Raw genomic sequence first — 102,500 nt, 5'->3', positions numbered from 1 at the left:
TCACTTTTTGTTGCAGAGCGGCAGATTGGGGGTTGGGGCCAGAGTTGGCAAAGTGCCGGGGTGTTTTGGGGTGGCTTTGGCTTCTTGTGGCGCTTTTCGCCCCTTCCTTATGTGCGGATCAGAAGCGTGGGCGTGGCGCTGTCGGCTTGCTGCGGGTGCTTGTTGGCACGTTGGCCAAGACGGTGCGGCCGCTTTTCTGTGCTAAGAGCTGCCCTCACCCCAACCCCTCTCCCGCACGCGGGAGAGGGGCTTTGTCTTCGGCTGGCTTTGCTGGGACCTGTTGGTCTGCTTGCTGGGCCACAATGCGGGTTGATCCGTCGCACCTCTATATATAGATGACCAATCCGGCTCCGCGTTCGTTCTTTCGTGATCTCTCGCTCCCTGCGGTGGTTGCCGGCTTCATTACGGTGTTGGTGGGCTTTGCCAGTTCGGCGGTGATCGTGTTCCAGGCGGCGCAGGCGCTTGGCGCCGGGCAGGCCGAGATTGCATCGTGGATGTGGGCGCTGGGCATCGGCATGGGTGTGACCTGTATTGGTCTTTCGCTGCGCTACCGGGTGCCGGTGGTGACGGCCTGGTCCACGCCAGGGGCGGCGATGCTGGTGGTCGGGGCGACCACGCTGCCGCTGTCCGATGCGATCGGTGCGTTTGTGCTGGCCGCGTTGCTGGGCACGGTTGCCGGTTTCTCGGGGGTGTTCGAGAAGGCGATGCGGCGGATTCCGGTGTCGCTGGCCTCGGGCATGTTGGCCGGGGTACTGCTGCGCTTTGGCCTGGATGTCTTTGTATCGGTGAATACCCAACCGTTGCTGGTGCTGCTGATGTTTGCCACCTATCTGATCGGGCGGCGCTGGTTGCCACGCTATGCAGTGATCGCGACCTTGCTGGTGGGTGTGGCGATCGCCAGCGGCAAGGGGCTGATGCATATGGAACAGGTGCAGCTGCAGATGGCGTTGCCGGTGTTCACCGTGCCGACGCTGTCATGGGCTGCGTTGTTCGGCATCGCCCTGCCCTTGTTCATCGTGACCATGGCTTCGCAGAACGTCCCGGGCGTGGCGGTGTTGAAGGCTTCCGGCTATGACGCGCCAATATCGCCGGTGATCGGTTGGATCGGCGTGGTCAATACGGCGCTGGCGCCGTTCGGTGGCTATGCCTTGAATCTGGCCGCGATCACGGCGGCGATCTGCATGGGCCGGGATGTTCATGAGGACCCGGCGCGGCGCTACACGGCTGCAGTGAGTGCTGGCGTGTTCTATATCGTGATCGGCTTGTTCGGGGCGACCGTGGCGGCGGTGTTCGCCGCGTTCCCCAAGGAGTTGATCGCGACGCTGGCCGGTATCGCCCTGCTCGGCACTATCGGCAACAGCCTGGCGGTGGCGTTGAAAGAAGAGGCCGAACGCGAGCCGGCGCTGGTGACCTTCCTGGTGACGGCGTCGGGGCTGTCGATGGCCGGCATCGGTTCCGCGTTCTGGGGCTTGGTCGCCGGTGTGATCACCTTGCTGGTATTGCGCCGGCCTGCGCCGCTGCGCTGAACTCACAGCCGGGTAGTCAGTGCGCGCCTGCTCGTGGAGCAGGTGCGCACTGAGACGGTTCACGCAATCGTGTACGCAAGCATCGCATTGATCGCGACCATCACGAATACCCCGGTCACCACGGCTGCATTGCTGGTCCCGCCACGCATGCGCAGCGTCGCCCGCAACGCGCGAGCGCCCCCGGTATTGGCAGACGTCGCCTGCTGGATCTGCTTCTGCGCGTGCTTCAGGTAGAACGCATTGCCCAGACCACCTGCGGCAACCGCAATACCGATAGTGACGCCCCATGCCGCCAGATCAGGGATGCGCATGATGCGCAGCGTGGTTGTCAGCAGCACGGATCCGCCGCCCCACAGCACGGCCAGCGCGTACATCTTGCGGTAGAGCATCCACATCACACCGAAGCAGAATGCCGGCCAGTGCCAGGTATCTTTGGCATTGGGATGTTTTCCATCCAGATGCCACTTCCTGCGGTATTTTTCAAAATTATTGCCGACAAAATCGGCGTAGGGCTTCAACCTGTCGTCCATCAGCGCGAGCGGCTCGCCGACAACGGCAGCCGGGGCCGCGTACGGATTACTGCCTTCGTGGCTGCCTTCAGCTGGCTCCGGCCAGGCCAGCTCCTGCGCGAAATCCTGCAGCGGTTGCCATTGCTGCATGCCCGCGCGCCATACCAATGCTGACTGCGCCAACCCACCCGCGGCGAACAGCTGCTTCATCTGTGCGGTGGCGAGCGGCCCCTGCCGCTCGTGCTGTGCATCGGTGTAGTACCACTGCGTATTCGGCATCGCTTCTTCCTTGAGAGGACAACGGCTGACTTCATGGCAACTACAAGTCACGCATATACGTCTTACAGGCAACATCCACGCATCAAAGCGGTTTGACCTCGAACACCTGCTTGAGGGTGTGGCGGCCGCCGGGCGCCAGCTCAATCACGTCAGGGCCGGCGTTGGCGGCTTCCACGCAGACGTAGTTGCGCCACGCTGCACCGATGTCGTCCATTTTCGCGGCACCGGCTTCGCCTGCATTCCAGACCACAGCAGTGCGGCTGCCGCTGGTGCTGATATCGATGGCCCGCTTGAAACCCGGGTCACGCAGCACGTAGTGACCACCGGCCTGGGTGTAGAGACGGTCGCTGCGGCCCGGATCACGCGGGTCACGCAGGTTCCAGTCGCCTTTCTGCACATAGGCGTTGCCGTTATCGAGCTTGTCCAGATAGGTGAGCCCGTCCAGGCCGGCTACATCCACCTTCAAGGCATCGCTGACATTGAAGTAATTGTGCAGGGCCTGGGTGAAGCTGGTCGGCTGGCTGCCGGTGTTCTCGGTGATCAGCTCCTGCTCCAGGGTACGGCCGATGCGCACCACCATCTGCAGGCGCAGGCTCAGGTTCTCCATCGGCGGCGGTGCCAAAGTCAGCACCACGCTGCCATCGGCTTCGCGGCGGGCGTCGCGCAGCTGCCAGGCAACAGTGCGTACGAAACCATGCGCAGGCACGTCATTGCCCTGCCCTTGCCGCGAGAAGTACGGCCAGCACACCGGTGCGCCACCGCGGATGGGCGTGGGCGGTTGCTTGGCAGTGGGCGAGAGCCACATCACCTCCTGGCCTCCATTGGGCACGAAGGACAGCAACTGCCCGCCGAACACGCTGATGGCAGCAGTAGAGAACGGGGTTTCCACCTTCCAGGCGGTGAAGCCCTTGAAGTCGCCTGTGCTCAGGCCCTGCACATCCTTCATTGAAACGCTGCTCCGTACGATCGGTGATTGGACAAGTTGCTGGTAATTGGGTGGTAGCTGGAACACCGTCGGCTGCGCCGGCTTGGCGCTGCGCAGTGCCTGCAGGATGCGGGTGCCGGCACGGCCGTCTGCGTTCTTCCAGCCGAGGCGCTGCTGCTCGACCTGGATGGCGCGGCGGGTGGCGGTGCCGACCATGCCATCGGCGCTGCCGATATCGTGGCCGCGCGCGAGCAGCAGGGTCTGCAGTTCGCGACGCTCATCGCGGCCGATGCCGGGGTCATCGGTAGGCCAGGCTGCGCTCAGACCAGTGCCGCCGCGCAGGCGATCGGCCAGGGTGGCAATGGCCAGCGCGTAACTCTCGGCGGCGTTATAGGAATAGATCGCGTCGTAGTTGCGGAACACCAGCAAGGCCGGGCCCTTGGCACCGGCCGGCAACAGCAGGGCGGCGTTGCTGTCGTCAGCGATGGCCGACGCCTGCAGCGGCTTGCCGTCGGCCAAGGTGATGCCCAGCGCGCGCCAGTCCGCCAGCGGCTTGCGCTTGGTGCGGCCGGCGAGTGCGGCGTTGAAATTGGCAGGGATGCGTACTTCCACGCCCCACGGCTGCCCGGTACGCCAGCCCGACTGCTTCAGGTAGTTGGCGGTGGAGGCCAGCGCGTCAGGGATGCTGGCGACCAGGTCACGGCGGCCATCGCCGTCGCCATCCACGGCAATGCGCGCATACGTCGACGGCATGAACTGGGTGTGGCCGAAGGCGCCGGCCCATGAGCCGGTCAAGCCTGCCGGGTTCAAATCACCCTTATCGATCAGTTTGAGCAGGGCCAGCAGTTCGCCCTTGAAGAAGGGCTGGCGGCGGCCGTTGCAGGACAGGGTCGCCAGCGACTGCAGCAACGGGCGCTTGCCGAACACGCGGCCGTAATCGCTCTCCACACCCCAGACCGCGACGATGGTGGCCGGATCGACACCGTACTGCGCGCTCACCTGGTCCAGCAGCGCGCGATGTTGGCTGAGCAGCGCGCGGCCATCGGCGATACGACGGCTGTCGACCAGTGAGGCCAGGTAATCCCAGGTGGGGGTGGTGAACTCGGGCTGCGCGTCGAGCAGCGGCAGCACGCTCAGGTCGGGGGTGATGCTGCTGAAAACCTGGTCAAGCTTTTCGCCGCTGATGCCTTGGGCAACGGCGGCGGTCTTGAGTGAGGCGCCACAGCTGCCGAAGTCGTTGATCGCGGCCTGGGCAGAGAGGGCCAGCGTCAGCGCTGCCAACGTGGTGCCTGCACGCAGCAGATTGATCGGGTTCATCCATACGCTCCTTGCACTGGAGCTTGATGATAAGCGGTGTGGTTGCGTTTGGTTGTGGGAGCGGCGTGAGCCGCGAGGCTGAAGTTGTTTGGGGAGGCGAATGCCAAAAAACACCCCTCCCCAACCCTCCCCTGCGCGTAGCGCAAGGGAGGGAGCGAAAGCGTAGTGCCGAGCCATGCTCGGCAGAGGCTTCACCGGTAAGGCTCCAGCCGAGCATGGCTCGGCTCTACCTATGGATTCCTGCTATCTGCCTTCCCCTGCGCTGCGCAAGGGAGGGGGCTAGGTGCCGGCGGCGTCCAGGTAATACCAGCGGCCGTCGATGCGTTGGAAGCGGCTGTGCTCGACCATCTTTACCGCGCTGCCACCGCCTACGCGGTAGCGGGCGGTGAACTCGACCTCGGCCGTGTCGTCGCCCGTGACTACATGACGCTGCACAGTCAGGCCCAGCCATTGCGTGCGCTGGCCGGGAGCGTCTTCCAGCGAGAGCGTGGCCGGGCGGGTGTCCGCGTGCCAGCTGGCCAACAGGTAGTCGGCGTCCTTGAGCACGTAGGCGCTGTAGCGCGAACGCATCAGTGACTCGGCATCCGGCGCGGCTTCGCCGGCGTGGTAGCGGCCACAGCAGGCGGCGTAGGTCTGATCGCGGCCGCAGGGACAGGGAGAAGTGGGAGATGTCTGCATCGCAGCATTTTCATCCACAGGCGTCGCGGTTCCAAGCGATGACCCGGCGCGCTGAGCGTCTGGCGTCGCATCCTGCGCCGGAGTGGCCATGCTGGCGTTGATTCTCCCGACCTGCCGTGGCCACTGGCCCTCACTGTACCCATGGTAACGGCCAGCGTCAGTGTCGCCGTGGTCGGCTCGCGGATGGCGCTGCGGGCAGCACGCCATTGATCTGCAAGCTTTTCCTTGCGTTGGAGGGGTTGTTCATCGTGCGCAAGGCGTGGGACAGCTTGGGCGGGTGTAACCACACTGTTTTTGGACAGTTATCTGCATATTGTTTTTGGGGCGATTCACGTCACATATTTGCGCGACTCCCGCCAATCCCCGGATGGGGCACCCATGAAACGCCGCCATCTGATCGCTGCAATTTTCCTGTTTGCAGGTTTGCTGCTGGGCTGTCTTCCGGTGTTCTACGCGTTGCATCAAGCCCGACAACAAGCCATCGGCGACAAGTACAAGGAACTGGATGATGTGGCGCAGGGGCTTGATCGGCGGGTGCGCAACGCGCTCGCTATGCTGGTCAAAATGCATGCCGAAATGTCGGCCAGTGGCGAGGCCGCCTGCAACCCTGCAGGCATCCAGCACCTACAACAGGTAGCGGCGCGAACCCAGATTTCCATTGCGGCGTTGTATCTGGAAAACCACCGCGTGGTCTGTTCCTCCAGCGATCCGTTGATGCAGCAGTTGGTGCTTGGGCCGGCGTCGCCGAGGCGCGCCGATGGCATCCGTGTCTATTCCGATGCGCGACTGCCCGGCGTGCAGGATCGCAGCTATGCGGTATTGGAGAAGGAGGGTTATGCGTTGCTGGTATACCCAGAGGGTGTGATTGCGCCGTTCGTTCGCGCCGACCTGTCGTTGGGCCTGTTCACTCCTCGCAACGGCCTGTACAGCGTTCGCGACGGGGTCATGCTCGATCACTGGGCATCACCAACCACTACCACGCGCGCAGCTAGCCATTTCCTGGATACCGATGCCGGTTACCTGGTGGCGCGGCACATCATGCAGACCGGCGACACCGGGGTGATCGTCGCCACGCCAATTGCCAATATCGATGCGCGCATGGCTCGGTTCGGGCGCTGGTTCATCCCGGCGGGTATCGTGATTGGCTTGAGCGTGCTGGCTAGCGTGCTACTGCTCAGCCGGCACCAGCTCTCACCACGCAACCAGTTGCTGCGGGCACTCAGAAGGGGCCACTTCTTCCTGCTGTATCAGCCGCTGATCGATCTGCACGATGGCCGCTGCGTTGGCGCCGAGGCGCTGCTGCGTTGGCAGTACGAAGAGGCCACGGTACTACCGCCTGACCGCTTCATTCCCATCGCTGAAGAATCCGGGCTCATCCAGCAGATCACACGACAGGTGTTGCACCTGGTGGAAAAGGACATGAGCAGCTTCCTGCGGCGTATGCCGGCCTTCCGCCTTGCGGTGAACCTGGCTGCCAGCGATCTGCAATCGGAGCAGACGCCGAAGCTGCTGGGCCAGATGCTGCAGAACATCGGCCCGGGTTGTGGCCAGTTTGTGGTGGAAGCCACGGAGCGTGCGCTGTTGCAAGAGACCAGTGCATTGAGCGTGCTCGACGCGATCCGCGCACTGGGCATAGAACTGGCCATCGATGATTTCGGCACCGGCTATTCCAGCCTGGCCTACCTGGCCACCTATCCGTTCGACATCCTCAAGGTGGACAAAAGTTTTACCTCCACCGCCTGCACCCAGGCGGTGACCAGCCAGGTAGCCGAGCACATCCTCGACCTTGCCCATACCCTGGGCATGCAAACCTTGGCCGAGGGTATTGAAACCACGCAGCAGGCCGACTTCTTCCGCTGCCGGGGGGTGTTGTATGGCCAAGGCTATCTGTTCGGCCGGCCGATGAGCGCCGAAGCGCTGTTTCAGTTTGTGGCTGACGACACCCGTGCGTATCAACCTGCGCCGCGCGAGCAGCTGCCGCACGCCTAGCGCACGCAGTCCGCTTTGGACTAGCGTGTCGCCGGGTATGTTGGCAGGTACCAACTGGCCGGCAGGTAATCGACCTGCTTGAGCACATAGGCGTTGTAACGCGAACACGCCAGCGACTCGGCGCCCGCTGCGGCGGGCTGGCGAGGTAGCGGCCACAGGGAAAGGCGGGAGATGTCTACATACTTCCATCTTCATCGACGCTCGGCACCGTTCCGAGCGATGCGCTGCTGTACTGAGCGTATGCTGTCGCGCCCTGCGCCGGAGTTGCCATGCTGGAGTTGATCCCACCCGAATTGCCGTGGCTGCTGGTCATCGCCTTCATCGCGGGGCTGGTGGATGCGGCGGTCGGCGGGGGTGGCTTGATCCAGCTGCCGGGTTTGTTCACTGCCCTGCCGCAGCAGACGCCAGCGGCCTTGCTGGGCACCAACAAGTTCAGTTCGGTATTCGGTACCGGCGCCTCGGCGCTGCGCTATGCGCGCGCGGTGCGCTTCCCATGGCGGCCGGTATTGCTGGCGGCCGCCGCGGCGTTTGCGTTCTCCTTCCTCGGTGCCACTGCGGTGACCCTGCTGTCGAAGGAAGCGGTGCGGCCGTTGGTGCTGACCCTGCTGATCGTGATGCTGGGCTATACGCTGGCCAAGAAGGACTTCGGCGCGCTGCACCGGCCGCGCGAGGTCGGCCGCCGTGAGCTGCTGATCGCGCTGGCGATGGGCGGGGTGATCGGTTTCTACGACGGCTTCTTCGGGCCGGGCACCGGCAGCTTCCTGATCTTCCTGTTCGTGCGGTTCTTCGGGCTGGACTTCCTGCGTGCCTCGGCCGCCTCCAAAGTGGTCAATCTGGCGACCAATGTGGCGGCATTGTCGTTCTTCGTGCCCAGCGGCAACGTGTTGCTGGCATTGGCGGTGCCGATGGCGGCCGCCAATGTGCTGGGCGCGGTGACCGGCACCCGGCTTGCCCTGCGCGGCGGCACCCCATTGATTCGTAAGCTTTTTGTGGTCCTGGTGGTGGTGCTGATCGCGCGCATGGCCTGGGATACCTTCCGCCCGGCGTGAAGCCTATCTGCACATAGCTAAATCTTCATCACTGGAAATTCTTGACGTACGTCACATAGTGGCGCAGTAAGAAGCCAACCCGGGGATGGCGCCACCATGAAGAACCGCTACCGAATCGCTGCGCTGCTGCTGCTTGCCGCCGCGATACTTGCCTGTGTGCCGGTGCTGTACTCGCTGCATCAAGCTCGCAAACAGGCTATCCGCGAGAAATACGTGCTGCTCGATGACGTATCGACCAGCATCAGCCGCCAGGTGGCCGGCACCATCGATGTGATCGAGCGCCTGCAGGCGGAAATGCGCAGCAGCGGCGATGCACCCTGCAGCCCGGCCGGGCTGTTGCGCATGCAGCGATTCGGCATCAGCTCGCACATCGTCAAGAGCACGCTGTACCTGCAGGACGGCAAGGTCGCCTGCTCCTCGGGCGGTGCGCTGATGCGGCAGATCGTGCTGCCTCTCCACCCCTTGCGTGCAGCTGACGGCGTGCTGGTCTATACCCAGGTGCAGGTGCCCGGCTTGCCCGGTCGCGAGTACGTGATTCTGGAGAAGGAAGGCTACGCGCTGCTGGTCTACCCGGACGGACTGATTTCCCCGTTCGCCCGCCCAGACCTTGCACTGGGCCTGTTCAACAGCATGGATGGCCGCTACGCCGCGCAACAAGGCACGCTGCTGCAACGCTGGACCACGACGACGGCCGACAAGGACAACGACGGCCACTTCACGGATGCCGAGGCCGGCTATCTGGTGGTGCGGCGCGTGCTCCGTCCCGGCGGCACCGGGATAGTCGTGGCCACGCCACTGACGGCAATTGATGCGCGCATGGCGCAGTTCGCACACTGGTTCATCCCGCTTGGCATCATCGCCGGGCTGGCGGTGCTGGGCATGGCACTGGTGATGATCCGCCGCCAATGGTCGACGCGTGCCGAGTTGCTGCGCGCGATCAACAAGGGGCACTTTTTCCTGATGTATCAACCGGTGTTCAGCCTGCAGGACGACACCTGTATCGGTGCCGAGGCGCTGCTGCGTTGGCAACACGAAGACGGCACCGTGGTGCCGCCGGACCGTTTCATCCCGTTTGCCGAGGATGCCGGGCTGATCCAGCTGGTTACCCGGCGGGTGCTGGAACTGGTGGTCAAGGACCTGAGCGGGTTTTTCCGCCAATACCCGAACTTCCGACTGGGCGTGAATCTGTCACCGCGTGACCTGCAATCGATGGAGACGCCGCAGCTGCTGGCGGACATGCAACGTGCAATCGGCATTGGCAATGGCCGGTTCGTGGTGGAAGCCACCGAGCGCGGCCTGCTGGAGGAAGCCAGCGCGCAGGATGTGGTGGCGGCGATCCACGCGATGGGCATCGAAATCGCCATCGATGACTTCGGCACCGGCTATTCCAGCCTCTCCTATCTGACCACCTATCCATTTGACATCCTCAAGGTGGACAAGAGTTTCACCTCCACCGCCTGCACCGAAGCGGTAACCAGCCAGGTCGCCATCCATATCATCGAGCTGGCACGCAGCCTCGGCATGCAGACCCTGGTGGAAGGCATCGAGACCCAGCAGCAGGCGGATTTTTTCCGCGACAAGGGTGTGCTCTACGGGCAGGGCTATTTCTTTGGCCGACCGATGCGGGCGGAGGATCTGAGTGCGTTCGTGCCATTGCATACGCATCCTGGGCAACATGCAGCGCTGCAGTCAGACGCGAACAACAAAACTGCCACCACCCCGGATTGATCCCACGCAATGCGCCTGTAAGGCAAACGCGGGAGCCTACCCACTGCGAACTAACCGCAGTTGTGGAAACCCCCATGCAACAGGATTTTACCGGCCGCATCGCGCTGGTTACCGGTGCCGCCTCCGGAATTGGCGAGGCGGTAGTGCGGCAACTGGCCGCGCGCGGCGCGCAGGTGTTGGCCGCCGATATCGATGGAGATGCCGCCACCGCCGTGGCCATGTCGCTGGGCGAACGGGTGCAGCCGCTGCAGGTGGATGTCAGCGATCCGGATGCGGTGCGGCTGATGGTCAGCGCCTGCAACGAGCGCTTCGGCGGCCTGCACCTTGCGGTGAACAATGCCGGCATCAGCGGCGCCAGCCTGCAGACTGCAGACTATCCAGTGGAGGAATGGCACCGCGTGCTTGGGGTTAACCTGCACGGCGTGTTCTATTCGATGAAGTACGAAATCCCTGCGATCCTTGCCAGTGGCGGCGGTGCCATCGTCAACATGGCCTCTATCCTGGGCAGCAACGGCTGGGCCGGTGCTGCCGCCTATGTGGCGGCAAAACACGCTCTGGTCGGCATGACCAAGAGCGCGGCACTGGAGTACTCCGCGCGCGGGTTGCGGATCAATGCGGTGGGCCCGGGCTTCATCGATACACCACTGCTGCAGAGCATGGACGACCGCGCCTACGCCGGGCTGGTGGCGCTGCACCCGGCCGGGCGGCTGGGCACGGCCGAGGAAGTGGCGGCGTTGACCTGCTTTCTGTTGTCGGACAAAGCCTCGTTCATCACCGGGAGTTACCACTTGGTCGACGGTGGCTATTCAGCACGATGACCTGATGTAACTGGCGTTTCATTGCGCGAATTCAGGTTCGCGTTGACACGCTGCCGCTTGTCTGCTCCTAACGAATTGCTTACAAATCGGCTACGCCCGTCATGGTGGCGGGCACGTAGTCCGGCAATCACCAGGAGCATTCCGATGACGTTGTTACCGCTACGCCCGCGCCGCCTCAGCTGCGCTGTCCGCTTATCGCTGTTGTGCCTGCTGCCCAGCGCGGCCTTCGCGCAACAGGCACCAGACAGCACGCCCAAGACCCTGGACAGCATTCAAGTCACGGGTACCCGCATCAAGAAAGCCGAACTGGAAACCCAGGTTCCGGTCCAGGTGCTCACCCGCGAAGCCATCGAACGTACCGGTTACAGCTCGATTGCCGACGTGGTACAGCACCTCACCGCCAGCGGCGCTTCGCTGAGCACCAAGCTCAACTCCAGTGGCAACTTCGGCTTTCCACCCGATGGCGGCGGTGTCGGCGCCGGTGCAGCGACCGTGGACCTGCGTCATCTCGGGCCCAAGCGCGTACTGGTGTTGGTGGACGGTATCCGCTGGGTCAATGAATCCTCCGGCTCGGGCGTGGGTTCTTCGGTGGACTTGAACACCATTCCGCTGGCAATCGTGGACCGCATCGAGGTGCTGGAAGACGGCGCATCCTCGATCTACGGCTCCGACGCGATTGCCGGTGTGGTCAACATCATCACCAAGAAGGGTGCCGAGGGCGGCCATGTCGACGTGCAGTACGGCGACTACAACCTCAAGGGCGGCGGCACCAGCAGCGTCGACTTGAGTTTTGGTGGCAGCAGTGATCGTGCGCAGTGGATTGTCGGCGCGTCGTGGTTCAAGCAGAAAGAGATCAGCTCGTCCGAATACCTGTGGGCGCGCGAGCCGGTGCCCGGCACCGGCCTGTCCAACGGCAGCTCGGCCACCCCCGGCGGCCGCACGGTGTTTGCGCCGCCGGATGGCAACAACACCTACGGCGGGCTGTGCCCGCTTGGCCAGGATGCTGCCGGCAATCCCATTCCCGGCTCGGCGACGTGCAACATCACCCTGCCCAACGGCGCCAGCTTTGCCGGTGGGACCGCTTTTCCCGGCGACTTCATTCGCTTCGGTACTGCCAACCGCTTCAACTTCGCCCCCTATAACCTGCTGCTGACCCCGAACGAACGTAAGTCGGTGTTTGGCCAGGTGCGCTTTGAATTCACCCCGAATGTCAGCGGTTGGTTCCGCGGCCTGTACAGCGAGCGTGAGTCGGCCAACCAGGCCGCGCCGGAACCAATCTTCCTCGGCACCGATGCCGGTGTGTACAACGACTGGGCCGAAACCAAGCTGGTGATCTCGGCCAACAATCCGTACAACCCGTTCGGCTTCGACCTGACCACGATGGGCGCCAATCCCAACCTGTTTCTGTTGGGCCGACGACCGGTCGAAGGTGGTCCGCGCCGCTACGAGCAGGACGTGAAAACCTGGTATGCCGCCGGCGGGCTGGATGGTGTGTTCGAGGTCAACCAGCGCACCTGGAATTGGGACGTCAACGTGATGTCCAGTGAAAGCAAGGCTACCCAGACCAATACCGGCAGCTACAACATCAAGCACATCAACCAGGCGCTGGGTGACCCTGCCGCCTGCGCAGCGATAGCCGGTTGCGTGCCACTGAATCTGTTTGGCGGGCCGGGCACCATCACCCCCGAGATGCTGGCGTGGATCTCGCCGATCGTGCGTGACCGCAGCAAGAACACGCTGTCGCTGGGCTCGGCCAACATCACCGGCGAGTTGTTCGATATCTGGGCCGGACCGGTGTCCTTCGCCGCTGGTGCCGAATGGCGCCGCTACAAGGGTGAGTACCATCCCGACCCGATCACCATCGCTGGTGAATACAACGGCGTGCCCTCAGGCGTCACCATCGGCAGCTATTCGGTGAAGGAAGCCTACGTCGAGTTCGACGTGCCGCTGGCGCGTGAAGGCTTCTGGGGCAAGAGCCTGGACCTGAGCATTGCCGGCCGCTACTCGGATTACTCCACCTTCGGCGGTACCAACACCGGCAAGATCGGCCTGCGTTGGCAGCCGGCCGATGAACTGCTGCTGCGCATGTCGTTCGCACAGGGCTTCCGTGCACCGTCGATCGGCGAGTTGTACGGCACGCTGAGCCGCTTCGACGCCACCATCGTCGACCCCTGCAACAACGCCGCATCAACCACGCCCAAGTGCGTTGCCGATGGCGTGCCGCCGGGCTATGAGCAGGCCAACCCGCAGATCTCGGTGGTCACCTCCGGCAACCGCGACCTGCAGCCGGAAGAGAGTCGCTCGTTCATGGCCGGCGCGGTGTGGAGCCCGAGCTGGGCCGAAGACAGCAGCTGGGCCAGCAAGCTGGACCTTGGTGTGACCTTCTACCGCCACACCATCGACAAGGCGATCCAGGCACCGGATGCGCAGTCGATCATGGACCGCTGCATCGACAGCCGCGATGCCGTTGCCTGTGCCAGCTATACCCGCAACGATCGCGGCCAGATCGTCCGCTTCGAGGACATCCTCGCCAACCTCGGCACCATCAACACCAGTGGCTGGGATTTCAACGCGCATTGGTTGCTGCCGGAGACTGGCTGGGGCCAGCTTGGCTTTGACTGGAAGGCGACCTGGGTTACCCGCTATGAGCTGGTCAACGAGTCCGGACAGCCTGAGCCGAAGGGCCCGGGCATCGAAGTCAGTGACAGTTCGATTCCGGAATGGAGCTCGACCCTGAGCACCAACTGGGACTTCCGCAACTGGAACGTGAACTGGACGATGCGTTACATCGACCGTCTGCGCGAAAGCTGCGCCGGTGCCAATGGCTTTGCGATCTGCACCGACAGCGTTGCCGATCAGCACTGGCTGGGCGCGACCACCTATCACGACGCACAGATCAGCTGGCGTACCGATGCGTGGATGAAAGGCGTGAAGCTCAGCGTTGGCGTTAACAACGTGTTCGACAAGAACCCGCCGATCTGCCTGAGCTGCACGCTCAACGGCTATGACCCGGGAACCTACGATCTGCCAGGCCGTTACACCTACGCAAAGCTCAGCATGGATTTCTGAGTTGGATAAAGACCAAGGGAGCCGCGAGGCTCCCTTGGGTTCAGCATTGCTCTTGTGGGAGCGGTGTGAACCGCGAAGCTGGCAATGCCTGAAACCGCATGAAGATTGCAATTGCGGACCAAGCTGCAGCTGCGAGGCCATGAGCTTCGCGGTTTACACCGCTCCCACAAAAAAGCAGGAAGAAAGGTGCAGGATTGCTCAGCGCAGGAATGCGCCAGCGAGCGCCATCAACAGCAGTACCAGCACCGGCAGCATCGACAGGCCGAAACCCAGGCCGCGGCTGGACGGGTTGCCGACGTAGGCGCGCCAATAGATGAAGCGGCCAATCAGGTATACCGCGCCGATACCTGCCACCCATTCGGCTGGCCAGAAGCGTGCGGCGATCAGCATGGACGGCAGCAGCGCGACCATCAGCTCCAAAGTGTTCATCTGCACGCGATACGCGCGCTCGAAACCTTCGTGGCCAGTAACGGCGGGTGCTTTGACGCCGTAGCGGCCACGTGCACGGCCAACCAAGACAATGAAGTACAGGTATTGCAGCACTACCAGGGCGGTGATGATTTCTACGTAATGCATGCTGATCTCCACTGAACGCGTGTCTTGAAGTAGGTCGAGGGTAACAAGCGCAGCGATGGCTTTGCTGCGCTCTCTTCTTATGCTCGGCGAAGGGAGGCTTGGCTGTGCTCCCTCCCTTTGGCCGAAGGCCAAGGGGAGGGTTGGGGAGAGGTGCTTTGGCTTTGGCTTTGGCTTTGGCTTTGGCTTTGGCTCAATGCAACAGCAAAAGCAGAATCAAAAGCTCCCCCCATCCGCCCTTCGGGCACCTTCCCCCGCAAGCGGGAGAAGAAAAAGCCTGGCGGCCACGACAACAGGAAAAACTTCGCTTCCCTGCTATCAGGCCGGAATATTCTTCTTCGTCGAAGCCTTCTTCGCGGCTTTCTTCGCCGCAGGCTTGGCTTCCTCTTCTGCCGCAGCTTCAACAACTGGCGCTTCAAGCTCGGCATCAGCAACCGCACTGGACGCAACTGCTGCTTCAACAGCAACCGGCACATCCACCGCATCTTCCGCACTGGCCTGCGCCATCGCCCCACGCGCGCGCGCCGGCAGCTTCAGGCGATTGCCTTCGTCGTCGTATTCGATCAGCAGTACGCCCGAATCGTGACGGCCGCTGATTTCGACAAAGCAGGCGCCGCCGATGAACGGCTCCAGCGTCATCACCGACTTCAGCGGGGTGGCCACCACCATCTGGAAACCGAAGTTCTCGAAGATGTTCATCGCCAGCGCGGTGAATTCGTTATCGGCCTTGTCGAAGGCTTCGTCCAATACCACTGCAGCGTAGCGCGGCAGTTCGCCATCTTCGCCGCCCAGCTGGTAGCGCAATGCGGCAGCCAAACACGTGGTGGCCAACTTCTGGCGCTGACCACCAGACTTGCCGGCGCCGCTACGATAGATTTCGACCTGCTCGCGGGTGTCGGCATCCAACTCGACGCCAATGAACTCCACATGCAGACGCACGTCGAGCACCTGTTCGCGCCAGCGACGCAGCTCCGGCTCCTGCGCGCCGAGACGACGCACCAGCTCGCGCAGCACGTTGAACTGCGACTCGGCCAGCGAGCGGTCTTCGGTCTGCTGGTGGGTCAACACCGCACGCAGCTGCAGCTGGAAATCCTGCACTTCCGGCAGGCGCCGGTCGTGTACGTCGATGGCCAGCACGGTGCCGCGGTTGAACGCGACCTGCTCCAGCGAGGCGTTGACCTCGTCCATGCGCTGCTTGATCGCCTTGTGCGCTTCGGCAGTATGGCGTTGCAGGGCCAGCAGGTTGTTCTTGCTCTGGGTCTGCAGCAGTTCGAAGAAGCGACCTTCGTGGCGCGGCAAGCCGTCACTTTCCAGTCGGGTCAAACGCGCAAGGAAATCGTCGGCGCTGGTCAGCGACACAGTGAAGTCGCCGGAGTCTTCCGGCCACTGCTGGGTGTATTTGCGGAAGCAATCGAGCAGATGCTGGGTCAGCTTGGCATCGCGGCCCTGGCTGCTGCCAAGCTCCTCGGCCAGCCCACGCTCGACCACGCGGAAGTGACTCTCCAGGCTCTCAAGGTTCAAGCCCGGCAGGATGTTCAAACGCTCTTCCAGACCTTCGCGCTGCAGCTCGGTCAGCGGCGCGCTGGCGACGCGCGCCTGGCCGTTGTCACGCAGCTGCTCCAGGCGGGCACGCTCACGCGAGAACTGGCCGCGTTCGAGACGCACATCTTCATAGGTGCGCTTGCCCTGGTCACGCAGGCCGCGGGTCAATTCAATCTGCTGACCGATGCGCGCCAAGGCGGTGTCGCCTTCGCGCAGGTCGACCAGCTGCTCGTCGATATCGCTCAGGCGCTGCAGACGCGGGCCGACATCGATCTCGTCCCAGTCGCGTTCGATCAGCGAATGTGCGGCGAGCTGCTTTTCCTGTCCGCTTTCGCGCTGCTTGCGCAGCATCGCCACGTCGGCCTCGCTGCGTGCGATGCGCTGCGCAAGCTCCTGGCCTTCACGCTCGAACACGCGACGCTTGTCGCGGTTGTCGTGGCCCAGCATCCAACGCTTGCGATCGTTGACCGCGTGGCGGTCATCCTTTTCGTAGCGGTCGCCAGGATGCTTGATCTGGCCTTCGCGGGTCAGCGCACGGTCTTCGTTGCGCAACTGGCCTGCGTTTTCCACGCAGGTGTAGTCGAAGCGGCGCTGCAGTTCGTTGTAGACCCAGTCGCCGTAGGGATGATCGCGCAGCTGCAGCTTGTGGATCAGCGAACGCTTCTCCGGCTCGCGTGCATGCAGCAGCTCATTGTCACGGATGCGGAAGTACACCAGCTTGGTGCCGAGGTGGGTACGGTTGGCCCACTCGGCAACCTGCTGGTGATTCTTCTCGTCGACCAGCAGCGATTGCGCGAAACCGTGCAGCACGCGCTCGATCGCGCCGCGCCAGCCAATCTGGTCTTCGCGCACCTGGATCAGCTCGCCGACGAACGGCAGCGCGGACTCGGACAGACCGGTGTCGTCACACAGACGTGCGCGCATCTGCTGCAGTGGTGCCGGGATTGAGCTCGGTGCAGCCTTCAGCGATTCCAGTTCCACCCGCAACGCGGCGAAGCGCTTTTCGTCGTCGCGGCGCTCGGCCATGCGCTCGGCGATGGCATCGTCCACGGTGCCGGCGCCGGACTTGGTGCCGTCAATCAGCGCACGCGCCTGCTCCACCTGTTCGGAGAAGCCACTGGCGGTTTCGGCCAGCGCCATGCCGAGCTGGCGGCAGGCGCCTTCCAGCTGCTTGCGACGACGGCTGCGTTCTTCGACTTCACGCTCGATACGGATGCGCTCGCGCTCGAGTTCATCAATGCGTTCACCGCCCTGCTCGCGCTGCTGGCGTTCCAGCTCGACCAGCTTCAGTTCGTGGTTGTCCAAGGACTGCCGGCGCTGCCCTTCCTCGCCCATCAGGCCGCGGTCTAGCATTTCCACTTCTTTCAGGCGCTCGTTGACCAGCTCCAGGCGCTTTTCCTCACGGAAGCCGTCGATACCGATCTGCAGGTCACGCAGCGTTGCCACGCCTTTGCGCAGCGTCATCAGGTCCTGGTGGAAGTCACGCGCCGGGGTCAGCGTTTCGACCTGGCGGCGTGCGGTGACCACGGCGTGGTGGGCGCCATCGAGTTCGGCGAAGTCATCGACCAGGCGGTCGGCCGCTTCGAAGGTACGCGGCTCTTCCAGCATGAAGCCACGCAGGAAGCCATTGAGGTCACCAAGGTTCTTGGCCGACTGGGTCTTGTGCAGCAGACGCAGCGCCATGTCGTTGCCGATGCCCAGCAGGTGACGGAAGCGCTCGGCATAACCCGTGAAGCTGTCGAAGTGACCAACATCTTCGCCCAAGCGACCGCGCAGCTTGCGCAGATCCAGGTCGAAGCCTTCCATCTCTTTGGCCAGGTCGAAGCGACGCGGGATCACCATGTAGTGCTTGCGCACATCATTGGCCGAAGTGCCGGCACCGGCGATCCAGAACAGACGCACGATCGACACCGCGTCGCCGCGGGCGGTGTGGTATTCCAGCGCCAATGCACTCCAGGTAGCCCCCTTGCGCAGGTACTGGGTGGCGATTTCGCCGGACTCGCTGTCCTGCTGATCGGCCCAGGCACCACGCACATACGACACCAGCGAGCGGTCGCGACCAGAACGCTCGGCTTCGCGCGCAGCGGCGTTGAAGTCGACGATGCTTGGCGGCGTCAGCAATGCGCTCATGCCATCAAGCAACGTGGACTTGCCCGAGCCGGAGCGGCCGACGAACAGGAAGCCACGTTCGGCGATAGGCACTTCGGTCAGGCCGGAGAACGTGCCCCAGTTGAGCACCTGCAGGCGGCGCATGCGGAACTGGTTCGCGCGCGCATCGCTGGCCGGGTCGTTGAACAACGCGGCGTTGGGAAGCAGGGTGTGGGAAGTGGTTTCCATACGGCTCATCCTTCAGCCGCCACGCGGCGCGCGGCGGTGGTCATTCTGGTCAGCGTGGCGTGGGTGCCAGGCATCATTCGGTGGCGCTGTCGCTGCTGGCTTCGTCGTCGTCGGCAACCGCGTCGGTGACAGCGTCGCCGTCGCGCAGCTGGCGGTAAGCCTCGACCAGCACCTGCACGTCCTCGGCCGAGAACAGCAGTTTCAGCGCCGGCGACACTTCGTAGCGGTCTTCGCTGCCACGCAGCTTGGACAGCAGCTGGTTCTCGCGCATCTTGCCGATGGCGGCTGCTACACGCTTGCCGTAACCGGCCTGGTCGGTGGAGACGTTCTTCTGGTAGATGCTCATCGCTTCCACCAGCTGGAACTCGGCCACCACCGCGCGTTCGCCGCGGGTATCGGCCTCGGCCAGCTGCTGGCGCAGGAACAACAACAGCACCGACTCGATGAAGGTCAGCGGCGCGGCGCGCAGCAGGTTGGGCGAATCCAGCTCGGCAGTATCGGCCTGGCGGGTGAAGGCGACACCGCCATCACGGTCCAGCACCAGCTCCAGGAACAGCTCGCACAACAGGCTGCGCACTTCATCTTCATTGCGCAGCAGCGCGGTCCATTGCGCCGGCTGGCGCTGGGCGTCGACGCTGGGGCCGGCCAGCAGCAGGCACAGCGCGCGGCGTGCATCGACCGGCAGGCGGCCGCTGTCGCCGACGAACAATGCCCCGCCGCTCAAGGTGGGTGCCGGCGCGACGGGTGCGCTGATGGCTTCGCTATCGGTTTCGGTCTCAGACCAGTTCATCGCGTCTTTCCTTGAGGAACCAGATCAGCGGCACGCGGGCGCGTCGCACCACGCCGTCACCGCCGGTCCATTCCACGGTTTCAAGTTGGTCGGTCATCACCTTGCCATGGCGGGTGCCGATGGAGAGATAGCCGATCACGCTGCCCAGGCCCTGCCGCGCCGGCCGCTCGCGCAATACCTGCGAGATGCTCAGGCGCGGGCGCGAACCCAGCAGCATGAAGAGATTGTCTTTCAGGGTGCGCACGTCGATTTCCGACTGCGCGACCAGATCGCCAACGCTGTCGAGGGTGATCTCGGCGGCTTCGGCGTAATAGATGGAGGTGTCGACCTGGTGCGTGCGCGGGTCATGCAGACGCCACTGGCCGATCGAGCGCACGCGCGCCGAGGACAGCGGCAGCACGAAGCCGGTGGCTGCGGTGGGCCGCACTTCGTCGCGTAGCTGCAGGGCCTGGCCCTGCGCCTGCTTCAGCAGCTGGTTTAGCCGGCGCTGTTCCAGATAGCCACGGCTCTGCACGAAGCCACGCAGGCTGCGGGCGAAGTGCTGCATCACCTCGTGTACCTGGCCGCCGCGCTCCAGCAAGGTGCTGGTGAAGTTGCGCAGGAAGTTGCGCTCGTTGCGGTCCAGCTTGCGGGTGAAGCCACGGTTGAGCACGGTGTCCAGCGCGGCGTCGAGTTCGCCGCTGCGGCGCGGATCATTGAGCAGGTCCCAGAACGCCTGGAAACTGCGCCCGGCATCGGATTCGCCAATCACATCGACGCCATTGAACAGGCGATCGAGCACGTCGCCGCGCGCGCCTTCGTCGTCGATGATGCGTTCGCGGAAACGGCGGTTGAGCTGTTCGAAGTCATCACGCACGCGGCGGAAGTCTTCGGCCAGGTCATCGGCCAGACGGATCACGTCACGGGTGCGCTCCAGCGCGCGCTTGCCATCGAGCGCGCTGACCTTGCCGGTCGATACCTGGGCGATCTCGGCATCGATGCGGTCACGCTCGGCCTTCAATGCGGCCAAGCGTGCTTCCGGATCGGCCTCGGTCTGCTGGGCGAGCTGCGAGATCTGCTGCATCACCATCGCCAAACGGCTTTCGGTGGCCAGGCTGGCGTTGTGTTCGATGCCGGCGATGAAGCGGATCGCCTGCACGGCGTGCCGCGAAAGTTCGTATTCCTCTTCGCTCGCGCCTTCAGGCAGGCGCCGCACCAGCCAGCCCTGGGCCAGCCAGTAGGCGATGTAAGCCGGCGCGGTGCGCGGCAGCTCGACCTCGAGCTCCTCGCCATTGAGCGTGTCCAGCTGCTGCTGCAGACGTTCGGCGAGGATGGAGCCGGGGATGCGACGGTCCGCTTCCAGCAGCAGGCCCTGCAACAGGCCCACCAGCACCGGCGCACGGTCGGAGGCCAGCAGTTTCCATAGCGGCTGCTCGCGCAGACGCTGGTAGCCGGCGATACGTTGGCGGTACTTCATCGAGCGCGTGCGATCCCTGGGCTCAGCGTCGGGCGTGGCCGACTTCGATGAAACGCAGGAACTCGGCGCGGGTACGCGCGTCGTCATGGAAGGTGCCGCGCATGCGCGAGGTGACCATGCTGACGCCACGCTTGTGGATGCCGCGGGTGGTCATGCACTCATGTGCGCCTTCCACCACGATGCCCACGCCCATCGGCTGCAGCACGTCCTGGATGACGTCGGCAATCTGCGCGGTCATCTTTTCCTGCACCTGGAAGCGCCGCGCATAGGCCTCGACCACGCGCGCCAGCTTGGAGATGCCGACCACACGGCCATTGGGGATGTAGCCGACGTGCACACGGCCAATGATCGGCGCCATGTGGTGCTCGCAGTGGCTTTCGTACTCGATGTCGCGCAGCACGATCATCTCGTCGTAGCCGGCCACTTCCTCGAAGGTGCGGGCCAGGTACTCGCGCGGATCGTCGTTATAGCCCTTGAACCAATCGCCATAGGCCTCGGCTACCCGGCGCGGGGTATCGAGCAGGCCTTCACGAGTGGGATCTTCACCGGCCCAGCGCAGCAGGGTGCGCACGGCGTCTTCGGCCTGGGCTTGGGTGACGGACGGGTTCTTGGGATCGGCCATTACAGAACTGCGCTTGGATTACGGGGTAGACATGCTACCAGCCGGGGCTGTGGAGGAGCATTTACGGCGCCTTGACCGGCTCCGGCGAGCCGGGCGCTCCGAATATATCCAATTGTTTTATATGGGCTTTTTGAAATCCGGAAGATCCGCCGGTTCAATGTGCCTGCTCTGCGGCCTGCTTGGCCGTTGCGGTATCGCGCTCCAGCGCCTGCAACAGGCTTGGCGCACGCGCGGTGCCGATATCGGCGACGCGCCAGCTGCTGCCTTGGCGCTGCAGGGTCAACTGCAGCTGTAAAGGGTGCTGGGGGTCGTCGAGCCGGGTGCTGGCACGCAGTTGGCCGTCGGCCAGTGGCTGGATATCGAAGCTGAGCTGGCGCAGGTCCTGCGCGGTGTCCTGGCAGTCACAGAGCGGATCTCCGTCCAGATAGCCGACTTCGCCGGCGTACGCGTCGCTATTGGCCTGCATCGCGGCGATCAGGGCCGGCGTGTAGACCTCTTCGTCGGGCAGGATGGCGTCCAAACCGGCGTCGGGGTGGTAACCGGCATAGATATGGCTAAGGAAGCTGCGGGCGTTGCTGATGTCCTGCTCGGTAATGCTGGCCGTTGCCGTTGTTGGCTCCAGTGTGGCGGTAGCCGGTGCGTCCTTGTTGCAACCGGTCAGGGCCAGGAACAGCAGTGCTGTGCTTGTCAGGGTTTTCATGGGCGTCCTTGCGTGTTCGTTTGACGGGTCTTTTTAAGCGTGTCGGTGGCGGAAAGCAAAAGCTTTGAAGCACCCCTCCCCAACCCTCCCCTTGGCTGCGCCAAAGGGAGGGAGCAGAGCGCTTGTCTCCCTCCCTTTCGCCGAAGGCGAAGGGGAGGGCCGGGGAAGGGTGCTTCTTGCGCGGACTGGCCGCTCCCCTGTGCCTACGGCAAAAGGGAAGGCGACAGGCGCTGCGCCAGACCTGACCAACGGCTGGCGTGGCGGGCCAGCGACGCTTCGATCACCTCGGCACTGCCGGCCAGATGCAGGCCGTTACGGGCACGGGTGATGCCGGTGTAGAGCAGCTCACGGCTGAGTACGCGGTTGTCGCGGCGTGGCAGCTGCAGCCATACCTGATCGAACTCCGAGCCCTGCGCCTTGTGCACGGTCATCGCGAATGCGCTTTCGTGCAGCGGCAGCGCCGCCGGATGGAAGGCACGCGGGTTGGACGGGTCGTCACCGGGGAACCAGGCACTGACACCGCGGCCATCGCCATCGCGCAGGCAGATGCCGACGTCGCCGTTGAACAGGCGGTGGCGGTAGCTGTTCTCGCCAATGATCAGCAGGCGGCCGTGAAACCAGCCCGGGCCCAGCGCGCGGCCACGGGTGCCGGCCAGCAGGTCTTCGATGCGGGCGTTGAGCCCGCGCGCGCCCTGCGGGCCTTCGCGTACGGCGGTGAGCAGGCGCATGCGTCCGGCCAAGGCCAGCGCGTCGGCTGGGGTGGCCGCATCGGCCAGTGCTTGCCAGTACTGCTGAAGGGGCTCGCGCCAGGCTAGCAGCGGATCGATATCGCCTTCGTGGAAGTGCACGCCGGTCAGTTGGGCGTCGCGCAGCAACTGCAAGGTCTGCACCGCATTGCCGCCGCGCATGGCGCTGGCCAGCGGTGCGAGCTGCAGGGATTCGCTCTGGCGGTAGCCACGCTGCAGCTGCACGCGGGCACCGACGAAGTCGGCGGGCTTGGTTTCAACAGCATCCGCTGGCAATTCGCCCAGCAACGGCCGCAGTGCTTCTGCATCCGTTGCGGTCGTGCGCTGGCCATCGCCAGCGGCACGCAGGATGGCGCTGAGTACGTCGCCGGCTTCCACCGAGGGCAGCTGGTCGGGATCGCCGAGCAGCACCAGGCGGGTGCCGGCGGCGATGGCTTCGACCAGCTTGGTCATCAGCGGCAAGTCGATCATCGAGGCTTCGTCGACCACGATGACGTCATAAGGCAACGGGTTGTCGGCGTGGTGGCGGAAACGGGGTGAATCCGGGATCACGCCGAGCAGGCGGTGCAAGGTAGTGCCGGTGGTCGGCAGTTGTTCGCAAAGGGCGCTGTCGATGCCGGTTGCGGTCAACTTGTGCAGGGCGTGGCGCAGACTTTCGGCCATGCGCTCGGCGGCGCGGCCGGTTGGCGCGGCCAGGGCGACGCGTGGTGCTGGTTGGTTTGTGGCCTGCGCCTGTGCGGCCAGCAGCACCAGCAGGCGGGTGATGGTGGTGGTCTTGCCGGTACCGGGGCCGCCGGTGACCAGCAGCAGGTTGTGGCGCAGAGCGGTGGCTGCGGCTCTTGCCTGGTGGTCTAAAAGCTTCCCCTCATCCGCCCTTCGGGCACCTTCTCCCGCTTGCGGGAGAAGGGAGAGGTCCAGCTGCTCGGCGGTCTGCGAGTCTTGCAGCACTGCACGCTTCTTGCCCCCTCTCCCACTGGGAGAGGGCTGGGGTGAGGGTACGCCGAACAGATCAGCCTGCTGGATTGCAGGCACCGCCTGCCCTGGGAACAAGCGTGCAAACACTTGCGCCAACCCAGCCACATCACCATCAGCAACAGGCGCCTGCCCGATCCGCTGCAAGCCCGCCGCCAAGCGGCGTTCGTACTCACGATACCGACGCAGATACAGCAGCCCGTTCTCCCATACCAAGGGCGCCTGCTGCGACTCCGCGCTGTTATCCACAGCTGTGGATATCCACTTGGATGACGCCAGCTGCGCAATCCACTCCTCCGCCGCTGGCCATTCCACAGCGGCATCCACCAATCGCTGCGGCTGGCTCGGATCAAAGCCCGCATGGCCCTGCGATACCGCCAACGACGCCAAGGCCGCAGCAGCCAGCACGGTATCCGGCGTTTCCGCATCCAGGCGGCGCAGACTTTGCGCCAGGGCATGGTCCAGCGCGCGCAGCGCGCCGGTTTTGTTCAATGCGGCCAGCAGGCTCATGCCTCGCCTCCCAGTCGTGCCAACAAGGCCGCGTGGCCTTTACGGCCACCGGCAAACAATTCGTCCACCGCGTGCACCAGCTCTGGCGCGAAGTTGTGCGCGTACAGGCCTGGCGACTGCGAGCGCGTTGCATCCAGGCCACGACAGAACAGGTAACGGATGCCACCGAAGTCACGCGCATAGTCGTAACCAGCACCAATGCGGAAGCGCAGCCAGCGATGCAGGGCCACGGTGTAGATCAGCGCCTGCAGGTCGTACTCGCTGTGGCGCATGGCCGCATCCAGCTGCGCCGGAGCGTAATCCGGCAGACGATTGGATTTGTAATCGAGCACGTACCAACGCCCGTCGCGGACGTAGGTAAGGTCGATCTTGCCGGTCATCAGCCCTTCCAGCTGGCGGCGCAGGCCGAAGCCGTTGCGGCCGCGCACAACCCCGTGTGCATGCAGCACGCGCAGCAGTGCCGGCACCGTGGTTGGCTGCATGGCGAAGTGGAACTCGATTTCGGCGCGGCGCTCGCCTTCGCCCAGCGAATGCAGGGCACCGCCTTCGGGCAGGGCGACAGTCAGGGTCTGGCCGATCAGTTCGGTCAGCAAGGCCACGCCATCATCAATCTCTTCGTCGATGTAGCCATCGGCGCGCATCGCCTTTGAGATGATCTCGGCTTGGCCTTCCGGTGCAACTTGGCCGGGCTGCCAATCGCGCCAGATGCCGAAATCGACGTTCTCCAATGCGGCATGCAGCACGTTGCCGAAACGGCTGCCGGCAAAACGCGGATCGAATACCTCCGGCTGCGTAGTCGCTGCTTCATTGGCCGGCTCAGCATCCACGTCGACCTGTGCCGGTTCATCGGCGGCGCCACCGCTGTCTTCGGTGGCGGCGGCAGCAGTGTCGTGGCCGCCTTCGGCATGGGCGAGCTGGGTGAAGCTGTAAACCCACCAGTCGTGCGGCACGCTGCGGCGCACCTCGCGTACCGGCGGCAAAGCCTGCTCGCGTTCGGGTGGCAGGCGGGTCGGCGCCGGGCCGCTGTCGTCTTCGATCACCTGGATGTCAGCGTGCTCGGGCAAGCCCTGCAACATCGGCCCGAGCCGCGAGGTTGCCAGGCCAGTCAAGGCACCGCCACTTATCCACAAGGCATGCTCGGCGCGGGTCAGGCCGACGTAGAGCAAACGCGCGGTTTCGGCCTCCTCATCGGCGTTGACCTGCTGGCCAATGGCCTTCCACTCAGGGTCTTCCTTGTCGATCTTCCAATGCAGCACGCGCTGTTCGCCGTCATGCACGGTGCGGTGGTTGCTGCTGTCCGGCGCATTGGTGGCGATGCCGACAAAGGGCAGGTAGACCAGCGGGTACTCCAGACCCTTGCTCTTGTGCAGGGTGATGATCTGCACACGGCGGGCATCCGATTCCAGCCGCAGCAGCTGCGCTTCGTCGCCTTCGTCGGCGTGGGCGATCTGTGCCTGCAGCCAATCGAGCAGGCCATGCAGGCCGATGCTTCTGTTGCTGGCTTCCTGCAGGGCTTCGGCCAGCTGCAGGTAGTTGGTCAGGCGGCGCTCACCGTCGATCAGCAGCAATAGACGTTCGGCCTGTTCGGCGCACAGGTCCGACAGCAGGGCGAGCACGCCGCCACGCTGCCAGCGCTCACGCCATTGCAGCAGGCGTTCCTGATGCAGGCGCTGTTGTTCGCCCTCATGCTCCATCGCGGCGATGGCTGCTGCGCTTTCGCCCAGCAGCACAGTGGCAAGCGCGGCGCGCAGGCGGCCTTCGTCGGCCGGCTGCAGCAGGGCCAGCAACAGCAGGCGCAGTTCATGCGCTTCGGCGCTGGCGAACAGGCTCTGCTTGCCGGCAGCGACCGCTGGGATGCCGAGCGCGGCCAAGGCCTGCTGTACGCGCGAAGCTTCCTTGTGCGAGCGCACCAGCACGGCAATATCGCCCGGCTGCACCGGTTTGCCGTCGACCTGCGCGCGGTCTTCGCGGGCGGCACTGAGCACCTTGTGGATATCTGCCACGCAGGCGGCAGTGGCGGCATCGCGCGAGGCATCGGCCTTCAATGGCTTACCGTCAGCATCGCCTGCAATCAGCTGCAGGGTCAGTGCTGGCGCGGGTTTGCCGTCGAACAGATAGTCGGCGTCGCTGCGCTTGCTGCCCGGCAAGACCGGCTCGAACTGGATGCGCTCGTCGAGGAAGGCTTCGGGGCCGGCGTTGTCGTACAAGGCCTGGATCGCGCGCAGCACGCCCGGGCGTGAGCGGAAGTTACGGTCCAGCGCCGGCGCGGCTTCGGCCAATGCCTTGGCCTGTAGATAGGTATGCACGTCGCCGCCACGGAAGCCGTAGATAGCCTGCTTGGGGTCGCCGATCAGGAACAGCGCGGCATCAGCACCTTCCTCGGCTGCGAATACGCGGCGGAAGATGTCCCACTGGCGCGGGTCGGTGTCTTGGAATTCGTCGACCAGGGCAAAACGATATTGCGCACGCAGGCGTTCGGCCAGATGCACGCCATGCGGGCCGTGCAAGGCATTGGCGACGTTGTCGATCAGGTCGTCGTAGGTCTGCTGGCGACGCAGCTGCTTGAGCTGGGCCAGCCGCTGGCGGACTTCGTTGCGCAGCTGGTGCAGCAGCACGATCGATTGCTGGCGCTGCCACTGCGTCACCTGTGCCAGAGCGAGCAGGTAATCGGCGATCAACAGCTGCAACGGCGATTGCGGGGTGCTGCCGGCCTTGGCCTTGTTGGTCTTGGCAGTGAGCGCGTCCAAGGTCAGCCGTTCCAGACGTTCGTCCAGTTCGGCGGTGGGATCAGGGTGACGGCTCCACTGCAGCAATTGCTGGAACAGCGGCTCGATCCAATCGGGCTTGTAGCTGGCCTTGTTGAGGATGCCGCCTTCCAGCGCGCCACGCAGTTGTTGCAGGTAGGTTTCGCCGTGCTCGGCGATGCCGGCGGCCAGACGCTGCGCAGCGCCGTCGCGGAACGGACGGGTGTCTTCGATCAGGGTCTGCGGTGGCTGTGGATAAAGCGGCAGCTCGGCAGCCAATGCGGGCAGATCCCGGGCCAGTGCATCCGGACTTTTCCACAGGCCCAGCAGCGCCTCCAGATGCTCGCCCTGCCCTGCATGCAGCCGCCACAGGTCGGCAGCCAGTTCGGCATGCAGTTCGCGGGTATTGGCCAACAGCTCGGGCGCGGCGAAGGTGTGGCCGCTCTCCAAAGCGTATTCGCCCAACACGCGGGTACAGAACCCGTGGATGGTGAAGATCGAGGCCAGATCGGTTTCTTCAGCGGCAATGCGCAGGCGCCGGCCCAGCTGCGCGGCACTTTCCGCACCCTGCTGCAGGTGGCGTTGCAGGACGGCGCGGGTCAGCGTGGTTTCCGGGCTGTCGTTGTCGTCCGGCGTGCTGTCGACCACGCGCGCAGCCAGCTCCAGGCGTTCGCGGATGCGCTTGCGCAGTTCCTGGGTGGCGGCGTCGGTGAAGGTCACCGCGAGGATCTGGCCCATGCGCAGGCCCTGCTCCACCACCAGTCGGGTGAACAGCGTGGCCAGGGTGAAGGTCTTGCCGGTGCCGGCGCTGGCCTCGATCAGGCGCAGACCGTCCAGCGGCAAGTGCAGATACGGGTCCTGCTGCAGCGCTTCGGTGCTCATGCGCCGGCTCCGTTCATGGCATCGTTTTCAGCGTCGAAATCGGGCAAAACGCGGCCCTCGCGTAGCGCGGTAAATATCAACAAGGCGTTGTGGATAAATCTGTGAGTAGTGCTTGGCGATGCGAACGGATCGGTGCCACGCAAGGCCAATTGCAGGGCTTCGCCGTTGCGCTCGCCCCAGCTGTGTTCGCTGCCGTACCAGCGCGCCTGTGCGGCGTTTTCGCGTTTGTCATCGTCGGCGTTGTAGATCTCCCAGCCGGTGTAGGGAGCGAACAGCAGCGGCGCCTGCATTCCTTCAGAACGTAGACGCAGCAAGGCTTTCAAAGCTTCCTTCGCATTCTCTGCGGACAGCTCTGGAAGCCGATGCGGGCCATAGCCGGCCTGCCCGTTGTCATGGAACTGCAGCATCGATGACGGCACACCGGCAGCGTTCACCAGCAGCCAATCCAGGCCGCCGCGCAGCACATAGGCCACCCCTGGCGACCCCGCCTGCAGGCGGATCAGGCCCTGTGGATGAATTTGCTCGACACGCCCGTGCAGGCGCACGCCATCGAGCTCGACTTCGTAACGCTGCGAGCCCAGCGGCTGGCCGTCGTACCACTGCGAAAACGTTTCCGCGCAAGGCCGGATACGGCTGAGCATGCGTTCGAACTGCTGCCGCCCGAGTGCACCGGAAGGCAACAACGCGCGGGCACGCAAACGCTGGTACAGGCCTGCTTCGCGGCCTTCCAGCAGGGCACTGAGTACGTGTTGCTGCAAGGACGAGTGCAGGCGGCCGCCACTGGGTACCAGCAGCGGCTCGATGTCTTCGCTGTCATCGATTTCACCTGCCAGCCGTAGTCCCAGCCTCTGATTCAGGAACTGCGCGGCCGGGTCACTGATGAAACGCCGCAGGGCATCCAGCGACAGACTGTCGTCATTGAGCGCGCTGGGCAGCGGTGCATTCAGCGGGCCGTCGAACCACGGCGCCAAGCGTTGCCGGCTGCCGCCGACCGCGCTGGCGGCCGGATGCCACTGGCGCCGGTAACTGAAACGACGCGGTTCGCCATCGCCGCCAAATGCCGCCGGAGCGAACGGCTGCAGCGGATGCCGCACCACCAGGTGCTTGCGCGCGGCAGCGCTGTCCAAGTGATACGCCGATGCCGCGTTGACCAGTTCGCTGACCAGCACCGAGGGCTCGCGCACACTGCCGTCGCGGGCATCGGCGCCGAGATAACTCAGGTAGAACACGTCCTGGGCCGAAGCAAACAGCTGCAGGAACAGGAAGCGATCGTCCTCGCGCAGCGAACGGTCGCCATAGCGACGACGCTCGGTGCCCAGCTCGGCGGTAAGCCGGCTCAGGCCGGCAGCCGGGTCGCGGCGCGGGAAATCACCGTCGTTCAAACCCAGCACGCAGATCACCCGGAACGGCAACAGGCGCATCGGCACCATGCGGCCGAAGCTGATGCCGCCGGTCAGCAGCGGCGCGCGGGTATCAGCTTCGGACAGCACCGAGGCGAAATGTGCGCGCACGACTTCGGCCGGTACCGGCGCGTCGAAACCGGCGCTGTTGGCTTCTTCGGCGAATTCGTTGACCAGCTTGCGCAGGCGGTCCAGCGCGCGCACGGCAGACGGTTCGGTCGGGGTTTCCGGCAACAGCGCCAGCAACAGGCCGAGCAGGCGTTCGCGCCATTGGTTGGGGCTCAGTGCTTCGGCCAGGGTCTTCTGGTGGCGAGCGAGAACACGCAGCAGACGGATCATCGCATCGAGTGCAGCCAGCCCACCGCCTTCCAGCTCCGGCCACGGCGCGACGCCTGCGATGTCCTCATCACTGCCGCTGGCGTGGCCGAGTAGCAGCCGGTCCAGCGCGAACTGCCAGGTGTAGGCATCGTCTGCCGGCGCCTGATGCTGCTTGCGATGGCCAGCATCCAGGCCCCAACGCGCGCCCGCTGCCTGCAGCCAGCCGTGCAGGCGTTCGAACGCAGCCGCGTCCAGACCGGAGGCGGACGCCAGCGGCGCGCTGGACAGCAGGTCGAGGATTTCATTGAGGCCGAAACGCGATACCGGCAGGCCCAGCAGCTGCACGAACACCTCGGCCAGTGGCTCACCCTGCAGCGGACTGGCATCGGCCAGCGCCCAAGGAATATGCGCATCGTTGCCGCCACGGCCGCCGAACACCGATTCCAGGTAGGGCACGTAGGGGTCGATATCCGGCGCCAGCACCGCGATCTCACGTGGCTGCAGCGGCGGGTCGAAACGCGGGTCTTCCAGCAGCGCACGCAGCTGGTCGTGCAACACCTGCATCTCGCGCAGGCGGGTGTGGCAGGCGTGGATCTGGATGCTTGGGTCGTCCACCCGCAGCGTCCCGCGCAACGGCGGCGAGGGCAGCGCGCGGCGGTGGAACAGGTCGGCCTGCAGGCGGTGCAGCAGGCTGTCGCCGAGCCCGCCGTCATCCAAACCGGGGACGGGAATGCTTTCCGGGTCCACGTAGGCGGCGATCTCACCGCTGGGATGGACCACTTCGTAGTCGCCCAGCACCGCCATGAAGTCACGGCCGGCTTCGCCCCAGGCCTGCAGCAGCGGGTTTTCGCCGGCCTCGATACCGAACGGCTCGGCCAGGCCGCTGCGCAGCTTTTCCTTCAGCGTCTGCAGATCGCCCCAATAGGAGCGCGTTGGCGTCGGCATATAGAAGTGCAGCGTGCCGACCCGCGCCTGGGTGGCGATCACCCGCAGCACGTCCGGCGAGACATTGAGCGTGGCAAAGGCGAACAGGCGCTGCGGCAGACCCTGCGGCAAGGGCTGGTGTTCGCCTTCAAAGCGGGCCAGGTAATCGTTGATTCGCCGTGCGCGGTAGTTCTGGCCACCGGCGATATGCCGCCAGAGGATGGCCTGCGGGTCATCCGGCTCGGCCCCGTCCTCCCAGCGCAGCAGCCAGTCGCGGCGCCAGGCCTGGTACTTCTCGAATACCCCGCCCAGCTCGGCCGCCAGCGCCCACGGACGCAGCGGATCATTGCGGTCCAGGTAGGCACGCAGCCCGGCCATCGCCGGTTTCTGCATCAAGCTGCTGTCGGTCAACGCCCCATATAAACGCCAGTGCAGCCCGGTCGCGCCCAGATCATCGCGCTCACCCGGCACATTGGCCTTCAGCGCTTTGGCAACGAACTCGCCGGGGGTCAGGAATTCCAGATTGGCCGACACGCCATATTCGGCGGCCAGGGTGGACTGCAGCCAACGGCGCATCGCCACCTGCGGGATCAGGACGATATCGGCAGCCAGCAAAGGCTGGCCGGGCGCCGGCTCGCGCAACGCATGGGCCAACAGCTGGGCCAACACATCCAGGGCATTGGAGTGGTACAGGCGGAAATCGGGGGCATTGCTCATCACGCCATCTTGCCGCAGCAGCATCGCAGGGGGCGAGACATGAATGCATTGCGCACATTCCCGACCGGTTGACTCTCCCATCCCCTGCACACTGTGTTGCTGACAAAGCCTCAAGCTGTGCATGGCGCTGTGCGCTGACAATGAGACAATACTGCACGGTCCAGTACGCTTATGTTCAGGCGCTGCTGGCAATCCTAGAACGTTGGTTTTCCGTTAAAGGCCGTCATGTCCTCAGCCCGGACTCCCTTGGTGCAGTTGTCCAACGTGCGAATCGATCGCGGCGGGCGCACCATCCTGCGCGACGTTTCGCTGCAGGTACCGCGCGGCAGCATCACCGCTGTGCTCGGCCCTTCGGGCAGCGGCAAGTCAACCATGTTGGCGGCGCTGACCGGTGAGTTGCGGCCTGTATCCGGCACGGTGCAGCTGTTTGGCCGGGATATCCCGCACGGCAACCGCGATCTGCTGGAGATGCGCAAGAACGTCGGTGTGCTGTTGCAGGGCAACGGCCTGCTGACCGACCTGAGCGTGGCCGACAACGTGGCGCTGCCGCTGCGTGCGCATACAAAATTGCCGGAGCCGGTGCTGAAGCGTCTGGTGCAGATGAAGCTGCATGCGGTTGGCCTGCTGGCCGCTGCCGATGCCTGGCCGCGCGAATTGTCCGGCGGCATGGCGCGGCGCGTTGCCTTGGCGCGCGCACTGGCGCTGGACCCGCCGTTGATGATCTACGACGAGCCGCTGACCGGGCTGGACCCGATCGCCTCGGGCGTGATCATGAGCCTGATCCAGCGTTTGAACGACAGCCTCGGCCTGACCAGCATCATCGTCAGCCACCATGTCCACGAGACCCTGCCGATCAGTGATCAGGCAGTGGTGATCGCCAATGGCGGCATCGTGTTCTCCGGCACACCGGACGAACTGCAGGCCAGCACCGATCCGCTGGTGCGGCAGTTCCTGCATGGCGAACCGGACGGCCCGATTCCGTTCGATGCGCCGACGCGTAATTACGGGCTGGAGAACGCGTGATGCTGACGCTACGCGAAATGCGTGATTCCTGCCCCCTCTCCCGCATGGCGGGAGAGGGCTGGGGTGAGGGCGCTTTTAAAGCTCGTAGAGCAAAAGCTGCCCTCATCCGCCCTTCGGGCACCTTCTCCCGCAAGCGGGAGAAGGATGTGTCGTCCAGCGTCATCGGCGCTTCTGGAGCCGCTTCCTGATGCCCTTCACCTCCTCCATCCGCTCGCTGGGCCGTGCTGGGCTGTTCTCGCTGACGGTGCTGCGTGGCTCGGTGCCGACGCGTGACTTCCTGGCCGAGCTGACCCGCGAGATCTACAAGATCGGCGCGCGTTCGCTGCCGATCATCGCCGTTGGCGGTGCCTTCGTCGGTCTGGTGCTGACCCTGCAGGGCTACCGCACGCTGACCACCTTTGGTGCCTCCGATGCGCTGTCCACCCTGCTCGGTCTGTCGCTGTACCGCGAGCTGGCACCGGTGCTGACCGCGCTGCTGTTCATCGGCCGCGCCGGCAGCTCGATCGCCGCCGAGCTCGGCCTGATGCGCGCTACCGACCAGATCAAGGCGCTGGAGCTGATGGCCATCGACCCGATCGCCAAGGCCGTTGCCCCGCGCTTCTGGGCGGCGGTGCTGACCGTGCCGCTGCTGACCGGCATCTTCTGCTCGCTGGCCATTGCCGGTGGTTACTTCGAAGCGGTGCACATCCTGGGTCAGGACAACGGCACGTTCTGGTCGGGGCTGCGCAGCAGTGTCGATTTCTGGGACGACTTTGCCGTGGCCCTGCTCAAGTCGGCGATCTTCGGCGGTACCGCCGCACTGGTAGCGGCCTATGTCGGCTTCCATGCCGAGCCGACCATCGAAGGCACCTCGGTCGCCACCACCCGTGCGGTGGTGAACGCCTCGTTGCTGGTGCTGATGTTCAACTTCGTACTGTCGGCGCTGCTGTTCCAGTGATGCGAATCCCTCGCAAGACTCCACACCTCCGTGTGCGGGCATCAAACAAACAACCGAACAACCCGCTTCGCTGTGCGAAGCACCAGATGGATCAGGAGTGAGACACAACATGGCCATCCGTGGACCCAGACTCGAATTTTCCGTCGGCGCCTTCCTGCTGCTGGCCCTGGCCTCGCTGCTGGTGCTGGCCGTCGCCTCCACCAACCAGCGCTTCGGCACCGGCGGTGGCGGCTATGAACTGAAGGCCCGTTTCAGCCAGATCGGACAGCTGCGCAAGCAGGCGCCAGTGAAGGTTGGCGGTGTGACAATCGGCCAAGTAGCTGACATTCAGCTGGACCCGATTAAATACGATTCCATCGTGACCTTGTCGCTGGACAGCAAGTTCAAGGACCTGCCTGCCGACACCTCGGCCGGCATCTTCACCAGCGGTCTGTTGGGCGAAAGCTATATCGGCCTGCAGCCCGGCGGCGATCCGGACGTATTGAAGTCCGGTGACGAAATCGTCTTCACCCAGCCGGCGGTGGATCTGCTGCAGCTGGTTGGCAAGTACATGTTCAGCGGCGGCGGCAATACCGGCGCGGCTGCAAATGAAACCCCCGGCGCAGACGCGCCCGCTACGGAACCGCAACCATGAAAGTGAAACTGCTTACCGTCGTGCTCGCCTCTGCCCTGTTGGCCGCCGCACCGTCGGTCACGCTGGCACAGGCGCGCCCGGCCGCAACCGCCGCGCAGCCCTCGGCCGCCGCCCGCACCGTGCTGGACTCCAGCACCCGCATCATCAATGCCCTGCAGACCCGCCGCGCGGAGTTCCGCGCCAACCCGGCAACGCTGCGCAGCTATATCGATGGCGAGCTCAGCCGCGCCTTCGACCGCGACTACGCCGCGCGCCTGGTGCTGGGCGTGCACGGCCGCGGCGCTGCCGATGCCGACGTCAAGCTGTTCGCCGATGCCATGGCCGACAACCTGATGTCGCGTTACGGCTCGGCCCTGCTCGATATCCAGGGCAAGCCCAGCTTCCGCTACAAGAGCGAGCAGCCGCTGCCCGGCAACCGCGGCGTCAAGGTCTCCACCGAGCTGGTGCGTGCCGGCAGCGAGCCGACCCCGGTCGAATACCTGATGCGCAATGTGGATGGGCAGTGGAAGATCTTCGACGTGATGATCGAAGGCATCTCCTACGTGCAGACCTTCAAGAACCAGTTCGACGCCCCGCTGCGGCAGAAGTCGATCAAGCAGGTTGCCACCGAACTGCGCAGCGGCAGCATGCAGGCCAATGCGGGTCCGGCCGCTCCCCGTGGCAAGTAACGCCACCTTCCGCACCGAGGGCGACACCCTGCTGCTGGCAGGCGTGATCAACCGCGAAGCGGTGGTTGCACTGTGGCCGCAGCTGACGCGGGCGCTTGCGCCTGTGCGTCAGCTCGACCTGGCTGCGGTTGATGGCATCGACAGCGCCGGCTTGGCGTTGCTGGGTGAACTGTCCGCACGTTTGCGGGCACACGGTGGCGGCAACGTCAACGGTAGCCCGGCTGGTCTGGACGAACTTTGCGCAGCCTACCGGCTGTCAGCGTCCCTCGATTTCAACACCTCATCAGCAGGAAGCTGACATGAAACTTTTCCGCACCCTCCTCCTCCTGCTCAGCGTGGCGACGCTTGCCGCCTGTGCTGGCAAGCCCGCGCGCGATGCGCTGCCGGCTTCCACTGTGGTTGCACCGCAGGCCGCTGAACAAACCGTCGACACTGCCGCTGCTGCGCCGGTGCAGGACACCGTAAGCACGGCTACCGCCGACAGCGCGCAGAACACTGCAGTAGTCAGCGATGGTACGGTCCCGACTGGTGCCGAAGACGACTTCGCCGCGTTGTATGGCGGCCCGGTGCCGAGCGCTGAAGGTGAAACTGGTGCGGCCGCTGCCAGCGTGACCTACGACCCGTGGGAGAAGTACAACCGCGGCGTGCACAGCTTCAACAATGCGGTTGACCGCGCCGTCGCACGTCCGTTGGCCACGGCCTACGTCAATGTGGTGCCGCAGTTCGCACGTACCGGCGTCAGCAACTTCTTCAGCAACCTGCGTTCACCGCTGACCGTGGTCAACCAGCTGCTGCAGGGCCATGCCGACGATGCCTGGGACACGCTGGGCAGGTTCCTGATGAACTCCACCTTCGGTATCGGTGGTCTGTTCGATCCGGCCAGCAAGGCGATGGTGCCCAAGCGCAGCGAAGACTTCGGTCAGACCTTGGGCGCGTGGGGCTGGCGTCGTTCGCGTTACGTGGAGCTGCCGTTCTTCGGCCCGCGTACCGTGCGTGATGTGTTCGGCCTGGCCGGTGATATTCCGCTGTCGCCGATACGCAAGATCGAGATGGACAAGCTCCGCATCGGCCTGCAGGGTCTGCAGCTGGTGGATATGCGTGCACAGCTGATGGCAGTGGATTCGCTGCGTGACACCGCGGTGGACGAATACGCATTGACCCGCGATGCCTGGCTGCAGCGCCGCAATTACCAGATCGAGAAAGATCTGCGCCGCGACCGCAAGCACGACGATGACGACCAGATGACGATCCCGGTCGACGCAATGCCGATGCCGAACTGGGGCGACTGATTCTGCTTGCTGCTGGATGACAAAAAGCCCGGGGAAACCCGGGCTTTTTGCTTCCTGCCTTTTGTATCTGCCTTTTGTAGGAGCGGTGTCAACCGCGAAGCTCGTAGACCAGCAGATCGCGGTTGAACCGGCTTCGCGGCTTACACCGCTCCTACAAGTGCCGGGGCTTTACGCAGCCAACGCTGCGTCGATGGCCTTGCGCAGGCCTTCGTCATCGGCGCTGGTGTCCGGGGCGAAGCGGGCTACAACGCTGCCATCCTTGCCGATCAGGAACTTCTCGAAGTTCCACAACACGGCCGGAGCCGGATTGGCCTCGATGCCGAAACCAACCAGCTTCTCGCGCATCGGGCCTTCGCCGATGGCAGCCGGCTGGGCGGTGGTCAGCTGCTGGTACAGCGGGTGGATGTCGGCACCGGCGACGCTGATCTTGGAGAACATCGGGAAGCTGATGTCATAGGTGAGCGCGCAGAACTGCTTGATCTCGTCCTCGCTGCCCGGCTCCTGGCCGTTGAAGTTGTTGGCCGGGAAACCCAGCACTTCAAGACCGGCGTCCTTCTTTTCGCGGTAGAGCTTTTCCAGACCTTCGTACTGCGGGGTGAGGCCGCACTTGGAAGCGGTGTTTACCACCAGCAGCACCTTGCCGCGGTAATCGGCAAGCGAAGCGGCGGCGCCATCGATGGTGTTCAGCGCGATGTCGTACACGGAAGCGGTCATGCGGTTACCTGCTGTGGGGTTGGGAGAACGCAAGCATAAACGGCGCAGGTGGCGCTGGCACGACTGTAGTGCTGCAACGCTGTAGTGCCGAGCCGTGCTCGGCTGGGGCCTTACCGGTAGAGCCTCTGCCGAGCATGGCTCGGCACTACCTGGGCATTGTCGGGAAGACCTCTGCCGAGCATGGCTCGGCACTACGCAGTGGGGCTTTCGTCTTCTGCTTCGTCGGCTTCGTCGTCTGTACCCAGCATTGCCTGCGAGGCGTCGCTGGACAGCGATTCCACGCCACGCAGCTTGCGCTCGATGGTGCGGGTCTTGCGGCTGGCGTCGCCCAGGCTCTTGCCGACGGTGTTGATCTGCTTCTCGGCGCGTTCGAGGATGCCGGCGAACTTGCCGAACTCGCTCTTGACCGCGCCCAGCAGGCTCCACACTTCCGAAGAACGCTGTTCGATGGCCAGGGTACGGAAGCCCATCTGCAGACTATTCAACAAGGCGGTCACCGTGGTCGGCCCGGCGATCACCACGCGGTATTCGCGCTGCAAGGCATCCACCAAGCCAGCGCGCCGGATCACTTCGGCATACAGGCCTTCGGTCGGTAGGAACATCACCGCGAAGTCAGTGCTGTGCGGCGGCACGATGTACTTCTCGCTGATCGACTTGGCCTGGATGCGGATCGCGCGTTCCAGCTGGTTGCCGCAGTTGCGCACCGCATCGGCATCGCCGGCTTCCTGTGCATCGAGCAGGCGTTCGTAGTCTTCGCGCGGAAATTTGGAATCAATCGGCAGCCATACCGGCGTATCGGCATCAGCACGGCCGGGCAGACGCACCGCGAAATCGACCATCTCGCCGCTGTCGGCGCGCAACTTCACCCCACGCGAGTACTGCTCGGCAGTCAGGGTCTGCTCGAGGATGTTGTCCAGCTGCACTTCGCCCCAACCGCCGCGGTTCTTGACGTTGCTCAGCACGCGCTTGAGGTCACCAACGCCGGTGGCCAGCTGCTGCATTTCGCCCAGCCCGCGCTGCACCTGCTCCAGTCGCTCGGAGACCAGCTTGAACGAGGAATCCAGGCGCGTATTGAGCGTGCTCTGCAGTTTTTCATCGACGGTCTGGCGCATCAGTTCGAGCTTGGCGGCGTTGTCGCCCTGCAGGTCCTTCAGCCGCGCTTCCAGGGTCTGGCGCATTTCGGTGATGCGCTGCTCGTTGCGCTGGGTCAGTTCGCCCAACTTCTGGTTGAGGGTTTCGCCGAAGCGCAGCTGTACCTGCGCGCCTTCCTCGCGGCCCTTGCGGGTTTCCTCGACCAGGCTCTGCTGCAGGCCAGCCAGCTGACGGGCGAAGGCTTCCATGCGCGCATCCTGCTGCTGGCCGAACACGTCGAGCTGGCCGCGCACGTCCTGCAGGCGCGTACCCAGCAACTGGGCAAGCAACTGCTGGGCGTTGGCGGTTTCCTCGCGGCCCTTGCGGGCGTCGTCATTGAGGCTGTCGCGCAGCAGGTCCAGGCGCTGGTCGGTGCGTGTGGACAGGTCGGTGAGGTTGCGGCCGAAGCCATCGATGCGGATGTCCTGCTGCCGCGCCATGGTTTCCAGCTGCTCGCGCAGCTCGCCGCGGCCGCTGCGTTGTTCTTCGCGCAAGGTGCTTTCCAGCACGCTGTTGTCATTACGGCGCAGCAACAGCAGCAGCTGCAGCACGAGGACGGCGACCAGCAGGCCGCCAAGGATCAGGGTTTCAGTTTGCATGGGGAGAAGTGTAGCCCTGCCCGTCTCAGAAGCTGATCCTGCAACCAGCCGACCACTGGCGAAAACTGCCATCGGCGCCTATCTGCGATCATGGGCGCCCCCACCCGCCGTATCCCTGCCATGAAGCCGCTATCGCTGCTGTTGTTATCGAGTCTGTTGTGCCTGCTGCCGATGGCAGCCCTGGCCAGTGATTCGCAGACCATTACCTCGCCCAACGCCCTGCCCGCCAATGACGCGCGACCCAAGGTGTTCCTGGCTGGCAGCATCGAGATGGGCAAGGCCGGCGACTGGCAGCAGCAGGTGCAGGCGGCATTGGCTGATCAGGGCGTGCTGATGCTCAATCCCCGTCGCGCCGACTGGAATCCGGCCTGGCGCGCCGAGGCCGATGAGCCCGAATTCCGCCGCCAGGTGGAATGGGAACTGGCCGCGCTGGAACAGGCCGACATCGTGCTGATGTATTTCGCACCTGGCACCCAGAGCCCGATCACCCTGCTCGAGTTCGGCCTGTATGCGCGCTCGGGCAAGCTGCTGGTGGCCGCACCGGCGGGTTATTGGCGCAAGGGCAACCTGGATATAACCGGTGACCGCTACGGCGTGCCGCGCTTTGATGACCTGCCAGCGCTGATCGATGCGGTGAAACAACGCATCGCCGACCAGCGCGCGCGCTGAGCCCACCGGAGACTCAACATGCCGTGGATGGGTATCAACGATCTGGGCACCTTCGTGGTGGCCGTGATCCTGTTCCTGATGTTGCCGGGACCAGGCACCTTCACCCTGCTCACCGCCACAGCGCGCGGCGGCATACGTGCCGGCTACGCCACCTTGGCCGGCTTGATGTTGGGCGACCAGATCCTGATCGCCATTGCCGCCACCGGCGTGGCCGCGCTGTTGCAGGCGCATCCGCTGTTGTTTGCCGCGTTGCGCTATGTGGGTGCGGCCTATCTGATCTGGGTTGGCATCAACCTGCTGCGTGAACCGGCAGCTGCGGTCGCTGGCGAAAGTGCGCCGGTACAACACGGGCGGCGCTGGTTCCGCCAGGCCCTGCTGGTCGGTGTACTCAATCCAAAGGCGATCCTGTTCTACATGGCCTTCTTCCCGCTGTTCATCGACCCGGTACGCCAGCGCGGTGCGCTGACCCTGGCGACGATGGCGGTGCTGATCGCCATCCTCAGCATCGGCTGGTGCTCGGTGCTGATCTTCGGTGGCCAGTTCATCGCCCGCCGCCTGGCCGGCTATCCGCGTGTTGGCGTGTGGCTGCGACGCGGGGTTGGCGTCTGCCTGGTGGTGTTCGGGCTGCGGCTTGGCATTGCCGAGTGAGGGTGCTGCAGGTGAGGCGCTGATCAACGCCGCGAGCCGCCCTGGCGGCGTAAGCTCGGTTGCCGGGTCCACAACCCGGCCTGAGCTCGTGCTTTTATGCCGAATTCGGCACGTTGCCATCAGTACGCGGTAAAAGCACGCCAAAAGACGGGTTTTTCTGGCTTTGCTGCACTGCGTTACGCCAAACTCGGCCGCTTCCCCGAACCACCACGAACCGTGAGGTCCGCATGCAATCCTGGCTCCGGCGCAAGCCCATCGACCAACTCACCGAACACGAAGAAGGCCGTCGGCTTATTCCAACGCTGAGCTGGCCCCATCTGGTCGCGCTTGGCATCGGCGCCATCGTCGGCACCGGCATCTACACGCTGATCGGCGTGGGTGCGGACAAGGCCGGCCCCGCGGTACTGCTGTCCTTCATCATCGCCGGCACCATCTGCGCCTGTGCGGCGCTGGCCTATGCCGAGCTGTCGACGATGATGCCGGCTGCCGGCAGCGCCTATACCTACAGCTACAGCGCACTGGGCGAGACCATCGCCTGGGTGGTGGGCTGGAGTTTGATCCTGGAGTACTCGCTGGTGGTCAGCACGGTGGCGGTCGGCTGGTCCGGCTACTTCGTCGGCTTCCTGGAGTGGCTGCACACCTCGTTCGGCTGGAACGTGGCCTTGCCGCAGGCCTTGGCCGCCGGCCCGCACGTGGAAGGTGGCTTCCTCAACGTGCCTGCCATCGTCATCACCTTCCTGGTCGCCGGCATGCTGATGGTCGGCACAAAGGAGAGCGCCACCCTCAATGCGGTGCTGGTGGTGTTCAAGCTGATCGCGCTGGCGGTGTTCGTGGCGGTCGCCCTGCCGGCCTTCGACAGCGCCAACCTGCAGCCGTTCATGCCGTATGGCTTCCCCAAGTCGATCAGCGCCGATGGCGTGGAACGCGGCGTGATGGCTGCGGCGGCGATCATCTTCTTCGCCTTCTACGGCTTCGATGCGATCTCCACCGCGGCCGAAGAAACCAAGAACCCCAAGCGCGACCTGTCGATCGGCATCATCGGTTCGATGGTTGGCTGCACCATCATCTACCTGCTGGTGGCTTTGGCCGCGGTCGGTGCGATGAGCTACACGGTGTTCGGCAAGAGCGCTGAGCCGCTGGCGCTGATCATGCGCGAACTGGGCCACGGCACCGCCGCACTGGTGATCGGCATCGTCGCCATCATTGCGTTGCCGACCGTGCTGCTGGCGTTCTTCTACGGCCAGAGCCGCATCTTCTTCGTGATGTCGCGTGACGGCCTGCTGCCGCGTGGCCTGTCCAAGGTCAACCAGCGCACCGGTACCCCGGTCACCATCACCCTGTTCACCGCGGTGCTGGTTGCTGCGCTGGCCGGTGTGGCGCGCCTGGATGAAATCGCCGCGCTGGCCAATGCCGGTACGCTGGCCGCGTTCACCGCAGTGGGCCTGTGCCTGCTGGTGCTGCGCAAGCGCGAGCCGAACCGTCCGCGCACCTTCCGCACGCCGCTGGCGTGGGTGGTGGGGCCGCTGGCAATCGGCGGCTGCATCTACCTGTTCATCAGCCTGCCGATGCGCACCCAGCTGTGGTTCCTGGCGTGGAACGTGTTTGGCCTGCTGGTCTACGCGCTGTACAGCCGCCGCAACGCGGTGCTGGGGCGTAGCAAGTAATCCACAGGCAGTTGTGGGTAAAGCGAAAAGCGGGCTTCGGCCCGCTTTTTGTTTTTGGGGTTTGTTGGTTCTGCTTGAAGAGCCCCCTCCCTTTGCCGCAGGCAAGGGGAGGGTTGGGGAGGGGTGCCTTTGCTTTAAAGCTCTACAGCCTCAAGGCTCAACCCAACCTGTGGACAACCCACTTATCCCCAACAACGTGTGGATAAAAACAAAGCGGGCCTGAGCCCGCTTCGTCATTCCACATATCCAACAGCGCGCGATCAGGAATTCTTCTGCGCCGCCGCGTAGTCCTGCGCCTGCCGCATCACCCGCAACACATTGCCGCTCCAGATATTGCCGATCTGCGCATCCGTCAAACCACGACGCTGCATCCAGGCGGTGATCTTGGGCAGGTCAGCCGCGTCTTCCATGCCGGTTACGCCGCCGCCGCCGTCCCAATCCATGCCGATGCCGACATGGTCAGGGCCAACCACGTCGAGCATGTGGCCGAAGTGCTGGAAGAAATCATCCAGCGTGGCCTTGCGGCGCGGGTACTTCTGATCGAGCTCAGCCATCGCCTTGCGCAGCTCCACGCCCTTGGCCATGGTCATGTTTTCCCAACCACCGAGGCGCTTTTCCAGTTCCTCTTCGGCCTGCTTGCGCTCAGCACTCTTGGTTTCGTCGACCAGATAGCCGCCGTAGGCATTGGCCTGGATCACCCCGCCCTTTGCGGCCAGCTGGCGCAGGCGTGCGTCGTCCAGATTACGCGGATGGTTGAACACCGCCTTGGCCGAACTGTGCGAGAGGATGAAGGGCACCGGCATCATTTCGATCAGGTTGTCGAACACCGCATCGGAAGCGTGCGACTGGTCGATGACGATGCCCAGCTTCACCGCCTCGTTGACCAGCGCCTTGCCGGCCGGGCTCAGGCCTTTCCACTCAGCGCCCTTGGGATCGGTGGCCGAGTCGGCGAATTCGTTGTTGGCAAAATGCACCGTCGACATCAGTCGCAGGCCGGCCTTGTAGTAGTAGCTCAGCAAGGTCGGGTCAGCGACCAGCGGGCTGCCGTTCTCCATGCTGATATAGACCACGCGCTTGCCGGCCGCCTTGATCCTGGCGGCATCATCGGCGGTGAGCGCCAGCTGGAACTTGTCCGGGTTGGCGGCCAGCATTTCGTGGATTTCCTGCATGCGCTGCAGGCCATGGTCGCGCTCGGCGATATGCGCGGCCGGGCTGCGGTCGCCCTGATCGGTGTAGATGGCGAAGAAGCCACCATCCAACGCGCCTTCGACCATGCGCGGGTAATCGACCTGCGACAAGGCATTGTGGTCGTGGCGCTGCATGATGTTGAAATCGGCGCGGCCAAAGTTGGCCGGCGTATCCAGATGCGAATCCAGGGTCAGCAGCTTGTTCTGCAAGGCGCTGGCCTTGCTCAGTTCAGCCTGGCTGAACTCCACCGCCGAGGCTGCCAGTGGAACGCACAACGACAGGGATACCAGCAGGGACAGGGGACGCAGCGTCATGAGGCCTCACCGTGAAGGGAAAGGCCAGACATTAGCGCTGTAGTGGAGCCGCGGGCCAGTGACTGACGGCATGGAGCAGGTTTTTGTAGAGCCGAGCCATGCTCGGCTGGAGCTTTACCGGGAAGGCCTCTGCCGAGCATGGCTCGGCACTACAGGTGCGCCCTCCCTTTGGCGCAGCCAAGGGGAGGGTTGGGGAGGGGTCGCTCTTGCCTCAGTCCAGCACGCGGCAGAACACCGCCTTGAGGTAACGCGATTCCTGCACGTGCGCCATGAACGGGTGGTCCGGGCCGGCGCCGGCAACCTTCAGGATCTGGATGGTGCGGTTGGAATAGAACGCAGCACGGCGCAGCATGTCGAGGAACTGGTCCTCGGCCACCAGACCGGTGCAGGAGAAGGTGGCGAACAGACCGCCGGGCTTGACCACGCCCAAGGCCAGCTTGTTCATGTCCAGGTACTTCTTCAGCGCGGTGATGACCTGATCGCGGTCGCGGGTCATCTTGGCCGGGTCGAGGATCACCACGTCGTACTTGTCGCCGCGATTGGCCGCATCACGCAACCACGGGAAAATGTCGGCCTGCACGAAGCGCGGCTTGGCGTTGTTCAGACGCGCGTTGCCCTTGGCCAGATGGATCACGTCCTGGTCGATGTCCACGCCCAGCACGTCAGCTGCACCGCGCGCTGCGGCGTACACCGCAAAGCCACCGGTGTTGCAGCACAGGTCGAGCACGGTCTTGCCTTCGACCTGCTGGCTCAGCCACTCACGGTTCTCGCGCTGGTCGGCGAAGAAACCGGTCTTGTGCGCGCCGGCCGGGTCGGCACGGAACTTGATGCCGTACTCGGTGATTACCGCCGGTTCGGTGGTGGTGTTGCCGTGGAAATCGAAGCTTTCCTGCTTCTGCACGTGCTCGTCGGCGAAGCTGTGGAAGCGGCAGCCCGGGAACAGGTCGCGCAGTGCTTCGTAGATCCATTCGCGGTGACGGAACATGCCGGCAGCGAAGAACTCGACCACCAGCAGGTCGTCGTAACGGTCCACCACCAGGCCGGACAGACCGTCGCCTTCGCTGTGGACAACGCGCCAGGCATTGGAGGTTGCATCCAGCTTGAGCACGTCGCGGCGCAGCGATACCGCCTGCGCCAGCTTCTGCGCGAACCAGGCCTGGTCCACCGCTACGTCCGGATTGGTTTCCAGGATGCGCACGGCGATGCGCGAGTGGCCGTTGTAGAAGCCGCGGCCAATCCACTCGCCGTCCACGCCGACCACATCGACGATGGTGCCGGACTTGGGCTTGACGGTCGGCTTCTCGACCAGTTTCTGGAAAATCCACGGGTGGCTGGAGCGCCACGCGTTCTTCAGGCGTACGACGGGGAGTGGGGTATTCATGGCGCTATTGTAGCCGCGCAGCACCCCCTGCCTGCAGCGTATTCATTGACTGTAATAGGCCCGCACGGCACTATTCGCTCCAGAAGGGGAGTAGCTCCCAGACGTTGTCGCCGTCAATTCGAGTCGCAAGACTCCGGTGCAACGGCAGTTCCAGCCATTGGAACTGTGAGCAAGACCTTCGCCGCATAGGCGAAGCTCTGTCCCCGGTCTCCCCGATTCCGTGTCCAGCTCTTGGCCTTTGTGGTTCCGAGATATCCCCGTTCACGACCGGAATTTTTCCCATGATGCAGACAATTGGTAATCCTTGGCTTTGGGGCGGCTTCATCGTCGTCGTCATTGCCGCGCTGTTGATCGACCTGGTGCTGATGCGCCACGGCGGTCCGCACAAAGTCACCTTCAAGGAGGCCATTTACTGGTCGCTGGGCTGGGTGGCACTGGCCTTGGCCTTCAATGCGGGCCTCTGGTACTACCTGCACGAGACCGCAGGCGCGGCCGTTGCCAACGAAGTGGGCCTGCAGTTCCTGACCGGTTACCTGATCGAAAAGGCACTGGCAGTCGACAACATCTTCGTCTTCCTGCTGATCATGGGCTACTTCGCGGTACCCGAGACCCAGCGCCAACGTGTGCTGATCATCGGCATCCTGGGCGCGATCGTGCTGCGTACGATCATGATCTTCGCCGGTTCCGTGCTGGTTACCCAGTTCCATTGGCTGCTGTACGTGTTCGGCGCCTTCCTGCTCTACACCGGCTGGAAGATGTGGTTCGCCGCCAGCGAAGAACCCAGCCTGGATAACAACCCGGCGCTGAAGTTCATGCGCAAGCACCTGCGCATCAGCCACGAGTACAACGGCAACAACCTGGTCACCGAAAAGGACGGCGTGCGTTGGTTCACCCCGATGTTCGTGGTGCTGATCCTGATCGCGGTCACCGACGTGATCTTCGCGGTGGACTCGATCCCGGCCATCTTCGCCATCACCACCGACCCGTTCATCGTGCTGACCTCGAACGTGTTCGCGGTGCTGGGCCTGCGCGCGATGTTCTTCCTGCTGGCCGGTATGGCGGACCGCTTCCACCTGCTGCCCTACGGTCTGGCGGTCATCCTGGCCTTCATCGGTACCAAGATGCTGCTGATCGACATCTTCAAGATCCCGGTCCCGGTATCGCTGGGTGTTGTGGCCGTGATCCTGGTGGCCACGGTGATCCTGAGCCTGAAGATTCCGCCGAAGGGCGGCCACAAGGCCTGACGTTAGCGCCACCGGTGGGATTGTCCCGCCGGTGGCACGCCAGTTCCCATGCGCGGCGCCCTTGGCTTTCGCCCAAGGCGCCGCAATCCCTTGATCATGGACACGCCAACCCTGCCCGACACCGGCGACACGCCGGCCACCACTGCCCGCAACGACCGCAGCCGGGTGCTGCGCGCATTCAACATCAGCCTGGGCTTTGTCCTGCTGCTGGTGGCGATGTTCGCCCTGCAGAGCAGCGGCTGGGATTGGCGGCCATGGGCAGTAGCGCCGCTGGAAGCCAGCGGTCTGGCCGGCCTGCTCGGTGCGCCCTTGCTGCATGGTTCGATTGAACACCTGGGCGCCAATGCGGTCGCCCTGCTTATTCTCGGCACGCTGGCCGGCAGTGTTTATCCCAAAGCCACCCTGCGTGCCCTGCCCTTGCTGTGGATAGGTTCCGGCCTGGGCGCGTGGATGCTGGGCGATGCCGGCAGCCGCCACCTCGGCGCCAGTGGCCTGACCCACGGCCTGATGTTCCTGGTCTTCGTACTCGGCCTGCTGCGCCGCGACCGGCCGGCGATCGCCGCCAGCCTGATCGGCTTCCTGTTCTACGGCAGCATGCTGATCACCATCCTTCCCCACGAGCCCGGTGTGTCCTGGCAATCGCATATGGGCGGAGCTGCGGCCGGCGTGATCGCCGCGCTGCTGTTCCGCAACGTCGACCCGCGCGCTGAGCGCAAACGCTATAGCTGGGAAGACGAGGAAGACGCAGAGCAGCTGGCCGAAGCCGACAATGAACTGGAGCCGCCCGCACCGGGCCAGGTACCGGTGCTGTGGCAGCCGCGCGAAGGTCGTGACTATGAAGTTGTGGTGCCGTTGCGGCGACGGGATTCCGACGAACGGCCGTAAGGGCCGCGCGGTAGTGCCGAGCCATGCTCGGCAGTGGCTCTACCAGCAAACCATCAACCTGCAGGAGCGGCATAAGCCGCGAAGCTGCCGATGCTTGAAAGGCCTAAAAGCTACCCCCTCCCCAGCCCTCCCTTTGGCATAGCCAAGGGGGTGAAGAAGGCCTGCTTGCGCGCCATTGGCGCGCGGCCTGATGAACGACAGAAGGCTACGCCTTCGGGCTGGACAGGTTGGGGAGGAGTCGCTTGTCAGCTTTTAGGAGCCACCATCCACCGCCCGCCGCCCCAGCGCCGGGTCATCGGTAAAGAACGCATCGATACCCGCCTGCAGATAGGCGCGGATCTCGGCCACCGAGGCGTCCGGGTTGCGCGCGTTCTCCGCACCCTGGCGCAGTGCCGGTGGCAGGAACGGGTTTTCCGGGCGGAAGCTGTAGGCCACTACCTGCAGGCCGGCGGCATGCGCATCGCCGATCAAGGCGGTAGGCGCCGCCAACTTGCCCTGTGCATCCAGCGGCACCAGCGCGCGCCGTTCCACACCGATCGCATCGGCATAGCCGGCGATATCGCGCAGGCCAGCCGGCGTCATCATCTGTGCATAAGTCAGCTTGCCACCGGCCAGCGCTACGTCAGCCGGCTTTGCGTCGCTGGAATCGAGCAGCTGCAGCAGGCGGATATTGCTGTCCTTGCCGAGCTTGCTGCGGATCTGCCGCAGGTTGGCGGTTTCAAAGGACTGCAGCAGGACCGGCGCGACCTTGGTGTAGCTGTTGCCCTGCAAGGTGCTCAGCAGCTTGTCTTCCATCGGCAAGCCGATGCTCTGGAAATAACTGCCGTGCTTGATCTCCGGAGCCAGGCCGATGCCGCGGTTGGCGCGGCCGGCCTGCTGCACCAGGAAGCTGATGATCTCGTCCAGGGTAGCGATGCGGAACTGGCCATCAAAGGCGGTGCCGCGGATCTGCGGCAGGCGCTCGCGTGCGTACAGCGTCTTCAGCTCGGCGACGGTGAAGTCTTCGGTGAACCAGCCTTCGATCTGCTGGCCGTCGATCAGCTTGCGGGTGCGGCGGCTGGCGAACTCGGGATGGCTGGCGACATCGGTGGTGGAACCGATCTCGTTCTCGTGCCGGGCCAGCATCACCCCGTCCTTGCTCATCACCAAGTCCGGCTCGATGTAATCGGCGCCGTCGCTGATGGCTTGTGCATAAGCGGCCAGGGTGTGCTCGGGCAGCAGTGCGCTGGCACCGCGGTGCGCGTACACCGAAACCTGGGGGTAAGTCTGCGCGGCTGAGCTGTCCATTGCCCAACAGCATGCCACGCCAACCCCCACCGCCATCAACCAAGCCCAGCTTCGCACCGTCAGCACTCCAATCGAAAACAAGGCGCGCAGCATGACGGCTGCATGTGACGCGCGTAAGAACACACAGGTATCAAGTGCGCTGCCATTGCCAGCCATCGGCTCCGGCATGCAGGCGCGCGGTGATGCCGATGGCCTGCAGCAGCGCCTCGTCATGCGATACCAGCAACAGGCTGCCCTGGTATTGGCGTAACAGATCTTCCAGAGCCGCCAGCGCATCCAGGTCCAGATGATTGCCGGGCTCGTCCAGCAACAGCAGCTGTGCCGGTGGATCGGCGTACAACGCGCAAGCCAGGCCAGCTTTCAGCCGCTGCCCGCCGCTGAGCTGGATTGAAGGCAGCTGCACCTGAGTGGCATCGAACCCCAGCAAGGCCAGGCGACTACGCAGTTCGCCCTCGGCCGTGGCCGGATTGCGCAGACGCAAAGCCTCCAGCACGCTGCTCTGCGCGGGTAGCAGCTGCAGCTGCTGATCCAGCAAAGCAGCAGGCACCTGCACGCTCACCTCGCCAGCCAGCGCTGGCAGCTGTCCGGCCAACACCTTCAACAACGTCGACTTACCCACACCGTTGGCACCGGTAATGGCAACGCGTTCGCCACGGCGCAGATTGAAGTCCAGCGCGCGCAGCTCCGGTGCTACGTGTGGCAGCTGCAGTCCGGTGGAACGCACCACCCACTCCGGTCCGCTGGTTTGCACGCTTGGGAGCAGCAAGACCGGGGCGGCGGCTTCGCTATCGGCCTGTGCCTCGCGCACCGCGTCGTGCAGCTGCACCTGCCGCTGATCCAGCTGCGCGCGTGCCTTGCCGAGGCTGGCTTCGGCACGCTGCCGCTGCAGGCCAAGCAGGATCGGCGCCTGATTGGCGTTGGCGGCATCGCGGTTGCCGCGCGCGCTGCGCTGCTCCAGCCGCTGGCGTTGATCACGCAGCGCCTGCTCGCCCTTGCGGCGTTCGTGCCGACGTTGCTGCAGCAAGGCCTCGGCCGCAGCGCGTTCGCCTGCGCGGGCCTGTGCATAAAACGCATGGTTGCCGCCGTAGCTGCGCAGCCCTTGCGGCGACAGTTCGACGATGCGCTCCACCTGTTGCAGCAGCAGGCGATCGTGGCTGACCAGGATCAACCCCTGCTTTCTTGCCTGCAGTTGTTCGGCCAGCCATTGCCGGCCGGCATGATCGAGATGATTGCTGGGTTCGTCGAGGATCAGCCACTCCACCGGCTGCAACAGCGCACCAACCAGAGCAACGCGCATGCACTGCCCGCCACTGAGCTTATCCACAGGTGTATCCGCATCCACACCATGCAGACCTGCATCGGACAGTGATTGCTGCAAGGTTTCACACAGGCTCCATTGCTCGCCAATCGCGTCGAAATCCGCTTGTAGCGTGCTTCCGGCTTCAATCCTGCGCAATGCATCCACACGCTTATCCACAGCTGCGAGCTCGGCTACGCGCTGTCCTGTTTGTGGCTGTACCTGCTGTGCGAGGTAGTAGGCCTCACCGATGCGACGGCAGTGCCCGGCACTGGGCTGGCGCAGCCCGGCCAGTATCTGTGCGAGCACGCTTTTGCCCACGCCATTGCGACCGACCAGACCGGTGGGCCGTTCATCGAACTGTGCATTGAGGTTGGAGAACAGGCTGCGCCCGTCAGGCGTCTGCCACGCGACGCCGTCCAGCGTCACGGAAATTGAGTTTGTCATGCGGTATTCCATCGATGCCCGAAGCACCCGACCGCCAGCGGCAGCAGGGACTGGTAGGGACCGTCATCAAGACGGTGACATCAATGGCGCATTGGACTAACTCCGTTGGCGGGGGAATCCCGTAACAAGGCCTAGCCTAACGGCGGCAAACAGAACTGTCAGTAACCGGCGGCGCGTACTGCCCCGCACCGCCGCTGCCGGGAAAGGCGATGCTCAGGCCTGTGCCGCACGGTGCGTGGCGCACAGCTTGTTGCCGGCCGGATCACGCAGATACGCCAGGTAGAGCGGACCGAACGGGCTTTGCCGCGGTCCCGGTGGATCTTCCACGCTCACACCGCCGTGGCCAACACCTGCCGCATGCCAAGCCTCCACCACCTCCGGCGAGGCGCAGCTGAAGCCGATGGTGCCGCCATTGGCATGGGTGGCTGGCTCGCCGTTGCGCGGATGGCCGACGATCAGCAAGGCACCGGCGTGGAGATAGACCACATTGCCCTTGGGATCGACAAAGCCCGGCTTTGCGCCGAGCGTGGACAGCAGCGCGTCATAGAACGCCTTGGATGCCTCTATGTCGTTGGCGCCCACTACGATGTGCGAAAACATCCCAACTCCTGTCTTGTGGTGTCTGGCCCTTGCGGGCCGTTGGCGCTACACCGGCATCATTTGCCGATGCAGAAACTCGAGAAAATCCTGCCCAGCAGATCGTCGGCGGTCATGCGACCGGTGATTTCGCCGAGTGCGTCATGCGCGAGGCGCAGTTCCTCGGCGGCCAGTTCGAGCTGGTCGTAGTGCAGCTGACCATCCGCGGCATCGAGGTGTTGGCTGGCCAAGGCCAGCGCTTCGACATGGCGCAGGCGCGCGGAGAACTCGCCCTGCATGCCCTCGCCTGCGCCGTGGCTGGCGATCTCGCGCAGGCGCGCGTGCAGCAGTTCCAGGCCTTCACCACTGGCGGCGGACAGGGCGATGCTGTCTTCGCCCAGCTCCTGCGGCCACTGCGGTAGCAGGTCGGACTTGTTGTAGATCCACAGCTGACGGGCGGCCTGCGCGGCAGCGTCACCAATGGCTGCCCTACCCGCTTCCGGGTCGCGGGCATCGAGCACGACGATGGCCAGGTCCGCCCGCTGCATCTCGGCACGGGCGCGGCGCATGCCTTCGCGTTCGATGGCATCGCCGCCTTCGCGCAGGCCGGCGGTATCGACCAGTTCCAGCTCCAGCCCATCGATGCGGATGGTCTCGCGCAGGGTGTCGCGGGTGGTGCCGGCAATATCGGTGACGATGGCCCGCTCACTGCCGGCGAGCGCATTGAGCAGCGAGCTCTTGCCTGCGTTGGGCGGGCCAATCAGCACCGCATGCAGGCCATCACGTAGCTTGCGACCGCGTTCGGCATCGATGCGCAGTTGGGCCAGCAAGGCCTTGGCCTGCTCGATGCCGGCGCGCACCTGCGCGCCGCCGAGCGTATCCAGCGGCTCATCAGCGAAGTCGATGGCCGCTTCAACATGGATGCGCAGCCGCACCAGTTGCTCGCCCACCTCTTCAACGCGGCGCGAGAACACGCCATCGAGCGAGCGACGGGCAGCGCGGGCAGCGCGCACATCGCCAGCGGCGATCAGGTCAGCGATGGCTTCAGCCTGGGCCAGATCGAGCTTGCCATTGAGGAACGCTCGTTCGCTGAACTCACCGGCGCGGGCCTGGCGTGCGCCCAGCTCGATGCAGCGGCTCAGCAACTGGCGCAGCACGACCGGGCTGCCGTGGCCTTGCAGCTCCACCACGTCCTCGCCGGTAAAGCTGCGCGGGCCGGGGAAGTACAGGGCGATACCGTCGTCGATGATCTCGCCTGCCTCGTCGCGAAACTTCGCGTAATGGGCGTGGCGCGGCTTGAGCTGTGGACAACCCAAGGCGACGGCAATCCGCAGCGACTGCGGGCCGGAGACGCGCAGCATGCCGACACCGCCAGCAGCGGCGCCGCTGGCAATGGCAACAATGGTCTGGCCTGTGGACAAGTCGCTCATGGCCTACAGCTTCTGCAGTTGTGCGCGGGCCTGGGCTGCGCCGCTGCCTTGCGGTTGCAGTTCCAGGTAGGTGCTGTAGGCCTGCTTGGCCTTGGGCTTGTCGCCGGCATTGAAGTAGGCGTCACCGAGATTCAGATAGGCCACCGCGCGCGAGGGATCGATCTTCAAGGTGTTCTCCAGCCAGCGCGCAGCTTCTGCATAGCGCTGCTGGCGGTAATAGACGAAGCCGAGGTTGTTGGCGGCCTGGGCGAAGTCCGGGCGCAGTTTCAGTGCTTCGGTGAACTGCACGGCGGCTTCGTCATAACGCTTCTCGCGGTACAGCTGCAGGCCGCGGTCGTTGGCCTGCTGCGCGCGTTGTCGATCCGAGGTTGGCACCGCGGCCGGTACCACGAGGGTGCTCTTGCCGCCCTGCAGATCGGCAACCGTCACTGGCGCCTCGGTCTTGCCCGCAGGCTTGGCGTCCTGCACGGCATCGACACGGCTGTTGAGCGCGATCGCGTCAGCCGATAGCTGGCGAGTATCGGCATTGAGGAATTCCTGGCTGTCCGGCACCTGGAACACGAACTCGCCGCCCTGCGAACCGGGCAGGCTGCCGAAGGCCGGGGTCTGCCGCGACACCGCCGACACCGCAGGCGCCACATACGCAGCCAACTCGGTGCCGGTGATCAGGCCATCGCCATTGAGATCGCCCTTGCCGGCCAAGGCCTGCAACAGCACCCAGGTGAATACCGAATGCCCGTTCGGGCCGCTGTCGGCCACCTGCTGGTCAGCACCGCCGGCAGTCAGCATCTGCCGCGCGCTGCGGCGTGCGTTCTCGCGCAGGAACGACGACGAACTGCCGCCGCCACGGGTAAGCCCAAGGCCGCTGTAACAGGCGTCCATCACGAACAGCACGTGCTTGGCCTGCATGCTCTCGGCGATGTTCTGGATGTCGGTCATCGCGATCGCGTCGGTGGCGAACTCGTTCGGATCCGAATCCACCGGAATGATGTAGCCGAGGTCGCGACCGGAGGCGAGCTGGCGGGTCGCACCATGACCGGCGAAGAACACGAACACGCGGTCGTTCTTGCCGGTGCGCTCATCGGCCAGCCGGTCATGGAACGCGGCGAGAATGTTGTTGCGGGTGGCCTGCTGGTTTTTCAGCACGATCACCTGCGAGGACGGGAAGCCGAACTGGCCGGTCAGCGTATCGGCGATGGACTGCGCGTCACGGCCGGCGTACTCGAGCTTGGGCCACTTGGCGTACTCATCGATGCCAATGACGATCGCCCAGGATTTTTCATAGCCAGTGGTGACCGTGGTGTCGGCTACCGCGCCCTTCCGCGCACGGCTGACGCTGAAGTCGCGGCCGTTCCAACCGGCGAACTGGTAGCCATCGGCGATCAGCTTGTCGAGGATCTGAGGCAGCGCTTTCACCGCGCGGTCGTGGATGTCATGGAACAGGATGATGCCGCGCTGTTCCTTCTGCACCTGGTCGACCACGCGCTGCACGATGGATTCGGGCACCGGATCGGCCCAGTCCATCGAGTCGATGTTCCACATGATGGATTTCAGGCCGGCTTCGTTGAGCAGTTGCAGGCCTTCGGCATTGCGCGCGCCATACGGGAAGCGGAACAGCGGCGCGCGTTTGGCATCCACTCCCTTGAGCAGCGTGTCGGTATCCAGTACCTGCTGACGCAGGGCATCGCCGGTGGTGCGCGACAGCTGCGCATGGGTCAGGCTGTGGTTGCCGACCGCATAGCCATGCTCCATCAGGCTGCGGCTGATGCCGGCCATTGACCCGAGCTTGACCTTGCCATCGGCCTCGACTGTGCCGAGGTTACGGCCAACTTCAAAGAACACGCCCGGTACGTCGTAGCGCTGCAGGATGGCGACGACTTCATCGGTATAGGCCTTGTGCGGGCCGTCGTCGAAGGTCAGCACAACGGTTTTTGCCGGCAGGTCGCGGCCGAAGATCTCGCGGTCGCTGTCCTGCATCGACATCGGGTAGGGCTCGATCACACCGAAGTCGCGCAGGATGGCATCGCGCTTGTACAGCGTGTTGAGGTGGGCAACATAGTCGTCCCACTTCTCGCGCTTGAGTTCAATCGCACGGGTGCGTTCGAAGCGGCTGAAGATGCGGGTCAGCTCCTGGTTGTAGTTGCGCTCGATCTCGTCGAGCGCGTCCAGGTCTTCGCCGATGCGCTGGTGCAGCTTCACCGCTGGCAGCGAGGAGTCCGCGCCTACACGCTGATGCAGTTCGCGCAGTATTTCGCGGAAAGCCAGACGATCTGCGTCGTAAAGCTCGGGCGAGGATTCGATGTAATCCAGCACCGTGCCCAGGGTGGCGAAGCGCTGTGGATTGGGATCGCGCAGCAAGGCATCAAACTGCACTGCAATGGCCTGGCGCTGTTCCAAACCATCGTGGAACAGCTGCTGGCCAATGCGGCTGGAAGTCTGGCGGTCGGCCGGCGATTGCTGTGCCTCGTCGGCAAGCAACACGACGATGCGGCGGTGGCCGTCCAACTGTTTCTGCAATGCAGTCAACAGCGGTGCCGCCGCTGGATTGGCCGCAGCTGCGGCCTGCGCGCTGGCCTGGGTTGGCGTCGCGGTGCCGGTCTCGTCCTGTTTGGAACAGCCGGCGACCGTCAGTGCGGCAAGCAACACGGCAGGCAGGATCAGGCGGCGCGACAACGAACGGGGCATGGCAGGCTCGGAGAAAAGGGTGCAACGGGCGTGGTGATTCTAACGCCACAGGCGAAAAGGCCGACTTGCGGCGAGATGCCGCTCCTACAAACAGCCGAACGATCTGTCTTGGCGCGGCCTCCCCCACATGCGAAAAGCCCGCCTTGCGGCGGGCTTTTGCTTACTTGGCTTCGATCACCTTGCTCGGCGCGTCTTCGCCGTGCTTCTTGATCATCCACCACTGCTGCAGCAGGCTCAGGCCACCGTTGACCACCCAGTACAACACCAGGCCGGACGGCATGAAGGCCATCATCACGCCGAATACCAACGGCATGAACTGCATCATCTTCTGCTGCATCGGGTCCATGCCCACAGCCGGGGTCAGCTTCTGGGTGAACCACATCACCGCGATGTTGATGATCGGCAGGATGAAGTACGGGTCACGCGCGGTCAGATCCTGGATCCAACCCAGCCACGGCGCCTGACGCAGTTCCACCGACTCCACCAGCACCCAGTACAGGGCGAAGAAGATCGGCATCTGGATCAGCAGCGGCAGGCAGCCACCCAGCGGATTGATCTTCTCCTTCTTGTACAGCTCCATCATTGCCGTCTGGAACTTCTGCTTGTCGTCGCCGTAGCGCTCTTTCAGCTGCGCGATACGCGGCTGGAACTTGCGCATCTTGGCCTGCGACTTGAACTGCGCATTGGCCAGCGGGAACAGCGCCATCTTCAACAGGATCACCAGGCCGATGATGGCCCAGCCCCAGTTGCCGACCAGCTTGTGCACCTGGTTCATCACCCAGAACAAGCCCTGGCCGATGATGGCCATGATCGAGAAGCGGCTGTAGTCGACCACGCGGTCCAGGCCCTTCACGTCTTCCTTGGCGATCTGGTTGACCAGCTTCGGGCCCACCCACAGGCGTGCCTCGGTGCTGACCTTCTGGCCCGGTGCCACGGTGAAGCCGGGGCCGCGGGTTTCGATCACGTTGCGCGGGCCGTTCTGTGACAGCAGGTACAGCGCGGACTGGTCAGCCTGCGGAATCCATGCGGTGAAGAAATGGTGCTGCAGCATCGCCACCCAGCCACCACTGATGGTCTGGTTGATCGGGCCGTCTTCCAGGTAGTCCTTGAACGCACGACGCTGGTAGCCATCAGCCGGGCTGAACCAGGTGGCGCCATTGAAGCTGAAGGAATCCGGGTTGGTCATGCCCTTGGTGATCACCGGCGGCACGCGGTCCAGCTTGCGGAACACATAGCCCTGCCACGGTGCGGCACCGGTGTTGACCACTTCGTCCTTCACGCTGATGGCGTAATCGCCACGCTTGAAGGTGTAGGTGCGGTGGATGCTGACGCCGTTCGGGCCGTTCCAGACGAACGGCACCTGCACTTCGTTCTGGCCATCAGCCAGGGCGACGGTGGTGACACCCTGCACTGGCTGGAAGCCGTTCGCGCCGGGCACCGGCGAGTTGTTCTGGCTGGCCCAACCGGCGGTGGCGCTGTAAGGATGCGCCTTGTCTTCGGTCAGCAGCTGCACCGGCGGGCTGCCGGCGGCCTTGGTCTGCGGGAAGTGCAGCAGATCGGCGTCGAGCACGCTGCGGCCGTCGAGCACCAGCTTCAGTACGTCGGTGGTGACGGTCACGCGCTGGGCGCTGGAAGCGGCTTCCATGCCCGGCGCGGCGGCGGCAACCGGCGGCTGGCCCGGCACGGTGGCCTGCGGCACGTCGGCGGTGGCCGGCGCATGCAGGTCCACGTCATTGGCACCCGGCACGGCCGGCTGGGTGGTGGCCACGGTTGCCGGATCCGGTGCGGCCTTTTCGCGACCCCATTCCATCCACAGCAGCACGGCTACCATCAGCCAGGCAAAAATCAGGAATACACGGGTCTGGTTCATCAGCAGGCAGGCTCGGCTCGACCGGAGGAAGTGTCCGGTACGTTCAAAGGAAGAGGGGCGGGTGCGCCCTCGTGCGGCGGCATTGTGCCGCCCGCAGCCACAACGGGCAATGCGCCGGAACGGCGCAGCAGGCGCTCGAACGCCTCACGGATCTGTTGATTACTGGCGGTCTTGGCCGCGGATCGGGCTACGATGACGTAATCGCCACCGCTCAGGCACGACCGTAGATGGCGTGTTGCATCCCGCAACACACGCTTGATACGGTTACGACCGACCGCACGCGTATCCACCTTGCGTGACACAGCCAAGCCGAGTCGAGCGGGGGTATCCCCTTTCAACCAGTGGAGTGTCATCAAGGGATCGGATACACGGCGGGCGCCGTTGAAGACCGTTGTATATTCGGCACGCGTACGAACCCGCGCAGAGCGAGGAAATCGCTTACGCGGGTAGGCACTGATCACGATCGGTGTTGCGATTGCCGCTTCACGCGGCAACGCAATCAAGCGCTGAGGACTTTGCGGCCCTTGGCGCGGCGACGCGACAGGATCTTGCGGCCGTCGGCGGTCTTCATACGAGCACGGAAACCGTGATCGCGCTTGCGCTTGAGGTTGCTGGGCTGGAACGTGCGCTTGGTGGCCATTGGGGCACCTGTATGAAGTGGACGGAAAGAACCGGAAATTCTATAGACCCTACCGGGGTCACGTCAAGTCTTGCTTGACAAAGCTATCCACAGGCCGGTGTACATCTTGTGGATGAGCCTGTGAATAAATCCGGGACAAGCATTCCCGCATCGGGCCTGCGGTGGTAGTCTGGGCCATCCACTTTCCCCCTTCCGGCCTGTGGCCCGGCGGCTTTCTGCGCCCGGCTGGCAAGCCTTTGACGACTATTTGCTGATGGATGCCTGGACACGTTGTCTCGAACGTCTGGAGGCGGAATTCCCGCCCGAAGATGTCCACACCTGGTTGAAGCCGCTGCAGGCCGACCAACGCGCTGACAGCCTTGTGCTGTACGCGCCAAATGCCTTTATCGTTGACCAAGTGCGCGAACGCTACCTGCCGCGCATCGGCGAACTGCTGACCCATTTCGCCGGTTTCGGCGAGGTGATCCTGGAAATCGGCTCGCGTCCGCGTGCGCCGGAACCGGCCCCCCTGGTCGCTCCGAGCGCCAGTTATGTGCCGGCCGCGCCGGTGGTGCCGTTCAACGGCAACCTCGACGCCCACTACACCTTCACCAATTTCGTCGAAGGCCGCAGCAACCAGCTGGGTTTGGCGGCGGCATTCCAGGCGGCGCAAAAGCCGGGTGATCGTGCGCATAACCCCTTGCTGCTGTACGGCGGCACCGGCCTGGGTAAAACCCACTTGATGCTGGCTGCTGGCAATGCCATGCGCCAGGCCAACCCGGCGGCAAAGGTGCTGTATCTACGTTCGGAACAGTTCTTCAGCGCGATGATCCGTGCGCTGCAGGAAAAGTCCATGGACCAGTTCAAGCGCCAGTTCCAGCAGGTCGATGCGCTGCTGATCGATGACATCCAGTTCTTCGCCGGCAAAGACCGCACCCAGGAAGAGTTTTTCCACACCTTCAACGCGTTGTTTGATGGCAAGCAGCAGATCATCCTGACCTGCGATCGCTATCCGCGCGAAGTGGAAGGCCTGGAAGCTCGCCTGAAGTCACGTCTGGCCTGGGGTTTGTCGGTAGCAATCGAACCGCCGGACTTTGAAACCCGTGCTGCGATCGTGCTGGCCAAGGCCCGCGAACGCGGCGCCGACATCCCGGACGACGTGGCGTTCCTGATTGCCAAGAAGATGCGCTCAAACGTGCGCGATCTGGAAGGTGCGCTCAATACGCTGACCGCCCGCGCCAATTTCACCGGCCGTGCGATCACCACCGAGTTTGCCCAGGAAACCCTGCGCGATCTGCTGCGTGCCCAGCAGCAGGCGATCAGCATTCCCAACATCCAGAAAACGGTTGCCGACTACTACGGCCTGCAGATCAAGGATCTGTTGTCCAAGCGGCGCACCCGTTCGCTGGCCCGTCCGCGTCAGGTCGCCATGGCGCTGACCAAGGAACTGACCGAACACAGCCTGCCGGAAATCGGCGATGCGTTTGCCGGCCGCGACCACACCACGGTGCTGCACGCCTGCCGGCAGATCCGCACGTTGATGGAAACCGACGGCAAGCTGCGCGAAGACTGGGAAAAGCTGATCCGCAAGCTCAGCGAGTAAGCCCCGGCGCTGCCCTGTGAAAACGCTCATCAATGAAGCGGGTGGGAAAACCATTGGGGCAGCAGGGTCTGGGCGGTAAGTGGAGCGAATGATGCACCGACGCCACTGCGGCGTCATCGCACAAAACGGTGCATGATTCGGGGGCAGGCTTGGGAGAAGTTGTGGATAAAATTGGTCGGCAAATCCGCGTCAAAATTATCCACAGGTTCACCCACCTGCTCAGCGTCAGTAATACATGGGTTTCAGCTTCAATAAAACATTTAAAAACAAACACTTAGGTGTGTTTTAAGCCAAATCTGGCTCTACCAGCACCACCAAGCTTTTGATTTAATCCACATCTTTTAAAAGCATAGGGGCACGAAACCACATGCGTTTCACACTGCAGCGCGAAGCCTTTCTCAAGCCGTTGGCCCAAGTCGTCAACGTGGTTGAACGCCGTCAGACCCTGCCGGTTCTGGCCAATTTCCTCGTCCAGGTTCAAGGTGGCCAGCTTTCGCTGACCGGCACCGACCTTGAAGTCGAAATGGTCTCCCGCATCGCGGTCGAAGATGCCCAGGACGGCGAAACCACGATCCCGGCGCGTAAGTTGTTCGAAATCATCCGTGCCCTGCCCGACGGCAGCCGCATCACGGTTTCGCAGACGGGCGACAAGATCACCGTCCAGGCAGGACGCAGCCGCTTCACCCTGGCAACCCTGCCGGCGAATGACTTCCCATCGGTTGACGAAGTTGAAGCCACCGAGCGTGTAGTCGTACCGGAAGCCGCGTTGAAGGAGCTGATCGAGCGCACTGCGTTCGCAATGGCGCAGCAGGACGTGCGCTATTACCTCAACGGCCTGCTGTTCGACCTGCGCGACAGCATCCTGCGCTGCGTCGCAACCGACGGCCACCGCCTGGCCCTGTGCGAAACCGCACTGGAAAACGATAACGGCGCAAAGCGTCAGATCATCGTGCCGCGCAAGGGCGTGACCGAGTTGCAGCGTCTGCTGGAAGGCGGCGAGCGCGAGGTTGAGCTGGAAGTCGGCCGTAGCCACGTACGCATGAAGCGCGACGATGTCACCTTCACCTCGAAGCTGATCGACGGCCGTTTCCCGGATTACGAAGCAGTGATTCCGATCGGCGCCGACCGCGAAGTGAAAGTTGAACGCGAAACCCTGCGTGCTTCGCTGCAGCGTGCGGCAATTCTCTCGAACGAGAAGTACCGCGGCGTTCGCGTCGAAGTTACCCCGGGCCAGCTGAAGATCAGCGCGCACAACCCGGAGCAGGAAGAGGCTCAGGAAGAAATCGAGGCCGATACGGTGGTCAGCGATCTGGCCATCGGCTTCAACGTGAACTACCTGCTCGATGCCCTGTCGGCACTGCGCGATGAGCACGTTGTCATCCAGCTGCGTGATTCCAACTCCTCGGCACTGGTGCGTGAAGCCAGCAGCGAGAAGTCACGTCACGTGGTGATGCCGCTGCGTCTCTGACCAGCAGGTTCCACGTGGAACACGAAGAAGCCCGGCTTAGCGCCGGGCTTTTTTGTGGCTTGGATTCTGGCTGAGGTTCCACGTGGAACAGCCAGGACGAAACCCTGGAAATCACTGATTTCCGGATGTTTGGCAGCCCTACCCGCCTGCTTCCCCCGATGGAGCAGCGAAGGGGCGCCAGATCTCCGGCGGAGACGAATCTCGCGGCTTCCTCCAGCTACTGTCGCCGGCAACCATTCCGACAGCAGAGTCGCCAAACCTGGTTCCAATTCATGCCGATCGGCCTCGCCGTTGCCTTCGAAGCACATCGAGATCCCTGCACTGGAATTCCTGTCTGATCCGATCGCTTCGGCGCTTACCGGAAGCCTTTGATCCACAGAACCTCTTCCCAGCCCTACCGCATCAGCGTCCATGTCCAGGCACGGTTTCGCTGATCCTTCGTGTTGGCTAACTAGGTTAGAGATCAGCAGCTCAACGTTCTCGGTGTTTCAGAGCGTCATGCCCGATAGGCAGAGCTAGGCGAGCAGCCAAATCAGCGCGATCCAGGAGCTGGGACCCTGGCCGGTCTCTCAGAATTTAAGAAATCAGCCCCATTCCGGAGCCGCTCCCAAGGGCTGCCGAGGCGGGCATGGCAACCGGCTCAGATCGACCTCGGATTTCTTGAAATCTGAAACCTGCAGCTGGATCCCAGTACCCAGAATTCAAAGATTCACAGCTCTGGCTTTTCGCCCTTTCTGGCTGCCGGTTTTCTCAGCTCTATGCTTTAAATTTGAGAATAAATCAAAAGCTTGGTGGTGATGGTAGGAGCAGATTTTATGTAAAACTACCTTAAGTAGTTGTTTTACATAACCTTATTGGTATTGAAACCCCCTGTAAAACTGGGCTTCAAGCCTGTGGATATCTGTGGATAAGGTAGAGGGGGCCTCTAAAGGTCAATCTTATCCACAGATTGCCCCACTTATGCACAGGGTTTGTACCCCGACCTATACATGGCCAGAAAACGATCGTGTTTTCGTGAAATCTGCAGCGCTGGTATCCACAGCACTGCTCAGATTTGAAGAAATAAGGCGATGTTCCACGTGGCACCCATCGGCCCCGGATCGTCGATAGCACTTTGCCGGCTCACCGGGCTGCTCGAACTTGGTGGATGCTTTAAGCTGCGCATGGCCAGCCACGGCCCCCGTGCTGGCGTCGTGCTTTCTTTCGAGCGTCAATGCATATCGTCCGTGTTGCCTTGAACCGCGTGCGTCGGTTCGATTCAGTGGAACTGGCTCCCCGCCCCGGCATAAACCTGATTACCGGCGCCAATGGCGCTGGCAAGACCAGCGTGCTCGAAGCCCTGCACCTGATGGCCTATGGCCGTAGCTTCCGAGGCCGTGTCCGCGATGGCCTGGTGCAGAAAGGCGCTGAGAATCTGGACGTTTTTGTCGAATGGCAGGAACGCAGCGACGCGGAACTGGGCGTTTCAACGCGTCGAGCAGGCCTGCGACACAGTGGGCAGGCCTGGAAAGGCCGTTTGGACGGCGAAGATGTGCCGCAGTTGGGAAATCTCTGCGCCGCATTGGCGGTTGTTACCTTCGAACCGGGCAGCCATGCCTTGGTCAGCGGTGGCAGCGAACCCCGTCGCCGCTTCATCGATTGGGGATTGTTCCACGTGGAACCTGACTTTCTTCCCCTGTGGCGGCGCTACACGCGAGCTTTGAAGCAGCGGAATGCCTTGTTGAAGATGGGCGCGCCCGGAAAACAGCTGGATGCCTGGGATTGGGAGCTAGCCGAAGCTGGCACTCCCCTCACCTCTCGCCGCCAACATTATCTGGAGCGGCTGCAGGATCGGGCGGTCGCAATTGCTGCGGATCTTGCCCCGGGCCTGCAATTAAGTGCCCTGGAACTGCAGCCGGGCTGGCGCCGGCATGAAATGTCGCTGGGCGATGCTTTGTTGCTGGCCCGTGAGCGTGACCGTAGCGCTGGCTATACCTCGGTGGGACCACATCGGGCCGACTGGAGTGTTGGTTTCACGCAGATTCCCGGCCGTGATGCGCTATCGCGCGGGCAAGCCAAGCTCACCGCACTGGCCTGCTTGTTGGGGCAGGCCGATGATTACGCCAGCCAACGCGGCGAATGGCCGGTAATCGCGCTGGATGATCTCGGTTCGGAGCTGGATCGTAATCACCAGCAGCGGGTGCTGCAGTACCTGTCGGCAACGCCTGCGCAGATCTTCATTACTGCAACGGAAACACCGGCTGCACTGGAAGCAGAACTGCAGCCGGCAGCTGTGTTCCACGTGGAACATGGCACCATCAATGCCGTGAGCTGAGCCTTCAGGGCGGAAATCCCCCCGGCAGGTATAATCGGAACGTCATCCCCTATCTCTCATGCCCGTTCCACGGAACGGCGCATGACCTGCGGAGCCTACGGCAAGCGCAATGAGCGAAGAACAGAACACCCCGGTCAACAACGGCAATTACGACGCCAACAGCATCACCGCATTGGAAGGCTTGGAGGCTGTTCGCAAGCGTCCCGGTATGTACATCGGCGACGTCCATGACGGCACTGGCCTGCACCACATGGTGTTCGAGGTTGTCGACAACTCCATCGACGAGGCCCTCGCCGGTCACGCCGACAACGTGCTGGTCACCATCCATGCCGATGGTTCGGTATCGGTGGCCGATAACGGCCGCGGTATTCCGGTCGGCAAGCATGCGCAGATGAGCCAGAAGCTCGATCGCGAAGTCTCCGCTGCCGAAGTGGTAATGACGGTCCTGCATGCCGGCGGCAAGTTCGACGACAACAGCTACAAGGTTTCTGGCGGCCTGCACGGCGTCGGCGTCAGTGTGGTCAACGCGCTGTCGCAGAAGCTGTTGCTGGATATCTACCAGGGCGGTTTCCACTATCAGCAGGAATACGCTGACGGTGCTGCGGTAACTCCGCTGAAGCAGATGGAAGCCAGTGATCGCCGCGGTACCGTGCTGCGCTTCTGGCCGTCGGTATTGGCATTCCACGACAACGTCGAATTCCATTACGAAATTCTGGCCCGTCGCCTGCGCGAGCTGTCGTTCCTGAATTCCGGTGTCAACATCACCCTGGTTGACGAGCGCGGCGAAGGCCGTCGCGACGATTACCGCTACGAAGGCGGTATCAAGAGCTTTGTGGAACATCTGGCGCAGGTGAAGACCCCGCTGCATCCGAATGTGATCGCGGTGACCGGCGAAGCTAATGGCATCGTGGTCGAAGTTGCGTTGCAGTGGACCGATTCCTACCAGGAAACGATGTACTGCTTCACCAACAACATTCCGCAGAAAGACGGCGGCACCCACCTTGCTGGCTTCCGTGCCGCGTTGACCCGTACGCTCAACAACTACATCGAGCAGAGCGGTATCGCCAAGCAGGCCAAGATCAGCTTCACCGGCGACGACATGCGCGAAGGCATGATCGCGGTGTTGTCGGTGAAGGTGCCGGACCCGAGCTTCTCCAGCCAGACCAAGGAAAAGCTGGTCAGTTCCGACGTCAAGCCGGCGGTGGAAAGCACCTTCGGCGCCAAGCTCGAAGAGTTCCTGCAGGAAAACCCAAACGAAGCCAAGGCCATTGCCGGCAAGATCGTCGATGCAGCCCGTGCCCGCGAAGCCGCACGCAAGGCCCGCGATCTGACCCGCCGCAAGGGCGCACTGGATATCGCCGGTCTGCCGGGCAAGCTGGCCGATTGCCAGGAAAAAGATCCGGCGCTGTCCGAACTGTTCATCGTCGAGGGTGACTCGGCAGGTGGCTCGGCCAAGCAGGGCCGCAACCGTAAAAACCAGGCGGTGCTGCCGCTGCGCGGCAAGATCCTCAACGTGGAACGTGCGCGTTTTGACCGCATGTTGGCGTCGGATCAGGTCGGCACGCTGATCACCGCGCTGGGCACCGGTATTGGCCGTGACGAGTACAACCCGGACAAGCTGCGTTACCACAAGATCATCATCATGACCGACGCCGACGTCGACGGCGCGCACATCCGTACGCTGCTGTTGACGTTCTTCTACCGTCAGATGCCGGAATTGATCGAGCGCGGTTACGTGTATATCGGCCTGCCGCCGCTGTACAAGATCAAGCAGGGCAAGACCGAGTTGTACCTGAAGGATGACCCGGCGCTGGATGCTTATCTGGCCAATAACGCCGTGGAGAATGCAGCACTGATTCCTGCTATCGGCGAACCGCCGATTGAAGGTGTTGCGCTGGAAAAGCTGCTGATGACCTACGCCGCGGCCCAGGAAACCATCAACCGTAACGCGCACCGTTATGACCGCAGTCTGCTGGAGGCGTTGGTCGATTTCACCCCGATGGACCTGGAGCATCTGCGCAGTGCCGGCGAAGGCGAAGGCCTGGATGCCTTGGCCAAGCGTCTGAACCAAGGCAGCTTGGGTACGCCGCGTTTCACCTTGGAGTTGCAGGAACCGAACGAGCAGCGTCCGGCTGCAGTGTTGGTTACCCGTCGTCACATGGGCGAGGAACACATCCAGGTGTTGCCGCTGTCTGCATTTGAATCCGGCGAACTGCGTCAGCTGCACATGGCATCGCAGTTGTTGCACGGGCTGGTGCGCGAAGGCGCCACCATCAACCGCGGCAACAAGTCTTCGGAAATCACCGGTTTCGCACAGGCCCAGGCCTGGTTGATGGAAGAGGCCAAGAAGGGCCGCATGATCCAGCGCTTCAAGGGCCTGGGTGAAATGAACCCGGAACAGCTCTGGGATACCACGGTCAATCCGGATACCCGCCGTTTGCTGCAGGTCCGCATCGAAGATGCGGTGGAAGCCGACCAGATCTTCAGCACCTTGATGGGCGATGTGGTGGAACCGCGTCGTGACTTCATCGAGAGCAATGCGCTGAAAGTCACCAACCTGGATATCTGATCCAGCGCAACCGCTAGTGTGGGCGCCGGCAACGGCGCCCACTTTCTATCCGAGCCACGCCCCAGGTCCGCGATGTCCACCCTTCCCAACGTACCGCTCTCCTCGTCTTCCCCGTCCGTGTCCAAACCAGGTTCGCCGGTGCTCGGCTTTGCCCTGGATCTGTTGATCGGCATTGCCACGCTGCTGTTTCTGAGTGTGCTGGGTGGTTTGGCCTGGGCGTTGTGGCGTGGTGTCGAGGTTGGCATGCAGGCTGCGCGCGATGGCGCAACTCCGGCAGCAGCAGAGCTGGCAACCGCATTGGGCGCGCCAGGTGCCTTGCCGCAGATGCTGATTGCACTGGTATCCACCGGCGGTGCGGCGCTGCTGCTGTACTTCCTGCGCCGTCGCGCCAGTCCGGCCGAACGTGCACAGTCGCATCAGGCCATACGCCGTGCGTCGACCTGGGGATGGATCGCACTCGTCGCCACCGGTGTTTTTCTGGGTAGCAGCGCTATTGGCTGGATTGCCAAGCAGATGGGTGTGGAGCCGGTGCCAACCAACCTGCTGCTGATGCAGCAGGCGTGGGCGCAATACCCCGTGTTCCTGATCGTGTTCGCGGTAGTGCTGGCACCTGCCTACGAAGAATTATTGTTCCGTCGCGTGCTGTTCGGGCGCCTGTGGGCCGCCAACCGTCCCTTGCTGGGCATCGTACTCAGCAGCATGGCGTTTGCACTGGTACATGAAATTCCTGGAACCAGCCCCAACAGCTTCCCGGCGATGCTGCAGCTGTGGTTGATTTACGGTGGCATGGGCGCGGCTTTTGCATGGGTTTATCGCAAGACCGGGACGTTATGGGCGGCGATAATTGCCCATGCGCTGAATAACGCGGTTGCCTTGGCAGCGATGGTGCTGTTCGGCACGCAATAAAGCTGCCGGCGATTGACGAAAAATTAAGCAAGACACTCGCACACTGCAGACGTGAACGAGGGGGATCCCGGATGAAAGCTGTTGGACTAGCCGTTGTTGCCGCGCTGTTGCTCAGCGCTTGCGCCACCACAACCTCCCCAACCGGGCGGCGCCAGGTCGTAGGCGGGGTTTCCCAGCAGCAGCTGGATCAACTCGGCGCGCAGGCCTTTGCGGAAACCAAGGCCAAGCAGACCCTCAACCGCGATGCCAAACAGAACGCCTACGTGCAATGCGTGGTCAACGCTTTGGTGGCGCAGTTGCCGCAGCAATACCATGGCGTACGGTGGGAAACTGCCGTGTTCGTCGACAAGGAACCCAACGCCTTCGCCCTGCCCGGCGGCAAGGTTGGCGTAAATACCGGCATCTTCACGGTGGCCAAGAATCAGGATCAGTTGGCTGCGGTGATCGGACATGAAATTGGCCACGTGATTTCACGTCATCACGAAGAGCGCCTGACCCGCCAGCAAGGCACCCAAGTCGGGCTGGGCATTCTGGGCGCGCTGGCTGGCGCAGCCTACGGCGACACTGCCGCCAGCGCGGTCAACCAGTTCGGCGGAATGGGCGCGCAAGGCCTGATCCTGCTGCCCGGTTCGCGCACCCAGGAAAGTGAGGCTGATGTAGTGGGACAAAGGCTGATGGCACAGGCCGGGTTTGACCCCTCACAAGCGGTGAATCTATGGCAGAACATGATGGCAGCCAGCGGAAATCGTTCCCCGCAGTGGCTTTCCACCCACCCAGACCCGGCCAATCGTATCCGTGAGTTGCAACGTGATACACCTGCGTTGGAGCCTGTATTTCAGCAGGCTAGGCGTTCCGGTGTAGTCCCACGCTGTGGTTAGTTGTAGGAAAATGCTGCAGTACACCATCAGAAGTGATTTCTCCGTCAAATAATTTCTGATACGTTTGCGTGCTCGGTCCCGTTCCGACAGTTTGAATTTCTACCGCCATGGCGGCCCCTTCGAGGTGAAACATGATCTTCCGCAGCCAAAAGCACGCCGTGCTCTCCATCCTCATCGCCACTGCATTGGGCGGTGTTGTCGTCGCTGACGCTGCGGCGCAGTCGCGCTCGTCCGAGCGTCGTGGCAACAAGGATAGTGCCAAGGCTGAAGTGCTGTACCCGGAAGCCACCCGCGTGGATCCCAAGGGCAAGGCCTCCTCGAAGATGGGCAGCAAGCTCAACAAGCTGTTCGCGGCTTACAACAAGCAGGAATTCGCGGAAACCCGCACCCTGGCCGACGAAATCCTCGCCTCGCCGGATGCCAACGATTACGACAAGGCCGTCGCCAACCAGCTGGCGTCGCAGGGTGCTTACAACCTTGACGACAACGCCGCTGCCAAGCAGTACCTGCAGCAGGCCATCGCGCTGAACCAGCTGGACAACAACGGCCACTTCCAGGCGATGTTGATGCTGGCCCAGCTGCAGCTGCAGGATGATCAGCTTGCGGAAGGCCTTGCCAACCTGGACAAATACTTTGCCGAGTCGAAGTCGAACAAGCCGGAAGAACTGATCGTCAAGGGTCAGGCGCTGTACCAGAGCGAAAAGTACGCCGAGGCCATCCCGGTGCTGAAGGCGGCCATCGCCGCCTCGCCCGAGCCTAAGGACACCTGGAACCAGTTGCTGATGGCCTCCTACTCCGAAGCCGGCCAGACCGGTGAGGCAATAAAGGAAGCCGAAGCATTGGCGGCCAAGAACCCGGCCGACAAGAAGGCTCAGCTCAACCTGGCCAACATGTACATGCAGGCCGACCAGATGGACAAGGCTGCCGCAGTGATGGACAAGCTGCGCGCTGCTGGACAGCTCACCGAAGAGCGCGACTACAAGCAGTTGTATTCGATCTACGCCAACACCGACAACAAGGAACGGGAAGTCATTGCGGTGATCAACGAGGGTATCTCCAAAGGCATCCTCAAGCCGGACTACCAGACCTATCTGGCGCTGGCGCAGTCGTACTACTACACCGAGCAGGTGCCGCAGGCGATCGAGGCCTGGAGGAACGCGGCCCCGCTGTCCAAGGACGGTGAAACGTACCTGAATCTGGCCCGTGTTTTGCATGCGGAAGGCCGTATCCCCGAAGCAAAGCAGGCCGCGCGTGACGCACTGGCAAAGGGCATCAAAAACCCAGCCGATGCAAACAAAATCATCAACCTGAAGTAAGCAGGAATAACGCCTGAACGGCTGCATTTTTGATGCGCAGCTGGTCAGGATTGGTATAAGCTTGGAGGTTCCTGCGGTGTCATGCACCGCTGAATCAGGGGTGGCTTCACACCACCACCCCGACCCCACTAAAGAGTTCTTGGCGCATGACGGAACAACTGGTCTTTCACCACAGGTATGACACCCAGAAAGAAACGGGCCTGAGCTGGCCGCGTATCGCGGGTATCGCATTTGTAATCGCACTGCATCTCGCAGCCCTGATGATGCTCCTGATTCCGGCCGTTGCCCCCAAGGCAGCTGCGGAGAAGGAACGCAACGTCATGGTGACGTTGGTCGACGCTCCGCCGCCGCCACCGCCGCCGCCGCCGCCGCCGCCGCCGCAGGACACCCCGCCGCCGCCGGTCAAGAACCTGGCGCCGCCGAAAACCACCGCAACGCCGCCGCCGCCGGAAGCACCGCCGATCGATGTGGCCGAACCGCGTCCGACCGACGTGGTCACGCCGCCGTCGCCGCCTGCTCCGCCGTCACCGCCGGTTGATATCCAGGCCAGCGTCGACATCTCGTCCAAGGCCATGAACCCGCCGCGTTACCCGCCGGCTGCATTCCGTGCCGGTATCCAGGGCGAGGTCATCCTGATCATTGATGTCGATGCCAGCGGCAACGTCACCAATGTGTCTGTCGAGAAGTCCAGCCGCAACCGCGACCTCGACCGAGCTGCAATGGAAGCGGCGCGTAAGTGGAAGTTCAACCCCGCCCAGAGCGGTGGATCGAAGGCAGCTGGTCGCGTCCGCGTCCCGGTCAACTTTGCGCTGAGCTGATCCATGGGGCGGCTTTGATAGCCGCCACCAGGTCAGGTCAACATTAGCTATACCCTTTAACACCACACACAACAAAGGTAAGCGTCATGCTGCAGGAAATTTTCATCGCCGCTGCTGCCGGGGGCAACGCAAACAACGCTCTCTCGCAGATGGGCTTCGAGCATCTGATCCACGAAATGACCACCAAGCCGGGCGACTTCGCCGTCTCCTGGGTTGTTCTGTTGACCCTGGTGATCATGTCGGCCATGTCCTGGTACTGGACCGTCATCAACATCTTCCGTACCGCTCGCCTGAAGTCGGCAGCTGATCGCGTGCCGTCGCAGTTCTGGGATGCCCCGAACGCACAGGACGCCATCCGCGCCATGGAAGAGCAGCCGGCTTCGGAGCCGTTCTCCAAGATCGCTCTGGACGCAGCCCAGGCTGCTGCCCACCACCAGCAGGCTGGTGCGTCGGAAACCCTGAGCCGTTCGGAATTCGTTGACCGCGCCCTGCGTCAGGCCGTGACCCGCGAATCCAACAAGTTGCAGGGCGGCATGATCCTGCTGGCCACCGTCGGTGCAACCGCTCCGTTCGTGGGTCTGCTGGGTACCGTGTGGGGCATCTACGGCGCGCTGATCAAGATCGGTGCAACCGGTTCGGCCTCGATCGACGCCGTTGCCGGCCCGGTGGGTGAAGCACTGATCATGACCGCCATCGGTCTGTTCGTGGCTATCCCGGCCGTGTTCGCCTTCAACTTCTTCAGCAAGATCAACAGCGCGACTGTCAGCAAGTTCGACACCTTCGCTCACGATCTGCACGACTTCTTCGCCACCGGTTCGCGCGTTCGCTAATCCGGTACGTCGAGTAAGTCTTCGCAACGATATAGACGGAGCCCGTTATGGCTTTCAGTAGTGGTAACAGCAGCGGCCCAATGGCCGAGATCAACGTCACTCCCCTCGTGGACGTGATGTTGGTGCTGCTGATCATCTTCATCATCACGGCTCCCCTGATGTCCCATAAGGTCAAGGTGGAGTTGCCGGAAGCCAACCTGATCCAGAACCCGGATACTGCGCCAGATCGCAAGAATCCGATTACGGTGGCGGTCAAGGAAGACGGCAAGCTCTACTGGAACGACGAAGAGGTCTCCAAGGAGACCTTGGAATCACGTTTCGCGACCGCTGCACAGCAGACCCCCCAGCCGCCGCTGAATCTGCGTGGTGACAAGACCACCAAGATGAAGGTGATCAACGAGGTCACCAAGATCGCGCAGGGTCAGGGCATGCTGGACGTCGGTTTTGTTGCCACCAAAGACAAACAGGGGCAATAAGGCATGGCATTCAGTAGTGGTGGAAACAAGGGCCCAATGGCCGACATCAACGTCACGCCCCTCGTGGACGTGATGCTGGTGCTGCTGATCATCTTCATCGTTACCGCGCCGATCATGACGTATCCGATCGCCGTGGATCTGCCGCAGCGGGTTATCAATCCGCCGCCGCAGCTGCGTGAGCCGCCGCCGCCGATCGACCTCCGCGTCGACGCCAGCAACCAGGTTTACTGGAACAACAGTCCGGTGAACGTGGGCGACCTGCAGCAGAAGATGGAAGAAGAAGTACAGAAGGATCCGACCAACCAGCCGGAACTTCGCATCGAAGCAAGCCCGGATTCGGAGTACGACGTCATGGCCAAGATTTTGGCCCAGGCGAAGAACGCTCAGATGAAGAAGATTGGCTTCGTGCAGTAAGCAATACTGCAATACCAAGTCATGACGCGACTGGAAAACGCCCTCCTTGTGGGGGCGTTTTTTTTGCGCTGCTGATTTGCCCGTGTGCACAGAGCATCAAGCGAGCAGATCAAGCCCCTCCCCCGTTTACTGGGTGATAGGGGCAGCTTGCAAACCATCGGTTTGCTGTCCGTCGAACACTTTGCGCCAGCGCAAGGGCTGCGGTGCGGGGGAAGGGTAGATCGGAGCCGGTGTAATGGCTGGACGGCTTTTTTCCCGAGGCTTTTTCCAAATCAGATGCAGAAACTCATGGATCTGTTGCCCAGCGCTGCGCGTATTCTTGCTTGGCGCTGATAAGTGCCCAAGGCAATCCAGCGCAGTTCTTCAACAGGGTTCTGGCAGTGGATAGTAGCTGGAGTCTTATCCACGGCAGTTGCTTATCCACAGCATCCTGTGGACAGCTTTGCGATATTGAAAGACTCAGGAAAAACCAGGATCAGCCTGTGGATTACTGTCGACGGATTCACGTGGCAACGCTTCGCCTCTGATTCCGCGGCAGCGTCGAGTACTGGCTTTGCTGTGGATATCTCAGACGAAACACGCGCTCTCCGCTCAGCTGAGCCCTCCCTACCCTTTGGCGCGGGTCATGTGGATAACTACTGTCGCTGATATCGATACCGCGCAACCATGACGCGCCAGGCGCTAGTTGCGTGGGCGTACCCACCGGCCAAAGACGTCTTCCAAGACGGCGGTACTACTGTGCTCAAACGAGGGTTCGCGAGTGCCAGTCGTGGTTGCTTTATCCGTATATAGACGAAAATAGGCCGATTAAGCGGTCTATTAAGCGATTTTATTCGGCAGTTCGAAACCGTGTTATGGGTCGCGGAAACCACCTATCAGCGCAGATGGATTGATCCAGCGACAACCAGCAGCGGCGCGCGCCAATAGAGGAAGGCCGCTACAACACGTAGTACCGCAGCAGCTCAAATGCAGATCCTGCCTGTGGATAAGCCCGTCGCCCGCAAGCACCCGTGGCCAACGAAGCAAGCCTTGAGCTGCTGGCGAACTACCGCAAATACCTTATCCACAACGCTGAGCGGTTCAGGCATATCCCTACGAAACGCTGTGGAAACGTATGTGGATAAGTGTGTGGATGTAATTTCACCGCCCTCTGCAAGAGCGGGTTCTGCGCGTTGCAGACGCTTTCGCCAGACGGGCCGGTGTAGCTGCTGGCCCATAAGCAGCGCGCGGCTGCTCTCAGCCACTGCGCTCGGGGGCGAGCCGTCGCCCGGCTTAACCTTGCAGGTTCTCAGCTTCGGCAATGGCTGCCAGATAGCCCGCCACGCTTGCTTCCAGCCCGGTATACAGGGCTTCGCTGATCAAGGCGTGGCCGATGGAGACTTCCAGCACGTTGGGGACGTGTGCCAGGAACGCAGCCAGATTGGCCTGTGACAGGTCATGGCCGGCGTTGACGCCCAAGCCTGCCGCCTGTGCACGGCGGGCGGCGTCGGCAAACAGCGCCAGCGACTGCCAAGGGTCCCCCGCCGCCTGCGCCTCGGCGTAGGGTCCTGTGTATAACTCGACGCGATCGGCACCGAGCACGGCTGCCTGGGCGATGTCGGGATTGCCGGCATCCACGAACAGACTGACCCGGCACCCATAGGACTTCAGTGTGGCGATCAACGGCCGCAGGCGCTCGCCATCACGGCCGAAGTCGAAACCGTGATCGGAGGTGAGCTGGCCATCGCTATCGGGTACCAGCGTGGCCTGGGCCGGGCGGGTCTGCTCGCACAGCTCAAGCAGGCCGGGGTAACCCTCGCGTGCCGGTGCGAACGGATTTCCTTCGATATTGAACTCCACCCCATGCTGCTGGGTGAGCGCAGACAGAAGCAGCACGTCAGCAGCGCGGATATGGCGCTGGTCCGGGCGCGGGTGCACGGTGATGCCATGCGCGCCCGCGCGCAGGCAGGTCATCGCCGCCCGCACCACATCTGGATCATTGCCTCCGCGCGAATTGCGCAGCACCGCAATCTTGTTGACGTTGACGCTGAGCACAGTCATGGCTGTGGCAGCTCGCGGTCGCCGGTAGCAGCCGAGGGACTTGCGGGCGTCTGCATAGTCGGAGTGACCGCTGCGGCAGCGGCAGGGTCAGCCTTGGGCTGCAGCTGCGCGCGCAGCGCCTGCAGTTCAGCCGCATGCAGCGGACGTGGTACTGAGCTCACGCCACCAAAGCGGGCCACGTACAGTCCCTTCACCCACAGCAGCAGAAACACCAACGCAGCCAACAGGGCCAGCACCAGCAGCCAGCTGTGAGTGGTCGAGATGGCAAGCAGGAACGCGCCAAGCGCGAGCAATAGAAACAGCCAGTACATGACGATCTCCCTATCAGAGGCGTGCAGTGTAACGGCGCTGGTAGCGCCGATTCCATGCATGGGCAGGGGTTTGTGCGCTGTACCAGACGACCGGTAGGTTCAGCGAAACAAGCGGACTTTGTTCTGGGCACCGCGGTCGGAATCAAACCATTGCGGACCGCTGGCCTGCCGCCCCCTGCCCTATAGCAGCGGTGAAGCCAGCCGCGCGAACGCTTCCGGCAGTCGCTTGCGCCACAGCGAGCGGTCGCGAACAAGCTGCACCTCCTCGGCGCTGTCAAACTCAGCCCGCAGGATGGCTTCCAGTTCACCGGTGAGCTTGTGGTCGGTGTACATCATCGACAACTCGAAATTGAGCCGGAAGCTGCGGTGATCGAAGTTGGCGGTGCCGACGATGCAGGTGTCCTCATCGGCGATGAAGGCCTTGCTGTGCAGCATGCGCGGGCCGTACTCGAAGATGCGCACGCCGGCCTCCAGCAGCTCATCGAAATAGGAGCGCGCGGCCAGGGTCACGAATCTGGAATCGCTTTGTTTCGGAACCATCAGGCGCACATCCAGGCCACCGAGAGCGGCCGAGGTCAGCGCCATGCGCGCGGCCTCGCCAGGCACGAAATACGGCGTCACCAGCCAGACCCGGCGCTTGGCCTCCTGGATGGCGGCCACATGCAGGCGATGAATCGGCTCCCAGGCCGAATCCGGGCCGGACACCAGCACTTGTGCATCGATGCTGCCCTGCGCGCGGCTTGGCACTTCGGCGGGGAACAGATCCTCGCGCTCGAACAGCTCCGGGCCCTGCTCGGTTGCATAGATCCAGTCTTCCAGGAACACCAACTGCAGGCTGTGGACAACTTGCCCGCGGATGCGCATATGCAGGTCGCGGTAGGCATTTGGATTGCGGCTGTCGTCTTCCTCGTCGGTGACGTTGATGCCGCCGGTGAAGGCCATCTCGCCATCGACCACCACCAGCTTGCGGTGGGTGCGCATGTTCAGCCACGGCCGCTTCAGCGGCTTGAGCAGCTGGCGCGGGTGGAACCAGGACACTTCGGCGCCGGCTTCGAGCAGTGGTCGCAGGAACTTCCTGCCGACTTTCGACGAACCCACCGCATCCAGCAGCAACCGGACCTTGATGCCGGCGCGGGCGCGTTCCACCAGCGCATCGCGCATGGCGGTGCCGGCGTGGTCCGGCTCGAAGATGTAGTACTCCAGATTGACGTGACGGCGCGCCTTGCCGATCGCGTCGATGATGGCGGCATAGGTCGCCGCCCCATCCAGCAACCAGTCGACATCGGTGGCGGTGCTCGGCGACAGCCCAGTGGTGGCCTGCCCTACCCGCGCCAGCTCGGTGCAATTGGCATCGGGCGGACACACCGCATCATAGGTGCTCATGCCTTCGCGCGAACGGCCACGACGCAGGCGCTGGCGCACGATCTTCTGCGGCCCGAACAGGTAGAACACGAACAGACCGATATACGGCAGCGCTGCCAGCGACAGGATCCAGCTCAGCGTGGCGACCGGCTCGCGCTTTTGCAGCACGATGTAGCAGGCCAGCACCAGCAGATAACTGATGTAGGCGACGGCCAGGATCTGGGCGACGTGGGGAATGCTGGACAGACTTGTCCACAGGTCTTGGAGGGCTTCGCGCATTCGCCGATTCTAGCCATCGCCGATGACGGCAGGGGCCGCCTGTTTTTGTGGGAGCGGTGTCAGCCGCGAAGCCACTGCTGGATCCGGCGGCGAAAGCGCTCGGCGGCCATGGAATCGGGTATGCGCTTTGCGCGGCGGGATTGTCAGTTTCGCGGCTTACGCCGTTCCCACAAAGGCGAGCTTCAGTTTGTGCATTGCATCATTTAATACATAAATGTAATATACCGGGATGGACAAACCCATCCCCGCCGCCGGCGGCTACGCCAGCATCGACCAGAAGCTGGCGATCAGCAGCGCCCGCCACCCCGGTTTCCCGCGCGACCAGGCCATGCTGGCGCGGCTGATCAAGCTGGTGCACAAGCTGTTCTGCGACCACGGCAACCAGCTGATGCGTGACTACGGAATCTCCCATCCGGAGTACAACGTACTGATGATGCTGGACGGCTCCGAGCAGGGCCTGAGCCCGTCGGAGATCAGCGAGGCCGCCAGCGAGAAGTCCTCCAACGTCACCCGCCTGATCGACCAGTTGCTGGCCAAGCAGCTGGTCAGCCGTGAAGCCAGCGCCGAGGACCGGCGCAAGTTGGTGGTGCGTTTGAGCCCGGCCGGCGAGCAGCTGATCGAGCAGGTGATGCCGGCGGTGATCAAGCAGCTGCAACACTTCTTCAGCGGCGTCGAGCCGGCGGAACTGCGCCACACCGAAACCGTGCTGACCCGCATCCTGATGGGCCTGGAACAACAGCCATGAGTACCCGACCGGCTGAGTACGCGCCGGGCGCGCAGCAGTCCCCTGGTACCAAGTCCGCCAACCCCTGGCTACACACTTTCGCCCAGGCCATGAGCGGCGAACGCGCGGTGTGGGCCTACATCGGCAAGGTGCTGGTGGCCTTGTACTTGTCCGGCTGGATCGCGATGCGGCTGGGCATGAGCTCGCCCGGCACCGCGATGATCACCGTGCTGGTGGTGATGAACCGCAACACCGGCATGGTGCTGGCCAAAGCGTTCTATCGCGGCGTCGGCACTGTGGTGGGCTGCGCGATGGCGGTGCTGATGGTGTCGCTGTTCCCACAAAGCCCGGTCGCCTTGGTGACGGTGATGGCGCTATGGGCCGGTTTCTGTGCCGGCGGCTCAGTATGGAGCCGTGGCATGGCCTCGTACGGTTTCGTGCTGTCCGGCTACACCGTGGCGATGATCGTGTTCCCGGTGCTCAACCACCCGCAGAACATCCTCAACAGCGCGCTGGAGCGCACCGGTGAAGTGCTGCTCGGCATGGCGGTGACCAGCGTGGTGTTCGACGTGCTGTGGCCCAACCGCTTGCGTGCCGGCCTGCGCGCGGCCGATGACGGCAACCTCAATGACTTCCTGGGCTTTGTCGCCGATGCGATCGGCGGCCGCCTGCACGGCTTTGAAGTGATCGAGCGCACCCAGAGCCGGGTGGTGCAAGGCGCGATCAACTTCGAGGACCTGCGGGCCACGGCCTACTTCGACGACCCGATCCTGCGCAGCAACAACGGCCAGCTGAAGCTGATCAACCAGCATTTCATGGCGGCCACCTCGCGCTTCCAAGCGCTGCACCACCATATCGATCGCCTGCATCGCAGCAAGGACGAAGCCCTGGTCGCGGCGATACGGGCAAGCCTGAAGCCACTGTCGCAGCTGCTGGACGACAGCACGCTGCGTGATGACGTCCCTGCCCTGGCCAAAGCATTGCGGTACTGGTGCGAGCAACTTGATGGCGTGTTCGCCCGCGAACGCCGTGCGCTGCCGGAGGCGCAGCGGGCGGGCTTTGATGCCAGTGCATTGTTGGTGCGTCGTTTCGCCGAAGAGCTGCAGGCCTATCTCGGCGCCAAGGCGCGGATGGAAACCGGCACCGGCCGCCTGCGTGCCCGTGCGCCGCGCTTGAGCAAGGTGCGCTTTACCCGCGCCAATGACTGGTATGCGATTGCCTTGGCCGCGGTGCGCTGCTTCGTGGTGATGCTGGCCCTGTCGCTGCTGTGGTTGAGCAGTAGCTGGAACCAGGGTGGTCTGGCGGTATTCGGCATGGCCGCGCTGGTGGCGATGTCCTCGGCCGCGCCGGATCCATTGTGGGTAGTGCGTCGGGCCACTATTGGCCACGTCATAGCGCCATTCTTCGCGGTACCCGGCTTCATCGCCATGGCTTTGGGATCGGACTTCCCGATGCTGGTTCTGCTGACCCTGCCGTCGATGATCGCTTCGCTGTACATCTCCACCCGGCCGCGCTTCGCGGTGACCGGTTTGGCGTTGAACGTCGGCATCCTGGTCTCGTGGAACATGGGCCCGCATTTCCATCCCAGCGCGCAGACCTATCTGGACAACTCGTTGACGCTGGCCGTCGGCGCCTTCATCGCAACCGGCGTGTTCATGCTGGTGCCGGGCCTGCCCGGCAGCAAGCAACGCCAGCGGCGCCTGCTGGAGCGCCTGCGTGCGCAGGTGCAGCTGGCGGTAAGCGCGCCGCTGCCCGGGTTGCTGCCGAAGTTTGAAAGCGTCAGCCGCGAACTGTTCCAACAGGTAGCCAGCCGCACCGCGCCGGGCAGCCGGCCGTCACGGCAGTTGTTCGAGTGGGCCTTGCTGGTGCACGAAGCCGGCCATTGCGCGATCGATCTGCGCCATGACCTTGCCGAGCAACAGCTGCCAGCCACGCTGCACGCACAGATCGAACAGGCGCTGGCACTGCTCGGGCAGCTTTACCGCGAACCGCAGGCCCGCACCCTGCGCGATGCCAAGGCCAGCGTGCAGGCCGCGCTGAGTGAGCTGACCGGCCCGCAACCGCAGGCGCTGCGCGCCGTGCGCGATCACCTTTACCTGCTGCAGATGAGCTTGGACGACAGCGCCTCGGTGCTGGCCGCCTATGTGCAGCGCTCCCGCCGCCAGCAACGCCTGAAGGAGGCCCGCCATGCCGTTTGAAGTATCCATCGGCGATATCTATTTCCCCGGCTCGCTGGTGCTGGTGGTGCTGTTGCTGCCGGTGTTCGGCCTGCTGGATTACGGACTGGGCCGGGTTGGCCTGTACCGCCACGCGCTGCACCCCTCGCTGGTGCGCGTCGCCTTGTTCGCCAGCATCTATTGCACGGCCTTGTTGTTGTTCCTGCCGCACTTTTCTGATTGAGGATGTACCGATGAAAACCGCCAGCCTGATACGAGGCGGTGTCACTACAGTGGTAGTGCTGCTGGCCGCAGTGCTTGCCTATGTGGTCTGGCACCAATACATGCTTAGCCCTTGGACGCGCGATGCGCGCCTGCGTGCCGAGGTGGTGCGCATTGCGCCGGATGTGTCCGGCCTGGTCACCGAAGTGGCCGTGCACGACAACCAGCTGGTCAAGCAAGGCGAGCTGCTGTTCGTCATCGACCGCGACCGCTATGCACTGGCGGTAGCCAAGGCCGAAGCCGATCTGCAGGCCGCCGAAGCCGCTGCGCGCGCTGCCGGCGCCTCGATCTCGGCGGCAAGTGCCGGTGCCAGCGCCAGCCAGGCCGAGTTTCATATGCGCCAGGAGCAGGCCCAGCGTCGCGCCCAGCTCGACGGTATCGTCTCGCGCGAATCGCAGGCCGATGCCCGCGCCGTGGCGCAAGCCGCACAGGCCAGCTGGAAGCAGGCACAGGCCAGCGCGCATGCCGCCAGCGCCGGCAGTCAGCAGGCCAGCGCCGCCCTGCAACAGGCGCGCGTCATCCTGCAGCAGGCCCAGCTGGAGCTGGCACGCACCGAAGTACGTGCCAGCGCCGATGGCACCATCACCAACCTGGACGTACGTGTGGGCGACTACGCCGCCGCCGGCCAGGCGCGAATGGCGCTGGTCGCCAGCGAAGGCATGTGGGTCTATGGCTACTTCGAGGAAACCAAGCTGCCCAAGATCCATCGCGGCGATGCTGTGGATATCCGCCTGATGGCCGGTGGCCTACACCTGCAGGGCAAGGTCGAAGGCATCGCTACCGGTATTGCCGATGCAGCCGGCCCGACCAGCAGCAACCTGCTGGCCGAGGTCGAACCCACCTTCAACTGGGTGCGGCTGGCACAGCGCGTGCCGGTGCGGGTCAGCATCGATCCGCAGTCGGTACCGGCCGATGCCGTGCTCAGCGCCGGGATGAGCGCCACCTTGGTGATCAAGCCCAAGGCCGGCTGAAGCAGGCGTCAGGTGAATACGGCTTGTCGCAGATCCTGCGACAAGCCGGGGTTAGGGTAGGCGCATGCCTACCCCGATCAAGGGCCGCGGTGCCAGCACCTACCTGCCCGGCCGTTTTGAAACCCAGACCAGCGAAGCCGTCGATGACGGCTGGGCGGTCGATGAGAGCGAGGAATTCGCCGCCGCCAGGCTGCGCACCGATGTGCGCCCGGAAACCGCGCGCAGCATCATCAGCCGCAATAACTCACCGGACGTGGGCTTCAGCCAATCGGTCAATCCGTATCGCGGCTGTGAGCACGGTTGCTCGTACTGTTTCGCGCGGCCGACGCATGCCTATCTGAACCTGTCGCCGGGGCTGGATTTCGAAACCAAGATCTTCGCCAAGACCAATGCTGCTGAAGTGTTGCGGCGCGAGCTGTCCAAGCCCGGCTACGTACCGCAGCCGATCGCGCTGGGCATCAACACCGACGCCTATCAACCGATCGAACGCAAGCTTGGCATCACCCGTCAGCTGATCGAGGTGATGCAGGAGACCAAACACCCGTTCTCGCTGATCACCAAGAACGCACTGGTCGAGCGCGACATGGATCTGCTCGCGCCCTTGGCAGAGCAGCAACTGGTCAGCGTGCATTTCTCGGTGACCTCGCTGGACCCGCATCTGTCCGCCAAGCTCGAGCCGCGTGCGTCGGCACCGCATGCACGGCTGCGTGCAATGCGTAGGTTGAGTGATGCAGGCATCCCGGTAGGCGTGATGGTGGCGCCAGTGATTCCGTGGATCAACGACGCTGAACTGGAATCGGTTCTGGAAGCCTCACGCGATGCCGGTGCCAGCAGCGCCGGTTACGTGCTGCTGCGCCTTCCCTACGAGGTAGCACCGCTGTTCCGCGATTGGCTGGATGCGCATTACCCACAGCGCGCGGAGCACGTGATGAGCACCATCAACCAGCTGCGCGGTGGCAAGGACTACGACAGCCAGTTCGGCAAGCGCATGCGTGGCGACGGCGTCTATGCGGACCTGCTTGCAAACCGCTTCAAGCTGGCCAGCAAACGCCTCGGCTTCAACGCATCGCGCCAGCAATGGCCGTGGCTGGACTGCAGCAAGTTCATCGCCCCGCTGCCACCGAAGAAGCCATCACTGCAAGGCGAGTTGTTCTAAGCCCCACCTGTAGTGCCGAGCGATGCTCGGCAGCGCGCGGCGTCGGTTGTGGGAGCCGCCAAAGCCGCGAATCCGCAAACAAACAACATTTCGGGAAACACATGGCGGAAAAATTGTAACCATCACCGCATAACCCCCTCCCCCCAGGCGGTGGAGACAAAGTCACAGCCGCGCCTGGCTCCGCTTTACAGGTAGTGCGTTACGCTGTCGCCTGAATTTCGTTGGTCAAGAAACCATGCGCAGGCAATACCACTTTCGTCAGAGCGAGTCAGGTTTGTTGGCCTGGGACGTGCATCATTTGATCGCACTGAGCCGTGACCTTCCCGTTTCCTACATTGCACTATCAGCGGTCGCGGAACTGGACGAAGCCTATTGGTGGGGCGCCGATTCACCGCCCCCGACATGCAGGCAGGTGATCGAGCACATGCAACTGGTTGAAGCCGCGGACCTGAAGTATCCAATCATTCTCTGTCCTCAGGGGCGTGTGATGGATGGCATGCATCGCGTGGCCAAGGCATTGCTGTTGGGGAGGAAAGAGATTGTGGGAGTACGCCTGCTGGAGCTGCCTCCGCCAGATCATGTTGGCGTTGATCCGGATGATCTCTGCTACGACGAGGTATGAGACAAGCAGATCTATCAATCCCCGCCGCCATCTCCACCACCACCGTCGTCGCAGGGCACTGCACTACCGCAATTGCTTCCATTAACGATGGGATGGCCAGGGATGTCGCCAACCATCATGCCGGCATCAGTTGCCTGGCCGCGTGCAGCGGCAGGCAGCAAGGATGTGGCAAATGTCAGACAGAGCACCGCACCGATGACTGGTAACAGCCAGACCAGAGCGATCTGGAGCAGACGTTGCGTACTGGTTTGATCTTTGATGCGGAGGATGAAGAAGCTCGCTATCAAATTGAGCACAACTACCAGCAGCGCAAAGAACGCAAGCCATTTCATTGGTGGGTACCCCTTTGATGATGCACGGTTGCAACAGTCTCTGTAGTGCCGAGCCATGCTCGGTAGAGGCTCTACCGGTAGAGCCCCAGCGGAGCTTGGCTCCGCTCTACCCAGGAACGAGCTTTCCGCGAGAACAATTGGAACTAGCTTCCCTCTCCATACAAGCGCTGTGCCGATTGGAACAATATCCAACTCGTCGCAATGAACTTATCCCCACCCTGCGGCCGATTGCCGCGATGGGTGTGTGTGAACGCCGTCGGTGCGATCAACAGGCTGCCAGTACGCGGCACCACCTTTCGCTGCTGAAAAAGGAACTCGGTCTCGCCATCCTCGAAGCCGTCATTGAGGTACAGCGTCCACAGCAGGTGCCGGTGCAGGGTTTCGCCACCAGGATCACGCGGGAACAATTCGCAGTGCCAATAGGGGTAGCCTCCCTCGCCCGCCGTATACCACTGCAGGTTGATCGCGCCGGGGCGCAGGCAGGTGCGCGCGAGTTCGGATAGCGCGGCATCGTCCATACCCTGGAAATCATCTGCGCCCAGTCGTCGCGCTTGGCCTTGCGCATCGGGTACCTGCAGCATCAACGGTGAAATCAGAACCTGTGGATAACGCCGCAGGTAATGCAGCATGCCGTTGAACACCGCGTGCTGCAGGCGCTGCTCGACATCGCGCCAGCCCTCGTTACCGCTGATGCGCAGGTCGTGGCTGCGTTTGAGTTCGGGGAACACGCCGCTGCCGACCTGGCCTGGTTTGAGCTGGGTGCTGTGGCGCAGACGTTCGACGATGGCGGCGCAATCGGCGGCGGACAGGGCGTTGTCGTAGACCTCGATGAAGTCGGGCACGCTCATTGCGTGGCCTCTGCCAGCCGTGAGGAGTGCGAGGCCAGCATCTGCCATTGGCCGTCGCGCAGCAGCCAGACGCGGGTGAAGCGGAACCTGCCTTCCCAGGGTTTGCCGTCACTGATGGCGGCTTGCACGCTGGTGCCGGTGATCACCGCGGTGTCGCCATGCAGGCGGACCTGTACGTCTTCGTTGTCGATGCGGGTGTTACGGCGCTGACGCGTAGTCAGCTCGTGTAGATAGTCGGCCTTGTGTTGTACACGGCCGTCGGAATGGGTGAGCAGCCAGTCTTCGGCCAGCAAGGGCGCGAGTGCTTTGGCATCGCCCTGCAGACGCAGCTGGTTCCACGCCGTATCGGCCTGTTCCAGCGTTGCCGGTGTTTGTGCCCAGGCCCAGCTGGGAAGCAGTAACAACAGCAGAATCAGTCTGCGCATCGACGGTATCTCCGGAGAGCTACCGCCGATGGTGGCGTGAACCGCCCTGCATGGGTAGTGCCGAGCCATGCTCGGCAGAGGCTTTCCAATCAATGCCCAGCTGTGGGGCTGTACCGGTAGTGCCTCTGCCGAGCATGGCTCGGCACTACAGGAGGGTTATCGGTAATGCCCCTGCCGAGCATGGCTCGGCACTACCGGTGAAGCGCGGCTCAGCCCTGCAGGTCGTGCTCGCGGTGGTAGCGGGTGGCTTCGGCTACTTCGTTCTTCGAGCCGAGGAACACCGGTACGCGCTGGTGCAGCTGGGTCGGGGCGATGTCGAGGATGCGCTCGCGGCCATCGGTGGCGGCGCCGCCGGCCTGTTCGACAAGCAGCGACATGGGATTGGCTTCGTACATCAGGCGCAGCTTGCCGGCCTTGGACGGGTCCTTCTTGTCCCACGGGTAGATGAAGATGCCGCCGCGGGTCAGGATGCGATGCACGTCGGCCACCATCGAGGCGATCCAGCGCATGTTGAAGTCCTTGCTGCGCACGCCGTCCTTGCCGGCCAGCAGGTCAGCCACATAGCCCTGCATAGGCGCTTCCCAGTGGCGCTGGTTGGACATGTTGATGGCGAATTCCTTGGTGTCCGCCGGCACCTGCATGCCGCGCTGGGTCAGCACGAACTCACCGGTTTCGCGGTCCAGGGTGAAGGCGTGGGTGCCATGGCCCACGGTCAGGACCAACATGGTGCTGGGCCCGTAGATGCAGTAACCGGCGGCGACCTGCTGGGTGCCCGGCTGCAGGAAGTGCTCGTCGCCCGGCTTATCCACACCCTTGGGCGAGCGCAGCACCGAGAAGATGGTGCCGACCGAGACGTTCACATCGATGTTGGAGCTGCCGTCCAGCGGATCAAACAGCAGCAGGAAGTCGCCCAGCGGGTATTCCGACGGCACCGGCTGGCTGTGGTCCATTTCCTCGGAGGCGCAGGCGGCCAGGTGGCCACCCCAGGCATTGGCTTCAAGCAGGATCTCGTTGGAGATCACGTCGAGCTTCTTCTGTGCCTCACCCTGCACGTTGCCGGTGCCGGCATCGCCCAGCACGCCGCCCAGGGCGCCCTTGCTGACGGCGATCGAGATGCTGGTGCAGGCGCGGGCCACCACGGCCACCAACTGGCGCAGGTCGGCGTTGATGCGCTTGGCATGCTGTTCTTCGATCAGGAAACGGGTCAGCGACGTACGGGACATGGACGGCAACTACCTTCAGACGAAAGGGGCGCTATTGTCGCGGCTGGCTCCGCTTTTAGCGAGCCGTGGCCAGACTTTGTCTTCCTGTGGACAAATCTGGACAGCGATTGCCAGCCGGAGCGTCGCGTAGTTGCCATGGCGAGAAAAGGCCCCGTCATGACGGGCGTAAGAGGCTTATCCACAAACGTTTGGGGATAACTCCATAGCGAAATGAGATGTGGATAAGTCCGGGGGTATTGGCTTTATCCACAGGCCTCGTACCATTCAGGGCCTTGCTGGAGAACACGATGGATTGGAACCAGGCCACACACGGCTTGCTGACTGCCTTGGGCATCGGCTTGCTGATCGGCGCGGTGCGCGAGCGTCAGCACGGCGGTCGCAAAAGCCTGCAGGCAGGCGTTCGGACGCATGCGCTGTCTGCCCTGTTGGGGGCGGCGGCCTTGATGCTGGGCCAGGCGGTATTCGTGGTGGCGCTGCTGGCAGTGGCGGCGTTGGCGTGGACCAGTTACCGCGTCACCTCGCGTGAAGATCCCGGCCTGACCGGCGAGATCGCCCTGTTGATAACTGTGCTGCTGGGCGGCTTGGGCATGCAGCAACAGGCGCTGGCGGCGGCGCTGGGCGTGGTAGTAGCGATCCTGCTGTGGGCCAAGGCGCCGTTGGCGCGGCTGAGCCGGGACGTGATCAGCGACCAGGAGGTGCGCGACGCCTTGCTGCTGGCCGCCTGTGCGCTGGTGGTGCTACCGATGCTGCCTGACAGCGCGGTCGACCCCTGGGGCGTGCTGGTGCCGTCCAAGCTATGGCAGATCGTGGTGCTGGTGATGGGCGTGGGCATGCTCGGCCATATCGCGCTGCGCGCGGTGGGCGCGCGCTGGGGCTTGCCGGTAGCCGGGTTCTTCTCCGGCTTCGCCTCCTCGACCGCGGCAGTGGCCGGGTTTGGCCGCAGCAGTCGCGCTGCGCCGGCCTTGGTGATGCCTTCGGTGGCGGCAGCGTTATTGGCGAACCTGGCTTCATTGCTATTGTTTTCCGCCGTTATCGGCACCAGTTCGGCGACGTTGCTGAAATCTACGGCATGGTCGCTGGCGGCGGCGTCCTTGGTGTTGCTGCTGTGCTCAGCGTTGGGACTGCGCCATGTGGCCGATGAGGCTGTGCCGCAGGGGCCGGCCAGCAAGGCCTTCCAGTTGAAGCACGCCCTGCTGATCGCGCTGGTGATTGCGGTGGTGCTGCTGTTGTCAGAAGGGCTGCGGCAGTTGTTCGGGCAGGCCGGTGCTCTGGCCGGGGCGACGATTGCCGCGTTGGGGGAGTTGCACGCGGCGGCGGCGAGTATTGCCGGGCTTACGGCCTCCGGTGGTTTGGAGTTGGCGCAGGCGCGCTGGGGCGTGGTGGCACTGCTGGCTTCAGCGTCGTTGGCCAAGTCGGTGCTGGCGTTTGCCAGTGGTGGTGGGCGTTATGGGGCCGGCGTGGCGATTGGGCTTGGGGCGATGGTGGCAGCTGCGGTGCTGGTTACCTGGGTGGTGCCGGGGTAGCTGTTGGATATCCACAGGGGGTTGTGGATAAGACTGGGGGGAGCGGCAAGAGCCGGAGCAACGGCACCCCCCCAGCCCTCCCCTGCGCTTTGCGCAAGGGAGGGGGCTAAGCTGCGGTTCGCGAAATGGTGAGGGCTGCAGCTATTGCCCCCTCCCTTTGCCGTAGGCAAGGGGAGGGCTGGGGAGGGGTGCTTTAAAGCTCCAAAGCCTTTGCTCCACAGCTTTATCCACAACCCTCAAACCAAAAAAGCCCGGGTTTCCCCGGGCTTTTCATCACATCAGCAGCAACGATGCATCAGCCGCGGCTGACTTCGTAAACCGCCTTGGCCACGTAATCCAGGTTGTTCTGGCTCAGCGCGGCAACGCAGATGCGGCCGGTACCAACGGCGTAGATGCCGTAGTCGTCACGCAGCGTGTCCACCTGTGCCTTGCTCAGGCCCGAGTACGAGAACATGCCGGCCTGCTGCTGGATGAAGCCGAATTCCGGCGCGCCCAGGGCGGCCAGCTTCTGCACCATGCCGGCCCGCAGGGCGTGGATGCGCTCGCGCATTTCGGTCAGCTCGGCTTCCCACACGCCACGCAGCTCGCCACTGTTCAGCACGCCAGCGACCAGCGCGGCGCCATGGGTGGACGGGCTGGAGTAGATGGTGCGGATGATGCGCTTGACCTGCGACTGCACGGCCTTGGTCGAGGTCGCGTCCGGGCCCACCACCGACAACGCACCGACGCGCTCGCCGTACAGCGAGAACGACTTGGAGTACGAGTTGGCGACGATGAAGCTGTCGATGCCGGCCTCGGCGACGATGCGCACGGCCTGGCCATCCTGGGTGATGCCCTTGTCGAAGCCCTGGTAGGCCATGTCGATGAAGGGGAACAGCTGTCGGTCCTTCATCAGTGCAGCAACCTGCTTCCACTGCTCGGTGCTCAGGTCCGCGCCGGTCGGGTTGTGGCAGCAGGCATGCAGCAGCACCACGGTGCCCGGCTGCAGCTTCTGCAGGTCGGCCAGCATGCCGGCGAAATCCAGGCCGTGCGTGGCGTTGTCGTAATAGGTGTAGTCGACCACGTCAAAACCGGCGGCGCCGAATACGGCGCGGTGGTTTTCCCAGCTCGGGTTGCTGATGGCGATGGTGGCGTGCGGCAGCAGGCGCTTCAGCAGGTCGGCGCCAACGCGCAGCGCACCGCTGCCGCCAACGGTCTGCGAGGTCGCGACGCGGCCAGCGGCCAGCAGGTCCGAACCTTCGCCGAACACCAGCTTCTGGGTGGCCTGGGTGTAGGCCGGCAGCCCGTCGATGGGCAGGTAACCGCGCGGTTTGGCCTCGGCGGCCAGCGTCTGCTCGATCTGCTTGACGGCGCGCAGCAGCGGAATGCGGCCGCTCTCGTCGTAGTAGATGCCCACGCCAAGATTGACCTTGGTGGTGCGGCTGTCAGCGTTGTAAGCCTCGGTCAGACCCAGAATCGGGTCACCAGGAACCTGTTCGACGTTTGCAAAGAAGGACACGGCGATACTCGTATCAGTGGCGGGGAGTGGGGGTGTTCGGCGCGGGACGCAGCAAAAGCGCGCTCACAACCGCATCATCGTAACAGGGCTGGAGCCCCGTGGCCGTAGGGTTTCAGCTGGAACTTCAGCGCGCGGGGCGATGACGCTGCCTGCGTGGATCGGAGATGATGGCTGGATGCGTACTTGTAATCGTTTTTTGGCGTTTTCCGGGCTGATGCTGGCATTGCCGGCGCTGGCCGACGAGTTGCCCACCGCAACGCTGGATCGGGTGCAGGTTCAGGCCGCCAAGGTCCACGCGGTGGACGATTTCGACCTGCCCTCCTCCAGCAGCACGCTTGCGCTGGACGCCGACGGCAATGGCCGTGGCGCGCAGCTTTCCGAAGTGCTGGGCGCGGTGCCCGGCTTGCTGGCACGTGACCGGCAGAACTATGCACAGGACACCCAGCTGTCGCTGCGCGGTTTTGGCGCGCGCTCCACCTTCGGCGTGCGCGGGGTGCGGCTGCTGGTGGACGGGGTGCCGGCGACCATGCCCGATGGCCAGGGCCAGCTCTCGCACTTCAACGTGTTCGGTGCGGAGCGGGTGGAGGTGCTGCGTGGGCCGTTCTCGGCGCTGTACGGCAATTCCTCCGGTGGCGTGCTGCAGCTGTGGAGCGCGGACGGGCAGGACGGCGATCCATGGCGGCTGCGCAGCAGCCATGGCAGCAACAACAGCTCCAGCACCGGTGTGCAGCTCAAGGGCCTGGCCGGGGCAATGCACTACAACGTGGCGGCCAACCATTTCCGTACCGATGGCTGGCGCGAGCACAGCGCGGCCCGACGTGAATCGGTGAATGCGCGGCTGGGCTTTGATCTGGCGGCCGGCCAGCGACTGGAACTGCTGTTCAACGGCTTTGATGCACCGCATGCGCAGGACCCCTTGGGCCTGAGTCGCGAGCAGGTGCGCGAGAACCCGCGTCAGGCCACCGCCGTCGCCACTCAGTACAACACCCGCAAGTCGGTGCGGCAGACGCAGCTGGGCGCGGTCTACAGCGCCGAACGTGGTCAGCAGACCTGGCGGTTGATGGGCTATGCGGGGCAGCGCGCGGTGGAACAGTTCCTGGCGATCCCGCCGGGGCCGCAGAACAGTCCCCTGCACTCGGGCGGGGTGATCGACCTGGACAGCGATTACGGCGGCGTGGACGCGCGCTGGGCCTGGCACGGGCAACTGGCTGGCAAGCCGCTGGAGCTGGTGATCGGGGCAAATGCCGACCGTCAGCAACAACACCGCACCGGCTACGAGAACTTCATCGGCAACAGCCTGGGCATCAAGGGCCGGTTGCGCCGTGATCAGAGCGACCGTGTGCAGAACATCGACCAGTTCGCGCAGGCGTGGTGGCAGTTCAGCCCGCGCTGGTCGGCATTGCTGGGTGCGCGCCATAGCGAGGTGCAGTTTCGTTCGCGCGACCGCTACGTCACTGCCAGCAATCCCGATGACAGCGGCAGTCGCGATTACTCGGCGACTACACCGGTGGCGGGCCTGGTGTTCCGTGCCAGCGACGATCTGCGTTTTTACGCCTCGGCCGGGCGTGGTTTTGAAACGCCGACCTTCAACGAGCTGGGCTACCGCGCCGATGGCGGCGCCGGCTTGGCGCTGGATCTGGCCGCCGGCAGTACCCGCAATTTCGAGATCGGCAGCAAATGGCGGGCGCAGAGCGGTGCGCGGCTGGAGCTGGCCCTGTTCCGTGCCGACAGCGAGGACGAGCTGGCGGTGGCGACCAACAGCGGCGGCCGCAGCAGCTACCGCAACATCGGCGCGACCCGGCGGCAAGGTGTCGAGCTGAGCTGGCAGCAGCCGATTGCCACCGACCAGCAGCTGCAGCTGGCCTACACCTGGCTGCAGGCCAGCGTGCGCGATGCCTACCTGACCTGCACCGGCCTGCCCTCGCCCTGCACCCAGCCCAGCAACATCGTGGCCGCTGGGACGCGCCTACCGGGCGTGCCACGCCAGCAGTTGTTCGCACGCTGGCAATGGCAGCCGGGGCCGTGGCAATGGGCGGTCGAAGGCGTGGCGGCCAGTGCTATCGGCGTGAACGATCTGGGCAGTGCCAGCGCAGCGGGCTATGGCTTGCTGAATCTGGAGATGGCGCGGCAATGGGACACATCGCGTGGGCCGCTACGTGCATTCGCGCGTGTGGATAACCTGCTGGACCAGCGCTATATCGGCTCGGTGATCGTCAATGACGGCAACCAGCGCTATTACGAGCCGGGCCCGGATCGCGGCTTCACCGTGGGCCTGCAATGGCAATGGGCGCGTTGAGCAGCCTGGCCGCAAGCTGAGCGCGCCCTTGACCCCCTCCCTTTCGCATTGCGAAGGGGAGGGTTGGGGAGGGGTGCTTCTGCTCCTGCCCTTGCTTTTGCCGTTGCGCCAACCAGCCCAACAACCGCCTAAACCTCCCGCTCACCCCCAACTAACAGCCCCGGGCGTAACTGTGAGCGCCCAACAGGGAGGGTTGTGCCATGTACCGCCCCGATCGCATCGAACACCCCGTTGCACCAACCTTGTTTGGTGCCGATCCCAAGGTGTTGCGGCGTGGCCGGCTAAGGCGCAGCCAACACGCAGCCGACGAAGTGGCGCAGGATTTCGTGCAGTACAGTCTCGACGACTATGCGCGGCGGCGGCGTGGCGCACGCGGTTGGCTGGACCTGCAGCCGGCCTATGCATTCGCGCTGGCAACGCATGCGGCGGATTGGCCGCGTGGCAGCGGCGATACCGACGTTGAGCTGGCCGAGCATTGGGAACAGGCACGCGGCGGCTCGCGGCTACGCTGGGAGCAGGTGCGGGATCTTGTTGAAGACGCATGGTTGGCGTTGGATCGCATGCCGGTGGCAGCGGTGCACGCACGCTAGGCAAGAAGGTGGGGAGGCTTTTGTGGGAGCGGTGTGAACCGCGAAGCTGGCAATGTTTGGCTATCGATTGATATGCAATCTGACCGTGCATGAGCTTTGCGGCTTCGCCGCACCCTCTCCTGCCTTCGGCATCCTCTCCCGCAAGGGGAGAGGAGAAGATCAATAGCCAAAGCCAAAAGCAATCCAACCAGCACACCCCGGGGGAGGTGCGGATGTGCTGGCTGGCTGCAATCAGGCGTTGAAGTCCAACACCACGCGGCCTTCAATCGCACCTTCATGCATGCGCTTGAACACCTCGTTGATGTTCTCCAGCTTGTCGGTGCTCACTGTCGCCGCGACCTTGCCTTCAGCGGCGAACTGCAGCGATTCCTGCAGGTCCAGGCGGGTGCCGACGATCGAGCCACGCACGGTGATGCCATTGAGCACCATGCCGAAGATGTCCAGCGGGAAGTCACCCGGCGGCAGACCATTCAAGGACACCGTGCCACCACGCCGCACCATGCCCAGCGCTTGCTCGAAGGCCTTGGGCGATACAGCAGTAACCAGAGCGCCATGCGCGCCGCCGATTTCCTTCTTCAGGAACGCGGCCGGGTCGGTGTTGCGGGCGTTGACGGTGATGCTGGCGCCCAGGCGCTTGGCCAGGGCCAGCTTGTTGTCGTCGATATCCACTGCCGCCACGTTCAAGCCCATCGCCTTGGCGTACTGCACCGCCATATGACCGAGGCCGCCGATACCCGAAATCGCCACCCAGTCACCGGGCTTGGTGTCGGTGACCTTCAAACCCTTGTAGACGGTGACACCCGCGCACAGGATTGGCGCGATCTCGACGAAGCCCACTTCCTTGGGCAGCAGGCCGACGTAGTTGGCATTGGCCAGCGCGTATTCGGCGAAACCACCGTTCACCGAATAACCACTGTTCTGCTGCGCTTCGCACAGCGTTTCCCAGCCGCCCAGACAGTGCTCGCAATAACCGCAGGCCGAATACAGCCACGGGATACCGACGCGGTCGCCTTCCTTGATGTGGGTGACACCCGCACCCACCGCGACCACGTGACCGACGCCTTCGTGGCCGGGAATGAACGGGGGATTGGGCTTCACCGGCCAGTCGCCTTCGGCGGCGTGCAGGTCGGTGTGGCAGACGCCACAAGCCTCGATCTTGACCAGGATGTCGCCTGCGGCCGGACGCGGCACGGTTACTTCTTCAATCACCAGCGGCTTGCCGAATTCGCGGACCACGGCCGCCTTCATCGTCTTGTCCATCAATGGATCTCCTTTGCGGGGGATTAGTCCAGCTTCGCGCCAAGCCTGGCCTGGCGCCTTGATCCAGATCACGCCCGGCCAGTACCGACCGGGCGCATCCGGGCCTGGTTCAGAAGAAACCCAGTTTCTTGGGCGAATAGCTGACCAGCAGGTTCTTGGTCTGCTGGTAATGGTCGAGCATCATCTTGTGGTTCTCGCGGCCGATGCCCGACTGCTTGTAGCCACCGAATGCCGCATGCGCGGGGTAGGCGTGGTAGCAGTTGGTCCACACCCGCCCTGCCTGTATCGCACGGCCCATGCGGTACAGGCGTGAAGCATCGCGGCTCCACAGGCCGGCACCGAGGCCGTACAAGGTGTCGTTGGCGATCTCCAGTGCTTCTTCTTCGGTCTTGAAGGTGGTTACCGACACCACCGGCCCGAAGATCTCCTCCTGGAACACACGCATCTTGTTGTGGCCCTTGAACACCGTCGGCTTGACGTAGAAACCATCAGCAAGATCGCCATCCAGCTGGTTCTGCTCGCCGCCGATCAGCACTTCGGCGCCCTCGGCCTTGCCGATCTCGATGTAGGACAGGATCTTCTGCAGCTGCTCCTGCGAGGCCTGCGCACCCACCATGGTGTTCGGGTCCAGCGGGTTGCCCTGCTTGATCGCCGCCACCCGTGCCAGTGCGCGCTCCATGAACTTCTCGTAGATCGACTCCTGAATCAGCACCCGCGACGGGCAGGTGCAGACCTCGCCCTGGTTGAAGGCGAACATCACGAAACCTTCCACCGCCTTGTCGAGGAAATCATCGTCCTCGGCCATCACGTCGGCGAAGAAGATGTTGGGCGACTTGCCGCCCAGCTCCAGCGTCACCGGGATCAGGTTCTGGCTGGCGTACTGCATGATCAGCCGGCCGGTGCTGGTCTCGCCGGTGAAGGCGATCTTGGCAATGCGCGGGCTGCTGGCCAGCGGCTTGCCGGCTTCCAGGCCGAAACCATTGACGATGTTGAGCACGCCCGGCGGCAGCAGGTCGCCAATAACCTCCATCAGCACCAGGATCGAGGCCGGGGTCTGTTCGGCCGGCTTCAGCACTATGCAGTTACCGGCAGCCAGTGCCGGCGCCACTTTCCATGCCGCCATCAGCAGCGGGAAGTTCCACGGAATGATCTGCCCGACCACACCCAGCGGCTCGTGGAAGTGATAGGCCACGGTGTCGTTGTCGATCTGCGACAGGCTGCCTTCCTGCGCACGCAAGGCACCAGCGAAGTAGCGGAAATGATCGGCCATCAACGGCACATCGGCGTTCAGCGTCTCGCGGATCGGCTTGCCGTTGTCCCAGGTTTCGGCGTGGGCGATCAGCTCAAGGTTTTCCTCGATGCGATCAGCAATGCGGTTGAGGATATTGGCGCGCTCGGTGGTCGAGCGCTTGCCCCAGGCATCCTTGGCGGCGTGCGCGGCATCCAGCGCCAGCTCCACATCCTCGGCATTGGAGCGCGCCACCTGGGTGAACACCTTGCCGGTGACCGGCGTGGTGTTGTCGAAATACTGGCCACTGCGCGGGGCTACCCATTCACCGCCGATGTAGTTGCCATAGCGGGCTTTGAACAGGGACTGCGGATCGGTGGCATGCGGTTTGGCGGACAGGACTGCGTTCATCTGTGGAATCTCCGGTTCAGCGGTGTGTGGGCCGCGTGTGTGGCGGTGGCTACAACAGGCGCAAGAGCGATGCCAAGTTCCGCCTGTTGCGTTGCGGCACGATGAAAAGCCATTGATTGCGAAGACTCGCGGGCAGATTTGCTGCGCTGCGAAACGGCAGGTGATTGCAGCGCCCGCCCAGCTGTGGTGTTAATCGGAACAGTGGTTTGAACAGCTGTCGCAAAATGCGACACAGGAGCGCTCATGGCACTGGCACTGCAACATCGCGTGGGCAACGCCCGCCGCTCGTTCTTCGAGCGCGGCACCACGCCCGTGGGCACGGTGCCCGACAACATCCTGCAGTCATGGCGGCGCTGCCAGCGCAGCGGCTTGCTGGTGGATGCCGAGCCTGCGCTGGAGCCCCTGCCCGGCCACAACCTGCGCGAACTGCGTGAACGCCACGAACGCCTATGGCGGCTGGCGCGCGCTGAGCTCGACGGGCTGGCCGCCCATACCGCCAGCACCGGCAGCATCGTGCTGCTCACCGACGAGAGCGGCTGGATCCTCAATGCCGAAGGCAGCGCCGGTTTCCTCGACAAGGCCGGGCGCGTGGCTTTGATGCCGGGTGTGTGCTGGAGTGAATCGGCAGTCGGCACCAATGCCATCGGCACCGCGATCGTCGAAGGTCGCGCGGTGGAAGTACGTGGCGGCGAACACTTCTACGCACCGCACGGCATCCTCAGCTGCTCGGCCATGCCCATCCACGACCCGCATGGACAACTCGCCGGCGTGCTCGACATCAGCGGCCCGGCCAGCGTGCAGCAGATGCACGCGATGGGCCTGGCGCGGCTGGCTGCCAACCGCATCGAACACCGTTTCTTCGAGAACGGTATCGGCGACTGCGAACTGCTGCGCCTGCACCACGACCGCACCTTGCTGGGAACCGCGGGAGAGGCTGTGCTTGGCTTCCGCAACGGCCGCCTGGTGGCCGCAAATGGCGTCGGCCTACACCTGTTCGGCCTGGAACGTGGCGATATCGGCCGCGCTTCCTATGAAGCGTTGTTCGAGATGCCGCTGTCGCGGATGCGCGATGAAGGCATGTTGCAGGATCGCAGCGGTCGCCTGTTGCATGGCCAACTGGATGCGCCAACACCCGCAGCGCGCACGCGGACGACCAGCGTAGCCCAAGCACTGGCGCGACCATTGCCAACCACCGTCGCCGCACCCGCCGTGGTATTCGATGTCACCCAGCGCGAACAGCTGTTGCGTGCCGGTCGCGTATTGGAAGCCGGCCTGCCGGTGCTGCTGCAGGGCGAAACCGGCACTGGCAAGGAAGTGGCGGCGCGCGCGCTGCATGCGCAGAGCAGCCGCAGCAGCAAACCTTTCGTCGCGGTGAACTGTGCGGCCTTGCCGGAAGGATTGATCGAAGCCGAACTGTTCGGCTACGAGGAAGGCGCCTTCACCGGAGCGCGCAGACAAGGCAGCCAAGGCCTGCTGCGGCAGGCGCAAGGCGGCGTGTTGTTCCTCGATGAAATCGGCGACATGCCGTTGGCGCTGCAGCCACGCCTGCTGCGCGTGCTGCAGGATCGCGAGCTGTCACCGCTGGGCGGCGGCAAGGCGGTCAAGTTGGATTTCATGCTGATCTGCGCCACCCACTGCGATCTACAACAGGCAATGGAGGAAGGCCGTTTCCGTTCCGATCTGTACTACCGGATCGCCGATCATGTGATGCGGCTGTCGCCGCTGCGTGATGCGGACGACCGCGCACAGCTGCTGCAGGCGATGTGGCAGCCCTTGGCGCAGGGACGGGTGTTGAGTGTGGAGGCAGAGCATTCGTTGGTGGCCTACGACTGGCCGGGCAATCTGCGCCAGCTTGCGGCCTGTCTGCGCACCTTGGTGGCGTTGACCGAGCCGGGTGCGGTGATTGATAGGGAGCTGCTGCCTGAGTATCTGCATCAGGCTACGCGACGCGTTGCTGCTGCACCGGTAGTGGATGGCAGCTTGCAGGAACTGGCTTTGGATGTGATGCGGCAGACCTTGGCGGCCTGCGATGGCAATGTGAGCCTGGCGGCGAAAAGGTTGGGGGTTAACCGCAGTACCTTGTATCGGCGGTTGAAGCTTTAGAGCCGAGCAACAGCAACAGCACCCCTCCCCGACCCTCCCCTGCGCGTTGCGCAAGGGAGGGGGCGGTACTTGCGCCCTGCGGCATTCCGCGCAATTGCAGCTTCAGCCCCCTCCCTTTGCCGAAGGCAAGGGTTGGGGAGGGGTTAGCTTTTGATCTTGATCTAATCCCCAATCCCGGCATCAACCCGGCAAAACAGCCGCAGCCCTAGCCAGCGCCTCAATCCCCGCCCAATCACGCGCCTGCAACAGCTCGCGCGTGGTCAACCACGAACCGCCCACGCACAGCACATTCGGCAGATGCAGGAACTGCGATGCGGTCTGCGCGCTGATGCCACCGGTCGGACAGAACCGCACATCGCCGAACGGGCCATTCCAAGCCGACAACATGCCCACACCACCAGCCTGCACAGCCGGGAAGAACTTGAACGTATCCAGCCCGTGCTCCAGGCCGCGCATCAACTCGGACGAAGTCGCAACACCTGGCAGGAACGGCAGATCGGTATCGCGTGCCGCGGCATACAGCGTGTCGGTGGCGCCAGGTGACACCGCAAAGCGACCACCCACCGATTTCAGCTTCTCCATCTGTGCCGGCGTCAGCACTGTGCCGGCACCGACCACCGCATCAGGCACGGCCTCGACCATGGCCTTGATCGCATCCATCGCGTTTGCGGTGCGCAGGGTCACCTCGATCACCGGCAGGCCGCCGTTGAACAAGGCCTGCGCGACCTGCACCGCATCGTCGACGTTGTCGGGAGTGAACACCGGAATCACCGGGGCCAGTTTGAGCACTGCGCGTACGCGCGGATCAGCGCCGGACATCGAACTTTCCTTCGCCCATCAGGGCCATGACGTCGGCCACGCCGACTGGGTTGAAATCGCCGGGAATGGAATGCTTCAGGCAGCCCGCAGCCAGGCCGAAGCGGATCGTGGTTTCCGCATCCATGCCCTCGATCAGGCCGTGCAGCACGCCGGCTGCAAACGCGTCGCCGCCGCCGATGCGGTCGACGATATCGGTCAGCTCTTCGGCCGGCGCCAATGCACGGGTGCCATCACGGCCAAGCAGCATCGCGCCCAGCGAGTGGTGGCCGACGCTGTGCGCGGTGCGCTGCGTGCAGGCCATGTACTGCAGGCGCGGGAATGCCGCGAACGCCATCGCCGCGGCAGCATCGACGCGCGCCTGCGGTTCGGTTTGGTTGAACTCGCCGCCCAGCACCACGCCGATGTCGCGATAGTCGGCAAATACGATGTGCGCGCAGTCGAACAGGTCGCGCAGGATCGCCTTGGCGTCGCCGCCCCAGCGTTCCCATAGCTTGGGCCGGAAGTTGCCGTCGAAGGACACCTTGATGCCGCGCTCGTTGGCGGCGCGTGCGGCGGCCAGGGTGGTCTGCGCGGCTTCCAGCCCGAGCGCCGGGCTGACCCCGGACAGGTGCAACCACTGCGCGCCCTGCAGCAGCGCCGGCCAGTCGTAGCTATCGGCGCGAGCGCTGGCGAAGGCCGAGTCGGCGCGGTCATAGACCACTTCGCTGGGCCGGTGGCCGGCGCCGGTGGTCAGGAAGTACAGGCCCATGCGGCCGTCGCTGCGACGCACGCGCGAGGTGTCGACGCCGTGGCGGCGCAGCTCACCGGCCACCGCCGCACCCAGCGGGTTGTCGGCGACCACGCTGATCATCGCCACGTCGTGGCCGAAATGCGCCAGCGACACACCTACATTGGCCTCGGCACCGCCGGCATGCACGTCCAGCGTGGGCGATTGCAACAACAGCTGGTTACCGGGCGCGCCCAAGCGCAGCAGCAGCTCACCAAAACAGACAACACGGGGGGAAATCATCGCCATTCCTGTCTCCTCGTCGATCGGCGCGCATCATGGCATGGTTGATTGACTATCGGTGTCATTCGGCCGCCACTGTCCCCTTGTCTGCCCCCATAACCGTCCGCCAATGTCCATCAGACAAAGGTTTTCGCCCAGTTTCCGTCCTGCTGCAGTGCAAGATGCTCCCTCCTCACGCAGCTGTTACTTTCCGTTTTGACCAGCGGTGTCATCCGGCGCTGAACACAAGCCGGAGCCACTGTATCGAATGCAAACCTTGGAGAGGGGAAGCACATGAATCCACGTAACTCGCAGAAAAAGACACCGGTTACCTTGCTCGCGTTGGGGATCAGTTTGGCCCTGCAGGCAGGCGTTGCCATGGCCCAGGATGCGGCTGCGCCGGCAACCGCGGGGACCGCCGCCACCGAACTGGATGCAGTGACCGTCACCGGTTACCGTGCCAGCGTGGAGAAGGCGCTCGACATCAAGCGCAGCGAAGCGGGCGTGGTGGATGCCATCGTCGCCGAGGACATCGGCAAGTTCCCAGACTTGAACCTTGCAGAATCGCTGCAGCGCATTCCCGGCGTGGTGATCGCACGTGATGCCGGCGAAGGTCGCAGCATCACTGTGCGTGGCCTTGGTTCGGACTTCACCCGCGTGCGCATCAATGGCATGGAGGCGCTGTCGACGGTGGGTTCCGGTGACCAGACCGGCGGTACCAACCGCGGTCGTGGTTTCGACTTCAACGTGTTCGCTTCGGACCTGTTCTCGCAGCTGATCGTGCGCAAGACCGCCTCGGCCGATGTCGAGGAAGGCTCGCTCGGTGCCACCGTTGACCTGAACACCGCACGCCCGTTCGACTATGACGGCTTCACTTTTGCCGCCAGCGGCCAGGCCAGCTATAACGACATGGCGCAGAAGACCGATCCGCGCGTGGCCGCGTTGATCGCCAACACCTTCGCCGACGGCACCTTCGGCGCATTGCTGTCGGTGGCCTACTCCGAGCGCCAGGCGCTGGAAGAAGGTTCCAACACCGGCCGCTGGGCCAATGGCCCGAGCAATGGTGGTTTCAACAAGAGCTCGCCTTTCACCGAGGCACTTTCAGCTGACACTTACCACCCGCGCTTCCCACGCTACGTGCAGATGGAGCACATGCAGAAGCGCCTGGGCGTGACCGGCTCGTTGCAGTGGAAGCCCACCGACGCAACCGAGCTGTCCTTGGATGCTCTGTACTCGAAGATCGATGCTGAGCGCGATGAGCACTATATCGAGGCTATTTCCTTCAGTCGCTCCGGTACCGGCAAGCCACAGACCATCGTTCGTGATGGCGAGGTCCGCAACAACGCCTTGGTCTACGGTGTGTTCGACAACGTCGACATCCGCTCGGAGAACCGCCATGACGAGTGGAGCACCGAATTCAAGCAGCTCAGCCTGAACTTCAAGCACCGCTTCAATGATGACTTCAGCTTGTCCGGCAAGCTCGGAACGACCCGTTCGGCCCACGAAAACCCGGTGCAGACCACGGTCATCATGGACAAGTTCGATGTCGATGGATTCAGCTACGACTACCGCGGCAACATGAATCGCCCGGTGCTGAACTACGGTATCGATCCGACCGACCCGAACGGTTGGACGCTGGCCGAGATCCGCCTGCGTCCGCAGTACGTGGACAATGATTTCGATACCGCACAGCTCGATTTCAACTGGAACATCAGCCCTGGCTTCCGCTTGAAGGGTGGCGTACTGGCCAAGGACTACAGCTTCAAGACGGTGGAGCTGCGCCGCGCGGCGGAAGCAACCGTGCCGAACTTTGCGGATGGCACCAAGTTCGTTCCCGGTGACCTGACCACTCAGGCTGGCCTGAAGGCGTTCCAGGGGTATCCGTCCGACTGGGTGGTGCCGGATCTCAATGCCATTGCTGACTTGCTGGACATCTACAGCAACAGCGGCATGTTCGCGGTGGCGCCGCGCCTGAACAACACCCGCAGCGTCGAGGAGAAGGACCGCGGTGCATGGTTGATGGGTGAATTCTCGACCGAACTCGGTTCCATTCCGTTCTCGGGTAATTTCGGCGTGCGTTATGTCGAAACCAAGCAGAGCTCGGTAGGTTCGGGCCTGGTCAACGGTGTGACCACCCCGGCAACGGCCAGCCGCAAGTACGACGACACCCTGCCCTCGTTCAACCTGGTCGCCGAAATCACGCCGGACTTCCTGGTGCGTCTGGGCGCTGCCAAGGTGATGACGCGTCCAGGCCTGGGCAACCTGACGCCTGGCGTGACGGTCGCCGTCGCTGGCGGTGCGCGTACCGTCAGTGGTGGTAACCCGGCGCTTGACCCGAGCCGCGCAACCAACGTGGATCTCGGCTTCGAGTGGTACTTCAACGAAGGTGCGATGGCGAGCCTTGGCCTGTTCTACAAGGATATCGAGAGCACCATCTACAACCTGAAGGAAGTCCGGGCCTATTCCACCAGCGGGCTGCCGGCTTCGCTGCTGGAGGGCACCGGTGCCACCGTCAACGACGACTTCACCTTCACCACGCCGATCAACACCAAGGGCGGTGATCTCAGCGGCATCGAAGCGAACTACGTCCAGCCGTTCACCTTCCTGCCGGGCAAGTGGTCCAACCTCGGCGCGCAGCTGAACTACACCTGGGTGGAGTCGAACATCAAGTATCCGGACAGCAATGGCAACCTGGCGCTGAAGCAGGACCTGCTGGGCCTGTCGCGCAGCTCCTGGAACGCCACGTTGTTCTATGAAGGTGAGAAGTTCGCCGGACGCATCTCGGCCACCAATCGTGATGACTACCTGACGGCAGTGCCGGGTGCGGAAGTCGGCTTCAACGTCGACGGCGTGCACGGTGTCAGCGGCACCACCGTGGTCGATGCTTCGTTGCGCTACAAGATCAGCGACCAGGTGGAGCTGAGCCTGGAAGCCATCAACCTGACCAACGAAGGCTACGACGAGTGGGTGCAGTCGCCGGCTACCGCCCAGCTGCCGCTGTACTACACCGAAACCGGTCGTCAGTACCTGCTGGGCTTCCGCTACAAGTTCTGATGCTGTGATGTCCCTCCCGGCGCAATGCCGGGAGGGGTTTTAATGGTGCGACGCAGAATGTGCAGACGCGTTGGCGTCGCTAACTTGGCCCACCGCATGCGGCGTTGTACCTGCGCCGCACGCTACCAAGAGACGCACGATGCCCCCACGTTCCACCCGCCCAATGTTCCGCCCTTTGCTTCTGGCTTCTGCGCTGCTGTTGGCTCTCCCGGCAGCAGCGCAGGCTTCTTCGCCGCAGCTGCTGTTCCGTGTATCGGCAGACAAGGGCTTCGTTGCTGACAGCGCGCAAGGCGAGGCAACCCCCAATTTCCAGGACAAGGTCAGTCTTGTCGATGACGGCGCGCATGGCCGCGCCATCCAGTGGCAGGACGATGGCGTACTGTCGTGGAACGCGCCCGGCAACATCCAGGCCGAGCGTGGCACTTTGTCGTTCTTCTGGCGCTCGCGTTATGCGGTGGGTGAAACCCCGTTCGTGATCTTCCGGGTCGGCTACGCCGACCACAGCAGCTGGGACATGGCGTGGCTGCGCATCGACTGGAACGGGCATGGCTTCGATGCCTTCGTCACCGATGCCAACCTGGCCCGCACCCGTGTCTCGTTCAAGCTCGACAAGAATCCTTCGCCGGAGCAATGGCAGCACATCGCCTTCGCCTGGGACGAGGACAGGGGCGTCAAGCTGTTCATCGATGGCCGCGAGGTCGCGCAGGCGGCCACCACCGGCGACTACGACGCAGCGCTGGACCAGCTCGGCCTCGCCGGCCGGGTGATGGCGCCCTACCAGGTGCAGAGCCGCTACAACTTCCTGCGTGGCAGTGACTTCGACGAGATCCGCGTCTACGACCGCATGCTCGATGGCGCCGGTGTTGCCGCGCTTGCGCGCAATGCCGAGCCGCGCAGCGCCGAGAGCGGCAGCGCCTCGCAGCGCGCCTGGTGGCACCGCTACGGTTGGGAAGGCGCCGCACCGCCGGCACTGAGCGCGCCGACGACAAGCATCCGCAAGGTCGAGTTCGCGGACGTAAAAGACAAGCTGCAGTGGATGTGGAAAGGCACCGATGGCATTGCCGAAACCACTTGGCCCGGGGTCTACAACCGCTCGCGCCTGCCTGGCCGCAACGACTACATGCAGCTGCCGGACTGGAACACCTATGTTGAAGGTGGTCAGCAACTCGACCTGACGGTTCCCGAAGGCGAGCACATCAATCGCATCGAGATCCGCGGTGCCGCCTACGGTGAGTTGAAGGGCTCGGCCGGCATCCTGTTCGAGCGTCCGCAAGGCGTGGTGCGCAGCGTCGACAGCTTCGCCGACCAGGTTGGCGGCACGCTGCACTTCCACAACACCGCGCAGGAAACCCCTATCCAGGAAATCTGGGGCTACCAGGTCAGCGACGCAGCCGAACCGCAGGGCACGGTCAAGCAGCGCTACCAGATCGACAGCAGCGTGTTGCCGGATTACACCAATATCGCAAGCTTGCGTGCCTACATCGACGGCCGCTTCGCGCCGGATGAGCGCAGCACGGTGATGGCGTTGCCCAAGGGCGCAGGCTCGCGCAAGCGCGCTGTAGCAAGCCTGCCAGCCAAGCCGGTGCCAATCGTGCACGTGCTGGTTCCGTCCGGCGTCGGCGATGCGCCGTCTGCGCAGCCGTTGATTCGCAGCTGGGCGCACAGCTGGGAGAACATGTACGACGGCCTCGATGGTGTGGCGATCGATATTCCCGCCTTGGACCTTCCCGCCACGCATGGTGGCGTGATTCCGTTGAATATCCGCATCAAGGACCCGGTCTGGCCGGCACGCGACATGATCGACGTCTCGGTGTCGGTGAAGCCGGGTGAAGCACGCACGCTGTGGCTGGACCTGCGCGACCGCATCCTTACTGCCGACAGCCTGTGGATCTCGGTGGCCTCGGCCGCACCGGGCTTCAATGCGGCATCGCTGGATGGTGCCGAAGTGCGCCTGGTGTTCAAGGAGCGCAAGGAGGCGATCAAACAGCACGTCGCCGATCGCTTCAACCAGGTGCGTGACAACTGGGGTTTCCTGGTCGAGGAGCACACCACCTCCAAGCGGCAGCGGCTGTACTCACGCGTCTATGCCGACCTCAGCGATCTGCTGCGGGTCGACCCGGACCATGAACTGGGCCGCTTGTATTGGAATTACATCAGCTACAACAGCCAGGGCAAGCCAGCGTTCGAGCAACCGCAGGCGCCGAAGGGCGTGCCACTGTGGGCGTTCCGTCAGGTTGAAGACCTGAAGTACGTGCGCCGCTTCGTCGACTGGTGGATCGAAAACCGCCAGGTCGCTTACGGCGATTTCGGCGGCGGTATTTCCGATGACTCGGATCTGGTCCAGCAGTGGCCGGGGCTGGCGCTGATGGGGGTGGAGCCCGAGCGGCTGAATACCTCGCTGACTGTGTTGTCCGACGCCGTCTACAAGAACGGCATGTTCTCCAACGGCCTGAGCACCATCGAGACCGATGAGCTGCACGCCTACGAGGAAGGCATCAACGCCAACAGCGCGATGCTCTACCTCAACTGGGGCGATCCGCTCACCGTCGAGCGTCTGATGGAAACGGTGAAGGCTTTCGACGAACGCATCGTCCTGCCCAATCCGCAGGGCAACCTGCTGTTCTCCAGCAACTGGTTTGGCGGCAACAAGGTTTACCGTGAGCCGAACTGGCAGTGGCAGAAACCATATTCGTTCCCGGCGCTGCATCCGGCCTTCCTGATGGGCGAGTACAACGCAGATCCGACCGGCCGCAAGCTGGTTACCGGCTTGGCTGATGGTTATCTGGCCCACGCCTACAAGGACGACAAGGGCCGCTTCACCCTGCCCAACGAGATCAACTGGGCCACCGGCAAGACCCGTGGTGGCGAGTTGAACCAGGGTTCGGGCAGCGGCGATGTGATGCACACCTTCTGGGCCGCATGGCGCTGGAGTGGCGATGCCAAGTACCTGCAGGCGCTGGACTATCGCGTGGTGCGCGGTGGGCCTGGCGTGCTGTCCAATCTCGGCGAGAACTATGTCGATGTCTTGGGCAGGCAGCAGGACTGGGGCAAGCAACTGGTGGCCGATGCCGACAAGGGCGGCAGCGGTTTTGCCGCGATCAGCGCGTGGCAGCAAACCGGCGACAAGAAGTACCTGGAAGCACTGCATGCCGACGGCATCCAGGCCAAGGCTCAGCGCGAGTACATGAACACCGAAGGCCATTGGTGGAGTGACCGCGTCGAAGCGCCGAGCGAGTTCCTGCAGCGCCTGCGACTGGGCGGTATTGGCCTGAAGCGCAACCAGAGCTGGCCGGGGCATACCGTCAGCTGGCAGTTTGCCCAGCCCGATGGCGCCGAGCAGGTCGCCTTGCTGGTGCATGCGCCCTCACGCGAGCGCTTCAAGGTGATTGCCTACAACCTGAGCGACACGCCGCTGGATGCGACCATGACCGGCTGGAACATCGCCGCCGGTACCTGGCGTGTGCGTAGCGGTGTGGATCGCGATGGTGACGATGTGATCGACGGCAAGGCAGAGGTGCGCGAGGTGCTGCTGGAGAAGAGCGTCGGTACCCAACTGCGGTTTGCGCCGAAGCAGAACCAGGTATTCGAGTTCGAGCTGGTGACGCCGGGCACGCCGGTGGAGACTCGCGCGGATCTGGGTATCGGCCGTGGTGATCTGAAAATTGACGGCGAGCGCGTGCAGTTGACCGTGCACAGCCTTGGGCATGTGGGCACTGGTGCTGGTTATGCGGTGCTGGAAGATGCGCGCGGTCGTGAAGTTGCGCGGGTTGCGGTGCCTGCATTGGAAGCGCCGTTGGATCTTTCTCCGCGGACAGCAACGGTGGAGTTGCTGATGCCGGCCGGGTTCAAGCGCGATGGGGCTGTTGTGCGGGTTGGTTTGGACGGCGATGGAGCTGAGGTGACGAAGCTCAATAACCGCTTGCCGTTGCAGTGATTGTTCAAGCCCCTCTCCCGAAGGGAGAGGGGCTTTGCCAACTGTAGTGGGGGGGGGCCGGGGGGGCGCGGGGAGGGGAGGGAGTAAACACAGGCCGCAGGGCGGGCGGCGCGACGGGCGGGCGGCGGGCGGGGGGGGGGGGGGGGGAGGGGGC

The 102,500-nt window shown here is 63.7% G+C and carries 75 protein-coding genes and 1 pseudogene; 40 read left to right on the top strand and 36 right to left on the bottom strand.

What is annotated here, in order from left to right; translation table 11 throughout:
* The first annotated feature begins 335 nt into the window (after positions 1 to 335).
* The gene (locus tag ACVOLR_RS04380; protein ID WP_481535355.1) at positions 336 to 1,526 is read left to right on the top strand and encodes a benzoate/H(+) symporter BenE family transporter; all 1,191 of its coding nucleotides are present in this window, start codon (positions 336 to 338) and stop codon (positions 1,524 to 1,526) included.
* Positions 1,527 to 1,585: 59 nt separating this feature from the next.
* Here ACVOLR_RS04380 and ACVOLR_RS04375 read toward each other — a convergent pair whose 3' ends face one another.
* From ACVOLR_RS04375 to ACVOLR_RS04365, 3 genes are all read right to left on the bottom strand, one after another.
* A complete protein-coding gene (locus tag ACVOLR_RS04375) occupies positions 1,586 to 2,314 on the bottom strand; it encodes a GYF domain-containing protein (RefSeq protein ID WP_481535354.1) in 729 nt (242 codons plus the stop codon).
* Between the two features lie 82 nt (positions 2,315 to 2,396).
* Positions 2,397 to 4,556: a lytic murein transglycosylase gene (locus ACVOLR_RS04370; protein WP_481535353.1), complete on the bottom strand. Its 2,160-nt coding sequence runs from the start codon at positions 4,554 to 4,556 to the stop codon at positions 2,397 to 2,399.
* Between the two features lie 279 nt (positions 4,557 to 4,835).
* Positions 4,836 to 5,234, bottom strand: a complete 399-nt coding sequence (locus ACVOLR_RS04365; protein WP_481535352.1) for a YchJ family metal-binding protein — start codon at positions 5,232 to 5,234, stop codon at positions 4,836 to 4,838.
* Positions 5,235 to 5,612: 378 nt separating this feature from the next.
* Here ACVOLR_RS04365 and ACVOLR_RS04360 point away from each other — a divergent pair, with 378 nt between their 5' ends.
* From ACVOLR_RS04360 to ACVOLR_RS04340, 5 genes are all read left to right on the top strand, one after another.
* Complete coding sequence (locus ACVOLR_RS04360) at positions 5,613 to 7,223, top strand: EAL domain-containing protein (protein WP_481535351.1); 1,611 nt, start codon at positions 5,613 to 5,615, stop codon at positions 7,221 to 7,223.
* 269 nt (positions 7,224 to 7,492) lie between these two features.
* Positions 7,493 to 8,272 carry a sulfite exporter TauE/SafE family protein gene (locus ACVOLR_RS04355; protein WP_481532717.1) on the top strand — a complete coding sequence of 260 codons (780 nt, stop codon included), beginning with the start codon at positions 7,493 to 7,495 and terminating at the stop codon, positions 8,270 to 8,272.
* 96 nt (positions 8,273 to 8,368) lie between these two features.
* Complete coding sequence (locus ACVOLR_RS04350) at positions 8,369 to 10,000, top strand: EAL domain-containing protein (protein WP_481535350.1); 1,632 nt, start codon at positions 8,369 to 8,371, stop codon at positions 9,998 to 10,000.
* Positions 10,001 to 10,074: 74 nt separating this feature from the next.
* Positions 10,075 to 10,818 (top strand): SDR family NAD(P)-dependent oxidoreductase, encoded by a 744-nt coding sequence (locus tag ACVOLR_RS04345; RefSeq protein WP_481535349.1) that lies wholly within the window; start codon positions 10,075 to 10,077, stop codon positions 10,816 to 10,818.
* 144 nt (positions 10,819 to 10,962) lie between these two features.
* Positions 10,963 to 13,887: a TonB-dependent receptor plug domain-containing protein gene (locus ACVOLR_RS04340; protein ID WP_481535348.1), complete on the top strand. Its 2,925-nt coding sequence runs from the start codon at positions 10,963 to 10,965 to the stop codon at positions 13,885 to 13,887.
* Between the two features lie 198 nt (positions 13,888 to 14,085).
* Here the strand turns inward: ACVOLR_RS04340 and ACVOLR_RS04335 are convergent, their stop codons facing one another.
* From ACVOLR_RS04335 to recC, 9 genes and pseudogenes are all read right to left on the bottom strand, one after another.
* A complete protein-coding gene (locus tag ACVOLR_RS04335; protein ID WP_481535347.1) occupies positions 14,086 to 14,463 on the bottom strand; it encodes an MAPEG family protein in 378 nt (125 codons plus the stop codon).
* Between the two features lie 318 nt (positions 14,464 to 14,781).
* Positions 14,782 to 18,339 (bottom strand): annotated as a pseudogene (locus ACVOLR_RS04330) (ATP-binding protein); the annotation flags it as partial.
* 73 nt (positions 18,340 to 18,412) lie between these two features.
* The gene (locus tag ACVOLR_RS04325) at positions 18,413 to 19,129 is read right to left on the bottom strand and encodes a DUF4194 domain-containing protein (protein ID WP_481535346.1); all 717 of its coding nucleotides are present in this window, start codon (positions 19,127 to 19,129) and stop codon (positions 18,413 to 18,415) included.
* Positions 19,116 to 20,585 (bottom strand): DUF3375 domain-containing protein, encoded by a 1,470-nt coding sequence (locus tag ACVOLR_RS04320; protein WP_481535345.1) that lies wholly within the window; start codon positions 20,583 to 20,585, stop codon positions 19,116 to 19,118. The genes ACVOLR_RS04325 and ACVOLR_RS04320 overlap by 14 nt, the downstream gene beginning before the upstream one ends.
* Positions 20,586 to 20,607: 22 nt before the next feature.
* Positions 20,608 to 21,207, bottom strand: coding sequence for a GTP cyclohydrolase I FolE (folE, locus tag ACVOLR_RS04315; RefSeq protein ID WP_282267683.1), 600 nt, complete (start codon positions 21,205 to 21,207; stop codon positions 20,608 to 20,610).
* Between the two features lie 154 nt (positions 21,208 to 21,361).
* Complete coding sequence (locus ACVOLR_RS04310; protein WP_481535344.1) at positions 21,362 to 21,907, bottom strand: DUF3828 domain-containing protein; 546 nt, start codon at positions 21,905 to 21,907, stop codon at positions 21,362 to 21,364.
* A 203-nt stretch (positions 21,908 to 22,110) separates the two neighbouring features.
* Positions 22,111 to 24,135, bottom strand: coding sequence for an exodeoxyribonuclease V subunit alpha (gene recD / locus ACVOLR_RS04305; protein WP_481535343.1), 2,025 nt, complete (start codon positions 24,133 to 24,135; stop codon positions 22,111 to 22,113).
* A complete protein-coding gene (locus ACVOLR_RS04300) occupies positions 24,132 to 27,761 on the bottom strand; it encodes a UvrD-helicase domain-containing protein (RefSeq protein WP_481535342.1) in 3,630 nt (1,209 codons plus the stop codon). Before ACVOLR_RS04300 ends, recD begins: the two co-directional genes overlap by 4 nt.
* Entirely contained in the window at positions 27,758 to 31,120 is a 3,363-nt protein-coding gene (gene recC / locus ACVOLR_RS04295; protein ID WP_481535341.1) for an exodeoxyribonuclease V subunit gamma, read from the bottom strand. Before recC ends, ACVOLR_RS04300 begins: the two co-directional genes overlap by 4 nt.
* A 225-nt stretch (positions 31,121 to 31,345) precedes the next feature.
* On the opposite strand from recC, the gene ACVOLR_RS04290 reads away from it, so the two are divergent.
* From ACVOLR_RS04290 to ACVOLR_RS04265, 6 genes are all read left to right on the top strand, one after another.
* Positions 31,346 to 32,143, top strand: a complete 798-nt coding sequence (locus ACVOLR_RS04290) for an ABC transporter ATP-binding protein (protein ID WP_481535340.1) — start codon at positions 31,346 to 31,348, stop codon at positions 32,141 to 32,143.
* 187 nt (positions 32,144 to 32,330) lie between these two features.
* On the top strand, positions 32,331 to 33,080 hold the full coding sequence (locus ACVOLR_RS04285) for an MlaE family lipid ABC transporter permease subunit (RefSeq protein WP_481535339.1): 750 nt from the start codon (positions 32,331 to 32,333) through the stop codon (positions 33,078 to 33,080).
* Between the two features lie 109 nt (positions 33,081 to 33,189).
* On the top strand, positions 33,190 to 33,714 hold the full coding sequence (gene mlaD, locus ACVOLR_RS04280) for an outer membrane lipid asymmetry maintenance protein MlaD (protein WP_481515439.1): 525 nt from the start codon (positions 33,190 to 33,192) through the stop codon (positions 33,712 to 33,714).
* The gene (locus ACVOLR_RS04275) at positions 33,711 to 34,382 is read left to right on the top strand and encodes an MlaC/ttg2D family ABC transporter substrate-binding protein (protein WP_481535338.1); all 672 of its coding nucleotides are present in this window, start codon (positions 33,711 to 33,713) and stop codon (positions 34,380 to 34,382) included. The genes mlaD and ACVOLR_RS04275 overlap by 4 nt, the downstream gene beginning before the upstream one ends.
* Positions 34,372 to 34,680, top strand: coding sequence for an STAS domain-containing protein (locus ACVOLR_RS04270; protein WP_481535337.1), 309 nt, complete (start codon positions 34,372 to 34,374; stop codon positions 34,678 to 34,680). Before ACVOLR_RS04275 ends, ACVOLR_RS04270 begins: the two co-directional genes overlap by 11 nt.
* A gap of 1 nt (position 34,681) precedes the next feature.
* The gene (locus ACVOLR_RS04265; protein ID WP_481535336.1) at positions 34,682 to 35,671 is read left to right on the top strand and encodes an MlaA family lipoprotein; all 990 of its coding nucleotides are present in this window, start codon (positions 34,682 to 34,684) and stop codon (positions 35,669 to 35,671) included.
* A gap of 168 nt (positions 35,672 to 35,839) precedes the next feature.
* Here the strand turns inward: ACVOLR_RS04265 and ACVOLR_RS04260 are convergent, their stop codons facing one another.
* Together ACVOLR_RS04260 and ACVOLR_RS04255 are read right to left on the bottom strand one after the other, a co-directional pair.
* Entirely contained in the window at positions 35,840 to 36,385 is a 546-nt protein-coding gene (locus ACVOLR_RS04260; protein ID WP_481535335.1) for a glutathione peroxidase, read from the bottom strand.
* Between the two features lie 191 nt (positions 36,386 to 36,576).
* Positions 36,577 to 38,115 carry a DNA recombination protein RmuC gene (locus ACVOLR_RS04255; protein ID WP_481535334.1) on the bottom strand — a complete coding sequence of 513 codons (1,539 nt, stop codon included), beginning with the start codon at positions 38,113 to 38,115 and terminating at the stop codon, positions 36,577 to 36,579.
* 120 nt (positions 38,116 to 38,235) lie between these two features.
* On the opposite strand from ACVOLR_RS04255, the gene ACVOLR_RS04250 reads away from it, so the two are divergent.
* From ACVOLR_RS04250 to ACVOLR_RS04240, 3 genes are all read left to right on the top strand, one after another.
* Positions 38,236 to 38,784 (top strand): nucleoside 2-deoxyribosyltransferase domain-containing protein, encoded by a 549-nt coding sequence (locus tag ACVOLR_RS04250; protein ID WP_481532733.1) that lies wholly within the window; start codon positions 38,236 to 38,238, stop codon positions 38,782 to 38,784.
* A gap of 18 nt (positions 38,785 to 38,802) precedes the next feature.
* Entirely contained in the window at positions 38,803 to 39,432 is a 630-nt protein-coding gene (gene leuE / locus ACVOLR_RS04245) for a leucine efflux protein LeuE (protein ID WP_481535333.1), read from the top strand.
* Positions 39,433 to 39,659: 227 nt separating this feature from the next.
* Positions 39,660 to 41,096 (top strand): amino acid permease, encoded by a 1,437-nt coding sequence (locus ACVOLR_RS04240; RefSeq protein WP_481535332.1) that lies wholly within the window; start codon positions 39,660 to 39,662, stop codon positions 41,094 to 41,096.
* Between the two features lie 260 nt (positions 41,097 to 41,356).
* On the opposite strand, the gene ACVOLR_RS04235 is transcribed toward ACVOLR_RS04240, so the two are convergent.
* The gene (locus ACVOLR_RS04235) at positions 41,357 to 42,598 is read right to left on the bottom strand and encodes a dipeptidase (protein ID WP_481535331.1); all 1,242 of its coding nucleotides are present in this window, start codon (positions 42,596 to 42,598) and stop codon (positions 41,357 to 41,359) included.
* 211 nt (positions 42,599 to 42,809) lie between these two features.
* Positions 42,810 to 43,979 (bottom strand): class I SAM-dependent rRNA methyltransferase, encoded by a 1,170-nt coding sequence (locus tag ACVOLR_RS04230; RefSeq protein ID WP_481535330.1) that lies wholly within the window; start codon positions 43,977 to 43,979, stop codon positions 42,810 to 42,812.
* Positions 43,980 to 44,263: 284 nt separating this feature from the next.
* Between ACVOLR_RS04230 and ACVOLR_RS04225 the strand changes: the two genes are divergently transcribed.
* Both ACVOLR_RS04225 and ACVOLR_RS04220 read left to right on the top strand, forming a co-directional pair.
* A complete protein-coding gene (locus tag ACVOLR_RS04225) occupies positions 44,264 to 45,223 on the top strand; it encodes a TerC family protein (RefSeq protein WP_481515487.1) in 960 nt (319 codons plus the stop codon).
* 96 nt (positions 45,224 to 45,319) lie between these two features.
* Positions 45,320 to 46,108, top strand: coding sequence for a rhomboid family intramembrane serine protease (locus ACVOLR_RS04220; protein ID WP_481535329.1), 789 nt, complete (start codon positions 45,320 to 45,322; stop codon positions 46,106 to 46,108).
* 252 nt (positions 46,109 to 46,360) lie between these two features.
* Here the strand turns inward: ACVOLR_RS04220 and ACVOLR_RS04215 are convergent, their stop codons facing one another.
* From ACVOLR_RS04215 to rpmH, 8 genes are all read right to left on the bottom strand, one after another.
* Positions 46,361 to 47,395, bottom strand: a complete 1,035-nt coding sequence (locus tag ACVOLR_RS04215) for a glycerophosphodiester phosphodiesterase (RefSeq protein ID WP_481535328.1) — start codon at positions 47,393 to 47,395, stop codon at positions 46,361 to 46,363.
* A gap of 130 nt (positions 47,396 to 47,525) precedes the next feature.
* Positions 47,526 to 49,139 (bottom strand): ATP-binding cassette domain-containing protein, encoded by a 1,614-nt coding sequence (locus ACVOLR_RS04210; RefSeq protein WP_481535327.1) that lies wholly within the window; start codon positions 49,137 to 49,139, stop codon positions 47,526 to 47,528.
* Positions 49,140 to 49,352: 213 nt separating this feature from the next.
* Positions 49,353 to 49,739 (bottom strand): VOC family protein, encoded by a 387-nt coding sequence (locus ACVOLR_RS04205; RefSeq protein WP_481535326.1) that lies wholly within the window; start codon positions 49,737 to 49,739, stop codon positions 49,353 to 49,355.
* Positions 49,740 to 49,795: 56 nt separating this feature from the next.
* Positions 49,796 to 51,145: a tRNA uridine-5-carboxymethylaminomethyl(34) synthesis GTPase MnmE gene (gene mnmE / locus ACVOLR_RS04200; RefSeq protein WP_481535325.1), complete on the bottom strand. Its 1,350-nt coding sequence runs from the start codon at positions 51,143 to 51,145 to the stop codon at positions 49,796 to 49,798.
* 3 nt (positions 51,146 to 51,148) lie between these two features.
* A complete protein-coding gene (locus ACVOLR_RS04195; RefSeq protein WP_481535324.1) occupies positions 51,149 to 53,830 on the bottom strand; it encodes a polysaccharide deacetylase family protein in 2,682 nt (893 codons plus the stop codon).
* A gap of 160 nt (positions 53,831 to 53,990) precedes the next feature.
* On the bottom strand, positions 53,991 to 55,700 hold the full coding sequence (gene yidC / locus ACVOLR_RS04190; RefSeq protein ID WP_481535323.1) for a membrane protein insertase YidC: 1,710 nt from the start codon (positions 55,698 to 55,700) through the stop codon (positions 53,991 to 53,993).
* Positions 55,700 to 56,203, bottom strand: coding sequence for a ribonuclease P protein component (rnpA, locus tag ACVOLR_RS04185; protein WP_481515457.1), 504 nt, complete (start codon positions 56,201 to 56,203; stop codon positions 55,700 to 55,702). The genes yidC and rnpA overlap by 1 nt, the downstream gene beginning before the upstream one ends.
* Complete coding sequence (rpmH, locus tag ACVOLR_RS04180) at positions 56,200 to 56,340, bottom strand: 50S ribosomal protein L34 (RefSeq protein WP_006404565.1); 141 nt, start codon at positions 56,338 to 56,340, stop codon at positions 56,200 to 56,202. Before rpmH ends, rnpA begins: the two co-directional genes overlap by 4 nt.
* Before the next feature lie 253 nt (positions 56,341 to 56,593).
* On the opposite strand from rpmH, the gene dnaA reads away from it, so the two are divergent.
* The 11 genes from dnaA to ACVOLR_RS04125 all read left to right on the top strand — a co-directional run bounded on the left by dnaA (position 56,594) and on the right by ACVOLR_RS04125 (position 69,911).
* Positions 56,594 to 57,922, top strand: a complete 1,329-nt coding sequence (gene dnaA, locus ACVOLR_RS04175; RefSeq protein WP_481531792.1) for a chromosomal replication initiator protein DnaA — start codon at positions 56,594 to 56,596, stop codon at positions 57,920 to 57,922.
* Between the two features lie 367 nt (positions 57,923 to 58,289).
* Positions 58,290 to 59,390 (top strand): DNA polymerase III subunit beta, encoded by a 1,101-nt coding sequence (dnaN, locus tag ACVOLR_RS04170; RefSeq protein ID WP_057629944.1) that lies wholly within the window; start codon positions 58,290 to 58,292, stop codon positions 59,388 to 59,390.
* A 1,213-nt stretch (positions 59,391 to 60,603) separates the two neighbouring features.
* On the top strand, positions 60,604 to 61,704 hold the full coding sequence (recF, locus tag ACVOLR_RS04165) for a DNA replication/repair protein RecF (protein ID WP_481535322.1): 1,101 nt from the start codon (positions 60,604 to 60,606) through the stop codon (positions 61,702 to 61,704).
* A gap of 109 nt (positions 61,705 to 61,813) precedes the next feature.
* Positions 61,814 to 64,273 (top strand): DNA topoisomerase (ATP-hydrolyzing) subunit B, encoded by a 2,460-nt coding sequence (gyrB, locus tag ACVOLR_RS04160; protein WP_481535321.1) that lies wholly within the window; start codon positions 61,814 to 61,816, stop codon positions 64,271 to 64,273.
* 72 nt (positions 64,274 to 64,345) lie between these two features.
* Positions 64,346 to 65,179 (top strand): CPBP family intramembrane glutamic endopeptidase, encoded by an 834-nt coding sequence (locus ACVOLR_RS04155; RefSeq protein WP_481535320.1) that lies wholly within the window; start codon positions 64,346 to 64,348, stop codon positions 65,177 to 65,179.
* A gap of 71 nt (positions 65,180 to 65,250) precedes the next feature.
* Entirely contained in the window at positions 65,251 to 66,057 is an 807-nt protein-coding gene (locus ACVOLR_RS04150; RefSeq protein WP_481535319.1) for a M48 family metallopeptidase, read from the top strand.
* Between the two features lie 131 nt (positions 66,058 to 66,188).
* The gene (locus ACVOLR_RS04145; protein ID WP_481535318.1) at positions 66,189 to 67,373 is read left to right on the top strand and encodes a tetratricopeptide repeat protein; all 1,185 of its coding nucleotides are present in this window, start codon (positions 66,189 to 66,191) and stop codon (positions 67,371 to 67,373) included.
* Positions 67,374 to 67,519: 146 nt separating this feature from the next.
* Positions 67,520 to 68,191, top strand: coding sequence for an energy transducer TonB (locus ACVOLR_RS04140; RefSeq protein ID WP_481513398.1), 672 nt, complete (start codon positions 67,520 to 67,522; stop codon positions 68,189 to 68,191).
* An 86-nt stretch (positions 68,192 to 68,277) separates the two neighbouring features.
* Complete coding sequence (exbB, locus tag ACVOLR_RS04135) at positions 68,278 to 69,021, top strand: TonB-system energizer ExbB (protein ID WP_057629874.1); 744 nt, start codon at positions 68,278 to 68,280, stop codon at positions 69,019 to 69,021.
* Between the two features lie 47 nt (positions 69,022 to 69,068).
* Positions 69,069 to 69,497: an ExbD/TolR family protein gene (locus tag ACVOLR_RS04130; protein ID WP_346497388.1), complete on the top strand. Its 429-nt coding sequence runs from the start codon at positions 69,069 to 69,071 to the stop codon at positions 69,495 to 69,497.
* A 3-nt stretch (positions 69,498 to 69,500) separates the two neighbouring features.
* Positions 69,501 to 69,911 (top strand): ExbD/TolR family protein, encoded by a 411-nt coding sequence (locus ACVOLR_RS04125; RefSeq protein WP_057636105.1) that lies wholly within the window; start codon positions 69,501 to 69,503, stop codon positions 69,909 to 69,911.
* Between the two features lie 1,272 nt (positions 69,912 to 71,183).
* Here ACVOLR_RS04125 and ACVOLR_RS04120 read toward each other — a convergent pair.
* The 3 genes from ACVOLR_RS04120 to cls form a co-directional block, all read right to left on the bottom strand.
* Positions 71,184 to 71,951, bottom strand: a complete 768-nt coding sequence (locus tag ACVOLR_RS04120) for a pyridoxine 5'-phosphate synthase (RefSeq protein ID WP_481535317.1) — start codon at positions 71,949 to 71,951, stop codon at positions 71,184 to 71,186.
* Positions 71,948 to 72,262, bottom strand: coding sequence for a hypothetical protein (locus ACVOLR_RS04115; RefSeq protein ID WP_481535316.1), 315 nt, complete (start codon positions 72,260 to 72,262; stop codon positions 71,948 to 71,950). The genes ACVOLR_RS04120 and ACVOLR_RS04115 overlap by 4 nt, the downstream gene beginning before the upstream one ends.
* 180 nt (positions 72,263 to 72,442) lie before the next feature.
* On the bottom strand, positions 72,443 to 73,903 hold the full coding sequence (gene cls, locus ACVOLR_RS04110; RefSeq protein WP_481535315.1) for a cardiolipin synthase: 1,461 nt from the start codon (positions 73,901 to 73,903) through the stop codon (positions 72,443 to 72,445).
* 229 nt (positions 73,904 to 74,132) lie between these two features.
* Here cls and ACVOLR_RS04105 point away from each other — a divergent pair, with 229 nt between their 5' ends.
* The 6 genes from ACVOLR_RS04105 to ACVOLR_RS04080 all read left to right on the top strand — a co-directional run bounded on the left by ACVOLR_RS04105 (position 74,133) and on the right by ACVOLR_RS04080 (position 79,814).
* Entirely contained in the window at positions 74,133 to 74,648 is a 516-nt protein-coding gene (locus tag ACVOLR_RS04105; protein WP_481535314.1) for a MarR family winged helix-turn-helix transcriptional regulator, read from the top strand.
* Positions 74,645 to 76,825 (top strand): FUSC family protein, encoded by a 2,181-nt coding sequence (locus ACVOLR_RS04100; protein ID WP_481535313.1) that lies wholly within the window; start codon positions 74,645 to 74,647, stop codon positions 76,823 to 76,825. The genes ACVOLR_RS04105 and ACVOLR_RS04100 overlap by 4 nt, the downstream gene beginning before the upstream one ends.
* Positions 76,815 to 77,027 carry a DUF1656 domain-containing protein gene (locus tag ACVOLR_RS04095; RefSeq protein ID WP_481535312.1) on the top strand — a complete coding sequence of 71 codons (213 nt, stop codon included), beginning with the start codon at positions 76,815 to 76,817 and terminating at the stop codon, positions 77,025 to 77,027. The genes ACVOLR_RS04100 and ACVOLR_RS04095 overlap by 11 nt, the downstream gene beginning before the upstream one ends.
* A 10-nt stretch (positions 77,028 to 77,037) precedes the next feature.
* Positions 77,038 to 78,036, top strand: a complete 999-nt coding sequence (locus ACVOLR_RS04090; RefSeq protein ID WP_481535311.1) for an HlyD family secretion protein — start codon at positions 77,038 to 77,040, stop codon at positions 78,034 to 78,036.
* 64 nt (positions 78,037 to 78,100) lie between these two features.
* Positions 78,101 to 79,192 carry a PA0069 family radical SAM protein gene (locus tag ACVOLR_RS04085; protein WP_481531777.1) on the top strand — a complete coding sequence of 364 codons (1,092 nt, stop codon included), beginning with the start codon at positions 78,101 to 78,103 and terminating at the stop codon, positions 79,190 to 79,192.
* A gap of 235 nt (positions 79,193 to 79,427) precedes the next feature.
* Positions 79,428 to 79,814 carry a hypothetical protein gene (locus ACVOLR_RS04080; protein WP_481535310.1) on the top strand — a complete coding sequence of 129 codons (387 nt, stop codon included), beginning with the start codon at positions 79,428 to 79,430 and terminating at the stop codon, positions 79,812 to 79,814.
* 14 nt (positions 79,815 to 79,828) lie between these two features.
* Here the strand turns inward: ACVOLR_RS04080 and ACVOLR_RS04075 are convergent, their stop codons facing one another.
* From ACVOLR_RS04075 to ACVOLR_RS04060, 4 genes are all read right to left on the bottom strand, one after another.
* The gene (locus ACVOLR_RS04075) at positions 79,829 to 80,146 is read right to left on the bottom strand and encodes a hypothetical protein (protein WP_481535309.1); all 318 of its coding nucleotides are present in this window, start codon (positions 80,144 to 80,146) and stop codon (positions 79,829 to 79,831) included.
* 143 nt (positions 80,147 to 80,289) lie between these two features.
* Positions 80,290 to 80,994, bottom strand: coding sequence for a 2OG-Fe(II) oxygenase (locus ACVOLR_RS04070; protein ID WP_481535308.1), 705 nt, complete (start codon positions 80,992 to 80,994; stop codon positions 80,290 to 80,292).
* Positions 80,991 to 81,419, bottom strand: a complete 429-nt coding sequence (locus ACVOLR_RS04065) for a nuclear transport factor 2 family protein (protein ID WP_481535307.1) — start codon at positions 81,417 to 81,419, stop codon at positions 80,991 to 80,993. The genes ACVOLR_RS04070 and ACVOLR_RS04065 overlap by 4 nt, the downstream gene beginning before the upstream one ends.
* A 209-nt stretch (positions 81,420 to 81,628) precedes the next feature.
* Positions 81,629 to 82,642 carry a class 1 fructose-bisphosphatase gene (locus tag ACVOLR_RS04060; protein ID WP_481513387.1) on the bottom strand — a complete coding sequence of 338 codons (1,014 nt, stop codon included), beginning with the start codon at positions 82,640 to 82,642 and terminating at the stop codon, positions 81,629 to 81,631.
* A 287-nt stretch (positions 82,643 to 82,929) separates the two neighbouring features.
* Here ACVOLR_RS04060 and ACVOLR_RS04055 point away from each other — a divergent pair, with 287 nt between their 5' ends.
* Positions 82,930 to 84,165 carry an MgtC/SapB family protein gene (locus ACVOLR_RS04055; protein WP_481535306.1) on the top strand — a complete coding sequence of 412 codons (1,236 nt, stop codon included), beginning with the start codon at positions 82,930 to 82,932 and terminating at the stop codon, positions 84,163 to 84,165.
* Positions 84,166 to 84,460: 295 nt separating this feature from the next.
* On the opposite strand, the gene ACVOLR_RS04050 is transcribed toward ACVOLR_RS04055, so the two are convergent.
* Positions 84,461 to 85,663, bottom strand: coding sequence for an amino acid aminotransferase (locus ACVOLR_RS04050; RefSeq protein ID WP_481531770.1), 1,203 nt, complete (start codon positions 85,661 to 85,663; stop codon positions 84,461 to 84,463).
* A gap of 175 nt (positions 85,664 to 85,838) precedes the next feature.
* Between ACVOLR_RS04050 and ACVOLR_RS04045 the strand changes: the two genes are divergently transcribed.
* A complete protein-coding gene (locus tag ACVOLR_RS04045) occupies positions 85,839 to 87,959 on the top strand; it encodes a TonB-dependent receptor family protein (protein ID WP_481535305.1) in 2,121 nt (706 codons plus the stop codon).
* Positions 87,960 to 88,159: 200 nt separating this feature from the next.
* Positions 88,160 to 88,549, top strand: coding sequence for a hypothetical protein (locus tag ACVOLR_RS04040; protein ID WP_481535304.1), 390 nt, complete (start codon positions 88,160 to 88,162; stop codon positions 88,547 to 88,549).
* Between the two features lie 231 nt (positions 88,550 to 88,780).
* Here ACVOLR_RS04040 and adhP read toward each other — a convergent pair whose 3' ends face one another.
* Positions 88,781 to 89,809, bottom strand: a complete 1,029-nt coding sequence (gene adhP, locus ACVOLR_RS04035; RefSeq protein WP_481535303.1) for an alcohol dehydrogenase AdhP — start codon at positions 89,807 to 89,809, stop codon at positions 88,781 to 88,783.
* 109 nt (positions 89,810 to 89,918) lie between these two features.
* Entirely contained in the window at positions 89,919 to 91,448 is a 1,530-nt protein-coding gene (gene adh / locus ACVOLR_RS04030; protein ID WP_481535302.1) for an aldehyde dehydrogenase, read from the bottom strand.
* Positions 91,449 to 91,691: 243 nt separating this feature from the next.
* Here adh and ACVOLR_RS04025 point away from each other — a divergent pair, with 243 nt between their 5' ends.
* Positions 91,692 to 93,551 (top strand): sigma-54-dependent Fis family transcriptional regulator, encoded by a 1,860-nt coding sequence (locus tag ACVOLR_RS04025; protein ID WP_481535301.1) that lies wholly within the window; start codon positions 91,692 to 91,694, stop codon positions 93,549 to 93,551.
* 180 nt (positions 93,552 to 93,731) lie between these two features.
* Here ACVOLR_RS04025 and eda read toward each other — a convergent pair whose 3' ends face one another.
* Both eda and ACVOLR_RS04015 read right to left on the bottom strand, forming a co-directional pair.
* A complete protein-coding gene (gene eda / locus ACVOLR_RS04020) occupies positions 93,732 to 94,370 on the bottom strand; it encodes a bifunctional 4-hydroxy-2-oxoglutarate aldolase/2-dehydro-3-deoxy-phosphogluconate aldolase (RefSeq protein WP_282269210.1) in 639 nt (212 codons plus the stop codon).
* The gene (locus ACVOLR_RS04015; RefSeq protein ID WP_481535300.1) at positions 94,357 to 95,379 is read right to left on the bottom strand and encodes a sugar kinase; all 1,023 of its coding nucleotides are present in this window, start codon (positions 95,377 to 95,379) and stop codon (positions 94,357 to 94,359) included. Before ACVOLR_RS04015 ends, eda begins: the two co-directional genes overlap by 14 nt.
* A 273-nt stretch (positions 95,380 to 95,652) precedes the next feature.
* Here ACVOLR_RS04015 and ACVOLR_RS04010 point away from each other — a divergent pair, with 273 nt between their 5' ends.
* Together ACVOLR_RS04010 and ACVOLR_RS04005 are read left to right on the top strand one after the other, a co-directional pair.
* Positions 95,653 to 98,412 (top strand): TonB-dependent receptor, encoded by a 2,760-nt coding sequence (locus ACVOLR_RS04010; protein WP_481535299.1) that lies wholly within the window; start codon positions 95,653 to 95,655, stop codon positions 98,410 to 98,412.
* Positions 98,413 to 98,551: 139 nt separating this feature from the next.
* Positions 98,552 to 102,346 (top strand): LamG-like jellyroll fold domain-containing protein, encoded by a 3,795-nt coding sequence (locus ACVOLR_RS04005; protein ID WP_481535298.1) that lies wholly within the window; start codon positions 98,552 to 98,554, stop codon positions 102,344 to 102,346.
* The last annotated feature ends 154 nt before the right edge of the window (positions 102,347 to 102,500 follow it).

This window comes from Stenotrophomonas sp. STEN030 (assembly GCF_056759995.1).
Note: the sequence above shows the minus strand (reverse complement) of the source record. Positions and strands in the feature narration are given on the sequence as shown.

What these genes read in the sequence shown, in the direction of transcription:
- ACVOLR_RS04380 (WP_481535355.1), top strand. Translation starts at nt 336, where the DNA reads ATGACCAATCCGGCTCCGCGTTCGTTCTTTCGTGATCTCTCGCTCCCT.
- ACVOLR_RS04375 (WP_481535354.1), bottom strand. Translation starts at nt 2,314, where the DNA reads ATGCCGAATACGCAGTGGTACTACACCGATGCACAGCACGAGCGGCAG.
- ACVOLR_RS04370 (WP_481535353.1), bottom strand. Translation starts at nt 4,556, where the DNA reads ATGAACCCGATCAATCTGCTGCGTGCAGGCACCACGTTGGCAGCGCTG.
- ACVOLR_RS04365 (WP_481535352.1), bottom strand. Translation starts at nt 5,234, where the DNA reads ATGCAGACATCTCCCACTTCTCCCTGTCCCTGCGGCCGCGATCAGACC.
- ACVOLR_RS04360 (WP_481535351.1), top strand. Translation starts at nt 5,613, where the DNA reads ATGAAACGCCGCCATCTGATCGCTGCAATTTTCCTGTTTGCAGGTTTG.
- ACVOLR_RS04355 (WP_481532717.1), top strand. Translation starts at nt 7,493, where the DNA reads ATGCTGGAGTTGATCCCACCCGAATTGCCGTGGCTGCTGGTCATCGCC.
- ACVOLR_RS04350 (WP_481535350.1), top strand. Translation starts at nt 8,369, where the DNA reads ATGAAGAACCGCTACCGAATCGCTGCGCTGCTGCTGCTTGCCGCCGCG.
- ACVOLR_RS04345 (WP_481535349.1), top strand. Translation starts at nt 10,075, where the DNA reads ATGCAACAGGATTTTACCGGCCGCATCGCGCTGGTTACCGGTGCCGCC.
- ACVOLR_RS04340 (WP_481535348.1), top strand. Translation starts at nt 10,963, where the DNA reads ATGACGTTGTTACCGCTACGCCCGCGCCGCCTCAGCTGCGCTGTCCGC.
- ACVOLR_RS04335 (WP_481535347.1), bottom strand. Translation starts at nt 14,463, where the DNA reads ATGCATTACGTAGAAATCATCACCGCCCTGGTAGTGCTGCAATACCTG.
- ACVOLR_RS04325 (WP_481535346.1), bottom strand. Translation starts at nt 19,129, where the DNA reads ATGAACTGGTCTGAGACCGAAACCGATAGCGAAGCCATCAGCGCACCC.
- ACVOLR_RS04320 (WP_481535345.1), bottom strand. Translation starts at nt 20,585, where the DNA reads ATGAAGTACCGCCAACGTATCGCCGGCTACCAGCGTCTGCGCGAGCAG.
- folE (WP_282267683.1), bottom strand. Translation starts at nt 21,207, where the DNA reads ATGGCCGATCCCAAGAACCCGTCCGTCACCCAAGCCCAGGCCGAAGAC.
- ACVOLR_RS04310 (WP_481535344.1), bottom strand. Translation starts at nt 21,907, where the DNA reads ATGAAAACCCTGACAAGCACAGCACTGCTGTTCCTGGCCCTGACCGGT.
- recD (WP_481535343.1), bottom strand. Translation starts at nt 24,135, where the DNA reads ATGAGCCTGCTGGCCGCATTGAACAAAACCGGCGCGCTGCGCGCGCTG.
- ACVOLR_RS04300 (WP_481535342.1), bottom strand. Translation starts at nt 27,761, where the DNA reads ATGAGCACCGAAGCGCTGCAGCAGGACCCGTATCTGCACTTGCCGCTG.
- recC (WP_481535341.1), bottom strand. Translation starts at nt 31,120, where the DNA reads ATGAGCAATGCCCCCGATTTCCGCCTGTACCACTCCAATGCCCTGGAT.
- ACVOLR_RS04290 (WP_481535340.1), top strand. Translation starts at nt 31,346, where the DNA reads ATGTCCTCAGCCCGGACTCCCTTGGTGCAGTTGTCCAACGTGCGAATC.
- ACVOLR_RS04285 (WP_481535339.1), top strand. Translation starts at nt 32,331, where the DNA reads ATGCCCTTCACCTCCTCCATCCGCTCGCTGGGCCGTGCTGGGCTGTTC.
- mlaD (WP_481515439.1), top strand. Translation starts at nt 33,190, where the DNA reads ATGGCCATCCGTGGACCCAGACTCGAATTTTCCGTCGGCGCCTTCCTG.
- ACVOLR_RS04275 (WP_481535338.1), top strand. Translation starts at nt 33,711, where the DNA reads ATGAAAGTGAAACTGCTTACCGTCGTGCTCGCCTCTGCCCTGTTGGCC.
- ACVOLR_RS04265 (WP_481535336.1), top strand. Translation starts at nt 34,682, where the DNA reads ATGAAACTTTTCCGCACCCTCCTCCTCCTGCTCAGCGTGGCGACGCTT.
- ACVOLR_RS04260 (WP_481535335.1), bottom strand. Translation starts at nt 36,385, where the DNA reads ATGACCGCTTCCGTGTACGACATCGCGCTGAACACCATCGATGGCGCC.
- ACVOLR_RS04255 (WP_481535334.1), bottom strand. Translation starts at nt 38,115, where the DNA reads ATGCAAACTGAAACCCTGATCCTTGGCGGCCTGCTGGTCGCCGTCCTC.
- ACVOLR_RS04250 (WP_481532733.1), top strand. Translation starts at nt 38,236, where the DNA reads ATGAAGCCGCTATCGCTGCTGTTGTTATCGAGTCTGTTGTGCCTGCTG.
- leuE (WP_481535333.1), top strand. Translation starts at nt 38,803, where the DNA reads ATGCCGTGGATGGGTATCAACGATCTGGGCACCTTCGTGGTGGCCGTG.
- ACVOLR_RS04240 (WP_481535332.1), top strand. Translation starts at nt 39,660, where the DNA reads ATGCAATCCTGGCTCCGGCGCAAGCCCATCGACCAACTCACCGAACAC.
- ACVOLR_RS04235 (WP_481535331.1), bottom strand. Translation starts at nt 42,598, where the DNA reads ATGACGCTGCGTCCCCTGTCCCTGCTGGTATCCCTGTCGTTGTGCGTT.
- ACVOLR_RS04230 (WP_481535330.1), bottom strand. Translation starts at nt 43,979, where the DNA reads ATGAATACCCCACTCCCCGTCGTACGCCTGAAGAACGCGTGGCGCTCC.
- ACVOLR_RS04225 (WP_481515487.1), top strand. Translation starts at nt 44,264, where the DNA reads ATGCAGACAATTGGTAATCCTTGGCTTTGGGGCGGCTTCATCGTCGTC.
- ACVOLR_RS04220 (WP_481535329.1), top strand. Translation starts at nt 45,320, where the DNA reads ATGGACACGCCAACCCTGCCCGACACCGGCGACACGCCGGCCACCACT.
- ACVOLR_RS04215 (WP_481535328.1), bottom strand. Translation starts at nt 47,395, where the DNA reads ATGGACAGCTCAGCCGCGCAGACTTACCCCCAGGTTTCGGTGTACGCG.
- ACVOLR_RS04210 (WP_481535327.1), bottom strand. Translation starts at nt 49,139, where the DNA reads ATGACAAACTCAATTTCCGTGACGCTGGACGGCGTCGCGTGGCAGACG.
- ACVOLR_RS04205 (WP_481535326.1), bottom strand. Translation starts at nt 49,739, where the DNA reads ATGTTTTCGCACATCGTAGTGGGCGCCAACGACATAGAGGCATCCAAG.
- mnmE (WP_481535325.1), bottom strand. Translation starts at nt 51,145, where the DNA reads ATGAGCGACTTGTCCACAGGCCAGACCATTGTTGCCATTGCCAGCGGC.
- ACVOLR_RS04195 (WP_481535324.1), bottom strand. Translation starts at nt 53,830, where the DNA reads ATGCCCCGTTCGTTGTCGCGCCGCCTGATCCTGCCTGCCGTGTTGCTT.
- yidC (WP_481535323.1), bottom strand. Translation starts at nt 55,700, where the DNA reads ATGAACCAGACCCGTGTATTCCTGATTTTTGCCTGGCTGATGGTAGCC.
- rpmH (WP_006404565.1), bottom strand. Translation starts at nt 56,340, where the DNA reads ATGGCCACCAAGCGCACGTTCCAGCCCAGCAACCTCAAGCGCAAGCGC.
- dnaA (WP_481531792.1), top strand. Translation starts at nt 56,594, where the DNA reads ATGGATGCCTGGACACGTTGTCTCGAACGTCTGGAGGCGGAATTCCCG.
- dnaN (WP_057629944.1), top strand. Translation starts at nt 58,290, where the DNA reads ATGCGTTTCACACTGCAGCGCGAAGCCTTTCTCAAGCCGTTGGCCCAA.
- recF (WP_481535322.1), top strand. Translation starts at nt 60,604, where the DNA reads ATGCATATCGTCCGTGTTGCCTTGAACCGCGTGCGTCGGTTCGATTCA.
- gyrB (WP_481535321.1), top strand. Translation starts at nt 61,814, where the DNA reads ATGAGCGAAGAACAGAACACCCCGGTCAACAACGGCAATTACGACGCC.
- ACVOLR_RS04155 (WP_481535320.1), top strand. Translation starts at nt 64,346, where the DNA reads ATGTCCACCCTTCCCAACGTACCGCTCTCCTCGTCTTCCCCGTCCGTG.
- ACVOLR_RS04150 (WP_481535319.1), top strand. Translation starts at nt 65,251, where the DNA reads ATGAAAGCTGTTGGACTAGCCGTTGTTGCCGCGCTGTTGCTCAGCGCT.
- ACVOLR_RS04145 (WP_481535318.1), top strand. Translation starts at nt 66,189, where the DNA reads ATGATCTTCCGCAGCCAAAAGCACGCCGTGCTCTCCATCCTCATCGCC.
- ACVOLR_RS04140 (WP_481513398.1), top strand. Translation starts at nt 67,520, where the DNA reads ATGACGGAACAACTGGTCTTTCACCACAGGTATGACACCCAGAAAGAA.
- exbB (WP_057629874.1), top strand. Translation starts at nt 68,278, where the DNA reads ATGCTGCAGGAAATTTTCATCGCCGCTGCTGCCGGGGGCAACGCAAAC.
- ACVOLR_RS04130 (WP_346497388.1), top strand. Translation starts at nt 69,069, where the DNA reads ATGGCTTTCAGTAGTGGTAACAGCAGCGGCCCAATGGCCGAGATCAAC.
- ACVOLR_RS04125 (WP_057636105.1), top strand. Translation starts at nt 69,501, where the DNA reads ATGGCATTCAGTAGTGGTGGAAACAAGGGCCCAATGGCCGACATCAAC.
- ACVOLR_RS04120 (WP_481535317.1), bottom strand. Translation starts at nt 71,951, where the DNA reads ATGACTGTGCTCAGCGTCAACGTCAACAAGATTGCGGTGCTGCGCAAT.
- ACVOLR_RS04115 (WP_481535316.1), bottom strand. Translation starts at nt 72,262, where the DNA reads ATGTACTGGCTGTTTCTATTGCTCGCGCTTGGCGCGTTCCTGCTTGCC.
- cls (WP_481535315.1), bottom strand. Translation starts at nt 73,903, where the DNA reads ATGCGCGAAGCCCTCCAAGACCTGTGGACAAGTCTGTCCAGCATTCCC.
- ACVOLR_RS04105 (WP_481535314.1), top strand. Translation starts at nt 74,133, where the DNA reads ATGGACAAACCCATCCCCGCCGCCGGCGGCTACGCCAGCATCGACCAG.
- ACVOLR_RS04100 (WP_481535313.1), top strand. Translation starts at nt 74,645, where the DNA reads ATGAGTACCCGACCGGCTGAGTACGCGCCGGGCGCGCAGCAGTCCCCT.
- ACVOLR_RS04095 (WP_481535312.1), top strand. Translation starts at nt 76,815, where the DNA reads ATGCCGTTTGAAGTATCCATCGGCGATATCTATTTCCCCGGCTCGCTG.
- ACVOLR_RS04090 (WP_481535311.1), top strand. Translation starts at nt 77,038, where the DNA reads ATGAAAACCGCCAGCCTGATACGAGGCGGTGTCACTACAGTGGTAGTG.
- ACVOLR_RS04085 (WP_481531777.1), top strand. Translation starts at nt 78,101, where the DNA reads ATGCCTACCCCGATCAAGGGCCGCGGTGCCAGCACCTACCTGCCCGGC.
- ACVOLR_RS04080 (WP_481535310.1), top strand. Translation starts at nt 79,428, where the DNA reads ATGCGCAGGCAATACCACTTTCGTCAGAGCGAGTCAGGTTTGTTGGCC.
- ACVOLR_RS04075 (WP_481535309.1), bottom strand. Translation starts at nt 80,146, where the DNA reads ATGAAATGGCTTGCGTTCTTTGCGCTGCTGGTAGTTGTGCTCAATTTG.
- ACVOLR_RS04070 (WP_481535308.1), bottom strand. Translation starts at nt 80,994, where the DNA reads ATGAGCGTGCCCGACTTCATCGAGGTCTACGACAACGCCCTGTCCGCC.
- ACVOLR_RS04065 (WP_481535307.1), bottom strand. Translation starts at nt 81,419, where the DNA reads ATGCGCAGACTGATTCTGCTGTTGTTACTGCTTCCCAGCTGGGCCTGG.
- ACVOLR_RS04060 (WP_481513387.1), bottom strand. Translation starts at nt 82,642, where the DNA reads ATGTCCCGTACGTCGCTGACCCGTTTCCTGATCGAAGAACAGCATGCC.
- ACVOLR_RS04055 (WP_481535306.1), top strand. Translation starts at nt 82,930, where the DNA reads ATGGATTGGAACCAGGCCACACACGGCTTGCTGACTGCCTTGGGCATC.
- ACVOLR_RS04045 (WP_481535305.1), top strand. Translation starts at nt 85,839, where the DNA reads ATGCGTACTTGTAATCGTTTTTTGGCGTTTTCCGGGCTGATGCTGGCA.
- ACVOLR_RS04040 (WP_481535304.1), top strand. Translation starts at nt 88,160, where the DNA reads ATGTACCGCCCCGATCGCATCGAACACCCCGTTGCACCAACCTTGTTT.
- adhP (WP_481535303.1), bottom strand. Translation starts at nt 89,809, where the DNA reads ATGGACAAGACGATGAAGGCGGCCGTGGTCCGCGAATTCGGCAAGCCG.
- adh (WP_481535302.1), bottom strand. Translation starts at nt 91,448, where the DNA reads ATGAACGCAGTCCTGTCCGCCAAACCGCATGCCACCGATCCGCAGTCC.
- ACVOLR_RS04025 (WP_481535301.1), top strand. Translation starts at nt 91,692, where the DNA reads ATGGCACTGGCACTGCAACATCGCGTGGGCAACGCCCGCCGCTCGTTC.
- eda (WP_282269210.1), bottom strand. Translation starts at nt 94,370, where the DNA reads ATGTCCGGCGCTGATCCGCGCGTACGCGCAGTGCTCAAACTGGCCCCG.
- ACVOLR_RS04015 (WP_481535300.1), bottom strand. Translation starts at nt 95,379, where the DNA reads ATGATTTCCCCCCGTGTTGTCTGTTTTGGTGAGCTGCTGCTGCGCTTG.
- ACVOLR_RS04010 (WP_481535299.1), top strand. Translation starts at nt 95,653, where the DNA reads ATGAATCCACGTAACTCGCAGAAAAAGACACCGGTTACCTTGCTCGCG.
- ACVOLR_RS04005 (WP_481535298.1), top strand. Translation starts at nt 98,552, where the DNA reads ATGCCCCCACGTTCCACCCGCCCAATGTTCCGCCCTTTGCTTCTGGCT.